Source organism: Acinetobacter sp. Z1, from assembly GCF_024296945.1.
Taxonomy (GTDB): Bacteria; Pseudomonadota; Gammaproteobacteria; order Pseudomonadales; family Moraxellaceae; genus Acinetobacter; species Acinetobacter beijerinckii.
Genome location: NZ_CP101115.1, coordinates 403,699 through 519,041, shown reverse-complemented (window position 1 = coordinate 519,041; position 115,343 = coordinate 403,699). Strand labels below are relative to the sequence as shown.

General features: G+C 39.2%; 119 protein-coding genes, 4 tRNA genes and 1 pseudogene (1 of these 124 running past the window's edge). 47 read left to right on the top strand and 77 right to left on the bottom strand.

The window, feature by feature from the left end:
• The first annotated feature begins 58 nt into the window (after positions 1 to 58).
• Positions 59 to 2,050 carry a PhoX family phosphatase gene (locus tag NGC85_RS02480; RefSeq protein WP_254804723.1) on the top strand — a complete coding sequence of 664 codons (1,992 nt, stop codon included), beginning with the start codon at positions 59 to 61 and terminating at the stop codon, positions 2,048 to 2,050.
• A 45-nt stretch (positions 2,051 to 2,095) separates the two neighbouring features.
• On the opposite strand, the gene NGC85_RS02475 is transcribed toward NGC85_RS02480, so the two are convergent.
• Positions 2,096 to 2,881 (bottom strand): NRDE family protein, encoded by a 786-nt coding sequence (locus NGC85_RS02475; protein WP_254804722.1) that lies wholly within the window; start codon positions 2,879 to 2,881, stop codon positions 2,096 to 2,098.
• Between the two features lie 106 nt (positions 2,882 to 2,987).
• Here NGC85_RS02475 and lgt point away from each other — a divergent pair, with 106 nt between their 5' ends.
• Positions 2,988 to 3,800 carry a prolipoprotein diacylglyceryl transferase gene (gene lgt, locus NGC85_RS02470; RefSeq protein ID WP_005051969.1) on the top strand — a complete coding sequence of 271 codons (813 nt, stop codon included), beginning with the start codon at positions 2,988 to 2,990 and terminating at the stop codon, positions 3,798 to 3,800.
• A 40-nt stretch (positions 3,801 to 3,840) separates the two neighbouring features.
• Here the strand turns inward: lgt and wrbA are convergent, their stop codons facing one another.
• Positions 3,841 to 4,446: an NAD(P)H:quinone oxidoreductase gene (gene wrbA / locus NGC85_RS02465; RefSeq protein WP_254805533.1), complete on the bottom strand. Its 606-nt coding sequence runs from the start codon at positions 4,444 to 4,446 to the stop codon at positions 3,841 to 3,843.
• Between the two features lie 112 nt (positions 4,447 to 4,558).
• Here wrbA and NGC85_RS02460 point away from each other — a divergent pair, with 112 nt between their 5' ends.
• A complete protein-coding gene (locus tag NGC85_RS02460) occupies positions 4,559 to 5,809 on the top strand; it encodes a YihY family inner membrane protein (RefSeq protein ID WP_254804721.1) in 1,251 nt (416 codons plus the stop codon).
• A 113-nt stretch (positions 5,810 to 5,922) separates the two neighbouring features.
• Positions 5,923 to 6,729, top strand: coding sequence for a tetratricopeptide repeat protein (locus NGC85_RS02455; protein ID WP_254804720.1), 807 nt, complete (start codon positions 5,923 to 5,925; stop codon positions 6,727 to 6,729).
• Between the two features lies 1 nt (position 6,730).
• Here the strand turns inward: NGC85_RS02455 and NGC85_RS02450 are convergent, their stop codons facing one another.
• Positions 6,731 to 7,639, bottom strand: coding sequence for a DMT family transporter (locus NGC85_RS02450; RefSeq protein WP_254804719.1), 909 nt, complete (start codon positions 7,637 to 7,639; stop codon positions 6,731 to 6,733).
• A 107-nt stretch (positions 7,640 to 7,746) separates the two neighbouring features.
• On the opposite strand from NGC85_RS02450, the gene NGC85_RS02445 reads away from it, so the two are divergent.
• Positions 7,747 to 8,547, top strand: a complete 801-nt coding sequence (locus NGC85_RS02445) for an AraC family transcriptional regulator (RefSeq protein WP_254804718.1) — start codon at positions 7,747 to 7,749, stop codon at positions 8,545 to 8,547.
• Positions 8,548 to 8,646: 99 nt separating this feature from the next.
• Here NGC85_RS02445 and NGC85_RS02440 read toward each other — a convergent pair whose 3' ends face one another.
• Together NGC85_RS02440 and NGC85_RS02435 are read right to left on the bottom strand one after the other, a co-directional pair.
• On the bottom strand, positions 8,647 to 9,288 hold the full coding sequence (locus tag NGC85_RS02440; RefSeq protein ID WP_005059677.1) for a fumarylacetoacetate hydrolase family protein: 642 nt from the start codon (positions 9,286 to 9,288) through the stop codon (positions 8,647 to 8,649).
• 34 nt (positions 9,289 to 9,322) lie between these two features.
• Positions 9,323 to 9,820 carry a YcxB family protein gene (locus NGC85_RS02435; RefSeq protein ID WP_005051980.1) on the bottom strand — a complete coding sequence of 166 codons (498 nt, stop codon included), beginning with the start codon at positions 9,818 to 9,820 and terminating at the stop codon, positions 9,323 to 9,325.
• 331 nt (positions 9,821 to 10,151) lie between these two features.
• On the opposite strand from NGC85_RS02435, the gene NGC85_RS02430 reads away from it, so the two are divergent.
• Positions 10,152 to 11,450: an SRPBCC family protein gene (locus NGC85_RS02430; protein ID WP_254804717.1), complete on the top strand. Its 1,299-nt coding sequence runs from the start codon at positions 10,152 to 10,154 to the stop codon at positions 11,448 to 11,450.
• Positions 11,451 to 11,508: 58 nt separating this feature from the next.
• Here NGC85_RS02430 and NGC85_RS02425 read toward each other — a convergent pair.
• Positions 11,509 to 11,585 (bottom strand) — tRNA-Arg (locus tag NGC85_RS02425).
• A 548-nt stretch (positions 11,586 to 12,133) separates the two neighbouring features.
• Here NGC85_RS02425 and NGC85_RS02420 point away from each other — a divergent pair.
• A complete protein-coding gene (locus tag NGC85_RS02420; protein ID WP_254804716.1) occupies positions 12,134 to 15,133 on the top strand; it encodes a hypothetical protein in 3,000 nt (999 codons plus the stop codon).
• A 109-nt stretch (positions 15,134 to 15,242) separates the two neighbouring features.
• Here the strand turns inward: NGC85_RS02420 and NGC85_RS02415 are convergent.
• The 3 genes from NGC85_RS02415 to NGC85_RS02405 all read right to left on the bottom strand — a co-directional run bounded on the left by NGC85_RS02415 (position 15,243) and on the right by NGC85_RS02405 (position 15,545).
• A tRNA-Arg gene (locus NGC85_RS02415) sits at positions 15,243 to 15,319 on the bottom strand.
• Between the two features lie 48 nt (positions 15,320 to 15,367).
• Positions 15,368 to 15,444, bottom strand: a tRNA-Arg gene (locus NGC85_RS02410).
• Between the two features lie 11 nt (positions 15,445 to 15,455).
• A tRNA-Ser gene (locus NGC85_RS02405) sits at positions 15,456 to 15,545 on the bottom strand.
• Between the two features lie 260 nt (positions 15,546 to 15,805).
• Between NGC85_RS02405 and rnr the strand changes: the two genes are divergently transcribed.
• The 7 genes from rnr to NGC85_RS02370 all read left to right on the top strand — a co-directional run bounded on the left by rnr (position 15,806) and on the right by NGC85_RS02370 (position 23,739).
• Positions 15,806 to 18,229 (top strand): ribonuclease R, encoded by a 2,424-nt coding sequence (gene rnr, locus NGC85_RS02400; protein ID WP_254804715.1) that lies wholly within the window; start codon positions 15,806 to 15,808, stop codon positions 18,227 to 18,229.
• 129 nt (positions 18,230 to 18,358) lie between these two features.
• Positions 18,359 to 19,105, top strand: a complete 747-nt coding sequence (locus tag NGC85_RS02395) for an IS5 family transposase (protein ID WP_254731670.1) — start codon at positions 18,359 to 18,361, stop codon at positions 19,103 to 19,105.
• Positions 19,106 to 19,155: 50 nt separating this feature from the next.
• Positions 19,156 to 19,743, top strand: coding sequence for a hypothetical protein (locus tag NGC85_RS02390; protein ID WP_254804714.1), 588 nt, complete (start codon positions 19,156 to 19,158; stop codon positions 19,741 to 19,743).
• 76 nt (positions 19,744 to 19,819) lie between these two features.
• Positions 19,820 to 21,859 (top strand): M3 family metallopeptidase, encoded by a 2,040-nt coding sequence (locus tag NGC85_RS02385; RefSeq protein ID WP_254804713.1) that lies wholly within the window; start codon positions 19,820 to 19,822, stop codon positions 21,857 to 21,859.
• Between the two features lie 38 nt (positions 21,860 to 21,897).
• Positions 21,898 to 22,104, top strand: a complete 207-nt coding sequence (locus NGC85_RS02380) for a YheV family putative metal-binding protein (RefSeq protein WP_005051993.1) — start codon at positions 21,898 to 21,900, stop codon at positions 22,102 to 22,104.
• A 15-nt stretch (positions 22,105 to 22,119) separates the two neighbouring features.
• Positions 22,120 to 22,557: a hypothetical protein gene (locus tag NGC85_RS02375; RefSeq protein ID WP_254805532.1), complete on the top strand. Its 438-nt coding sequence runs from the start codon at positions 22,120 to 22,122 to the stop codon at positions 22,555 to 22,557.
• Positions 22,558 to 22,863: 306 nt separating this feature from the next.
• Positions 22,864 to 23,739, top strand: coding sequence for a DMT family transporter (locus NGC85_RS02370; RefSeq protein ID WP_254804712.1), 876 nt, complete (start codon positions 22,864 to 22,866; stop codon positions 23,737 to 23,739).
• Positions 23,740 to 23,796: 57 nt separating this feature from the next.
• On the opposite strand, the gene NGC85_RS02365 is transcribed toward NGC85_RS02370, so the two are convergent.
• The 7 genes from NGC85_RS02365 to NGC85_RS02335 form a co-directional block, all read right to left on the bottom strand.
• The gene (locus tag NGC85_RS02365; protein ID WP_254804711.1) at positions 23,797 to 25,995 is read right to left on the bottom strand and encodes a TRAP transporter large permease subunit; all 2,199 of its coding nucleotides are present in this window, start codon (positions 25,993 to 25,995) and stop codon (positions 23,797 to 23,799) included.
• A gap of 476 nt (positions 25,996 to 26,471) precedes the next feature.
• Positions 26,472 to 28,682 carry a TRAP transporter large permease subunit gene (locus NGC85_RS02360; RefSeq protein WP_254804710.1) on the bottom strand — a complete coding sequence of 737 codons (2,211 nt, stop codon included), beginning with the start codon at positions 28,680 to 28,682 and terminating at the stop codon, positions 26,472 to 26,474.
• Positions 28,683 to 28,838: 156 nt separating this feature from the next.
• Positions 28,839 to 29,429: a rhombosortase gene (gene rrtA, locus NGC85_RS02355; RefSeq protein ID WP_005059696.1), complete on the bottom strand. Its 591-nt coding sequence runs from the start codon at positions 29,427 to 29,429 to the stop codon at positions 28,839 to 28,841.
• Between the two features lie 73 nt (positions 29,430 to 29,502).
• Entirely contained in the window at positions 29,503 to 30,588 is a 1,086-nt protein-coding gene (locus NGC85_RS02350; protein ID WP_005059697.1) for a hypothetical protein, read from the bottom strand.
• Positions 30,589 to 30,931: 343 nt separating this feature from the next.
• A complete protein-coding gene (locus NGC85_RS02345) occupies positions 30,932 to 31,153 on the bottom strand; it encodes a hypothetical protein (RefSeq protein WP_005059699.1) in 222 nt (73 codons plus the stop codon).
• 208 nt (positions 31,154 to 31,361) lie between these two features.
• Positions 31,362 to 31,757 (bottom strand): hypothetical protein, encoded by a 396-nt coding sequence (locus NGC85_RS02340; RefSeq protein WP_254804709.1) that lies wholly within the window; start codon positions 31,755 to 31,757, stop codon positions 31,362 to 31,364.
• The gene (locus NGC85_RS02335) at positions 31,744 to 32,001 is read right to left on the bottom strand and encodes a succinate dehydrogenase assembly factor 2 (protein ID WP_034710568.1); all 258 of its coding nucleotides are present in this window, start codon (positions 31,999 to 32,001) and stop codon (positions 31,744 to 31,746) included. Before NGC85_RS02335 ends, NGC85_RS02340 begins: the two co-directional genes overlap by 14 nt.
• A gap of 187 nt (positions 32,002 to 32,188) precedes the next feature.
• Between NGC85_RS02335 and NGC85_RS02330 the strand changes: the two genes are divergently transcribed.
• Positions 32,189 to 33,361: an acyl-CoA dehydrogenase family protein gene (locus NGC85_RS02330; RefSeq protein WP_005059702.1), complete on the top strand. Its 1,173-nt coding sequence runs from the start codon at positions 32,189 to 32,191 to the stop codon at positions 33,359 to 33,361.
• Positions 33,362 to 33,408: 47 nt separating this feature from the next.
• On the opposite strand, the gene NGC85_RS02325 is transcribed toward NGC85_RS02330, so the two are convergent.
• From NGC85_RS02325 to NGC85_RS02170, 32 genes and pseudogenes are all read right to left on the bottom strand, one after another.
• Positions 33,409 to 33,903, bottom strand: coding sequence for a DUF2059 domain-containing protein (locus NGC85_RS02325; protein ID WP_254804708.1), 495 nt, complete (start codon positions 33,901 to 33,903; stop codon positions 33,409 to 33,411).
• A 124-nt stretch (positions 33,904 to 34,027) separates the two neighbouring features.
• Positions 34,028 to 35,518, bottom strand: coding sequence for an NAD(P)/FAD-dependent oxidoreductase (locus NGC85_RS02320; protein ID WP_254804707.1), 1,491 nt, complete (start codon positions 35,516 to 35,518; stop codon positions 34,028 to 34,030).
• Between the two features lie 401 nt (positions 35,519 to 35,919).
• A complete protein-coding gene (locus NGC85_RS02315) occupies positions 35,920 to 36,417 on the bottom strand; it encodes a GNAT family N-acetyltransferase (RefSeq protein ID WP_254804706.1) in 498 nt (165 codons plus the stop codon).
• A 192-nt stretch (positions 36,418 to 36,609) separates the two neighbouring features.
• The gene (gene rplQ, locus NGC85_RS02310; protein ID WP_004641032.1) at positions 36,610 to 36,975 is read right to left on the bottom strand and encodes a 50S ribosomal protein L17; all 366 of its coding nucleotides are present in this window, start codon (positions 36,973 to 36,975) and stop codon (positions 36,610 to 36,612) included.
• Positions 36,976 to 36,993: 18 nt separating this feature from the next.
• Positions 36,994 to 38,001 carry a DNA-directed RNA polymerase subunit alpha gene (gene rpoA / locus NGC85_RS02305; protein ID WP_004660372.1) on the bottom strand — a complete coding sequence of 336 codons (1,008 nt, stop codon included), beginning with the start codon at positions 37,999 to 38,001 and terminating at the stop codon, positions 36,994 to 36,996.
• An 18-nt stretch (positions 38,002 to 38,019) separates the two neighbouring features.
• Positions 38,020 to 38,646, bottom strand: a complete 627-nt coding sequence (rpsD, locus tag NGC85_RS02300) for a 30S ribosomal protein S4 (protein ID WP_004641035.1) — start codon at positions 38,644 to 38,646, stop codon at positions 38,020 to 38,022.
• Positions 38,647 to 38,658: 12 nt separating this feature from the next.
• Positions 38,659 to 39,045: a 30S ribosomal protein S11 gene (rpsK, locus tag NGC85_RS02295; RefSeq protein WP_001040166.1), complete on the bottom strand. Its 387-nt coding sequence runs from the start codon at positions 39,043 to 39,045 to the stop codon at positions 38,659 to 38,661.
• 19 nt (positions 39,046 to 39,064) lie between these two features.
• A complete protein-coding gene (rpsM, locus tag NGC85_RS02290; RefSeq protein WP_005052018.1) occupies positions 39,065 to 39,421 on the bottom strand; it encodes a 30S ribosomal protein S13 in 357 nt (118 codons plus the stop codon).
• A 107-nt stretch (positions 39,422 to 39,528) separates the two neighbouring features.
• Complete coding sequence (rpmJ, locus tag NGC85_RS02285; RefSeq protein ID WP_000867907.1) at positions 39,529 to 39,645, bottom strand: 50S ribosomal protein L36; 117 nt, start codon at positions 39,643 to 39,645, stop codon at positions 39,529 to 39,531.
• 20 nt (positions 39,646 to 39,665) lie between these two features.
• A complete protein-coding gene (gene secY, locus NGC85_RS02280) occupies positions 39,666 to 40,985 on the bottom strand; it encodes a preprotein translocase subunit SecY (protein WP_171065728.1) in 1,320 nt (439 codons plus the stop codon).
• Between the two features lie 45 nt (positions 40,986 to 41,030).
• Positions 41,031 to 41,471, bottom strand: a complete 441-nt coding sequence (gene rplO / locus NGC85_RS02275; RefSeq protein WP_005052020.1) for a 50S ribosomal protein L15 — start codon at positions 41,469 to 41,471, stop codon at positions 41,031 to 41,033.
• 3 nt (positions 41,472 to 41,474) lie between these two features.
• Positions 41,475 to 41,651, bottom strand: a complete 177-nt coding sequence (rpmD, locus tag NGC85_RS02270; protein ID WP_003653652.1) for a 50S ribosomal protein L30 — start codon at positions 41,649 to 41,651, stop codon at positions 41,475 to 41,477.
• 6 nt (positions 41,652 to 41,657) lie between these two features.
• The gene (gene rpsE, locus NGC85_RS02265; protein WP_004657688.1) at positions 41,658 to 42,155 is read right to left on the bottom strand and encodes a 30S ribosomal protein S5; all 498 of its coding nucleotides are present in this window, start codon (positions 42,153 to 42,155) and stop codon (positions 41,658 to 41,660) included.
• A 2-nt stretch (positions 42,156 to 42,157) separates the two neighbouring features.
• Positions 42,158 to 42,508, bottom strand: a complete 351-nt coding sequence (gene rplR, locus NGC85_RS02260) for a 50S ribosomal protein L18 (protein ID WP_005052022.1) — start codon at positions 42,506 to 42,508, stop codon at positions 42,158 to 42,160.
• A gap of 14 nt (positions 42,509 to 42,522) precedes the next feature.
• Entirely contained in the window at positions 42,523 to 43,056 is a 534-nt protein-coding gene (gene rplF, locus NGC85_RS02255) for a 50S ribosomal protein L6 (protein ID WP_005052023.1), read from the bottom strand.
• 13 nt (positions 43,057 to 43,069) lie between these two features.
• Positions 43,070 to 43,465, bottom strand: coding sequence for a 30S ribosomal protein S8 (rpsH, locus tag NGC85_RS02250; RefSeq protein ID WP_005052024.1), 396 nt, complete (start codon positions 43,463 to 43,465; stop codon positions 43,070 to 43,072).
• A gap of 11 nt (positions 43,466 to 43,476) precedes the next feature.
• Positions 43,477 to 43,782 carry a 30S ribosomal protein S14 gene (rpsN, locus tag NGC85_RS02245; protein ID WP_005052026.1) on the bottom strand — a complete coding sequence of 102 codons (306 nt, stop codon included), beginning with the start codon at positions 43,780 to 43,782 and terminating at the stop codon, positions 43,477 to 43,479.
• A gap of 9 nt (positions 43,783 to 43,791) precedes the next feature.
• Entirely contained in the window at positions 43,792 to 44,328 is a 537-nt protein-coding gene (rplE, locus tag NGC85_RS02240; RefSeq protein ID WP_005052027.1) for a 50S ribosomal protein L5, read from the bottom strand.
• Between the two features lie 15 nt (positions 44,329 to 44,343).
• Complete coding sequence (gene rplX / locus NGC85_RS02235) at positions 44,344 to 44,661, bottom strand: 50S ribosomal protein L24 (protein WP_005052028.1); 318 nt, start codon at positions 44,659 to 44,661, stop codon at positions 44,344 to 44,346.
• Between the two features lie 9 nt (positions 44,662 to 44,670).
• Positions 44,671 to 45,039 carry a 50S ribosomal protein L14 gene (gene rplN, locus NGC85_RS02230; protein ID WP_004657680.1) on the bottom strand — a complete coding sequence of 123 codons (369 nt, stop codon included), beginning with the start codon at positions 45,037 to 45,039 and terminating at the stop codon, positions 44,671 to 44,673.
• Between the two features lie 92 nt (positions 45,040 to 45,131).
• The gene (gene rpsQ, locus NGC85_RS02225; protein WP_004641057.1) at positions 45,132 to 45,389 is read right to left on the bottom strand and encodes a 30S ribosomal protein S17; all 258 of its coding nucleotides are present in this window, start codon (positions 45,387 to 45,389) and stop codon (positions 45,132 to 45,134) included.
• A complete protein-coding gene (gene rpmC / locus NGC85_RS02220) occupies positions 45,386 to 45,583 on the bottom strand; it encodes a 50S ribosomal protein L29 (RefSeq protein WP_000849927.1) in 198 nt (65 codons plus the stop codon). Before rpmC ends, rpsQ begins: the two co-directional genes overlap by 4 nt.
• Entirely contained in the window at positions 45,583 to 45,996 is a 414-nt protein-coding gene (gene rplP / locus NGC85_RS02215) for a 50S ribosomal protein L16 (protein ID WP_004657678.1), read from the bottom strand. The genes rpmC and rplP overlap by 1 nt, the downstream gene beginning before the upstream one ends.
• A pseudogene (gene rpsC, locus NGC85_RS02210) lies at positions 45,936 to 46,752 on the bottom strand (30S ribosomal protein S3). Before rpsC ends, rplP begins: the two are co-directional and overlap by 61 nt.
• A 1-nt stretch (position 46,753) precedes the next feature.
• Positions 46,754 to 47,083 (bottom strand): 50S ribosomal protein L22, encoded by a 330-nt coding sequence (gene rplV, locus NGC85_RS02205; RefSeq protein WP_004672999.1) that lies wholly within the window; start codon positions 47,081 to 47,083, stop codon positions 46,754 to 46,756.
• Positions 47,084 to 47,094: 11 nt separating this feature from the next.
• The gene (rpsS, locus tag NGC85_RS02200; RefSeq protein WP_004985338.1) at positions 47,095 to 47,370 is read right to left on the bottom strand and encodes a 30S ribosomal protein S19; all 276 of its coding nucleotides are present in this window, start codon (positions 47,368 to 47,370) and stop codon (positions 47,095 to 47,097) included.
• A 13-nt stretch (positions 47,371 to 47,383) separates the two neighbouring features.
• Complete coding sequence (gene rplB / locus NGC85_RS02195; RefSeq protein WP_005052033.1) at positions 47,384 to 48,208, bottom strand: 50S ribosomal protein L2; 825 nt, start codon at positions 48,206 to 48,208, stop codon at positions 47,384 to 47,386.
• 11 nt (positions 48,209 to 48,219) lie between these two features.
• Positions 48,220 to 48,540 carry a 50S ribosomal protein L23 gene (gene rplW, locus NGC85_RS02190; protein WP_005052035.1) on the bottom strand — a complete coding sequence of 107 codons (321 nt, stop codon included), beginning with the start codon at positions 48,538 to 48,540 and terminating at the stop codon, positions 48,220 to 48,222.
• Entirely contained in the window at positions 48,537 to 49,139 is a 603-nt protein-coding gene (rplD, locus tag NGC85_RS02185) for a 50S ribosomal protein L4 (RefSeq protein WP_004804113.1), read from the bottom strand. The genes rplW and rplD overlap by 4 nt, the downstream gene beginning before the upstream one ends.
• An 11-nt stretch (positions 49,140 to 49,150) precedes the next feature.
• Positions 49,151 to 49,789 carry a 50S ribosomal protein L3 gene (rplC, locus tag NGC85_RS02180; protein WP_005052036.1) on the bottom strand — a complete coding sequence of 213 codons (639 nt, stop codon included), beginning with the start codon at positions 49,787 to 49,789 and terminating at the stop codon, positions 49,151 to 49,153.
• Positions 49,790 to 49,848: 59 nt separating this feature from the next.
• On the bottom strand, positions 49,849 to 50,160 hold the full coding sequence (rpsJ, locus tag NGC85_RS02175) for a 30S ribosomal protein S10 (protein ID WP_000070912.1): 312 nt from the start codon (positions 50,158 to 50,160) through the stop codon (positions 49,849 to 49,851).
• Between the two features lie 227 nt (positions 50,161 to 50,387).
• The gene (locus tag NGC85_RS02170; RefSeq protein WP_005059719.1) at positions 50,388 to 51,116 is read right to left on the bottom strand and encodes a type 1 glutamine amidotransferase; all 729 of its coding nucleotides are present in this window, start codon (positions 51,114 to 51,116) and stop codon (positions 50,388 to 50,390) included.
• A 167-nt stretch (positions 51,117 to 51,283) separates the two neighbouring features.
• Between NGC85_RS02170 and NGC85_RS02165 the strand changes: the two genes are divergently transcribed.
• From NGC85_RS02165 to NGC85_RS02140, 6 genes are all read left to right on the top strand, one after another.
• A complete protein-coding gene (locus NGC85_RS02165; protein ID WP_254804705.1) occupies positions 51,284 to 52,477 on the top strand; it encodes a PLP-dependent transferase in 1,194 nt (397 codons plus the stop codon).
• A gap of 18 nt (positions 52,478 to 52,495) precedes the next feature.
• Positions 52,496 to 54,046: a helicase HerA-like domain-containing protein gene (locus NGC85_RS02160; RefSeq protein ID WP_254804704.1), complete on the top strand. Its 1,551-nt coding sequence runs from the start codon at positions 52,496 to 52,498 to the stop codon at positions 54,044 to 54,046.
• Positions 54,047 to 54,187: 141 nt separating this feature from the next.
• Entirely contained in the window at positions 54,188 to 55,399 is a 1,212-nt protein-coding gene (gene hmpA / locus NGC85_RS02155) for an NO-inducible flavohemoprotein (RefSeq protein ID WP_254804703.1), read from the top strand.
• Between the two features lie 78 nt (positions 55,400 to 55,477).
• Positions 55,478 to 55,930 carry an Rrf2 family transcriptional regulator gene (locus NGC85_RS02150; protein WP_005052043.1) on the top strand — a complete coding sequence of 151 codons (453 nt, stop codon included), beginning with the start codon at positions 55,478 to 55,480 and terminating at the stop codon, positions 55,928 to 55,930.
• Between the two features lie 84 nt (positions 55,931 to 56,014).
• On the top strand, positions 56,015 to 56,791 hold the full coding sequence (yihA, locus tag NGC85_RS02145) for a ribosome biogenesis GTP-binding protein YihA/YsxC (RefSeq protein WP_005059726.1): 777 nt from the start codon (positions 56,015 to 56,017) through the stop codon (positions 56,789 to 56,791).
• A 129-nt stretch (positions 56,792 to 56,920) separates the two neighbouring features.
• Positions 56,921 to 57,865: a metal-dependent hydrolase gene (locus tag NGC85_RS02140; RefSeq protein ID WP_254804702.1), complete on the top strand. Its 945-nt coding sequence runs from the start codon at positions 56,921 to 56,923 to the stop codon at positions 57,863 to 57,865.
• Between the two features lie 68 nt (positions 57,866 to 57,933).
• On the opposite strand, the gene NGC85_RS02135 is transcribed toward NGC85_RS02140, so the two are convergent.
• Positions 57,934 to 59,175 carry a dicarboxylate/amino acid:cation symporter gene (locus tag NGC85_RS02135; protein WP_254804701.1) on the bottom strand — a complete coding sequence of 414 codons (1,242 nt, stop codon included), beginning with the start codon at positions 59,173 to 59,175 and terminating at the stop codon, positions 57,934 to 57,936.
• A 144-nt stretch (positions 59,176 to 59,319) separates the two neighbouring features.
• Positions 59,320 to 60,192, bottom strand: coding sequence for an acyl-CoA thioesterase II (locus NGC85_RS02130; protein ID WP_169109372.1), 873 nt, complete (start codon positions 60,190 to 60,192; stop codon positions 59,320 to 59,322).
• Positions 60,193 to 60,522: 330 nt separating this feature from the next.
• Between NGC85_RS02130 and plsB the strand changes: the two genes are divergently transcribed.
• A complete protein-coding gene (gene plsB / locus NGC85_RS02125) occupies positions 60,523 to 63,078 on the top strand; it encodes a glycerol-3-phosphate 1-O-acyltransferase PlsB (RefSeq protein WP_254804700.1) in 2,556 nt (851 codons plus the stop codon).
• A 45-nt stretch (positions 63,079 to 63,123) separates the two neighbouring features.
• Here the strand turns inward: plsB and NGC85_RS02120 are convergent, their stop codons facing one another.
• Both NGC85_RS02120 and NGC85_RS02115 read right to left on the bottom strand, forming a co-directional pair.
• A complete protein-coding gene (locus tag NGC85_RS02120; RefSeq protein ID WP_169109370.1) occupies positions 63,124 to 64,104 on the bottom strand; it encodes a putative solute-binding protein in 981 nt (326 codons plus the stop codon).
• Between the two features lie 124 nt (positions 64,105 to 64,228).
• Positions 64,229 to 65,047 (bottom strand): NAD-dependent epimerase/dehydratase family protein, encoded by an 819-nt coding sequence (locus NGC85_RS02115; protein ID WP_254804699.1) that lies wholly within the window; start codon positions 65,045 to 65,047, stop codon positions 64,229 to 64,231.
• An 18-nt stretch (positions 65,048 to 65,065) separates the two neighbouring features.
• Between NGC85_RS02115 and recG the strand changes: the two genes are divergently transcribed.
• Together recG and NGC85_RS02105 are read left to right on the top strand one after the other, a co-directional pair.
• The gene (gene recG / locus NGC85_RS02110) at positions 65,066 to 67,111 is read left to right on the top strand and encodes an ATP-dependent DNA helicase RecG (RefSeq protein WP_254804698.1); all 2,046 of its coding nucleotides are present in this window, start codon (positions 65,066 to 65,068) and stop codon (positions 67,109 to 67,111) included.
• Positions 67,104 to 67,742 carry a ComF family protein gene (locus tag NGC85_RS02105; RefSeq protein WP_254804697.1) on the top strand — a complete coding sequence of 213 codons (639 nt, stop codon included), beginning with the start codon at positions 67,104 to 67,106 and terminating at the stop codon, positions 67,740 to 67,742. Before recG ends, NGC85_RS02105 begins: the two co-directional genes overlap by 8 nt.
• Position 67,743: 1 nt before the next feature.
• Here the strand turns inward: NGC85_RS02105 and NGC85_RS02100 are convergent, their stop codons facing one another.
• Positions 67,744 to 68,139, bottom strand: a complete 396-nt coding sequence (locus tag NGC85_RS02100) for an NUDIX domain-containing protein (protein WP_254804696.1) — start codon at positions 68,137 to 68,139, stop codon at positions 67,744 to 67,746.
• Positions 68,140 to 68,531: 392 nt separating this feature from the next.
• Between NGC85_RS02100 and NGC85_RS02095 the strand changes: the two genes are divergently transcribed.
• The gene (locus NGC85_RS02095) at positions 68,532 to 69,545 is read left to right on the top strand and encodes a CorA family divalent cation transporter (RefSeq protein ID WP_005052061.1); all 1,014 of its coding nucleotides are present in this window, start codon (positions 68,532 to 68,534) and stop codon (positions 69,543 to 69,545) included.
• Between the two features lies 1 nt (position 69,546).
• Entirely contained in the window at positions 69,547 to 70,128 is a 582-nt protein-coding gene (locus tag NGC85_RS02090) for a hypothetical protein (RefSeq protein WP_254804695.1), read from the top strand.
• A gap of 46 nt (positions 70,129 to 70,174) precedes the next feature.
• Here the strand turns inward: NGC85_RS02090 and NGC85_RS02085 are convergent, their stop codons facing one another.
• From NGC85_RS02085 to dxs, 8 genes are all read right to left on the bottom strand, one after another.
• A complete protein-coding gene (locus NGC85_RS02085) occupies positions 70,175 to 70,462 on the bottom strand; it encodes a lipid asymmetry maintenance protein MlaB (protein ID WP_254804694.1) in 288 nt (95 codons plus the stop codon).
• 14 nt (positions 70,463 to 70,476) lie between these two features.
• Positions 70,477 to 71,109 (bottom strand): phospholipid-binding protein MlaC, encoded by a 633-nt coding sequence (locus NGC85_RS02080; protein ID WP_005059748.1) that lies wholly within the window; start codon positions 71,107 to 71,109, stop codon positions 70,477 to 70,479.
• Positions 71,110 to 71,128: 19 nt separating this feature from the next.
• Complete coding sequence (locus NGC85_RS02075) at positions 71,129 to 71,806, bottom strand: outer membrane lipid asymmetry maintenance protein MlaD (protein WP_254804693.1); 678 nt, start codon at positions 71,804 to 71,806, stop codon at positions 71,129 to 71,131.
• Positions 71,806 to 72,585, bottom strand: coding sequence for a lipid asymmetry maintenance ABC transporter permease subunit MlaE (mlaE, locus tag NGC85_RS02070; protein WP_005052066.1), 780 nt, complete (start codon positions 72,583 to 72,585; stop codon positions 71,806 to 71,808). The genes NGC85_RS02075 and mlaE overlap by 1 nt, the downstream gene beginning before the upstream one ends.
• Entirely contained in the window at positions 72,582 to 73,400 is an 819-nt protein-coding gene (locus tag NGC85_RS02065) for an ABC transporter ATP-binding protein (protein ID WP_005059752.1), read from the bottom strand. Before NGC85_RS02065 ends, mlaE begins: the two co-directional genes overlap by 4 nt.
• 442 nt (positions 73,401 to 73,842) lie before the next feature.
• The gene (locus NGC85_RS02060) at positions 73,843 to 75,837 is read right to left on the bottom strand and encodes a DEAD/DEAH box helicase (RefSeq protein ID WP_254804692.1); all 1,995 of its coding nucleotides are present in this window, start codon (positions 75,835 to 75,837) and stop codon (positions 73,843 to 73,845) included.
• A gap of 819 nt (positions 75,838 to 76,656) precedes the next feature.
• Positions 76,657 to 77,487, bottom strand: a complete 831-nt coding sequence (locus NGC85_RS02055) for an inositol monophosphatase family protein (protein WP_005052072.1) — start codon at positions 77,485 to 77,487, stop codon at positions 76,657 to 76,659.
• 134 nt (positions 77,488 to 77,621) lie between these two features.
• Positions 77,622 to 79,517: a 1-deoxy-D-xylulose-5-phosphate synthase gene (gene dxs, locus NGC85_RS02050; protein ID WP_254804691.1), complete on the bottom strand. Its 1,896-nt coding sequence runs from the start codon at positions 79,515 to 79,517 to the stop codon at positions 77,622 to 77,624.
• 305 nt (positions 79,518 to 79,822) lie between these two features.
• Between dxs and ribA the strand changes: the two genes are divergently transcribed.
• The 3 genes from ribA (at position 79,823) to hemF (ending at position 81,940) form a co-directional block, all read left to right on the top strand.
• Positions 79,823 to 80,425 carry a GTP cyclohydrolase II gene (gene ribA, locus NGC85_RS02045; RefSeq protein ID WP_005052074.1) on the top strand — a complete coding sequence of 201 codons (603 nt, stop codon included), beginning with the start codon at positions 79,823 to 79,825 and terminating at the stop codon, positions 80,423 to 80,425.
• Positions 80,426 to 80,469: 44 nt separating this feature from the next.
• The gene (locus NGC85_RS02040) at positions 80,470 to 80,868 is read left to right on the top strand and encodes a hypothetical protein (protein ID WP_169109358.1); all 399 of its coding nucleotides are present in this window, start codon (positions 80,470 to 80,472) and stop codon (positions 80,866 to 80,868) included.
• A 130-nt stretch (positions 80,869 to 80,998) separates the two neighbouring features.
• Positions 80,999 to 81,940 carry an oxygen-dependent coproporphyrinogen oxidase gene (gene hemF / locus NGC85_RS02035; RefSeq protein WP_254804690.1) on the top strand — a complete coding sequence of 314 codons (942 nt, stop codon included), beginning with the start codon at positions 80,999 to 81,001 and terminating at the stop codon, positions 81,938 to 81,940.
• Positions 81,941 to 81,995: 55 nt separating this feature from the next.
• Here hemF and NGC85_RS02030 read toward each other — a convergent pair whose 3' ends face one another.
• Positions 81,996 to 82,577 carry a histidine phosphatase family protein gene (locus NGC85_RS02030; RefSeq protein WP_254805531.1) on the bottom strand — a complete coding sequence of 194 codons (582 nt, stop codon included), beginning with the start codon at positions 82,575 to 82,577 and terminating at the stop codon, positions 81,996 to 81,998.
• A 152-nt stretch (positions 82,578 to 82,729) separates the two neighbouring features.
• On the opposite strand from NGC85_RS02030, the gene aroE reads away from it, so the two are divergent.
• The gene (aroE, locus tag NGC85_RS02025) at positions 82,730 to 83,518 is read left to right on the top strand and encodes a shikimate dehydrogenase (RefSeq protein ID WP_005059770.1); all 789 of its coding nucleotides are present in this window, start codon (positions 82,730 to 82,732) and stop codon (positions 83,516 to 83,518) included.
• Positions 83,519 to 83,576: 58 nt separating this feature from the next.
• Here the strand turns inward: aroE and NGC85_RS02020 are convergent, their stop codons facing one another.
• Positions 83,577 to 85,880 carry a hypothetical protein gene (locus NGC85_RS02020; RefSeq protein ID WP_254804689.1) on the bottom strand — a complete coding sequence of 768 codons (2,304 nt, stop codon included), beginning with the start codon at positions 85,878 to 85,880 and terminating at the stop codon, positions 83,577 to 83,579.
• Positions 85,881 to 86,120: 240 nt separating this feature from the next.
• Here NGC85_RS02020 and NGC85_RS02015 point away from each other — a divergent pair, with 240 nt between their 5' ends.
• Positions 86,121 to 87,944 (top strand): acyl-CoA dehydrogenase C-terminal domain-containing protein, encoded by a 1,824-nt coding sequence (locus NGC85_RS02015; RefSeq protein ID WP_005052081.1) that lies wholly within the window; start codon positions 86,121 to 86,123, stop codon positions 87,942 to 87,944.
• Between the two features lie 62 nt (positions 87,945 to 88,006).
• Here NGC85_RS02015 and NGC85_RS02010 read toward each other — a convergent pair whose 3' ends face one another.
• A complete protein-coding gene (locus tag NGC85_RS02010) occupies positions 88,007 to 88,675 on the bottom strand; it encodes a hypothetical protein (protein WP_254805530.1) in 669 nt (222 codons plus the stop codon).
• 342 nt (positions 88,676 to 89,017) lie between these two features.
• Here NGC85_RS02010 and NGC85_RS02005 point away from each other — a divergent pair, with 342 nt between their 5' ends.
• Complete coding sequence (locus tag NGC85_RS02005; protein ID WP_254804688.1) at positions 89,018 to 89,287, top strand: PspC domain-containing protein; 270 nt, start codon at positions 89,018 to 89,020, stop codon at positions 89,285 to 89,287.
• Between the two features lie 88 nt (positions 89,288 to 89,375).
• On the opposite strand, the gene NGC85_RS02000 is transcribed toward NGC85_RS02005, so the two are convergent.
• Together NGC85_RS02000 and NGC85_RS01995 are read right to left on the bottom strand one after the other, a co-directional pair.
• Complete coding sequence (locus NGC85_RS02000) at positions 89,376 to 90,479, bottom strand: HPP family protein (protein ID WP_169109354.1); 1,104 nt, start codon at positions 90,477 to 90,479, stop codon at positions 89,376 to 89,378.
• Positions 90,480 to 90,600: 121 nt separating this feature from the next.
• Complete coding sequence (locus tag NGC85_RS01995; protein ID WP_254805529.1) at positions 90,601 to 91,017, bottom strand: lysozyme inhibitor LprI family protein; 417 nt, start codon at positions 91,015 to 91,017, stop codon at positions 90,601 to 90,603.
• 235 nt (positions 91,018 to 91,252) lie between these two features.
• On the opposite strand from NGC85_RS01995, the gene NGC85_RS01990 reads away from it, so the two are divergent.
• Positions 91,253 to 92,668, top strand: a complete 1,416-nt coding sequence (locus NGC85_RS01990) for a DASS family sodium-coupled anion symporter (RefSeq protein ID WP_005052089.1) — start codon at positions 91,253 to 91,255, stop codon at positions 92,666 to 92,668.
• Positions 92,669 to 92,770: 102 nt separating this feature from the next.
• On the opposite strand, the gene NGC85_RS01985 is transcribed toward NGC85_RS01990, so the two are convergent.
• The 3 genes from NGC85_RS01985 to NGC85_RS01975 form a co-directional block, all read right to left on the bottom strand.
• On the bottom strand, positions 92,771 to 94,054 hold the full coding sequence (locus NGC85_RS01985; RefSeq protein ID WP_254804687.1) for a hypothetical protein: 1,284 nt from the start codon (positions 94,052 to 94,054) through the stop codon (positions 92,771 to 92,773).
• Positions 94,055 to 94,181: 127 nt separating this feature from the next.
• Positions 94,182 to 94,976, bottom strand: a complete 795-nt coding sequence (locus tag NGC85_RS01980; protein ID WP_254804686.1) for a TIGR03915 family putative DNA repair protein — start codon at positions 94,974 to 94,976, stop codon at positions 94,182 to 94,184.
• A 2-nt stretch (positions 94,977 to 94,978) separates the two neighbouring features.
• Entirely contained in the window at positions 94,979 to 96,241 is a 1,263-nt protein-coding gene (locus NGC85_RS01975) for a putative DNA modification/repair radical SAM protein (protein WP_254804685.1), read from the bottom strand.
• Between the two features lie 614 nt (positions 96,242 to 96,855).
• Between NGC85_RS01975 and NGC85_RS01970 the strand changes: the two genes are divergently transcribed.
• The 4 genes from NGC85_RS01970 to glyS all read left to right on the top strand — a co-directional run bounded on the left by NGC85_RS01970 (position 96,856) and on the right by glyS (position 100,843).
• Complete coding sequence (locus tag NGC85_RS01970) at positions 96,856 to 97,236, top strand: hypothetical protein (protein ID WP_254804684.1); 381 nt, start codon at positions 96,856 to 96,858, stop codon at positions 97,234 to 97,236.
• A gap of 89 nt (positions 97,237 to 97,325) precedes the next feature.
• A complete protein-coding gene (glyQ, locus tag NGC85_RS01965) occupies positions 97,326 to 98,306 on the top strand; it encodes a glycine--tRNA ligase subunit alpha (protein ID WP_254804683.1) in 981 nt (326 codons plus the stop codon).
• 29 nt (positions 98,307 to 98,335) lie between these two features.
• On the top strand, positions 98,336 to 98,731 hold the full coding sequence (locus NGC85_RS01960) for a tautomerase family protein (RefSeq protein WP_254804682.1): 396 nt from the start codon (positions 98,336 to 98,338) through the stop codon (positions 98,729 to 98,731).
• Positions 98,732 to 98,776: 45 nt separating this feature from the next.
• Positions 98,777 to 100,843: a glycine--tRNA ligase subunit beta gene (gene glyS / locus NGC85_RS01955; RefSeq protein WP_254804681.1), complete on the top strand. Its 2,067-nt coding sequence runs from the start codon at positions 98,777 to 98,779 to the stop codon at positions 100,841 to 100,843.
• Between the two features lie 42 nt (positions 100,844 to 100,885).
• Here the strand turns inward: glyS and NGC85_RS01950 are convergent, their stop codons facing one another.
• The 3 genes from NGC85_RS01950 to NGC85_RS01940 are packed head-to-tail and all read right to left on the bottom strand — an operon-like array spanning position 100,886 to position 101,998.
• Positions 100,886 to 101,086, bottom strand: coding sequence for a hypothetical protein (locus tag NGC85_RS01950; protein ID WP_254804680.1), 201 nt, complete (start codon positions 101,084 to 101,086; stop codon positions 100,886 to 100,888).
• On the bottom strand, positions 101,087 to 101,500 hold the full coding sequence (locus NGC85_RS01945; protein ID WP_254804679.1) for a hypothetical protein: 414 nt from the start codon (positions 101,498 to 101,500) through the stop codon (positions 101,087 to 101,089).
• Positions 101,501 to 101,551: 51 nt separating this feature from the next.
• Positions 101,552 to 101,998 carry a hypothetical protein gene (locus NGC85_RS01940; RefSeq protein WP_254804678.1) on the bottom strand — a complete coding sequence of 149 codons (447 nt, stop codon included), beginning with the start codon at positions 101,996 to 101,998 and terminating at the stop codon, positions 101,552 to 101,554.
• A 206-nt stretch (positions 101,999 to 102,204) separates the two neighbouring features.
• Here NGC85_RS01940 and NGC85_RS01935 point away from each other — a divergent pair, with 206 nt between their 5' ends.
• Together NGC85_RS01935 and NGC85_RS01930 are read left to right on the top strand one after the other, a co-directional pair.
• Positions 102,205 to 102,624 (top strand): hypothetical protein, encoded by a 420-nt coding sequence (locus tag NGC85_RS01935; RefSeq protein ID WP_254805528.1) that lies wholly within the window; start codon positions 102,205 to 102,207, stop codon positions 102,622 to 102,624.
• Between the two features lie 217 nt (positions 102,625 to 102,841).
• Positions 102,842 to 103,261, top strand: a complete 420-nt coding sequence (locus NGC85_RS01930; RefSeq protein WP_254804677.1) for a hypothetical protein — start codon at positions 102,842 to 102,844, stop codon at positions 103,259 to 103,261.
• A gap of 88 nt (positions 103,262 to 103,349) precedes the next feature.
• On the opposite strand, the gene NGC85_RS01925 is transcribed toward NGC85_RS01930, so the two are convergent.
• Together NGC85_RS01925 and NGC85_RS01920 are read right to left on the bottom strand one after the other, a co-directional pair.
• A complete protein-coding gene (locus tag NGC85_RS01925) occupies positions 103,350 to 104,705 on the bottom strand; it encodes a S8 family serine peptidase (protein ID WP_254804676.1) in 1,356 nt (451 codons plus the stop codon).
• Positions 104,706 to 104,777: 72 nt separating this feature from the next.
• Positions 104,778 to 105,089: a hypothetical protein gene (locus tag NGC85_RS01920; protein WP_169109342.1), complete on the bottom strand. Its 312-nt coding sequence runs from the start codon at positions 105,087 to 105,089 to the stop codon at positions 104,778 to 104,780.
• Positions 105,090 to 105,663: 574 nt separating this feature from the next.
• Here NGC85_RS01920 and NGC85_RS01915 point away from each other — a divergent pair.
• Positions 105,664 to 106,260 (top strand): hypothetical protein, encoded by a 597-nt coding sequence (locus NGC85_RS01915; RefSeq protein WP_254804675.1) that lies wholly within the window; start codon positions 105,664 to 105,666, stop codon positions 106,258 to 106,260.
• Between the two features lie 56 nt (positions 106,261 to 106,316).
• Here NGC85_RS01915 and NGC85_RS01910 read toward each other — a convergent pair whose 3' ends face one another.
• Positions 106,317 to 107,588, bottom strand: a complete 1,272-nt coding sequence (locus NGC85_RS01910; RefSeq protein ID WP_254804674.1) for a hypothetical protein — start codon at positions 107,586 to 107,588, stop codon at positions 106,317 to 106,319.
• Positions 107,589 to 107,708: 120 nt separating this feature from the next.
• Here NGC85_RS01910 and NGC85_RS01905 point away from each other — a divergent pair, with 120 nt between their 5' ends.
• The gene (locus tag NGC85_RS01905) at positions 107,709 to 108,491 is read left to right on the top strand and encodes a class I SAM-dependent methyltransferase (protein ID WP_254804673.1); all 783 of its coding nucleotides are present in this window, start codon (positions 107,709 to 107,711) and stop codon (positions 108,489 to 108,491) included.
• A gap of 17 nt (positions 108,492 to 108,508) precedes the next feature.
• Positions 108,509 to 109,084: a hypothetical protein gene (locus NGC85_RS01900; RefSeq protein ID WP_254804672.1), complete on the top strand. Its 576-nt coding sequence runs from the start codon at positions 108,509 to 108,511 to the stop codon at positions 109,082 to 109,084.
• 70 nt (positions 109,085 to 109,154) lie between these two features.
• On the opposite strand, the gene NGC85_RS01895 is transcribed toward NGC85_RS01900, so the two are convergent.
• Positions 109,155 to 109,718 carry a hypothetical protein gene (locus NGC85_RS01895; RefSeq protein ID WP_005052107.1) on the bottom strand — a complete coding sequence of 188 codons (564 nt, stop codon included), beginning with the start codon at positions 109,716 to 109,718 and terminating at the stop codon, positions 109,155 to 109,157.
• A gap of 168 nt (positions 109,719 to 109,886) precedes the next feature.
• Between NGC85_RS01895 and NGC85_RS01890 the strand changes: the two genes are divergently transcribed.
• The gene (locus NGC85_RS01890; RefSeq protein ID WP_254804671.1) at positions 109,887 to 110,522 is read left to right on the top strand and encodes a class I SAM-dependent methyltransferase; all 636 of its coding nucleotides are present in this window, start codon (positions 109,887 to 109,889) and stop codon (positions 110,520 to 110,522) included.
• On the opposite strand, the gene NGC85_RS01885 is transcribed toward NGC85_RS01890, so the two are convergent.
• Positions 110,519 to 110,992 carry a Holliday junction resolvase-like protein gene (locus NGC85_RS01885; RefSeq protein WP_005059826.1) on the bottom strand — a complete coding sequence of 158 codons (474 nt, stop codon included), beginning with the start codon at positions 110,990 to 110,992 and terminating at the stop codon, positions 110,519 to 110,521. The genes NGC85_RS01890 and NGC85_RS01885 overlap by 4 nt on opposite strands.
• A 131-nt stretch (positions 110,993 to 111,123) precedes the next feature.
• Between NGC85_RS01885 and NGC85_RS01880 the strand changes: the two genes are divergently transcribed.
• The 4 genes from NGC85_RS01880 to yccS all read left to right on the top strand — a co-directional run.
• Positions 111,124 to 111,768, top strand: a complete 645-nt coding sequence (locus tag NGC85_RS01880; RefSeq protein ID WP_005059827.1) for a ParA family protein — start codon at positions 111,124 to 111,126, stop codon at positions 111,766 to 111,768.
• Between the two features lie 121 nt (positions 111,769 to 111,889).
• Positions 111,890 to 112,984, top strand: coding sequence for an AI-2E family transporter (locus tag NGC85_RS01875; RefSeq protein WP_034710925.1), 1,095 nt, complete (start codon positions 111,890 to 111,892; stop codon positions 112,982 to 112,984).
• 106 nt (positions 112,985 to 113,090) lie between these two features.
• The gene (sodC, locus tag NGC85_RS01870) at positions 113,091 to 113,672 is read left to right on the top strand and encodes a superoxide dismutase [Cu-Zn] SodC (protein WP_254804670.1); all 582 of its coding nucleotides are present in this window, start codon (positions 113,091 to 113,093) and stop codon (positions 113,670 to 113,672) included.
• 228 nt (positions 113,673 to 113,900) lie between these two features.
• Positions 113,901 to 115,343, top strand: partial view of a YccS family putative transporter gene (gene yccS, locus NGC85_RS01865; protein ID WP_254804669.1) — the 5' portion only. 708 nt of this gene lie beyond the right edge of the window; only the first 1,443 of its 2,151 coding nucleotides appear in the window; the start codon lies at positions 113,901 to 113,903; its stop codon lies beyond the right edge, outside the window.

The following is a 115,343-nucleotide window of genomic DNA, read 5'->3' as shown; positions in this document are numbered from 1 at the left end:
TGTACTTCATAGAATCAATCAGGATTTATTTATCATTTATTAAAGATACGGATTTATTATGACAGCCAATACAAATCAGCCAAGTCGTCGTGATATTTTAAAATGGTTCGCGGGTGTTCCGTTTTTACCACTAGGGGCAATGGGTACGGCAGCAGCATTAACAGGCTGCAATGATGACAACGACAGTGTTATTACTCCTCCTGTAAAAGTAGCAAAATTTAAAAACGCTAAATTTACACCGATGGCAGCGCCTTCAACTGTTGCCGATATGGCGACAACCTCAGTTAAATCTGGTTTGACCATTACGTGGGATGATAATACAACCACAGAATACAAATTAGGTTATCAAGAGTTTTTCCGCACAGGTACTCTAGTCGACAATATCGATGGTGGAAAAATTATTGCAGGTAGTTATTACGATATTAATAATAAAGTAATCAACGATACTTCTGTTGTTGGCAAAGAGCGCCAATTCTTCTCTGACTCACCAGATGGTTCATCACTGATTCATATTAAAGGCGCAAATGTAGCGGGTGTATCAAACCCAGTTTTCCATGTGGTGCAGTTTGAATACACCACCAAAAACTTAGCTAAGCAAAACATGTATGGTAAATTACCGTCACCAATTGCGGTATTAACATTAGATCAAGATCAGAAAACAGGTCATCTTGCATTGAAAAAATATTTCAATGTGGATATGTCAAAAGTTCATGGTTTGTGGATTACATGCGGTGCAAGCCTTTCTCCTTGGAACACACACCTTTCAAGCGAAGAGTATGAGCCAGATGCATTTGATCAAATCGGTTCTGATCTTGCAATGTTAAGAGCCTATAGTAAAAACTTATACGGTAATGAAAATACTGCAAATGCGTATAACTATGGTCATTTACCAGAAATTATCCTTGATGGTAAAGGCCGTGCTCAGGCTGTGAAGCATTACTGTCTAGGTCGTATCTCACATGAACTGATTGAAGTAATGCCAGATAATCGCACGGTAATTATGGGTGATGACTATACCAATGGTGGCTTCTTTATGTTTGTGGCAGATAAAGAAAAAGACTTATCTGCGGGTACCTTATATGTTGCAAAATATACAACTGAATTAAACGAAACATCGACTGCTGCGATTAAATGGATCAAATTAGGTCATACCAATAGTAAAACGATTGAAGACTTAGTGAATGTTCGAGGAATAAAAGCCGAGAACATTATGGAAAGTTTAACGGTAGCTCCTGCTGATTTAACTGGTTATAGCAAGATCGTACTTGATGGAAAATCATTGTGGGTCAAGCTGAAAGAAGCCAACAATGGTTTCACGAAAGATGAAATTGAACTTGCAGCAGCATTCCTTGAAACGCATCGCTACGCAGCGCTAAAAGGCGGTAGTATGGGCTTCACAAAAATGGAAGGTACGACAGTTAATATTAAAGATAAAGTTGCATACTCTGCGCTTGCTAATATTCAAGATTCAATGATTGAAGGCAAATCAAGTTGGGTTGCAGAGCATAATATTAAGTTCAAAAATACATTGAAAGCAGGTGGTGTACTTGCTCATGATCTAAAAGGCAGTCAAGTTGACCATACCAATACGATCATTAATAGTGAATGGACACCTTACCAAAGCCATATGTTGCTCATGGGTAAAGATATTTCAGTCGATAGCTTAGGTAATACAGCTGATCCAAATCTGATTGCAAGCCCAGACAATCTAAAATTCTCTGAGACACTACGTACTTTGTTCATTGGTGAAGATAGCGGTAACCATACCAATAACTTCCTTTGGGCATATAATATCGATACAAAAGCTTTAGATCGTATTCTATCTACACCTGCTGGTGCTGAGTCTACAGGTCTACATGCAGTAGACTCAGTGAACGGTTGGACTTACATCATGAGTAATTTCCAACATCCAGGTGATAGCTCTAAACTTACTGCTGAATTAAAAGCAAAAGTTTTAGAAAATTATAATGATGGCTACAGTGCATGTGTCGGTTACATCACCGCTGATATTTTACCGTCAATTGAGAAAAAAGCTGAAAATAAAAAGTAAGCTCTATCTTTAAAAAAATGCCGACTTGATGTCGGCATTTTTTGTTTATTCAAGTGTTAGATCAACTTTAATCTCAACAACCGCATCCTGTCGCTCACCATGCTGGGTTTTCTCTAGCCAATGCCATTGTTTTGAATCAAGCCTTAAGAAATTAGAGCACCGTGTTCCATAAATTGGACTTTGAATAAAAGTAGAAGAAAGCAATTCTTCCATTTCTTTACTAATCCCAGTATCAGGTAATAGATTTGGAATAATTTTTCTTTCGTCCTCTAAAATATCCCATACTGTATGGTGTAAATCTTGTTCAGAGATCTGAGGTTGTTGCAACATCGGTAAAAATTCTTGGGTAAAGCGTTTACGTAAATGTTTGGTTTTTTCCCAGTCCTCAGACATCAAACCATTTGAAACGACATACACACCGTTTGCCAAAACCTGCGGTGCTTCACCCCGATTACTCATATATACCGCTTGCTCACGATCACCTACAAACAGGTTGAATCCCGCATAATCCTGTTGTTTGCATTCCAGTTGTTCAGCAAAACGTATAGGCGCTAAATCACTTTCTAAAAAGTCTTGAATCAGTTTGCCACGCGAAGTTTCATATTCCCTCTGATCTCGACCATTTCTAAAATTGGTCACGATTGCCCATCGTCCCGAAGCAGTCACACCCATCCAAGTCCCACCTGACTTTAAATCTTGTCCTGCTACAATCGAGCTATTCTCCCACGCATGTAAAACAGCACTAGGACGATAATAAAACTCATCACGATTTGAAATTAAACAAAGTGGCATCTCTTCAAGAACTTGCCATGCAAAAGCAACAATACACATTTATTTTGTTCTCACATCTTTACACATTGAATGTACAACATTTTTCACATCATTCCGCTACAATCTGCTCAAAACTTAATTTCAAATTCTAAATTGAGGAACAGCAATGCTGACCTATCCAAATATAGATCCAATTGCCTTGAGCTTAGGACCAGTGAAAGTGCATTGGTACGGACTTATGTATCTCTTGGCATTTTTATGTGCTTGGGGCTTGGCCTCTTATCGCGCAAAACAGCGCGATGGTTGGACAGGAGATATGATTTCAGATCTCGTCTTTTACGGCGCACTTGGCGTGGTTTTAGGTGGGCGTGTTGGTTACGTCTTGTTTTACGAGTTTGGTAAGTTTTTGGAAAATCCACTATGGTTATTCCAAGTGTGGACAGGTGGAATGAGTTTCCACGGTGGTTTTCTCGGTGTGATTATTGCCATGCTATTTTGGTGTAAAAAATACCAAAAGACTTGGTTTGAAACTTTAGACTTTATCGCGCCGTGTGTACCTACAGGGTTGATGTTTGGTCGTTTTGGTAATTTTATTGGCGGTGAGCTTTATGGTCGTGAAGTTCAAGATCCAAACTATGCATTTGGTATGATTTTTCCAACTGATCCTTTAGGTCTAGTCCGTCACCCATCTCAAATTTATCAAGCGATTTGCGAAGGTCTGATTCTCTTCATTGTCTTATGGTGGTTCAGTTCTAAACCTCGCCCGCGTATGGCAGTATCTGCTCTGTTCTTGGTGGGTTATGGGATTGCACGTTTCTTTATGGAATTCTTCCGTCAGCCCGATGCAGATCAGGGTTTTATCTTATTTGGATGGATGACTAAAGGACAGATTCTGAGCTTCCCAATGATCATCATTGGCCTCTGGATGATTTGGTATGCCTACCGTAAAAATATCTATGATTGGCAACTCAAAAAATAATTAAAGGGAGCAAATGCTCCCTTTTTTAATATCATTCTTTTTAATTAGATAGCTTAGAAGATAGTGCTTTTACAACTTGACCTAAACGCTTGCCTTGAGCTTCGCATAAGATTTTTTCATCTTGGCTCAAACTCTGATCATGACGTGGTCCACTCACATGACTCGCCCCATAAGGTGTACCGCCTGTTTTTGTATTTGACAATGCAGGTATAGAATTGGGTAAACCTAAAATCATCATCCCGTGATGAAACAAAGGTGGCAACATGGTCAATAAGGTACTTTCTTGTCCACCATGCATGGAACCTGAAGACGTAAATACACAAGCAGGTTTATCATGCAAAGCGCCGTTCAACCATAAGCTTGTGGTTTGATCCCAAAAGTATTTCATCTCACTCGCCATGTTTCCAAACCGAGTTGGTGAACCAAGCGCCAAACCAGAACAGTGTGCCAAATCGTCTAAGCTACAATAAATGTCACCATCACTAGGAATACTTGGTTCTGCTTGCGTCACAACTGGTGCTAAATTAGGCACCGTTCTAATACGCGCCGTTATGCCAGCAGCTTCAACACCATCGGCGATTAAATGTGCCATTTGCTTAGTTGAACCATATTTACTGTAATAAAGTACAAGGACGTAAGGTTGCATCAGTTTCAAGTATTTTGTTAAAAAGAACACTATACGACATTTTTTATACTTTTCGCGGTAGTAATTCCTATGAATGCATAGGATTTTTTTAAAAATAATTAGGATAGAACCCATGAGCATAAACCGTTATCTAAAAAACTTGCCTTTTTTAGAGAAAACATGGTTTCAATTTATTGTATTTGTGTTACGACGTTTTGAGGCTGACCGATGCCGAGATCAGGCTGGATCACTCACCTATACAACGTTATTTGCAGTTGTTCCAATGCTAACTGTTTTCTTGGTGATCATTTCATCAATTAAAGCCTTGGAACCAGCTCGACAACAACTCCAACAACTCATTTATAGTAATTTTTTACCAAAAAGCACCATTGCCTTTGATAAAGCACTTAATGCTTTTACTGACAAATCTAGCAATCTCACCATTATTGGTGTGTTGTTCTTATTTGTCACGACGGTACTGATGCTGACCTCAATTGAAACGGTGTTTAACCGCATCTGGCGAGTAAAAGAAACCCGTACAGGCTTAGTCGGTTTTATGCGTTATTGGACGATTATTTCTTTAGGTCCGATTATTTTAGGAAGTGCATTCGTCCTTTCTTCAACTGTGGCATCGATGAATATACTCAGTAATAACTTTGCTGGTTATCAATTAGATGGCTCTTTCATCTTATGGCTGATTTCATTTCTACTCACCATAGTCGGTTTCTTTATCCTCTATTGGACGATTCCAAATCGTACTGTACCTATTTTCTCAGCTGCAATTGCTGCATGTTTCAGTGCCAGTATTTTTGAAATCTTAAAGCGTTTGTTCGGCTGGATTATGAGTAACTTCACCAGCTATGAAATCGTTTATGGTGCTTTTGCCGCTGTTCCAATTTTTCTACTGTGGATTTATTTATCTTGGAATATCATTTTATTGGGGGTTGAAGTCAGTTATGCTCTCACCGCTTTTCATTCTGGAAAAGAAGAAAAGCGCCATCCAATTTTAATGCTGCTTGATATGTTGGAGTTGTTTTATAAGAAGCAACAGATTGGTGAAAGTGTTACCGAGAAAGAATTGCTTAACATTGTTGGTCGTGGCGAGTTAGGTCGATTACCTGCATTCATTTTACAGCTTGAAGCGCAGAATCTGATTAAACGAACGGATAAAGATGACTATGTGTTAGTCCGAAATTTAGCGCAAGTCGATTTTTGGAGTTTCTTTACTGCTTTACCATATCCGCTGCCCCTTCGAGATGACGTAAATAATGTGCATCAAGATGATGAATGGATAGAAAGACTCGGTCCTTCATTAGTGGATAGTAATGACTATTTAGCTGCCAAGTTATCAATTCCACTTTCGACTATTTTTGAACAGAAATAAAATATTGATTGGTGATGTCATGGCTATGGCATCACCATTCATCTGAATAATTTAATTCCGCTTTGATCTTTGCTTATAATCTAACCATATGACTTTTAATTATATTTATAACAATGAAGAATAAAATCAGCCTACTGACCATACTCATTTTGAGTTTAAATCTGTCTGCGTGTAGCTCTCCTTCAGAAAGAGAATTTAACCAAACTACTGAGCTAGCTGAACAAGGACATGCCGACGCTCAAATTCGTCTTGCACAAATGTATTTTGATGGGATTGGTACTGAAATAGATCATCAACAAGCATTCATTTGGTTAAAGAAGGCGGCAGATCAAGGTGATTCTCAAGCTTTTGAATGGTTAAAAGCACAAAGTGTGTCGGGAAATCAAAAAGCTTATGAGCTGATTATACAAATCCTCAAGCAAGATAATCCATTAATCGCACGTTGGTTTTTTGAGAAAGCTCTAGCGGGAGATGCTTGGTCTCAATATACTGTCGGCTGGATGTATGATTTAGGCAAAGGACTTATTCAATCACCTCATGAAGCGGCAAAATGGTATTTAAAAGCAGCAAAACAAAACTATAGCCTCGCACAACGCGTCATTGCCGATAAATACTCGATGGGAAGTGGCGTAAATCTAGATATGTCCAAATCACTTTACTGGTATGAAAAAGCAGCAGAACAAAATGATGTCGAAGCTCAATTTCGTCTAGGTATGTTCCATGCATTAAATTTTAGAAATGAACAGCACTTTAAAGCTGAAATTGCGCGTATGTGGCTAAATAAAGCTGTGCAAAATGGCCATAAAGATGCAGCTACGATACTCAAACAATTTGAACAAGATTATGCTGAAGTTCAACAAGTAAAAGCTTTTGAATCATCAGCTCAAATAGAAAATGAACACTTAGGCAGCTACAACTAAATTATTTCTTTAACCAACCTTGTAAACTTACCACCAAGATACCCATTAAGACCAATGCTGTACCCATTATAAAATTGAGCTCAACTTTTTCATCGAGCAACCACGTTCCAAAAGCCATTCCAAATAATGGTGTGAGAAATGAAAATACCCCTAATCTCGATGCTAAATAATTTCGTAGCAACCAAAACCACGCTAAAAAACTCGCAAATGAAACGACCAAAGTATGGAATGCCAAACTCCCTAAAACTAAAGGGGTGAAATTGATATTGGCTTGCCCCATAAAAATAGCAAGACCAAACAACAATACAAAACTACCCGATAATTGATAAAAAAGCGTTTGTGTTACTGCCGCCTGTGCTAAAGACGATAATCTCACTGTGATTGTTGTTGCAGCCCAAGCAATCGCGGCAGCAAGTGCAAGTAAATCACCCCAAAGCATGTGCTGTTCAAGCATCGATGACGCATTAGGTTTTGCCCGTATAAAAGTGACGACAATTCCAAAGAAAGCAATTGCGATACCTGACCATTGCAATACGCTTAAACGCTCTGAAGGCAATTTCCAATGAAGTCCTAAAGCAACAAAAATTGGAGCGGTATAAAGCAATACCACAGCATGTGAAGCAGAGGTAAATTGTAATGCTTGAGCCAATAAAAAGAATTCTAGGGAAAATAAAAATGCGACCAAAGCACCTGCCTTCAAATTCTGTCGATTCAGAAGTTGGCTAGCTTTATCAAAATATAATAACGGCAGTAGTAAAAGCGCAGCTAAACCTGAACGTAATGCAATTTGCATCAAGGGAGAGATATCAGGAGCCGCCATTTTTAAAATGACTTGTTGTAGGCCCCAAATCATACAAAGTACGATCATTAGACTAGACGCTTTTGTATCTAGTGCCTTGCGCTCATCCATCATCAAAATCCCTAACCCATCTTAGAGAACCAATATAGAGCTGTCAGATTTTCATGATATAGTGAAATTCAGACAATAGATGCGTATTTTCAGGCAATTCTCACATTATGAAAAAATCAGCACAAAGGATTCAGGACTTTCAGCAAATTCCGATAAATAATGAAATTCCTGAGCTCATTTGGCTCAGTATTCGAGATGCTCCTGCAGAAACCTTTTATCCAGAGCATACCCATGCTTGGGGGGAATTTATCTATACCTTTGATGGCGTTTTAGAAGTTAATATTGATCAAATCCACTATTTAACCCCACCACCTTACGGAATCTGGTTACCGCCGAATTTACAACATAGCGGTATAAATCGGAATGAGGTCACACACTGTACACTCTACATTCATGAAAGTCTTTGTGAAAACATGCCTTGCCAAGCAGGCATATTACTTTCTGCACCATTGGTGAGCTCACTACTTGAACACATCCGTAAAAATGCATTCGAACAATCCGATCCTGAATATTCAAGACTTTTACAAGTGTTATTGGATTTGCTCGGTCATGCTGAATTAGTCGGTAGTTATTTGCCAACGACTCAACACCCAGCCTTAGCAAAAATACTCCATCATCTACATACTTTTCCAGCCGATAACAGCACACTGGATGAACTTGCTAAAATGATGAACATGACTGAACGCACTTTGGCACGCTACAGCCAAAAAGAATTGGGTATGTCACTACATGAATGGCGACAACGTTTAAAAGTCATGAAAGCTATGACGATGCTGAACCAAGGGAAGACCATTGAAAGCATTGCATTAGATCTAGGTTATGCAAGTTCTTCAGCTTTTATTTACATGTTTAAACGCTGGATGAATTTGACTCCTGATCAATTCAGAAAGTTGTATCAAGGTCGTTAACAAGAATTTGTGAAATTTATAATTTATGATTGAACGGCGGTTTTTTTGAGGATGAAAAGAAAACGTTGATACCAGAATATCAACGTTTCAAACCATAATTTAAGCTTTTACAAAAGTATCCCAATCATATTCACCAGACTGGGTAATCAACTTCATCGTGAGCTGATCATTTGCACGTAATGCTCCAACGCCTGCTGGAGTTCCAGTCATGATCACATCACCTGCTTCCAAGCTAAAACACTGATTAATCTCAACCAGCAAAGTCCCTATATCACGAATCATATCTCGACTGAAACCATGTTGACGTTCTACACCATTGATATTCAAGATCAACTCTAACTCTTGTAAATCCCCGATTTCATCAATCTCGATCCAATCAGCTAATAGGCAAGCACCATCAAATGCTTTCGCACGTTCCCAAGGCTCGCCTTTCGCTTTTAAGTCACCTTGCAAATCACGTAAAGTTAAATCAAGCCCAGCAGTCACTGCACCAACAGCCTCTAAAGCTTTAATTGGATCTTTCTCTTGCGATAACGGATGAGCAATTTGCAAACAAATTTCGCACTCATAATGGCACTCACCCAAGTCTAAATTCCAACTAATACCTTGATTTAAAGCAGCAAGGCTACTTGGGGGTTTAATAAATAAAATTGCACGGTCAGGAATTGCATTTCCTAGTTCTTTGGCATGCTCAGCATAGTTTCTGCCAACACAAACAATTTTTGATGGACGTGTACTCATGAAAGCTCCTTGTTGCTTGAACCGAGATTAAATTTTATTTTTTGAAGGTATTTTCAAATTTTGTTTGATCGGCTGAACTGGTAAATGCACGCTTAGGCACAATGATGACAGTATGATTTTTCAGCTCCAACATGTAAGTCAGTTTACCAACGGCAAACGATTGTACTTCTGCATATTGTGTAATTTGTGTTTTTCCTGTCGCATATAGTTCAAAATAATCTTGGTATAGATCAATCCCCTGCTCACTTTTTCCAAATTGATAACGAGTGAACTGGCGCTTAAATAGCATCGGCAATAACCAATAACGCATTACAAGCTGCATGATGAGGAAGAACCCACCCAATGCAACGTAATAACGACCGACACCTGAGAATCCTAAATACAATCCCCATAAAATAATTGCAACACTGATGACAGGTGTTAGAAAACGGCTAAATGTCTTTTTTCCAAAAGTGACGAGAGCAAAACCATCTTGTGATTCTTCTAAATTTAGGTAATAGCGCACAGATACGGTTGGACGTTGTTCAGACATTTTTTATTTCTAACATTTGAAAAAACTGACTTATTAGAACACAAATCTTTCCAAGGAAAGTCAAATTTATAGCGTTTTAATACAAAACTTAAATGCATTTTTGATCGGTTGTTTTTCATTTCAACAAGTGTTTTCGTTTATTTTTCTAACCAGTTAAAAATTAAAAAACTGGATATATCTTACTCTTTTATTTTGTCATCAAAATATGAGCTTACACAATAAAACTATTTTTTATCCAAAGAAAATCTTATTAATAACCCATCATGATGAACTAAATATCGATAAAGTCAGTCGTTCTGACCTCATCAACAATCAGAGTCAAAGGGATATAATGCTTCATTTTAATGGATTAACACTGGCAAGTATTTTACTCAGCATCACGCAGTGCTGTTTTGCTCAAATGATTTCATGGAATGACAATATTCCAAGCGCTTTGCAACCATTTCAAAATAATCCACACATACTTGCAAATTATACGCAAAACAATATTTTCATTTATGGGCATCCTAGTGTTAAAACCGCAGTGCCAACCTTGAAAAATAACACTCAACCCAATGTGATTTTCACATCGGCCGCACTGATCGTACCTGTAAACGCCCAACAAGTTTCCAAAATACTGACTGATTTCGATCACTATGTTGGACTATTTCCAACACTTAAATCAGCAAAAAAACTCGAACAGTCTGAAAATATTGTACAAATGAAATATCGTGTCGCTATTCCAACACCAATTCCTGTACTTAATTTTAATGAAGATGTCACACTACAGCATCAAATTAAAGCCAATAGTATTTCCAGTTTGGTCATCGACTCCCCGATTCCTTATGGTGTTGGTAAGCTCGAATGGTTTGCTTTAGATGAACACCGAACCTTAATTACGTTGACACAATGGAGCGATTTGAATCAACCCAAAGGCTTTATCATTAAGAAAATTTTAAATGCGATTCCTGAAGTGAAATTGGGGATTCCGAGCAGTACCAATGCTTTTATAATGGAAGCCTTGAGAAACCGTTTTGTGAAACCGAATACAATTGCACTCGATCCAGGTCGAATCCCAACACTACAATTAAGCGAAATTCAACTCGCTAAAATAGTCCAACTGAGCCAAAACACTCAGCAACCTGTGAGCTATATTCATGCGCCCACCAGCATACTTTATACACATGGTCGAGAAAACATGCGGTTTTCCACGACTTATCAATTTTACAAACATCCACCGCAGCAATTACAAAAATGGCTGACCCCACAAAGTTATCAAGAATTATTTCCTCGGCAAATTAAAAAAATCGTAATGACACCACTCAAAAATAAAACTCAAGACACTGATATTAAAGTGAATGTTGGTTTAGGTGTTATTAACATTCCTTTTGACTTTAAGTTACGATTTAATTATCCAGAAACAAACGAAAATAATTTTTATGCAAACGGCGGCGATTTACGTTTTATCAAAGGTCAGATGTTTCTCAGCCCGCAAAATCAAGGCACTTTGTTTAAAATAACCACAACGGCGAAAATAGATGAAAAAGCACCCTTTTTATTAAGAGCAATGCGGAGCTTACCTTATCACGATGTCTTACCTTCTATAGGTGGCAACACGGTTTTTGTTCAAAAGATTAGAACAAAAATTTAAGACACAAAAAAACCGCATTTAAGCGGTTTTTTTCATTTTATCTTTCGATAAATCAAATTGGTGCGCTCAGAGAGATTCGAACTCCCGACCCCTTAGTTCGTAGCCAAGTGCTCTATCCAGCTGAGCTATGAGCGCTTATTTGATGGGGGCATTATACGCACTTTTATTGAATTGATAAGTTATTTTTAATAGATTAACAATCAAATGGTGATTGATTCACCACATTAAAGCTCAGTCTATTTTTAAAACTCGTTAATAAATCACATAAATATTTGATATAAAACATTTTTAACAAATATTTCTAGTGCCATGTATATTTATTTTCAAATGAATTACAAAACTTATAAACTTCTTTCAAGTATTTAGCTTTCGATTTAAAAAAATTTTTTTTAATTCACTGAAATGTTAGATTATATCTTTAAAAAAAATATTTAAGATTTTGCATAAATTTCTATTTTTCATCTAGTTTAAACTTCTTACTAATTTTTAAATTACGTTAATATTCAACAATTAAAATCATTCATTAACTTGTATTAAACAATATATACATGATGGGTTCGAATTGACAAAAAACCTATCACCTATAACATTAATAAGGATTAATGTGACATTGATCACAAAATAATCACATCACTTTAATAATTACTCAAAACAACACAACTCTTAAAAATATAGGTATCGTTATGCTTTTCAAAAGTCTTTTCTCGCCAATTAAAAGTATTACTTCAAATTTATTAGATAGTAATACATCAACATCAACAGTCGGTGGTTCAACTTTAGCTCCTCTTTCCCTGTCTTCTATAACAAACATTATTTCACCTACTACGGTTACAAATACAGTTACTAGCACTGTAAGTAGTGTCACAAGTGGTTCTCTAAGTCCAATCACAGGAATATTAGGGCTTGTAACAGGTAATAGCAGTCCACTATCTAGCGTAACCAATATTGTTAGTGGCATTACTGGCGGAACGGCGAATCCTTTAGATACTGTTACGGGTATTGTCGGTAGTATTACTGGCGGCGCTGGTGGAAATCCATTAGATATCGTCACTGGTATCGTAGGTGGCGTGACTGGTGGTACTGGTGGAAATCCGCTTGAAGCTGTAACCGATATTATCAGCGGTATCACAGGTGGTGCCGGCGGAAATCCACTTGATATCGTCACTGGCATTGTCGGTGGTGTTACTGGTGGCGCTGGAGGAAATCCACTTGAAGTCGTAACCGATATTATCGGTGGTGTAACTGGCGGTGCTGGCGGAAATCCGCTTGAAGTCGTTACCGACATTATCGGTGGCGTGACTGGCGGTGCTGGCGGAAATCCACTTGAGGTCGTAACAGACATCATTGGTGGTATTACTGGTGGTGCGGGCGGAAATCCACTCGAGGTCGTTACTGACATTGTCGGCGGTATCACTGGTGGCGCTGGCGGAAATCCTCTTGAAGTTGTAACAGACATCATTGGTGGCATTACTGGTGGTAATCTAGGAAATAATCCTGTTACTAACGTCATTCAAACAGGTATTGATGTACTACAAGGTGTTGAAAGTCTAAAAACAGATATTATCAATACAGGCATTAATACTGTAGCAGGCACTGTTATTGGACTTGTTCATCAATCTGAGCATCCAATTGGAGATTTAGCTAATCTCGGCACACTTACTTTCGAAACTTCTCGTGATACTGTAAACGGTACATTAGAAGTCATCTCTGATTTAGCAGGCGCTGATCTTAATGGTGCAATTGGCTCTGCAACAGGAGTCATTGGAACGCTTATTAATAATGGCACTACTGCATCTAACACCATCCAACACATTGTCGGTGATTTGACAGATATTGGTAGTGGCGGTCCTTTAGGTGCGATTACAGATCTTATTGGTGGCGTGACTGGTGGTACTGGCGGAAATCCGCTTGATATTGTCACGGGAATTGTCAGTGGTATTACTGGTGGCGCTGGTGGTAATCCACTTGAAATCGTAACTGATATTATCGGTGGTGTCACAGGTGGCGCTGGTGGTAATCCATTAGATATCGTCACAGGCATCGTAGGTGGAATTACTGGCGGTGCTGGTGGAAATCCATTAGATATCGTCACTGGCATTGTCGGTGGTATTACTGGCGGTGATCTAGGAAATAATCCTGTAACTGGCGTCATTCAAACGGGCATCGATGTACTTCAAGGTGTTGAAAGTCTAAAAACAGATATTATCAACACAGGTATTAATACAGTTGGGGGTACACTCAGTGGGATCTTACCTCAAGTTCACCCTATCGTTGACTTAACAAATCTCGGCACACTTACTTTCGAAACTTCTCGTGATACTGTAAACGGTACGCTTGAAGCCATCTCCGATTTAGCAGGAGCTGATTTTAATGGTGCAATTGGCTCTGCAACAGGAGTCATTGGAACGCTTATTAATAATGGCACTACTGCATCTAACACCATCCAACACATTTTTGGTGATTTGACAGATATTGGTAGTGGCGGACCTTTAGGTACGATTACAGATCTTATTGGTGGCGTGACTGGTGGTACTGGCGGAAATCCACTTGATATCGTCACTGGCATTGTCGGTGGTGTTACTGGTGGCGCTGGTGGAAATCCACTTGAAGTCGTAACTGATATTATCGGTGGCGTGACTGGCGGTGCTGGTGATAACCCACTTGAGGTCGTAACTGATATTATCGGTGGTGTCACAGGTGGCGCTGATGGTAATCCATTAGATATCGTCACAGGCATCGTAGGTGGAATTACTGGCGGTGCTGGTGGTAATCCACTCGAAGTCGTAACTGACATTATCGGTGGCGTAACTGGCGGTACTGGTGGAAATCCATTAGATATCGTCACAGGCATCGTAGGTGGTATTACTGGTGGTGATCTAGGAAATAATCCTGTTACTGGTGTCATTCAAACAGGTATTGATGTACTTCAAGGTGTTGAAAGTCTAAAAACAGATATTATCAACACAGGTATTAATACAGTAGGTGGCACGCTCAGTGGGATCTTACCTCAAGTTCACCCTATAGTTGACTTAACAAATCTCGGCACACTTACTTTCGAGACTTCTCGCGACACTGTAAACGGTACGCTTGAAGCCATCTCTGATTTAGCTGCTGCCGATCTGAGTGGCGTACTTGGATCTGCAACTGGCGTTATCGGTACGCTCATCAATAATGGTTCTACAGCCGCAGATATTCTTCAACATATTGCAAATGATTTTACAACAGCGAACCCATTGGATACTGTCACAGGTCTGATTGGTAGTATTACAGGTGGAGTTTCTGGCAGCCCGCTTGGCTCTATCGCTGATGTCATTAGCAATATTGGTAATGGGATTGATAGCGGCGATGTCATTTCAGGAATTGCTCAACCAATTCAAACTGTAATTGGCAGCGCTAATCTTGCAATTGATACTGTTCAGGACAATTTCTCTAGTCTAATCAGTGATAGTACATTTGAGGGTATTGATAGTCTTATTAACATCAATGCTGGAAACGGTGATTACAGTATCAGTGGTAGCGTAGATGGTATCTTAAACGCAATTACTGGCGCCGCAGTATCAGTTACAGGTATTGCAGTAGGTGAAACTAACCCGACGGGTGGTTCTCTCACTGATCTAATTTCTCTACCATCACAATTGACGAGCTTAACTGACAATCTATTTGGTTCAATCAATAACTTCTAACAATCAAGTGAATATATAAAGCCGCTGATATCAACGGCTTTATTTTTTAATTATTATCAAAAAAATCTGGGCACAAAAAAACCGCAACAAAGCGGTTTAATGTTTAAGTTGGTGCGCTCAGAGAGATTCGAACTCCCGACCCCTTAGTTCGTAGCCAAGTGCTCTATCCAGCTGAGCTATGAGCGCATTACTTATGTGCCTATTTCGGCATGTGTTACTTTTGCAATATTTACTTGGTGCGCTCAGAGAGATTCGAACTCCCGACCCCTTAGTTCGTAGCCAAGTGCTCTATCCAGCTGAGCTATGAGCGCATTAAGTAAAATGGCGGTGAGAGAGGGATTCGAACCCTCGGTACAGTTACCCGTACGCATCCTTAGCAGGGATGTGGTTTCAGCCACTCACCCATCTCACCGTAACACGAGCGCAATAATACAAACTAAAACCACATTACACAAGCAGTGTTCCTATTTTTTTCTCTTTTTTTAGTTCAATCAAATATTTTTTAATCAATTTCTGCTTTTTTTCATCATTTTATCGTTCAACGCTTGTTAATATAGCGTTCTCTTCTTTACTAAGATCAGTTTAGTAAACAGAATCTTGCAATCTTTGACGTGCAGTCAGAGTTTGAATGACTTATGCTAAACCAATCTGCCAGATGTGAAATGAAACGATATGACTACAAATTGGGTTGATCCCGAAGCTAAAGCAGAAGCGCAACGTTACGATAATCCTATTCCTAGCCGAACACTTATTTTAACTACATTAGAACAATTACAAACTGCACAATCACATGCAGAACTCGTTGATCATTTTAATATTCCAGATCAAAAAAGTATTGATGCCTTAAACCATCGCTTAAGCGCAATGGTGCGTGATGGTCAATTGATGAAGGATGGTTTTAAATACCAACCTGCAACTGATCTGCCAAGTCATGAAGCAACGGTTTATATTAATAGTAAAGGTCTTGGTACTGCCAATATTGCAGGTCAGGATGATTTACTCCTGCCTGAACGTGAACTCCGTTTAGTTTTCAATGGCGATCGAGTTAAAGTCCGTCAAACCTCTGTTGATCGTAAAGGTAAAGCATGGGGCTTTATAACTGAAGTGGTACAACGCCGCGTTAAACAAATTATTGGTAAAGTGGCTGAACATGAGGGTGAATACTTTATTCAACCAAGCAACCCCAATCAGCATCAACCCATCACCTTAGAAAAAGAATTAATCGAACACGCCAATGCCAAAGTAGGCGATATGCTCCGTGTTGCGATTGATGACTACCCGACCCGTGAAGAACTTGCAACAGGTCATATTGTTCAGTCTATGGCAGACAAAGCAGATACTGAAATCATTATTCCGCAAACCATTTTAGAATTTGGTTTGCCTTATGAGTTTCCAGAGGCTGTCATTAAAGAAGCTGAAAGCTTTAAAGAACCTTCGGAAAAAGATCTCAAAGGACGTGTGGATTTACGTGATCTTCCATTAGTCACCATTGATGGCGAAGATGCTCGTGACTTTGATGATGCAGTCTATGCAGAAAAACGCCCAGGCGGTGGCTACCGTGTCGTGGTTGCGATTGCAGATGTCAGCCATTATGTGCGTTTAGATTCTCCATTAAATGAAGAAGCGGAAGATCGCGGTACTTCAGTTTATTTCCCGCACTTTGTTTTGCCAATGCTGCCAGAGGCGTTGTCGAATGGCTTATGTTCTTTAAATCCACACGTTGACCGTTTATGTATGGTCTGTGATTTAAAACTTTCCCGTGCAGGTAAAGTGACAGGCTATGAATTCTATCCTGCGGTTATGCATTCAAAGGCGCGTTTAACCTATACCCAAGTGGGACAATATTTTGAGGGGACAACAGATGCAATCCCCGAAGATAAAACTATTCATAAATCATTGAATACGCTGTTCCAACTTTATCAAACACTGAAAGGCTTACGTGCTGAACGTCATGCAATGGAATTTGAAACCATTGAAACCTATATGACCTTTGATGAATTAGGTGGAATCAAAGAAATCTTGCCACGTTCGCGTAATGATGCGCATAAGCTGATTGAAGAATGCATGTTATTGGCAAACGTTGCAGCAGCTGAATATGCTCTAGAACATGATATTCCAATGCTTTATCGTGTGCATGAAGCACCAGAATTTTCACGAATTCAAAAAGTTCGTGATTTTGTAAAATTGCTCGGTCTACCATTCCCCGAACAACCAACTCAGGCTGATTATCAACGAGTGATTGAAGCGACCAAAGATCGTTTAGATGCGCCAAGTATTCATGCTGTGTTATTACGCTCTATGATGCAAGCTTACTATGGTGCGAAGAATTCTGGACATTACGGTTTAGCATATGAAGCCTATACTCACTTCACCTCACCAATTCGTCGTTACCCTGACCTATTGCTACACCGTGCAATTAAAGCGTATTTAGATAAAAAAGTTTACCCACTTTCTGGGGCTGCTTTAGATGATGCGGGTGAACATTTTTCTCAAACTGAACGTCGTGCCGATGAAGCGTCACGTAGCGTAACAACTTGGTTGAAATGCCACTATATGCAACAGCATTTAGGCGATGAGTTTGTCGGTATCATTAGTGCGGTAACAGAATTTGGTTTATTCGTGACCCTTAAAGACCTCTATGTAGATGGCATGATCCATGTCAGCCAATTGGGTGAAGACTATTTTGTCTATGATCAAGCAAGTCAGAGCTTAGTTGGACAAAATCGTGGACAGGCATTTAGCTTGGGCGATGAAGTGAAAATTCAGGTCGCTGGGGTCAACCTTGAAGAACGTAAAATCGATTTTAAACTCATTCAACAACTCACCCACCTCGGTCGTGCGATTCGTCAAAAAGCACCTCGTACTACAGCGCCTAACCGCTCTCAAACGACAGAAGAGATTTTTAGCAAAGCACCCGCTAAAGCGAAATTAAGTGAAGATGGTGAAAAGCCTGTGCGTAAGAAAAAGGACAAAAACAGTCCAAGTTCTTATACCAAGAAGCCTGCTAAAAAAGCTTCAGCAAAGCCTGAAAGTAAAGAAAAGGCAAAGAAAAAAGTGAAAAAGAAAAAGTCGAATGCGAAAGCAAAGAGTGAGTAACAGATAAAATATGGGGAGCTTCGGCTCTCCTATTTTTTTTATATAATGCATAGGGTCTGTTGACATTTGCTGTGCAAAAAAATAGCGAGAAGGTAAAATTCAATCGCCAAACCAAATTTACTCCTCGCTATGACTCGTACAATGCTGAATGATCAACACTGGTTAAAGCTGAAATCTATTGTCCACAATTTGGGGATCTACCTCAAACATAATCTTCGAAATTTTATTGAAGCCATTCTCTATAGAATTAGAACAGGTTGTCCTTGGCGAGATTTACCTGAATCTTTTGGTAAGTCCAACACCATATTTAAACGATTCACCAGGTGGTCTAAAGATAATAAGCTACTAAAAATATTTAAATTATTATCAAAACATGCTGATCTAGAATGGGTGTTTATTGATGCTAGCCATATTCGAGCACATCAACATGCTACAGGACTCAAGGATCAAGCTATTTCAAGAAGCATCGGTGGAAACAGTACTAAAATCCATTTAGCTGTGGATTCAAATGGGAACCCAATCCAATTTCTCATTCATGATGGCACCACCCATGATGTGAGTGTTGCACCTGCATTAGTCGATAGCATTGATTTAAAAGATACCGATGTGCTTTGTGCAGATAAAGGATATGACTCAGAATTATTGAGAGAGCAGATAGAAAAAACAGCGACTAAAGCAAATATTCCAAAGAAATCCAATACACGATCGAACAATGATTATATGGACTGGCACTTATATAAAATCAGGCACTTAGTGGAGAATACCTTTGCTAGACTCAAGCAATTTAGGGGAATTGCAACACGTTATGACAAGCTAAAGCGGAACTACGAAAATTCAGTTGCTTTAGTCTGTATATTTATTTGGCTACCGCTATGAAATGTCAACACACCCTAGTTAAATAATGTCAAAATACAAATAAAATCCTAATGCCTCATTATAAAATCACAAAATATTATTATCATTACTATGTGCTCGCTTGTTTATTCTTTTTAAGCATTAGTGCGGCTATTTATATATTTAAAGCTAACTTTTCACCTACATTAACAGTAAAGATTTTCGCCCTGGTAATTGCTGGCTTTTTCTATGTATTGCTCATACTTTACTTTCTCAATTTAAAAATGAATCAGGAATGGGTGATTCCACGACAATGGCGACGCGTGCAAACGCAACCTAAATTTTATGCCTTGGTTATTTTTCCTTTATTTATTATTCCTCTACTCTGGCTAAACTTAGCAGGTACAATTCCAATGTTATTGACCTATATGGTTGGACAGCCCAAAATCGTAGAAATATCAGCAACTGCCGTAAAAAAACGCTCCCGCAATACAGATTTTTATTCTTTCCAAACAGTTTATTCAGGAATCCCTATTTTTAGAATTACTTTGAATGAATATGAAGCGTATAAAAATCATCATCTCAAATTAAAGTTAAGTACTCGCCAAAGTCACTTCGGCACACATATTCTATCAATTGATGAAATTCAGATCACAACGCAAAACCTAACGAATAAATAATAAATCAACCTTGATTTATCAACCTTAAAGCCCTACATCTATAACTATGTTTAAAGATGAATATGGCAAAAATACAATGACACTACAGCAAGCGACTCTTCCCACTCCCCAGTTTGATCAAATCCAACTTACAGAATTAAAACAACAGATCGAACAAACGATTCAAAACGGTCAAAACTTCTTAAATCAACTCAGTGAAGTTCCTCAAAGTCCTGAAACCCAATTGGCAACTTTGGCGGAAGTCGATCAGCTTGAAAATAACATGAGTGAATCATGGGGAATTTTGTCACATCTAAATGCGGTCATGAACAATGCCGAAACCCGTGACGTCTATCAAGCCCTATTGCCAAGTTTAAGCGAATACTACACGCAGCTTGGACAGCACACGGCGTTGTATCAAACCTATCAGCACATTCATGATAGTTCTGTATTTCAAACGCTGAACGAAGCACAACAAAGTGCGATTAAACTCGCGCTACGTGATTTCAAATTGTCTGGCGTTGCACTCGAAGGCGAAGCCAAAAAACGTTATGCGGAAATCTCAGCACGTTTATCTCAACTATCTTCAGATTTCTCTAATCACGTGCTCGATGCAACTCAAGATTACTTCAAGCCATTAACTGAAGCACAACTCAAAGGTTTACCGCAAAGCAGTGTTGAATTATTAAAACAATACGGTCAACAACGTGAACTTGAACAAGCCGTAACCACGCTCGACTTCCCTGCATATTTTGCGATTATGACCTATGCTGATGATCGTGAATTAAGAGAAGAACTCTATAAGGCTTATGTCACTCGTGCCTCAGAACAGTCAGATAAAACTGAGTTCGATAATACACCTGTTATGGAAGAAATTCTAAGCCTACGCCAAGAAATGGCGCAACTGCTTGGCTTCAATAATTTTGCTGAATATTCACTTGCTAGCAAAATGGCACCTGATGTCGAAACTGTAGATAAATTCTTGGTTGATTTAGCAGAACATGCACGGACTCCAGCACTTGCTGAAATTGCAGAACTGAAAGCAATTGCACAACAAGATGGTATTAATGAACTCAAACCTTGGGATGCAACCTATTACTCTGAGAAGTTGAAACAGCAACAATTCAACTTATCCCAAGAGGCACTTAAACCATATTTCCCCGCACCAAAGGTTGTCGATGGTTTATTCAAGATCGTACAACGCCTTTACGATATTCAAATCATCGAACGTCAAGCGCCTGTTTGGCAAAATGATGTCCGTTATTTTGAAATTGAAGATCAAGGTCAAGTGGTTGGCGGCTTCTACTTCGACTTATATGCCCGCAATGGTAAACGTGGGGGTGCATGGATGAGTGGCTTCCGTTCTCGCGTGCAAACTGCGAACGGTCTACAAAAACCAATTTGCTATATGGTGTGTAACTTTACCCCACCGATTGGCGATCAACCTGCTCTACTGACCCATGATGAAGTGATTACACTATTCCATGAGTTTGGTCATGGCTTACATCATATGCTCACTGAAGTGGATAATATCTCGGTTGCAGGTACGCACGGCGTGGCTTGGGATGCTGTTGAATTACCAAGTCAGTTCATGGAGTTTTGGGCTTGGGATAATGAAAGTCTAGATGTACTCAGCGAGCACACTGAAACCAAACAAACCTTACCTCAAGAGTTGTTATCAGCTTTATTAAATGCGCGTTTCTTCCAGTCAGGTATGCAAACCTTGCGTCAGATTGAATTTGCTCTGTTTGACTTAACCATTCACCGCCAAGCGCCAGCCTTAAACAGTCAGCAAATCCAAGCCACACTGGATGATATTCGCGATAAATTTGCGGTTGTTCCTGCGGTACCTTATAACCGTTTCCAACACAGCTTCAGCCACATTTTTGCAGGTGGTTATGCTGCTGGTTATTACTCATATAAATGGGCAGAAGTTTTAGCCAGTGATGCCTTCGATCGTTTCGAAAACGAGGGTATTTTTAACACCGAGACTGGAAAAGAATTTAGAAAGTTTATTCTAGCAGTTGGCGGAAAAGATACAGCGCTTGATGCATTTCGCAATTTCCGAAAAAGAGAACCAAAAATAGATGCATTATTACGACATCAAGGTTGGACGAACACAGATAAAACCGCTTAAACTACGTCAATATTGTTCACAGGGTGTAATTAACTGACATGAAAAGACAGTTCATCGCGGGTGCCAAATGCCCAAAATGTGGCGCTTTAGATCGTGTAGTTAAGATCATCACTGTGGATGACGAGTGGATTGAATGTATCGAATGTGCTTATAGTGAGAAGCGCCCAACCCATGTGGAAGAGTCGCAATCTGCTGAGCCAGATGAAATTGGGGTCATACAATTCAAACCTCGTCATTTTGACTAGAAAGGTTAAAAGATGATGTCATCATATCAAAATGAAAACTCAAAATTATTATGGATGATTATTGGCGGGATCAGTGTGGTAGTCGTGCTGATTTTTTCGATACAGTGGTTTTTTTCTGAAAAGCATCAAGAGACATCTATAACCTCAATACAACCAGCAATTGAAAAAACGGTAACACCGTCTGTTACAGCAACCACGGAATATGCTGAAGTAACGAATGAAACACCTGCGCCTATTCAGCTGGTCGAAGAGTCTATTGTAAAAGACCCTATTCCTGCAAATGACACTTTAGCCAAAGAAGAAATTACAAAACTGGATGATATTCATCAGCAACTTAAAGATCAGCAACAAGATCTAAAGCAGCAACATACCGATGTTGATACCTTACTCAAGCTCAAAGAAGATCAAGTTAAATTGCTAGAAGCACAACTTGCTGCTCAGAATAAATCTTAGTTGGTAGCTTTAATTTCAATTAAAGCTACACTTTGAAATTAGATATTTCTTCAATGGATTAAATTAAAATATATTTAATCAGAACAGTAAATAGTATTTAAAAACACTTATATTTCTAGACTAAATTTGATCTAAAAACAAATATTGGCGGATTAAGTGCTTAATCTTTCTATGCATCTAAATCGACTTGAAAATTTAAAAGTATCTCTTTTTTATTCATACTCAATATATCTCTTATAATGAAATGATAAGCTGAACATCTATGACCAATACAGCTCTTATCCTTGTGGCAAGATTCCACTCAATATGAATATATTCGATAAAGATAAAAACCTTATTTTTGCAATAGGCTGTCTGACATTCTCTGCATTGTTGTTTTCTGTAATGGGTATTTGTATTCGCTATGCTTCTCATAGTGTAGATAATTTCACCATTGTTTTTTTCCGCAACCTTGTGGGTTTAGTTCTATTTTTACCTTTCATACTTAAACAAGGTATGAGCTTTGTTAAAACAGAAAAACTTTGGATGCATACATGGCGAAGTTTGATTGGGCTGGCTGCAATGTATGGTTTCTTTTATGCAATTGCCCATCTAAAACTATCAAATGCCATGGTATTTACCTACTCATCCCCGATTTTCATTCCGCTTATTGCATGGTTATTTTTAAAGGAAAAGATCACTAAAGTTATGCTTTACGCAGCAGGCTTAGGTTTTATTGGGGTATTTTGTGTCGCAAAACCTGATCAAGGCTTATTAAACTGGGTTTCAATGGTTGGCATTGCTTCAAGTTTATTTGCTTCAATGGCATTTGTAACCGTCAGAGCGCTTACTCAAACAGAACCACCTGAACGTATTGTATTTTATTTCTGTTTTATCGGATCACTGTTGTCTGTTATTCCTATGTTTTGGGTATGGCGTCCGTATCATTTACAAGAACTCTTCTTTTTGATTGCAGCTGGTGTACTTGCAAATATTAGCCAAATTTTTATGTCACATGCTTATCGACTTGCACCTGCTGGACAAATTGCCCCAGTCAACTACATGGCAATTATATTTGCAGGAATATGGGGGTTTTTGCTTTGGAATGAAACACCTGATTTCTACAGTTTAATTGGTTTTGTTTTTATATTACTGGCTATTGTGCTATGTAGTCCGATCATTCAAAAAAGAAGACACAAGTAACCGTTTCTATTGCACATAAAAAAAAGCACCCTCAGGTGCTTTTTTCGATCTCAAAAATTAATGTTTATACCAACCAAACATTTGGAAGACATAAGGCGCATATGTCACCAAGACTAATGATGTGAATAAAACAATGATAGGTAAAATCCAGCGTTCATAACGGAAGTAGAAACTTGTATATTTCTCTTTCGCTTCTTTATCGGCGGCGGTGACCTCTTCATCCCCGACGGAGAGTCGTGTCAATAAGTGGTTCAATGCAACTGGCGGCGTAACATAACCAAGCTCAAATGCAACCAACACCATCATCCAAAAGTGAATCGGATGTATACCATTCTCATAGGCAACTGGCGCAATTGTTGCTGCAACTAAAATTACAGCACCAAATGGATCAGTTGTCATACCAATAATTGCTAGCAGTAAAGCAATGAAGGCCAGAGAAATATAAATATTACCCAAGTGCGTTGGTAGTAATTCAACCACTTCAGCACGCTCGATTAAACCACCCACGCTTGCAGACAATGCCATCAACAAAATAAGTGCACCAATATGACCTACTGTTTCTGATGTTGCGAACCGTAATGCACCACCAAAGCCAAAACCTTTACTGCCATGTGGATCATGACTTTTCAAAAACTCAGACTTTTTCTCGTGTTCACGAACAATCTCTTCGTGCTTCGGATCAATCACAGGTGCCACTTTTGATGCAAACAATTTGTCAAAGCAAATCATTGCAATCAAGATCAATGGCAAAATCATTGGTGCAGTAAATTCGTTGATTGAAGTATCTAAAGCAAGCTTATAGAACATCACAACAGCGAAACCAATAATGATGTAAGGAATCACAGGCACACAGGCGCGCAACATGCCTGGCACAGCAATTTTCGGAGAATTTACACGGAATTTTTCTTCAGCAAGAATCAACGAAATACCAAGGAAAATAAATGCAGTTAACCAGAATACATACAGACCATGATCGAATAACTCTGTAGACGTGACGTGACGACTATCAAGCATCGAGATCAAGATGACCAGTAAGCATGGACGAATGACCACACCCAAAGAACCAGACATTGCTGATACTGCTAATGCGTATTGACGACGTGCACCAGAGTTCCAAACTTCCTTATAAATAATTGCACCTGCCGCTACAACGAAAATACCAGATGCACCCGTATAAGCCGTTGGAATCGCTGCTGCAATCAAAATTAACCAAGTTAAGGTTTCTGGCGCTAAGTTCCACGGACGCAAAATATTTAAGAATAAATCCATCACGCGTGTTTGAGTCAGCAACATACCTGCCCAAATAAACAATGCTAGATTTAAGAAGATTCCTGAGAATTCAACCAATATTCCTAAGTAAATCCCTTGCCCCATTGGATAATCCATGAAGAAGGTAAATGCGATCCCTGTCACGATTGACATGAATGCATATAGTGGAACACTCAACAAGGCTAGCCCAAAGTTTCCTTTAGGTTGTGCAGTCTTTGGTACGAAGAAAAATTGAAATACACTGATGATCGTCAAAGAAACAAAAAGTAAAATCCACAACCATGAAATCATCAAGGTTTTATCGGTTAACTCTACCCCTGAATTGAGTAAAGAACGATATTGGCTAACCACAGAATAGCTGAGTAAACCATTACCAATCACCATTAATGCTGAATAAACTCTAAAATCAATTCTACTTTTCGGCGCGCGCAAACCAATATGGTGATAACGCAAAGATGCAGTAATAGAAGCAAACAGCACCATAAATAACAGTAAAACAGTCTGGTTCTCTGAACCATACTTAAAGATACCGAAGAATGTGGTTTCTACTTGACGATAAGTACGAATACTTGGATGAGCTTCCAAATGTTTCATTGCCTTATCATAAAATTGATATTTTTCTTCACACTGCTGTTGTGCAGCTAACAATGAGGTACGCACATCAGATTCAGAGGCAGCACCAAACATACTTGCAAACTCATCCGCAGCATTGGCTTTCATCTGCGTTTGAACTTGCCCTTCAATGTCAGGATGACGGTCACAAGTAGGTTTTTCAGGTTCAGCACGTAAAAATGAATACTGCATTCCTGTGGTTTGATCACCATACAAACGCTCACCCATACGAAGCATTTGACCGTGAATCATCTCGCCTGTACCAATAAGCAGAGTCATTAGTAGCAATGCAAGAATAATGAATGTTGATATCCAATCATTCCAGATATAACCTAATCGGGCTAATCCAGACTTATTTTCTTGATCATTTTGCATGTCTTGTCCAGTTTATTGTTATCAACATCCATCCAAAGATGTTGAATCATGCGTTATCCATGGCTGATAGATAAATGAATTACCCTTTTCTGACCAATCCCTTTTAAACCGTTTAAATTTGCAACAAAGTTTTATTAAAGAAAATGACTACAATTACTTTATTGTTGGTTTTTATTATCAATACATATGTACTAAATAATATAAAATAAATTTCATAAAATTAAACTCAATAAAGACTATATTAAAGATAAACAGTTAACCAAGAAATTATTTTTAAATACATATTAACATTTAATATCAAATACTTAACAACAAAACCCAATTAACCACAAGAATCCAACTACGAATTAATTAAATGAAAAATCATGAAACTTATATTATAAATAACTTTATATAATAATATTAAAATCTTAAAACAACCTTAAAATGTAATATTAAAAAAGCACCCGAAGGTGCTTTTTTAATATTACTTATAATTAACTATACCAACCAAACATTTTGAAGTAGTAAGGTACGTAAGCAATAATCAGAATAGCTGGTACCATAACCAGTAAAGGTAAAATCCAGCGCTCATAACGATAGTAGAAAGATAAATGTCTAACTTCAGCGTCTGCTTCAGCAACTTCTGCATCACCAATCGCCTGACGTGCTAATAAGTGATTGAGAGCTACCGGTGGTGTCACATAACCTAACTCAAAACCAATTAATGCAATCATCCAGAAGTGAATAGGATCAATGCCGTACTGATATGCAACTGGTGCGACTGTCGCAGTAATGAGAATTACTGCTCCAAATGGATCCATGATCATACCAACAAAAATCATTAAGAATACAATCAATGTAATCACAACAACGATATTATTAATATCTTGCGGGAAGGCTTCCATGATATGAATCTGCTCGAGGAAACCACCAACACTCACTGAAAGTGCCATCAGAATTACAAGCGCACCAATATGACCTACTGTTTCACTTGTAGATGCGTGTAACGCCTTTCCAAATGAGATATTACGTTCTGGTTTGCGTGGATCATCTTCTGGATTGATTCTCGGTGCAGGTTGAGTACCATCCGCAGGTAATGTATAGCTATTTAAAGTACTGTCCCAATGACCAACAGGTGCAAGCGGTGCAGGTTCTTTACGCAACTTATCAAACAATACCATCATCAATAAAATCACAGGCATCATCACTGGTGCTGTAAATTCATTTAAATCTGTTGATAAAGCATGTTTATAGAATAACCAGATCAAAACAAAGATCACGATATACGGTGATACAGGTACAAATGCACGTAATGATTTTGGCAGTGCAATCTTTGGCGGTGCAATTCTAAATTTCTGCTCTGCAAAAATTAAAGCAATAATTAAAAATAAAGTAGATGTAAGTAAGAAGGTGTACATACCGTATTTATAAAGCAGATCGGTTGTAACCTCTTTGTTCAACGAAGCAACTACAACGATCAATAAACACGGACGTAAAACCACACCCATTGAACCCGATAGTGCTGTTGCAGCGAGTGCAAATTGACGACGTCCACCCGCATTCCACACTTCTTTATAAATAATTGCGCCCGCAGCAATAACGAAAATACCAGAGGCACCAGTGTATGCTGTTGGTAATGCCGCAGCGATTAGAATTAACCACGTTAACGTTTCAGGAGCCAAATTCCATGGACGCAAGATATTCAAGAATAAATCAACAATACGTGTTTGCTTGAGCAACATACCAGCCCAAATAAACAATGCAAGATTCAAGAAAATATTCGAGAACTCAACCAACTGACCAAGATAAATACCTTGACCCATCGGATAATCCATGAAGAAAGTAAATGCAACCCCTGTGATAATTGCCATATAAGCATATAGAGGAACGCTGAGGAAGGCTAAGCCTACATTTCCACCTTCACGTGTTGGAGCTGGTGGTTTAATTAATTGGAATAAACTAATTAATGTCAGAACCGCAAACAAAATCATCCATAACCAATAAATTACAGTCATTTCAGGTGTAATCGGAACACCAGAATTGAGTACAGATTTATATTGGCTAATGACAGAAGATGTCAACAACGCATTACCTAATAACATCGCAATGTTATAAACACGAAAATCGGTCTTGGTTGCTGGGCTACGTAAACCAATGTGATGAGCTTTCAATGTCGCACTGATGGCAGCAAATACAACCATAATCACAAGGAATAAAGCACGATTCTCCGTACCAAATTTAAAGATGCCAAAGAAGCTCGTTTCTATTTGTCGATAGGTACGAATACTCGGATTGGCTTCGATATGTTTCATCGCCTTATCGTAGAATTGGTATTTCTCATCACATTGTTGCTGAGCCGCTAGCAATGAAGTTCGAACATCTGCCTCAGAAGCTACACCAAACATACTTGCAAATTCATCGGCAGCATTGATTTTCATCTGCTCTTGAACTTGTGCATCTATATTTGGATTCCTGTCACAGGTCGGCTTTTCAGGTTCAGCACGCAGAAATGAATACTGCATTCCTGTATCAGGATCACCATACAGGCTCTCCCCCATACGCAATAATTGACCATGAATCATCTCACCTGTACCAATAACGAGCGTCATTAATAGTAAAACAAGAATAACAAAGGTCGATATCCACTCAGTCCAGATATGACTCAGTAGACCTAGTCCAGACTTTTTCTCTTGATCATTTTGCATGTCTATTCCAGTTTTTGTTATCAACATCCATCCAAAGATGTTGAATCATGCTATTTAAATGGTCGATAGATAAATGACTTACCCTCTTCGTAACCAATCCCTTTTAAACCGCTTAAAGTTGCAGCAAACTTTATCAAAGAATGACCACAATCACATTTATACTGTTTTTCTTAGTTTCCAAGTCTTAAATCGTTTTAATACCAAATATCCTAATCCGCACAACACACCTCCAATTGCACCAATCAAATGAGCTTCGGTTAATACAGGACTGCCAATCAATTGCGCAGTTCCTGTTTGCCCAAAGGTATTTTCCCAAGCCAGTTTCACGGCTATTAAGCTGAGAACCAAGATTGCAAACTTACGCTCATTTTTATACTTCAAATAAACCAAACCGACTGCGGTATATAAACCATGTAATACCCCCGATAGTCCTGCATAAGCATCAATATATGGAAGATAAAAATAGAATATCAGACTGATAAATGGCGGTAAGATAAATAAGAGCGCCCATAAATGCCAATTACGAACATGAGGAAAAATAAAGGGCAAACATGCAAATGCCATCATGTTCAACAGAAAGTGAACCCAACCGACATGAACCCAATGTGCTGTCCACAATCTCCAAAATTCGCCAAGCAGATTAGGTCGCCAATAAATGAAATGATCAGCAAATACTTGCAAACACGCTGATATTGAAACGCATATAGCGATCAAAATGACTTTCCGTATCCATACTTGATCTTTCATTTATTTACACCTCATAAAAACAGACCTCTCACCAATTTAAATGTTTCATCGGTAAAAGGTCGTTTAATTCAGGTTACTCGGCTGGAACTTCTTCAGTTGCTGGCGCTGATGCACCATCACCACCACCATCGAATAATTCATCCAGTTCCGTTGAGCTTTCTTGTTTGTCATCCCAGAAAGACGTTAAACCTTCATCGCCTGCGCGAACACCAGTATTTTCAGTCCAATAACGATCTGCAATACCACGTACCATGAGACCAGCCATCTGATCGATCAATCTAAACTGAGGATTTGCTGGTTTATCTTCACCTGTAGCAGCAGCATATGAGCGGAATGCATCACGAAGTTTTGCATCATCTCCACTTGCTTGAGCTGCAACGGCATATAAAGCATGAGACAGACGCACACCTTTTTTCTCACCAATTTGCATTGACTGTTTCATGGTCGCATATGGTTCTGGCTTACCATCTCCTGCACCTGGTAATAAGGTCCAGATTACAGCGCGCGTTGCCATTGGCGCGCCCCAGAATTTTTCATTGTCTAAACAAGCCATACCTCGTTCAACAATACCTGCAATATCTTTTGGAACGTTGATTGCACCACCTGAGTTAATGTCATTGGTCATCGCCTGTAAACCACTCACCATACCGAGCAGATAAACAGTTTGATCCAAGTCATTGCGCATGGTTGGGCATGAATCACCTAATTTATATTTATATTTTGCTTCCCAACGATCTCTAAATAGTTGATAACCAGCATATTGGCGTTGAGCGGCAATACCAGCCCAACGTTTTTGCTCAATGCGAGCATCTTGCGCTTCAGTCACCTGCCCAGCTTTTGATGCTCGTAAATAACGTAATTCAGCTTCTAAAGCCTGATTTTCAGCACAAATCCCCGCAGACGTATAAAGCAATACTGCCATGCGCGTCGGATCAGCACCCATATCTTTTGTTGCCATAATCGCAGGAGTTAAAGCATTTCCTGAATTACAAACCATTTCAGCATCATCCATCGCTAAAATTGGTGGCACAATATGATTTTCACTGAAGCCTAATGCAACATTTGCACCTGTTTTAATGACGTATGAACACCCAGATAACATTGATGTTGTAAGTAACGCAACCGCCACACCCTGTCCAATTCTATGGAGTTTAGACATTCTTCCTGTCCTCTAATTAATTTGTTTTTCCTTTTAGATGTACCTTATCAGATGCAATACGTGAATTAAAGAGTAATTGCTCTAATTTAAGATGGACATTTTGACACAATTCACAAATAGGCGAATTGACAGAGAATTGAAAATACACAAATTTCAGGCAAAAAAAAGTAGCATTGCGACGGTTCAGCACATGCTACTTATTAACTGGTAAAAACTTAAAACTCTTTATCTTTTAGTTTTGTTGAAAATAATCCTTTAGTAATGTTCCAGCTCTTCCTACAACAATCGCCATAACGACTGCAATTACTAGAAACATCCACATTGAAATCTCCATAGAGACCTCCTACACTTTGCGTATCCACTTTTGGTGAATACTAGATTGGCGTTCATCATCATTATTCACTGGGAGTGTGTATATTGATGACACTTTCAATCTCTTTCTCTTGGTCACTACAACTTTATGTTGATGTGATTCAAGAAGTTCCCTGAGTAAAGTTCCTGCTCTTCCTACAACAATTGCAAAAATGATTGCAATCACCAGAAACGACCATGTTGGAATTTCCATCTTAGGACCTCCACCACACTTTACGTTGGTGTTTGTACTTTAGCGAAAACGCATCCAAGTTGATTGCCATATTGTCTGACAATCATGATTTTCACGATTTTTTAGAGTATTTAATCTAACAATTGAGATAAAAACTTTACTATTAATTATTAAGAATATGAAAAATATTAATTTTTAATTTTTACACAGATGTAGAATTGTCTGACAATCAAATCAGTTTTGCCAGTAATTTTAGATTTTTCCATTGCAAATATGACAATTGATCCCACCAAATGATGTAAGTTTTGCAACTCGAGTCAGCAATATGAATTGAAACATAAGCTTTATGGTCAATTATTTTAGTAATCTTCAAACGTTGAATTGCTAAATTCTTATCTGAAAATTCAAACGACCAGATGTGTTGATCTAAATATTCAAAACGAATGATGGATGGCTGCTTGGATAGCTTAAACCATGCGAAAGCCATGATTCCGAGACTTAACAACCACAACATCATATGGAGTAATTGATAGCTTAGAATTGAAATAGTAAGAAATACAAAAAGCTGCAATACAATCGAAAAACGGCTGTATTGCAGCTCGAAAAGACGACTAGCCATGGACATAATGTTTTAGTTTTAAAATAAAATCTTTTAATTCATTTCGCGGTGGTTCACCGACTTCCATAAACCAATCAAGCAAATCAGGATCTTCTTGCTCAACCAATTCAGCAAACAAAGCTTTTTCTGCTTGATCAGCGGTTAAATAGTGATTCTTCACATAAGGATCAAAATACACATCAATTTCTTTTAAACCACGACGTGCGCGATAAATTACTTTACGTTCTTCAAGAGTCATTTCATCAGACATTATGTGTTCCGCTATGCAACAGTTTCCCACATAGTGTACCCGATCCCCTGTTAAGTTCGCAGAGATTTTTCCAAGGTGACCAAATACATCAAGTAAATTGAGCATTGATCACATTGTCCAATATTTTCGATTTCTTGTATCTTGACCATGATCATCTCAAATCTATCGATTAAGGAAAAAATAACAAATGCAATCAGGTGCAATTCGTCCAATTCCAAATATGTTAGCACGAAAATTATTTACTTCTGACCATGAAGCATTTCGTGAAACTGTTCGTAAATTTTATGAAAAAGAAGTTGTTCCAAATATTGAAAAATATGAAAAACAACAACATGTTGATCGCGATTTATGGAATAAGGCAGGTGCACTTGGTTTGCTTTGTACCACGATGCCTGAAGAGTACGGTGGTTCAGGTGTCGATCGCCTATACAGCATGATCTTAATTGAAGAACAAGCTTATGCAATGGATTCAAGCACAGGCTTTTCACTACACTCAGATATCGTTGCAAATTATATCAATAACTTTGGTAATGAAGAGCAAAAACAAAAATGGTTGCCCAAAATGGCATCAGGCGAGGCTGTAACTGCAATTGCAATGACTGAACCTGGCACAGGTTCTGATTTACAAGCCGTTCGCACCACAGCCGTACTGGATGGCGATGAATATGTGATTAATGGCTCAAAAATCTTTATTACCAATGGTTACCTGTGCGATATGGCAATTGTTGTCTGTAAAACAGGTAATAATGAAAAAGGCTCAGCAAACTTATCTTTAATTATCGTAGAAGCTGATCGTGCTGGTTTTAGCAAAGGAAAACCTTTAAATAAAATTGGGATGAAAGGTCAGGACACTTGTGAGTTGTTCTTTGATAATGTTCGTGTACCAAAAGAAAATTTATTGGGCATGGAAGGCATGGGCTTCATCATGCTCATGAAAGAACTTGCATGGGAACGTATGTTAGTAGCAATTATATGCCAAGCAGGTGCTGAAGCCGCGTTTGCTCATACTGTTCAATACACCAAAGATCGTAAAGCTTTTGGTAAATCTATTAGTACATTCCAAAATACACGTTTCAAACTTGCAGAGTTGCGTACAGAAATTGATTTCTGCCGTACCTATTTGGATCGTTGTATGGAGTTGCAATTAGAAGAAAATTTAGGTGTAGATGCTGCTGCCGCTGCAAAATACAAAATCTCTGATATGTTCTCTAAAGTTGTAGATGATTGTTTACAATTACATGGTGGTTACGGCTATATGCTTGAGTACCCAATCGCTCGCGCATATATCGATAATCGTGCAAATCGTATTTATGCGGGCACCAATGAGATCATGAAAGAATTGATCTCTCGTACACTTTAATCGCTTTAAATGAAGGATAGGGATTCTCGCCCTATCCTTTTTATTTTTTAATTTTTCTTTTCAACAGCTGGTACAGCTTGTGGGTTCATTCTAGCAATCAACTGTTTAACTGTTGGATTCTCAATATATTGCTGCATTGTTGTATTTAAAGCAGTGCGCGCATTTTGTGTGGTGAAATGTGCCACCTCGCTTCCCACATCACTTGCTTTCTTAGCCCACGCCTTTCCTTCAGTGGATTGATAAAATGCTAAAGCGGCTTGTAATTCTTTTTGGCTGAAGCTTTCAACATAGCGCTGTACAATAAATTGTTTACGCTGCTCGCTATTTAGGTTTTTACTTAAATCTATATAAAAACTCTCTGGTAGGTCTTTTGGCAAACGCATCTTAATTTGTTCTAAAATCATCTTATCTGTATTCTGTAGACCTTGCTCAGTACCATCTACAGAAACTAGTTTTTGTGCGATCTGTTCTTTTTGTTTCATATCATCAGCAAATGCAAGCTGACTTAATAATAATGTCCCCAAAATCAATACTTTTTTCATTGATCAATCCTTCGTTTTAAATTTTAATACTGCTCAATATACGCGATATTATCCTGATTTAAAGAATAATTATAAATAAAAAAACCTCATGCATTAGCATGAGGTTTTGATAGAGCCTATTCGATTAAGACACTAATTTTGGCTTACGATCAGCTTGTTCGCCACGTTTGTGAAATTGTAAAACGCCATCATTGAATTTAGCATCTTTCAACTCTTTACGATCAGCTAAATAATTGTTAGTGATTTTCCAAGGTGCTTGTTTACCTTGTTTTGGCATAACATCTGCTGCACGAGCAATATATCCTGAAGACATCTTACCCATAATCGTATCTTGTTCACGCTGAGCAGGATCAGCATGTGCGATTACTTCATCGTAATCATTTTTATCCATATGGTTGATCAAGCGACAGATATAATCAGCAGCAATATCAACTTTCAACGTCCATGAAGCATTGATATAACCAATGATCATCGCCATGTTTGGTACATCACTGACCATAACACCTTGATAAAGCATATGGTTTGATGTATTCATTGGTTTGCCATCAATTGAACCTTGCACACCACCTAAAATCTGGATTTCTAGACCTGTTGCCGAAATAATAATATCAGCATCTAAATGTTTACCCGATTTTAATTGAATACCTTTCGCAGTAAATTTCTCAATTTGATCCGTTTCAACATTCGCTTTACCTTCGCGTAATGCTTTGAATAAATCACCGTCAGGTACGACACATAAACGTTGATCCCAAGGATTGTAGCTCGGAGTAAAGTGCTTCATATCCACTTTACCCTTAAGCTGCAATTCAATGCCTTTCAATAATAAACGACGTACTGTTTGAGGATATTTTTGTGCTAAAGCGTAAATACCGCGTTGCATACCAATGTTACGGGCACGGGTAAACTTATAAGCTGTTTCTTCAGACATAAATTTACGCGTTTTTTCATAAATAAAGTCGATTGAAGGAATAGTCGCAATATAAGAAGGAGAACGTTGTAGCATTGTGACATGACCAGCACCGCCTTTTACCATTGAAGGTACAAGGGTAATCGCTGTTGCACCACTGCCGATAATGACGACTTTCTTGCCAGTATAGTCTAAATTCTCAGGCCAATGCTGCGGATGAATGAGTTGACCTTTGAAATCCTCTTGATTAGGGAATTTAGGTGCATAGCCTTGATCATAGTTATAGTAGCCAGTACAGCCCATTACAAAATTCGCTGACCATGTTTGCTTTTTCTTATTGCTGTCCTCAATCTCAACTGCCCATTTTTTCTTTGCAGAATCATAGTTCGCAGACAATACACGATGGCCAAAATGAATTTTTTCTTTTAACTGATTTTCACTAATCACATCACTTAAATAGCTTTTAATCTCAGCACCGCTTGCAAGAACTTTATCTTTTGCCCATGGCTTAAAATTAAAACCAAAAGTAGACATATCCGAGTCTGAACGAATACCAGGATAACGGAATAAATCCCAAGTACCACCAAAACTTTCACGACGCTCTAAAATTTCAAATTTGCGTTGAGGGCAGTTTTTAGAGAGATGTACAGCCAACCCAATCCCAGAGATACCTGCACCAATAATGAGAACATCAACTTGCTTTTCCATTTTTTTTATACCCTGTGTAAATCATGTCTTTATTAAAGCACAAATTTGACAATACACAATGTCAAGTTTAGTCATTCATCGGTTTTTTCATATCACTTCGGGACATTTTGAGAAAAAAAGCGGATCAAAAATCCTGAGATTTTCGCTTGAGTTTCTTGAATGACAATGCAAAGTAAAGAAATAAACTTGTATAAAAGTTTGATGCTATTGCAAATAATCTTATCTAATAGCAGCACAGAATAACTTTCAAAAATGTCAAAATAGAGAAATAGGTTTTATTAAAAGAAATCTGATAGGTTTTCCGTTAGAATATCGTAAGTTGAACTATTAGGGATTTAGGAAGTTAAAAAGATCTTTTACCAACTAAGACAGTACTGTCTTTCGATGGCTGTAAATACACCCTAGTGCAAAAAAAGCTTCATTAAAAGCTCATCTGTGTATTTAGTATCATTTTTCAAAGCATTTTTTTCCACGCCATAAACCTGAAAGCCAAATCTTTGATAAAAATTAATTGCAGGCTGATTATCATCGGCAACAGTCAGTAAAATTTGTTCTACTTGCACTTTGCAATAAGCGATAACTGCGAGAAGCAATTCATTTGCAATCCCTTGTCTTTGAAATTCAGGTTCAATAAATACGCTAGATAGAACAGCCTTATGAGACATCTTTATTCCACTCTCTCGTGTTAAAGTCGCTAAACCTATAATTTTACCGTTATGATAGACGCCAAAAATCGTTGAACCTGATAAGCAGCTTTGAAAAAAGCTTAATGGCTTTACGACTTCTGAATCATAAGTAGAGCCAAACATTTCTGGAGCTTTCGCTAAAGCTGAAAGTCTAATCATTCTAAAATCATTCAGTTCAGCTACACCTAAAATTTTAATCTCAATATCTAACATATTTCTCTATTTGAGGTTTTTATAGTATTGCGACCTAATTTAACATACCAGCCAATCGCCAAAATCAGCATTAATAAAAAAATTATTATTTAGAATCTTTGTGTCTCAAAAACTATTAAAAAATCCAATAAAAAAGGTCGGTTATTACACCGACCTTTTTTGGAACAACTGACTGTTCTACACGTAGAAGTATTATTTTACTTCACGGTCAACGAGTTCAACGTAAGCCATCGGTGCAGCATCACCTGCACGGAAGCCCGCTTTAAGAACACGAAGATAACCGCCGTTACGTTCTTTGTAACGAGGGCCAAGAACGGTAAATAATTTACCAACAGTTGCTGCTGAACGAGTACGAGCAAACGCTAAACGACGGTTTGCAACAGTATCGTTTTTAGCCAAAGTGATTAAAGGCTCAGCAACACGACGAAGTTCTTTCGCCTTAGGCAAAGTTGTCTTAATTAACTCGTGCTCTACTAAAGCATTTGTTAAGTTTTGAAACAACGCCTTACGGTGGCTGCTTGTACGGCCTAATTTCACACCACTATTACGATGACGCATGGTGATAGTCCTACTTAATTAACGGCTACGATAGGCAAAACGGTCATCCATACGGAGACTAGCTGGTGGCCAGTTCTCTAAACGCATGCCGAGTTGTAAACCTTTCGATGCCAAAACATCTTTGATCTCTGTTAACGATTTTTTACCTAAGTTAGGAGTTTTTAACAACTCAACTTCAGTACGTTGAACAAGATCACCAATGTAGTAAATATTTTCTGCCTTCAAACAGTTAGCAGAACGAACAGTTAGCTCGAGATCATCTACTGGACGAAGCAAAATTGGGTCAACTTCTTCGCGAGGTTCTTGAGCAACTGGAGTTTGATCTTTCTGAAGATCAACAAAAATTGCAATTTGTTGTTGCAAGATTGTTGCCGCTTTGCGGATTGCTTCTTCTGGATCAACAGTTCCGTTAGTTTCAAGATCGATCACTAACTTATCAAGATCGGTACGCTGTTCTACACGAGCATTTTCAACTGTGTAAGAAACACGCTTGATTGGGCTATAAGAAGCATCTAACTGTAAACGACCAACAGGACGTGTTTCGCCTTCAGGGAAACGAGAGTCAGATGTTTCATAACCACGACCTTGAGCAACTTTAAGGCGCATTTTTAATGAACCAGAAGAACTCAAAGTACCGATTAAATGATCAGGGTTAACCACTTCAACATTATGAGGTAAACGAAGGTCAGCTGCTGTTACGTCACCTGCACCTTGTTTCTCTAATGTCAAATATGCTTCATTTTGATCGAACAGCTTAATAGACAATCCTTTTAGGTTCAGCAAGAGCTCGACGATGTCCTGCTGCAAGCCTTCTAAAGTACTGTACTCGTGCTCGACGCCTTCTATTTCAACTTCAACCACAGCAGCGCCAGGCAAAGAAGACAATAGAATGCGACGTAAAGCATTACCTAGAGTATGACCAAAGCCACGCTCTAAAGGTTCCAGAATCACTTTTGCCGAGGTCCCGCTCACCGCTTCGACCTTGATCGCTTGCGGAGTTAGAAACTCGTTTGCAGTACGCGTCATTTATTGCTACCTCAAGGATTATTTAGAATACAATTCTACAATCAAGCTTTCGTTGATTTCAGCAGGTAAATCAGAGCGATCTGGTGCAGCTTTAAACGTACCTTCTAACTTAGAATGATCAACTTCCATCCAAGCAGGGATACCACGTTGAGCAGCTAACTCAATTGCATTTTTAATACGCAATTGTTGTTTAGCACCTTCATGCACTGCAATTACATCACCAGCTTTTACTTGAATAGACGCAATGTTTACACGACGACCATTTAAAGTAATAGAACGGTGAGAAACTAACTGACGAGCTTCTGAACGTGTAGAACCAAAACCCATGCGATAAACTACGTTATCAAGACGGCTTTCAAGCAATTTCAACAAGTTTTCACCTGTTGCGCCTTTAACACGAGCTGCTTCTTTATAGTAGTTACTAAATTGACGCTCTAACACACCGTACATACGACGTACTTTTTGTTTTTCACGTAATTGTAGTGAATACTCAGATTGCTTACCACCACGAGCCTGACCATGTTGACCAGGTGCTTTATTGTGTTTTTTGGTTTTAACATCAAACGGTTTAACGCCTGATTTAAGTTGCAGGTCTGTCCCTTCGCGGCGAGAGAGTTTGCATTTTGGACCAATATAACGAGCCATGAATGTTTCTCCTTACACGCGACGTTTTTTAGGTGGACGGCAACCGTTGTGAGGAATTGGAGTCACATCGGTAATGCTGTTAATCTTATAACCCACTGCGCCTAATGCACGAACCGCAGACTCACGACCTGGACCAGGACCTTTTACAAGGACGTCTAGGTTTTTCAAACCGTAATCTAAAGCTGCTTTACCAGCAACTTCAGCAGCTACCTGAGCAGCAAACGGAGTTGATTTACGTGAACCACGGAAGCCTTGTCCACCTGAGGTAGCCCAAGCCAATGCATTACCTTGACGATCGGTAATCGTAACAATGGTGTTATTAAAAGACGCGTGAATGTGTGCAACACCTTCAGAGACGGTACGAGTGACCTTCTTGCGTGTGCGAGTATCTTTAGCCATCTTTTAGCTTCCAGAAATCTTACTTTTTAATCGGTTTGCGCGGACCTTTACGGGTACGTGCGTTAGTTTTGGTGCGTTGTCCGCGAACAGGCAAGCTGCGACGATGACGAAGACCGCGGTAGCAGCCTAAATCCATTAAACGTTTAATGTTCATGGAAATTTCGCGACGTAAATCACCTTCGGTCGGAACCTTAGCAACTTCTGCACGAATCGCATCAAGCTGAGCATCATCTAATTCACGAATTTTAGTGGTTTCAGAAATACCAACAGCAGCTAAGATGTTCTTAGACGTGTGGCGACCTACACCAAAAATATACGTGAGAGAGATAACAGCATGCTTGTTATCCGGAATGTTTACACCGGCAATACGAGCCATTCAATTTTCTCCAAAAAGGCAGTCAAGATAATCAACCGCCCCACAAAAATCTTGAGGGGCGGATAATAACCTAATTAGCCTACTGAAATCAACAGGTCTTAATTAAATTAACCTTGACGCTGCTTATGACGAGGTTCTGCGCTACAAATTACGCGAATAACCCCATTACGACGGATAACTTTACAGCTACCACAAATTTTCTTTACAGAAGCTTGTACTTTCATGATGAAACCTCTAAGTGCGCTTATCCCTTAGGATGAGCAGTCGTTTTTCTCATTAACGTTTGATTATCATATTGATGCGAAGTAAGGTGCGCTTGTAACTGCGCCATAAAGTCCATTACCACTACAACTACAATTAGCAATGATGTTCCACCCAAATGGAATGGAATACCAAAAGAACTCTGTAGCACCATAGGCATTAAACACACTACGGTAATGTAAATTGCACCAATAAATGTCAAACGGTTAAGAATATGATCTAAATAACGAGCCGTTTGCTCACCTGGGCGGATACCAGGTACATATGCCCCACTACGTTTTAAATTTTCTGAAACTTCTTTTGGACTAAATACGAGAGCCGTATAGAAATAACAGAAGAAAATAATTAACGCACCAAAAAGCATTAAATACAACGGCTGTCCAGGCGATAACACCAATGCCAAATCTTGCAAGCTACGCTTAACAATCCCTGCATTTGGATCAGCACTTCCTAACCATTGTCCCAAGCTCGCTGGAAATAATAACAAAGAGCTTGCAAAAATTGCTGGAATCACGCCTGCCATATTAATTTTTAATGGTAAGTGTGTTTGCTGTGCAGTAAATACGCGACGACCCTGCTGTTTTTGAGCATAGTTTACTGGAATACGACGTTGTGCTTTTTCAATAAACACAATCGCTGCTAAAACTGCTAACGATAATAAACCGAATACAGCTAAACCAATTAAACTACCTTGACCATTTTGTACAGATGAAAAAGACTGAATTACTAAACTCGGTAACCCGGCAACAATACCTGCAAAAATAATCATGGAAATACCATTACCAACACCACGTTCGGTAATCTGCTCTCCAAGCCACATCAAAAACATTGTTCCAGCGACTAAAGAAGTCAAAGCTGGAACATAGAATGCCAAGCCTGAAGTCAAAGTAATACCTTGACTGATCAGACCTGCGCACATCCCTACACCTTGCACGAGTGCAAGAAATAGAGTGCCATAACGTGTATATTGATTGATCTTACGTTTGCCTTGCTCGCCTTCTTTTTTCAAAGCTTCAAGCGATGGAACAACCGTAGACATCAGCTGCACAATAATCGATGCAGAAATGTACGGCATAATCCCCAATGCAAGAATCGACATGCGTTCTAATGCACCGCCTGAGAACATGTTAAATAAACCTAAGAAGGTACCTTCATTAGCTTTAAAAAACTGTGCAAGCGCCACATTATCAATACCCGGCAACGGAATATGCGCTCCTAGTCGAAAGACCAACAACGCGCCAATCAAAAACATTAATCGACGAATAATTTCACGATATTTCACATGAAACGGTTGGCCTTTCATCATGTTTACATGACCAGTAGAACTAGGAGTCATAGACACTCGAGATTACTCCTCGACTTTACCGCCAGCAGCTTCAACAGCAGCTTTAGCGCCTTTAGTCAACACGACACCTTGTACAGTGAACGCGCGAGTGATTTCACCAGAAAGTACGATGCGAGCACGAATTTGATCGCGACGAACAACATTCGCAGCTTTCAAAGTTTCAAGGCTAATAACATCACCTTCAACTTTATTCAACTCAGACAAACGCACTTCAGCAGTTTTCAAAGCGATTTGGCTAGTGAAACCGAATTTAGGCAAACGACGATATAACGCAGTTTGACCGCCTTCAAAGCCTGGACGAGTACCACCACTTTTACGTGAATTTTGACCTTTGACACCACGGCCACCAGTCTTACCAACGCCAGAACCGATACCACGGCCTAAACGACGATTTTCACGTTTAGCACCTTCTGCAGGTGCAAGTTCATTTAAACGCAGAGTCATGGCTTATTCCTCTACACTAACCATATAGTAAACTTTGTTGACCATACCACGGTTAGAAGGCGTATCTTGCACTTCTACAGTATGACCAATACGACGCAGACCAAGACCTTGTAAGCAAAGTTTATGATTTTTTAAACGATGCGAAGAAGATTTAGTCTGGGTAACTTTAATCGTTTTCATGATTGATTACCCTTGAATTTGTTCTACTGAAAGACCACGTTTTGCAGCGACTTTCTCAGGAGAAGTCATATCACGCAAACCTTTGAAAGTTGCGTTTACTACGTTAGCAGCGTTAGTAGAACCATAACATTTAGCAAGTACGTTATGTACACCAGCAGCTTCAAGAACAGCACGCATTGCGCCACCAGCAATTACGCCAGTACCTTCTGAAGCAGGTTGCATATACACACGGCTTGCACCATGACGAGCATTCACAGGGTGTTGTAAAGTAGTCCCCGCAAGGTCTACAGTAATCATGTTGCGACGTGCTGCTTCAAGTGCTTTAGAAATAGCAGCTGGAACTTCACGTGCTTTACCACGACCAAAACCTACACGACCATTACCATCACCCACAACAGTTAATGCTGTGAAAGAGAAGATACGACCACCCTTAACAACTTTGGCTACACGATCAACGGCAACCAGCTTTTCAACGAGACCTTCGTTTTGTTCAACTTTCGCCATGATTAGAACTCCAAGCCGCCTTCACGAGCAGCATCAGCCAAGGCTTTGATACGACCATGATATTTAAAACCAGAACGGTCAAATGCAACTTTAGTAACACCAGCTGCTTTAGCACGTTCTGCGATTAAAGCACCAACTTTAGTTGCTGCATCGATATTACCAGTCGCACCACTACGCAATGATGTATCCAAAGTTGAAGCTTGCGCTAAAACTTTGCCACCATCTGCTGAAATGACTTGAGCATAGATGTGACGCGGAGTGCGGTTTACACACAAACGAGTCGCACCCAATGCACGAATGTGCAAGCGTGTGCTTTTCGCACGACGCAAACGGGTTTGTTTCTTTTCGTTCATAAGAACCTCGCGCCTTATTTCTTCTTAGCTTCTTTACGAAGAATAACTTCATCCGAATAACGAACACCTTTACCTTTATACGGTTCAGGAGAACGATATGCACGGATTTCCGCTGCTACTTGACCTAACAACTGCTTATTTGCTGATTTCAAAATGATTTCAGTAGCAGTTGGAGTTTCCGCTGTTACACCTTCTGGTAAAGCGTAGTCAATCGGGTGTGAGTAACCTAAAGCAAGGTTAACAACAGAACCTTTAACCGCAGCTTTATAACCAACACCAACGAGTTGTAACTTGCGTTCGAAGCCTTCACTAACACCTTTTACAAGGTTATTCAATACAGCGCGAGCAGTACCAGCTTGCATCCAAGCGTCTTTCGACTCTTTTACCGGAGCAAGTTGAAGTGTACTATCTTCCTGTTTAAGCTCGACCAGCGCATGCAGGTTGAAAGACAATGTACCTTTGCTGCCTTTCACTTCGACCTGCCGGCCGTTCTTAGTAACTGTTACACCATTAGGTACAGTTACTGGGGCTTTAGCCACACGAGACATGAGGAATCACCTATTAAGAAACAAAAGCAATAACTTCACCACCGATGCCCGCAGCACGTGCAGCGCGATCAGTCATGATGCCTTTGCTTGTAGAAACAATTGCAATACCCAAACCTTGCTTAACGCTCGGTAATTTATCTTTACCACGGTATTGACGTAGACCTGGACGGCTTACGCGCTTAACCGTTTCGATAACTGGTTTGCCTTCGAAATATTTTAACGTAATAGTCAAAGTAGATTTTGTCTCTTCTTGAGCCACTTCTACATTTGAAATATAACCTTCTTGTTGAAGTACGTTTGCAATAGAAACTTTCAACTTAGAAGACGGCATAGAAACGGTTTGTTTCTTTGCCATTTGTGCGTTACGAACACGTGTTAACATGTCGGCAACGGTATCTTGCATACTCATTTAGTCGCTCCTTACCAGCTTGCTTTAACAACGCCTGGTACATCACCCTGCATTACTGTATCGCGTAATTTGTTACGGCTTAAACCGAACTTACGGAAGTAACCATGAGGACGACCAGTTAAACCACAGCGGTTACGAAGACGTACTGGAGATGCATTACGTGGTAATGCTTGTAATTTTAGCGTCGCGGCGAAACGTTCTTCGTCAGTTGCATTTACATTTGCAATCGTTGCTTTTAATTCAGCACGTTTTGCAGCGTATTTTGCTACTGTCTTTTCGCGTTTCAATTCGCGATTAATCATACCTTTCTTAGCCATATCGACCTCTTATTTGAACGGGAAGCCGAATGCACGCATAAGCGCACGGCCTTCGTCATCGCTACGAGCAGTGGTCGTAATAGTGATATCTAAACCACGGATACGATCAATTTTATCAAAATCGATTTCAGGGAAAACGATCTGCTCTTTTAAACCCATAGAGTAGTTACCACGACCATCAAATGATTTCGCTGAGAAACCACGGAAGTCACGGATACGAGGGATTGCGATCGAGATCAAACGATCCAAGAATTCGTACATTTGGTCGCCGCGTAAAGTAACTTTACAACCGATCGGCCAACCATCACGGATTTTGAAACCAGCAATTGATTTACGAGCAAGAGTCACAACTGGTTTTTGACCAGCAATGAGTTGCATATCAGCAACAGCACCATCTAATAATTTCTTATCAGTTGCAGCTGCGCCCACACCCATATTCAGTGTGATTTTAGTAATGCGTGGAATTTCCATCACATTCTTAATGCTAAGTTCTTCTTTTAACTTCGCTTTAAGTTCTTCATTGTAACGTGCTTTAAGTCTGGCCATCGCCTATTCAACCTATTACTTCGCTACCGCCACTGATTCACCATTTGATTTATAAACACGAGTTTTCGCGCCATCAATCACTTGGTAACCAATACGGTCAGCCTTTTGGGTTGTAGCATTAAAAATTGCCACGTTTGAAATATGAAGCGTAGCTTCTTGAGTAACGATGCCGCCTTCAGCGCCAGTTACACGGTTCGGCTTTTGATGCTTCTTCACTAAGTTAAGACCTTCGACCTTAACTCGATCTTCAGAAATTGACAAAACAACACCTTGTTTGCCTTTTTCTTTACCTGCGATCACAATTACTTGATCGCCTTTTTTAATCTTAGCCATGATTGCCTCTTATAGAACTTCAGGAGCCAATGAAATGATTTTCATGAACTGTTCAGTACGAAGTTCACGAGTCACTGGTCCGAAGATACGAGTCGCAATCGGAGCTTTATTGTTGTTCAAAATAACAGCTGCGTTATCGTCGAAACGAATAACTGAACCGTCTGGACGACGGATGCCGAATTTTGTACGAACAACTACAGCATTCATCACGTCACCTTTTTTAACACGTGCGCGTGGGATTGCTTCTTTTACAGTAACTTTAATAATGTCGCCAACTGAAGCATAACGACGGTGTGAACCACCTAGTACTTTAATACATTGTACGCGGCGTGCACCACTGTTGTCTGCTACGTCGAGCATACTTTCGGTTTGAATCATTGCCCTACTCCAAAACCGAGCATCACCGGTCACAATTTCGAAAGGCTCAAAGAGTACTCGAAATTGTCCGATGATGCAACAAGAACGTCTAATTACTCAGCAGCAGCTTCAACTACTTCCACTAAAGTCCAAGCTTTAGTTTTAGAAATTGGGCGGCTTTCTTTGATGGTTACCAAGTCGCCGGTTTTAGCAACATTGTTCTCATCATGAGCGTGTAATTTAGTTGAACGGCGGATTGATTTGCCATACAACGGGTGTTGAACGCGGCGTTCAATAAGCACAACAATAGACTTGTCCATTTTGTCGCTTACGACTTTGCCGGTTAACGTGCGGACTGTTTTTTCACTCATTGTCCGTTCCCCTGTTTTTCGGTAAGGAGTGTCTTGATACGAGCAATTGTCTTACGAGCAATTTGCACTTCATGCGATTTGCCTAATTGACCAGTTGCTTTTGCCATACGAAGACGGAATTGGTTAAGCTGTTGCTCATCAAGCAAAGCTTTCAACTCTTCTACCGATTTTTCACGTAGATCTTTAGTTTTCATTACATTACCGTCCGAGTCACGATAGTGGTTTTAAACGGAAGTTTAGCAGCAGCTAAAGCAAATGCTTCACGCGCCAACTCATCGCTCACACCTTCAATTTCGTACAGGATCTTACCTGGCTGAATCTGGCAAACCCAGTATTCCACACTACCTTTACCTTTACCCATACGAACTTCTAATGGTTTTTCGGTAATTGGTTTGTCTGGGAATACGCGGATAAAGATTTTACCACCACGTTTAATACGACGGCTAATGGTACGACGTGCAGCTTCGATCTGACGCGCAGTCATACGACCACGTTCAGTCGCTTTAATCGCAATCGAACCAAATGATACTGTACTACCACGGTGCGCTAGACCAGTGTTACGGCCTTTGTGCACTTTACGGAATTTGGTACGTTTAGGTTGCAACATGGATTATTCTCCCTTGTCAGCAGCACGGTCACCGCGACGACCACGACGCTCTTGACCTTCACCACGACCACGACCACGTTTAGCTGGACGATCTTCAGCAGGAGCAGGGTTCATGACTTGTTTCATGCCACCTAAGATCTCACCACGGAAAATCCAAACTTTAACACCGATCGTACCGTAAGTTGTTTCAGCACGCATAGTTGCATAGTCGATGTCCGCACGAAGCGTATGCAAAGGTACACGACCTTCACGATACCATTCTGTACGAGCAATCTCTGCACCGCCTAAACGACCAGAAACCTCAACTTTGATACCCTTAGCACCAGCACGCATTGTGTTTTGTACCGCACGCTTCATAGCACGACGGAACATTACACGTTTTTCTAATTGAGAAGCGATTGCTTCAGCAACTAGACGCGCATCTAAGTCAGGGCGATCAATTTCATTGATGCTAACTTGCGCTGGAACACCCATAATATTGGTGAGTTCGCGCTGTAATTTCTCAATGTCTTCGCCTTTCTTACCAATAACGATACCTGGACGAGCAGTGCTAATTGTTACTTTAGCAGCACCTGTAGGACGTTCGATAAGAATATTGCTCACCATCGCATTCTTAAGTTTTTTCAATAAAAACTCACGAACTTGAAGATCCTTAAGCAAATATTCAGCGTATTGTTTCGGACTCGCATACCAGTTAGCGTTATGACGTTTCACAACACCTAGGCGGATACCGATTGGATGAACCTTCTGACCCATATCAAACCCCTACCTTAACGGTGATGTGACAAGTACGCTTAGTAATACGATCTGCACGGCCTTTAGCGCGTGGCATAATACGTTTAAGGCTCACACCTTCATCAACGTAAATCGTAGTTACTTTAAGGTCATCAACATCTAAGCTGTTATTGTGTTCAGCATTTGCGATAGCAGACTCTAGTGCTTTTTTAACAAGCACAGCTGCTTTCTTATTGCTGAAATTCAAAATATCAAGCGCGCGCGCAATCGATTTACCACGGATCAAATCAGCAACTAAACGTGCTTTTTGTGCCGAGATAGCGGCACCGCGTAATTTTGCAGTTACTTCCATCATAGCACCTATTAACGTTTAGACTTCTTATCAACACCGTGACCACGATAGGTACGAGTTGGTGCGAATTCACCAAGCTTATGTCCAACCATGTGCTCAGTAATGATTACTGGAACGTGGTTACGACCATTGTGAACAGAAATTGTTAAACCAACAAAATCTGGCAGGATCATTGAACGACGAGACCATGTCTTGATCGGCTTACGGTTGTTAGCAGCAACAGCAGCTTCAACCTTAGCGAACAAGTGCGCGTCGACGAATGGACCTTTTTTTAATGAACGAGGCATTATTCAGATTCCTTTACTTGACGCGACGGTCGCGAATAATCATCTTAGTCGTACGCTTATTGGTACGTGTCTTGTACCCTTTAGCCTTTTGACCCCATGGACTTACAGGTTGGATACCTTTACTACGTCCTTCACCACCACCGTGTGGATGGTCAACTGGGTTCATCGCCATACCACGAACGGTAGGACGAACACCACGCCAGCGCGCAGCACCAGCTTTACCCAATGAACGAAGGTTGCTTTCTTGGTTAGATACTTCACCAATTACAGCACGGCATTCAACGTGTACTTTACGCATTTCACCTGAACGTAAGCGAATGATTGCGTAAGAACCATCACGACCTAACAACTGAACCGAAGTACCAGCAGAACGTGCGATTTGAGCACCTTTACCGATTTTAAGTTCAATGTTATGAAGCGTAGAACCGATAGGCATGTTACGAAGTGGTAAACAGTTACCTGGACGAATTGGAGCATCATTACCAGATTGAACTTTATCACCTGCACGTAAACCTTTAGGCGCAATAATATAACGACGCTCACCATCAGCATACAATACAAGTGCAATGTGTGCTGTACGGTTAGGATCGTATTCAATACGCTCTACAGTCGCTGGAATACCATCTTTATTACGCTTAAAGTCAACGATACGGTAGTTTTGTTTATGACCACCACCTACGTGACGCGTAGTAATGTGACCGTTATTATTACGACCACCAGTACGTTTTTTAGCTTCTACCAACGGAGCATAAGGCGCGCCTTTGTGAAGATGGTCATGAACCACTTTCTCTACAAAGCGACGTCCTGGAGACGTTGGCTTACATTTTTGAATTGGCATAATTCTCGTCCTTATTCCGCTGCGTTTTCAGCGGTATCGCCCAAGTCAGCCATTTCAACATCTTGGCCAGCTTTCAGGGTGACGTATGCTTTTTTCACATCAGAACGACGTCCTAATGTTTTACCAAAGCGCTTAGTTTTACCTTTAGTGATCGTTGTATTTACTTTAACAACTTCAACACCAAAGAGTTTTTCAACTGCTTTTTTGATTTCAAGTTTAGTAGCATTAATATCTACTTTAAAAACTTGAACACCAGCAGTATCACCTAAAACTTGTGCTTTTTCTGAGAATACTGGTCCTTGAAGGACTTGATAGATACGTTCGTTGTTCATCCGAGTTCTACCTCAATTTTCTTAGCAGCAGCAACAGACATTACAACTTTGTCGAATGCGATCAAGCTAACTGGATCAATAGCAGTTGCATCTACCACATCTACGTGTGGAAGGTTGCGCGCTGCAAGATACAAGTTCTCATCAACAGCATCTGTAATGATCAAAGCACGAGTTGCGTTCAAGTCTGTAAGTTTTGCAAGCAAGTCTTTAGTTTTTGGAGCTGCAACAGCAAACTCTTCAACTAACACAAGACGATCTTGGCGAACAAGTTCAGCTAAGATACATTGCATTGCACCGCGATACATTTTACGGTTTACTTTTTGAGACCAATCTTGTGGGCGAGCAGCAAAAGTTTTACCACCACCTACCCAGATTGGGCTACGAATAGAACCCGCACGAGCGCGACCAGTACCTTTTTGACGGAATGGTTTTTTACCACCGCCAGAAACATCTGCACGTGATTTGTGAGCACGAGTACCTTGACGACCACCAGCTAAATAAGCTGTAACAACTTGGTGTACAAGAGCTTCGTTAAATTCACGTCCGAAAGCAACTTCAGACAATTCAACAGCAGAGCCGGAAACAGTTTTTAAATTCACAGTATTTCCCCTCAGGCCTTAATGGTAGGACGCACAACAACGTCACCGCCAGTTGAACCAGGAATAGCACCTTTAACAACTAAAACAGAACGTTCAGCGTCAATAGATACAATTTCAAGACCTTGAACTGTTACGCGTTCATCACCTAAGTGACCAGCCATTTTTTTGCCTTTGAACACGCGACCAGGAGTCTGGTTTTGACCTGTAGAACCTAATACACGGTGAGATACAGAGTTACCATGTGTAGCATCTTGCGTACGGAAGTTCCAACGCTTAACACCACCTTGGAAACCTTTACCTTTAGACTGACCAGTTACGTCAACAATTTGACCCACTGTGAACATGTCAACACCGATAGAAGCACCAACTTCACGACCTTCAAGCTCAGCTTCAGTAACACGGAACTCTTTAACTAAACGACCAGCTGCAACACCTGCTTTCGCAAAGTGACCTTTCTGAGCGTTAGTTACGCGTGATTCACGACGTTCACCAGTAGTTACTTGAATTGCTTGATAACCATCAGTTTCAAGTGTTTTGATTTGCGTAATGCGGTTTGGATCGACTTCGATAACTGTAACAGGTACAGATACACCAGCATCTGTAAAGATGCGAGTCATACCACATTTGCGACCGACTAAACCAATAGCCATGTGCATAAACCTCTAAAAAAGCGGCCTAATTAACTTAAATCGTTAATTAACCGAAAGCCTTAACCCAAAGCGATCTGAACATCTACACCAGCAGCAAGATCTAACTTCATCAATGCATCAACAGTTTTATCTGTTGGTTGAACGATATCGATCAAGCGTTTGTAAGTGCGGATTTCATACTGGTCACGAGCGTCTTTGTTGACGTGTGGTGAAGTAAGAACGTTGAAGCGTTCGATGCGAGTAGGCATCGGGATTGGACCACACACTTGTGCGCCAGTACGCTTAGCGGTTTCTACGATTTCTTGAGCAGATTGATCAATCAGGCGATGATCAAAAGACTTCAAACGGATACGAATTCTCTGGTTAGACATACCAGTAAACTCCAAGCCAAATATATAAAGAATCACCCATGACGCACCTCACCTTTTCGGTAAGTGTCAAGGGCAGTGAAAATCACTAAGGTCATGATCGATGCCACGACTGTAATGCATTTACTACTTTCTTCGTAGTAAACGCCCTCCATTTGAGGGTCGCTCATTATAACGATTGTTTAAGTCTTATGCAATTCTTGATTTTATTTTTTTGTTTTTATCTTTGCTCAAGCATTCACCACATATTCGATCGCTCGATTTAACAGTTGATTGCCCTGCTCAAATTTAGCTTGTATTGATTTTTTTAGATCTGATATAGGTTGTACATACTGACCATTGAAAACGGCCATATCTTCTTCATTTTCGATTAAAAGCTGCAAAGCATGCGGTGTGATTTCTGGGTGAAATTGAAAGCCCAAAACATTTCGACCGATTTGATAAAGTTGATTTCTACAAACATCGTTTTCCGCTAAGCGAACACCCCCTCTTGGAATTTCAAAAGTTTCACTATGCCATTGCATAATATTTATTTTTTCTGGAATCTGAAAATAATTCTCAGGGATATGTGAAGCTCGTCCTACATCCATCCACCCAAGTTCTTGGTAAGTATTACGGCTTACTGCTGCTCCTAATGCATTAGCAATTAACTGACCACCCAGACATAAACCAATTGCAGGTTTTCCTGCCGCCAAATAACGACGCAACCATCGTTTTTCTAACTTTAACCAAGGATAATTTGCTTCATCATTCACACTCATGGTGCCCCCCATAATAATCAGCAGATCTACTTCATCTACTCTTGGAAGCGCCTCTAATTCGAGCGGCAAATCAACAGGTAATGCAAAAAACTCTGTTGCCGTTATTTTTGCTTTATGAGCCTTTAAAAAATTATAACAACTTCCAAAACCCTCACCGGCAATGTGCTGAAAATAATGCACTCTTAAATGCGACTTCATGCGCTAAAACCTATTATCGTTAGAATGATATCTAGTCTTTGCAAAAATAAAGCCAGTTTTTTATTTTTTATTTTATCTGTAACGATTCTGTACAAAACATCCAAATAACTAGCAGCTTTTGTGATTTTCTCTTAACCTAAATTATTATTTCAATTTAATTTTGCCCCATGACAGCACATAAAAAAACTCAAACTCAATTGATCCACGCACCACGAAAAGCACCTCAATACATCGAAACAGTACAACCTCCCTTATTCCGTGCATCAACAATCATTTTCAAATCAACATCGCACCTTTTTGATCGTCATTGGACTGATGCTTATGATTATAGTTATGGTACACATGGCACGCCCACCACTTTTACCTTAGCCGATAATATTGCTCAAATTGAAGGAGGAACATATTGCTTACTTGCACCAAGTGGTTTATCTGCGATTAATTTAGTGAATAGTGCAGTATTACACTCAGGAGATGAAGTCTGGGTAGCAGACAATATTTATGGCCCCAACCTTGAACATTTAAACAATCTACAAGCTCGGTATGGCATTCAGGTTAAAATTTACAATCCGATTGATGCCAATAGTTTTCAACCGACTGAAAAAGCGAAACTGATTTGGTTAGAAGCAGCAGGATCTGTCACGCTAGAGTTTCCTGATTTAAAAAACTTAGTTAAAAAAGCACAACAAGCCAATATGCTCACTGCACTGGATAATACATGGGGTGCAGGACTGGCTTTCAATGCATTTGATTTTTCTAATGAACATCTCAGCGTTGATATAACCGTACATGCACTGACCAAGTATCCAAGCGGAGGCGGCGATATTCTGATGGGCTCAGTGGTTACTCGCGATCAACAACTCCATCACAAGCTATATCGCATGCATGCGATTCAAGGCATTTCAGTTTCGGGTGATGATACTGCACAAATCCAACGCAGTTTGGCGCATATGTCACTGCGCTATGATCAACAATCCAAAAGCGCAGTCACTCTACTGGATTGGTTACAACAACAACCGTATTTCAGCCAAGTCTTACATCCAAGCCATGCAGATTCCGCAGGTCACTCATTTTGGTCAGAAATTTGTACCACTGGAAAAAGTGCAGGCTTAGTCAGTGTTATTTTCAAACCCGAATATGATCTCGCTGCGATTCAAAAATTCTGCGACAGCCTCAGCCTTTTTAAATTGGGATTCAGCTGGGGCGGCCCAATCAGCCTAGCAATGCTGTATGACCTCAAACAAATGCGCTCACTGGAAAATACACATTTACAACAAGGATTATTGGTTCGTTTCTGCATAGGACTAGAACATCCAGAAGATTTAATTCAAGATATTCAAAACGCATTAAAACAGATCGAATGAAACTAAAATAGGTGAAGAATGAGTACACCAATTATTATTGCAAAAAAAACCACAGACACAACACAAGATATTGTTTTACATTCACAATTTGCAAATAGACATGGCTTGATTGCTGGTGCAACTGGTACGGGTAAAACAGTTACCCTAAAAGTACTAGCTGAAAGCTTTTCTCGGCTTGGCGTGCCAGTATTTCTAGCCGATGCAAAAGGTGATGTCTCTAGTCTCGCCAAACCCGGTGCCAGCAACCCCAAATTTGATGAACGCCTGAAAAGCCTGCAATTAGACGCGATTCCTTTTGCAGCATCTCCTGTGATTTTTTGGGATTTATTTGGTGAGCAAGGTCACCCTATTCGCACCACGATTTCTGAAATTGGTCCTTTATTATTAGCCCAAATGCTCAATCTGAATGACACACAAGAAGGCGTGCTTTCAGCAGTATTCCGTGTTGCCGATGATCAAGGTTTATTATTAATTGACTTTAAAGATTTAAAAGCAATGCTGACCTATGTCAGCGAAAATGCTTCTGATTTAAAAGCAGAATATGGCAACCTCTCTCCTGCCAGCCTTGGAGCAATTCAACGTAATTTATTGGCATTGGCAGATCAAGGTGGTGAACAGTTCTTCGGTGAACCGAGTCTCAATATTCTTGATTTCATTCAGACTAACACCAATGGTCATGGCTATATTAACATCTTAGCTGCTGACAAATTGATGAATACGCCAAAGCTATATGCAACATTCTTACTTTGGATGATGTCAGAACTGTTTGAACAGTTACCTGAAGTCGGCGATATGGATAAGCCAAAGTTGGTATTCTTCTTCGATGAAGCGCATTTACTGTTTGATAATGCCAGTCCAGCATTACAACAAAAGATTGAACAAGTGGTTCGGTTGATTCGCTCTAAAGGTGTCGGGATCTATTTCATCACCCAGAACCCACTCGATCTTCCCGAAAGCGTACTAGGACAATTGGGGAATCGTGTGCAACATGCACTACGTGCATTTACACCAAAAGATCAAAAGGCAGTTAAAACCGCAGCGGATACTTTCCGTGCCAACCCAGAATTTAAAGTCGACCAAGCCATTACCGAACTTGCGGTCGGTGAAGCTTTGATTAGTTGCCTAGATGAACAAGGAACACCTCAAATTGTAGAACGTGGTTGGGTCATGCCTCCTTATTCATCTTTTACGCCAATCACACCACAAGAGCGTCAAGTCTTAATTGCGCAAAGCATAGTTGCTGGTGTCTATGATCAAGCTGTTGATCGAGATAGCGCCTATGAAAGACTACAACAAAAAGTATTGCTGCAGTCTCAACAAAAACAAGCGGATGAGTTAGCAAAACAACAAAGTAAAGAACAAGACGCTTTAGCCAAGCAACAGGCGAAAGAACAAGAGCGATTTGCTAAAGAGCAACAAAAAGCGGCAGAAAAAGCGCAGCGAGATCGAGAGAAACTAACGCAGGATATTGTGGGAACTTTTGCTAAGAGCGCTGCACGCAGCTTAGGTGGCAGTACTGGGCAAAAAATTGTGCGTGGCTTACTCGGTTCATTATTCGGTAAAAAATAATTCCATACTTCTTTGTAAATTAAGGGATAATAAATTATCCCTTAATTTTTTTATGGTTTTTATTTAAATATGCATTGCAAATACATCTTATAAGGTATATTTTAAATACATCTTATAAATGATAGCCAAGAGAGATCAAGCATGACTCCACAGCAAATTGACCTAGTAAAAGCCACTGTTCCTGTATTGCGTGAAAATGGTGTTGCACTCACTGGTTATTTTTATAACCGCATGTTAGGTAATAACCCTGAATTAAAAGAAACTTTTAACATGGGTCATCAACGCAGTGGTGCTCAAGCTCAAGCACTTGCGGGGGCGGTGTTGGCATATGCAGAAAATATCGAAGACCCTTCTGTACTTTTACCTGTCGTAGAAATGATTGCACATAAGCATGTGAGCTTAAATATTCAATCACCCGATTACGGGATTGTAGGTGAGAACCTACTTCACTCCATCAGTGAAGTACTGAGCATCTCTATGGATGATCCACTCATTGATGCATGGGCTGCCGCTTATGGTCAATTGGCAGACCTATTTATCAGCACTGAAAAAGCTATTTATGATCAACACCAACAAACTCAAGGGAGTTGGCTAGGTTGGCGTAATTTCAAAATTGCCAAGAAGGTCATAGAAAGTGATGAGATTACCTCGTTCCATCTATCCCCTATTGATGGTGGCGACTTACCAAAATATGAAGCAGGTCAATACATATCAATTCGTGTATTCGTTGAGGAACTTGGTTTAAGACAGCCACGCCAATATACACTTTCGACTTGTCCACAGTCAGATTACCTGCGTATCTCGGTAAAACGCGAAGATGAAAAAGGCGAGTTAGCGAGTGGTTGGGTATCTAGCACTCTACATGGCTTAGCTGAAGGCTCTGAAATTGAAGTGTCTGCACCAACAGGTAATTTCTATTTGATCGATAGCAGTAAGCGTAATGTCTTTATTAGTGGTGGTGTAGGATTAACACCAATGATTGCAATGCTGAACCAGTTAGTAACTTTGGATATGCCACAACCTGTTAGCTTTATTCATGCTTGTCGTAGCAGCCAAGTGCATGCCATGAAAAAGCATATTCATGAGCTAAAAGAAAAATATTCACGTCTGAGTACATTCACTGCTTATGAATTTCCTCATGCCGATGATGTATTAGGCGAAGATTATGATGTTGCAGGTCGTTTAGATTTAAGTAGCATCGATGCCGCACTATTACCAACCCATGCTGACTATTATTTATGTGGTCCAATGCCATTTATGGCAGAACAGCATAAAGCCTTAGTTGCGCGTGGCATACCTGTTGAAAATATTCACAGTGAAGCATTCGGTACAGGTGGCGTAAAACTCAGTTAATCAGCGCTGCGTTTTGCATAGGGCTAGTCTATGTTAGACTAGCCCTTTCTATTTATAGCAATAGATTGAGTGAAACCCATGCAACTTAATAAGTTTACTGATTATGCGCTCAGAATTCTAATGTATGTCGCTCGTCCGAGTGATGTACCCTATACGATTGCAGATATCGCTCAAGACTTGCATGTCTCACAAAATCACTTAGTGAAAATTGTTCATTTCATGGGCAAACAACAATGGATTGTGACCATTCGAGGGAAAGGTGGTGGTCTTCGTTTAAATCCAGAGGCCAAAAAACTGAAATTAGGTGAAATTGTTCGTATCTTACAAGGCAACCATCAAATTGTAGAATGCAATACTCCCCCTTGTGTTTTGCGTTCGCACTGTGGTCTGAAAGGACTTTTAGATCAGGCTTTAGAATGCTTTTATCAAAGTCTTGACCAATATACACTTGGTGAAGTAGTACAGCATGGTATTTTGCCTTCATCTACACACTCAAATATTAATTTTTTAGAAATCGTTCAGAAAGCTTAAAGATCGCATACAGATGAGGATTCGCACGAACGCCTCACATCCTTTATAATGGTCGTTGCTATTTCTATTCAAAAGTAAGCTTCTATGCGTCGCAGTGAAAAATCGAAAGACACCAAAGCCAAACTCGCACCTAAAGAAAAGATCAGTTATGAAAAAAAGACCGATCCTGCATTAACCGCATATGCAGTACAGTCTTTAAATTGGCTACGCCAAGCTGAGTTTCTGATGAGTGCGCCAAAACTGGCTTTGTGCGTAGAAGATACTGGCTATGAAATTGCTTTTGCAGGTCGTTCTAATGCAGGGAAATCAAGTGCTATCAATGCCTTGACCAATCAAAAACAATTGGCACGTGCATCAAAAAGACCTGGTCGTACACAAATGATCAACTTTTTTAGCTTGGGCAACCCCGATCAACGCTTAGTCGATTTACCTGGCTACGGTTACGCCGCTGTACCTGAAGCAATGAAAATCGTGTGGCAAAAAGAGCTAGAAAATTATTTGATTCATCGTCAAAGCTTACAAGGCTTAGTGCTATTGATGGATATTCGCCATCCTTTACAACATTTTGACTTGATGATGTTGGAATGGGCCCATTCTCGTCATTTATTTGTGCATATTCTTTTAACCAAAGCAGATAAACTCAATCGTGGCCCTGCCAATAAAACATTACTTGATGTCAAACAACAATTGAAAAAAATGAAACTCGATTTTTCAATTCAACTGTTTTCTTCATTGAATAAAATTGGTTTAGAAGAATTAGCAAGTGTTATGGGTGGTCGCCTGAATTTCACACTCGATCAACCAAGTGAATTTGATTTAACGCAGATCCCAGAAGCATCAGAAACTGACACTGAAGAATAAATAATGCATTTTTTGCAACTTGATGCATAAAATAATTTTTAATTGTCCCGAATTGCTAAACACAAACACTAGGTAGTTTACATATACTGCTTAGTGTTGGTTCATTGCACTATCGATTAGGACTAAACGATGAAATTACTATCATTTGTGAAGAACAAAGTTCTTGGTTCTTCGATTGACTATAAAATCCTCCCACGCAAAGTAAAATTTGACTGGGAAAAAACGCCAGTAGATTGGATTCCAAACCAACCTTTTGCCAGCTATTTTATTAATGAAATTAACAATATTTTACCTGCTGGTGAATTTTGGTTTTGCCGTTTGTACAACAAAGTTCTGCCTGAAATTACCGATGAAAAATTAAAAGAAGATGTTCAAGCTTTTATTCGTCAGGAAGCAATGCATGCGGTAGCACACACTTCTGCAAACAAAGAGTATCTAAGTCAACGTAATATCGATATTCAACGTAATCTCGATATTATGGATTTCTTGTTTACTAAAGCACTGGCTGATAAACCTTTTGATAAAGAAGTTCCTAAGTTTTTAGAACATCAATGGGATTTGTTCCGCCTAGGTGTGATTGCAACTGTAGAACACATGACCTGTGTGCTTGGTAAATATGCGCTATACAATAAACGCTGGGAAGAGTTAGGCGCAGACCCTGAAATGATTGATCTGATTAAATGGCATGGCTCTGAAGAAATCGAACATCGTACCGTTGCATTTGATCTTTATCGCCATTTAGGCGGTGGTTATATTGCCCGTTATTATCTCAGTGTTGCCGTGATTGTAGGTGTACTCGGCTTATGGGTTGATGGCGCAGCGCATATCATGAGTCAAGATCCTCGCTTCGCTGACAAGAAACCAAGTCTATTCAAACCTTGGATTTGGTTAGAATGGTATAAACAAGGACGCAAAGACGATCAAGTTCTACCGAATCCAATTTGGTTGGTAGCACAGCAAATTGACTACTTAATGCCTTGGTATGATCCTGTGAAAGAAGGTAATACCCTAGACGCTGTGAACTATTTGAATAATTCACCTGCCGCTAAACGCGCATTACAGCCAGCAGCATAACTGAAATTTGCAACAAAAAAAGCAGGAGTTCATTCCTGCTTTTTTTGTTGTTTAAATTGGTATATCAATCAGCTCAACTCAGTTTCTGCTTTTTTAGCATAACGATCAACGACTACACTAATCATCATATCCCCTTGGACATTGACCACGGTACGTACCGTATCCAATAACCGATCAATCGGCAGTAAAATTGCAATCGCTTCCGCAGGTAAACCAACAGATTGTAAAACCATAATCATGGTCACCATACCTGCACTTGGAATACCTGGCGCTCCCAGTGATGCGATCATTGCCGTTAAACACACAATAATTTGCTGTGTCAGACTTAACTCCAAGCCCATCAAATTCGCAATAAATAAGGCCGCGGCAGCTTCATATAGCGCAGTACCATCCATATTTAATTGCGTGCCTAAGGGGATGACAAAACCCGCTGTTTGAGGACGTACCCCTAAATTCTCTTGGGCACACTTCATACTTAAAGGCATCGTGGCTGAACTTGAACTGGTTGCAAAAGCTGTAACCAATGCTGCTCTCGCCCCTCGAAAGAACGTCATCGGATTCATTCTTCCAAATACCCATAGCAATGCAGGTAAAACCACAGCACCATGAAAAATGGTTGTTCCTGTAACAACCACCGCAAACTCTGCCAGTCGGCTTAAAACCGAGAGATCCTCAGTCGCAATGAGCTTAGCCAATAAAGCAAAAATACCAATTGGTGCGAGTTTCATTACCCAACCAACTAGCATCATCATAATTTCAAAAAATTGCTGACTAATTTGACGTACAACATTAAAGCGCTCACCGCCTTTGACCAATGCAACACCTAAAAAGAGTGCAAATACAACAACGGCGAGGACATTCCCCTCACTAAAGGCTTTAAATGGATTAATCAGTGTATTTTGAATAAAATTGGTTAAAAAGCTTGAAGGCGTGAGTGTATCTGGCGATTGATGACTTTGCATGTCGGCTTGAAAGATACTGATATCAACACCCTTTCCCACCTCAAAAATATGAGCACAAGTAAGTCCTAAAATCAGCGCTAAAGTCGTGGTTGTAACACAACTCAGAGCTGTAATTTTCCAAACCCGTCCAAATTGCCCGCCCGCTTGTAAATTTGAAACACCCACGACAATCGAGCTAAAGATAAGTGGGATTAAAAGCATTTTTAACAAGCCGATAAAAATACTACTTAAAATACCTAAACCATATAAGCTATTTGCGACAAAAATAGTTTCAGGGTAAGCGGTCAATAAAAGTCCGAATGCAAGCCCCAATACTGCGGCAATTAAAATCTGAGTATTTAAATTCATACTGATTAATAAAAGTTTTCTCTTAGCGGTACTATCGCATGTGAATTTTTAAGAATCGAGCAATTTTTTGTCACAACCTTATAATAAAAAAGCCATCATGCTGATGGCTTTAGATTAACAATTGATATTTGCATAAATTGTAAATTACTGCGTTTCGATTTCTCTGAGCCGAATCAAACCTTCTTGAACGGTGCTGCAAACCAGCTGACCATTTTGCCACATTTTGCCAAAGTTCAAACCGCGTGAACTTGCGCTAATAGTTGCTTCCATATCGTATAACATCCATTCATCCGCACGCAGTGGGCGATGGAAATAAATCGTATGATCAATACTTGCGCACTGTAAATTAGGTGATATCCACGATAGTCCATGTGGACGTAAAGCGGTCGTCATTAAGGTAAAATCTGAATAAAATGCAACGATTGCCTGATGTAGTGAGATTTCATCTATATTCTGCGGGATGTTGTCATGGGTGCGAATATAGTGTGCGTAAAACGGCGCCTCAGGTTGTGGTTGAAACGGATTCACCGCCTGTATTGGTCGAATTTCCACATGACGCTCACGCATAAAACTAGCACGAACATTTTCTGGAACGAAGTTAATAATACTTTCTTTTAATTCTTTTTCAGATTTCAAGTTTTCAGGAGCAGGATATTCTGGCTCTTTGTGTTGATAATTTAAGCCTTCTTCTGGATTGGCAAAAGATACCATCGCCGAAAAAATAATTCGACCATGCTGAATAGCACGAACCTGACGACTGGCAAAGCTTTTACCATCTCTTAACGAATCAACTTCGTAAATGATAGGCGCATCAACGTCTCCACCATACAAAAAATAAGCATGTAGAGAATGTGCAGGACGATTCGTTGTATATGAGGCTGCTCGTAACGCTTGTCCTAAAACTTGTCCGCCGAATACACGTTTACCGACCAAGTTACGGCTATTACCTCGGAAAATATTGTTTTCTATTCTTTCTAAGGTCAAAAGTTCGACAAGTTCTTGAGTCAAAGCATTCATGTAATAACCATCCAGCAGCAATGAGGAGAGATTCACTTGAGCAAACGAAAATTTACTCAAAGTACGCAGCGAAGTCAGGGCAATAATATTGACAGACAGAAACAGCCTGAATTGATTGTGCCACAAATTCCAATAAATATGCTCAGGATAAAATGATTCGTCCGTCACATTAATTTATATATATACCCGCTAAAAATACGATTTTTAACGATAAAATCTACCAAATACGCTATATTTTGTCAGAAAATAACATACCGTTTCATGTCAGAATACAGCAGAATGTCGTGTTCATCATGACTATACGTCAGGATTATTATTTAGGAGTTTGTAATGTCCAAGACTGGATTTGGTCAAATGTATCGTCAACTTTCGAGTAAGTTACTTGACCTTGTGGTAACCCCACATGTTCTTGGTGAAGTTCCTACAGAATCCACCGCAGTAGAGCAGAATACAACAGATTCAAATAAATTGATTTGCTATGTATTACAAAATTACTCTCGAAGTAATGCGCTTGTGGTTGATGGAGAAACCCGTCGTCTTCATTTAAAGCCGGCTTTAGACCCAATGAGTTTTGGTACTTATCAAGAAAAAAACTCAGTTCTATTTTTACATCAAAACGAAAATAATTTTTTTAATACACAAACTTTTCCCCCTCGCCTTTTACAGCTCATTGAAGCACTAGAACAAAATCCTGAAGTGGAAGTTGAACTGGTGCCTGTGACCGTTCTTTGGGGACGTTCACCTGATAAAGAGGACTCATGGTTTAAGCTTTTATTCTCTGATACATGGGCAACGCCTGGCACTGTAAAACAGTTGGTGAATATTGGGCTACATGGTCGCCAATCTTATTTAGAATTTCACGAAGCTCAGTCATTACGTGAATTGGTAGATTATGCCAAGACCAATCATCCTAATATCTCACCAGCAACCTACATTGCCAGCTCACTCGATACTTATTTAGACCAACAACGTGAAGTCGTTTTGGGGCCAGATTTATCAGATCGTCGCAACGTCATGCAGTCAGTGGTGAAAGCTCGTGATGTACAAGATGCTATCCGTCGTGAAAGCATACAAAATAAAATTAGCATGTTAGAAGCTGAACGCCGTGCTATTGGCTATGTCAATGAGATCGTTTCAGACTATTCTGCTTCAGCAGTACGTTTTGCAGATATGGCATTAACACGCTTATGGACACAGTTGTATGATGGTGTAGAAGTACATAACTTTAGTACTGTCCGCGAGCTTGCCAAAGACTACGAAATTATTTATACACCTTGCCACCGTAGCCATATCGACTATTTATTATTGTCTTATGTGATTTATAAACGCGGCTTGATGATTCCCTATATTGCTGCGGGTGATAACCTGAATTTACCATTTGTAGGTCAGTTATTACGTGGTGGAGGTGCTTTCTTTATCCGCCGTTCATTCCGCGGAAATGCACTTTATACATCTGTTTTCAAAGAATATTTGTATAGTATTTTATCGCGCAACACTCCGATTGAATACTTCATCGAAGGTGGACGCTCACGTACTGGTCGTCTTTTACCACCTAAAACAGGCATGTTGGCAATGACCATACATGGGCATTTACGTGGTCGAGCAAAGCCTATCGTATTCTTACCAACCTATATTGGTTATGAACGCCTCATGGAAGGTTCGACTTATGTCGGTGAAATGCAAGGTAAGCCTAAAGAAGCAGAGTCAATTTTTGGCATCGTGAAAACTTTACGCAAAATCGAACGTATTTTCGGTAAAGTGCATGTGAATTTTGGTGAACCTGTTTTCCTTGATGATATTTTAAAGCAACACAATGCCGATCAAATTCACATCGAAAAAAATGATGCCCCTATTCCAGCTGAAATTTCAAAAGTCGTATCAAGCTCTGCTCATCTGATTTTAGAAAATATCAACCGAGCAGTGGTGATTAACCCTGTTTCGTTGCTTTCTTTAATTTTATTAGCGACACCAAAACACACGCTCGATGAAGAAATTTGTGCGAAGCAGCTCGATATCTATCGTGATCTTGTAACGCAACATCCTTATGATGAGCGCACAGAAGTCACTTCTTTATCTGGTAAAGAAATTATTGCATACGGTTTAAAGCTTAAACTGATTAAACGTGTGCAACACGTACTAGGCGATATTATTGCAATTGAAGATAATCAAGCAGTCTTGCTCACTTATTTCCGCAATAATATCTTGCATGCTTTTGTTCTGCCTTCATTAGTGGCTTCATTGGTTGAGCATAACGGTAAAATCCATAAAACAGATTTGAGTAACGTTATTCGCACCTTATATCCATTTTTAAGAGCTGAGCTCTTTATGAAATGGCAGCCGTCCGAATTACAACAGCATATTAATACCTACATTGATGCACTTGTGAATATCGGCTTAATTTTCCAAGATCATGATAGTAATTTATTTAGCCCAACACCAAATAGTGAAGAGCATCAGAAGCTTTTAACCTTGGCGATGCCAGTCAAACAAAGCTTAGAGCGTTATTACATGACACTTGCACTCATTACGCAGCGTGGTTCTGGCAACATTTCAACCAAACAAGTTGAAGAGTTGAGCCACTTATTAGGTCAACGCTTATCTGTACTTTATGAGTTTAATTCTCCTGAATTCTTCGATAAGTCATTATTCCAAAGTTTTATTAAAGTTCTCACACAACAAAACTATATTCGTAATAATGAACAAGGTTTCATTGAATATGATGACAACTTTAGTGAAATGGCGGCGGGTGCTCAGTTGGTACTTGATGAAACAACATTACAAATGTTGCAACACATCACCACGTTCAGCGATGAGGAACTTGCAACGGCTTTAGAGGCGATGGCATCTCAACAAGCCAAACGCCGCTTAAAGCGTAAAAAGGCTTAATAAAAAAAGGCAACTTCGGTTGCCTTTTCTGTATTTACATTCACACTATTGACGACACTCAAAATATTTTGGATCATCTAAACATCTCAACCGTTTAATCAATTCCGCAAAATAAGCATCATAATAACCAGAGTCGATATAACGGTTACGAATTTTTGCGACTAAAGCTTCATATCCTTGCTTTTCAAAACCAGAAATATCTGCCCAATAATAAGCAGGTAAATGATTTTCCCATTGAATCGCCTGTGCTGCTAAACCATTACTATTTTTCACAAACCACGTTCTAATCTGATGTCCAAAACCATTTGGATAAGCTTGAGGACGAATCACGATATTAACAGCGAAATAGGCCACTGGAAAATTGACAACTTGAGTCGATTCACCAAACTCTTTTTTTAAGTTATATGGCAGAACTCCATAAGCAGGTGCGGCTAAAATATCGATTTTCTTTTGTTTAAAAGAATCAACAGCTGTAGAAAAATCAACATACACAGCTTTTGCAGCCACACTTTGCACTAATGCTTGCTGTGGGGGATTGTCCTCTAGAATTCCTATCCGTTTATTCTTGAGTTGCGATACCTTATTGATTTGTTGCGTATTCATAATCATATATGCCGTACCAATCGGGATCATCCCAACCACTTCATATTCCTGACTAATTAAGCGTTTCTCAACATTAGTATTAGTAAAAAGCTGCAAAAACAGTCGTGCTACACGGTTATTCGAAATCAAACCTATTCCCCCCGTACTCCCCATAAAGTGGTTATAACGGTAGGTATTAAAATTGGATGCGGCTAATCCAGAACATTTTTTTTGATCAAATGCACGAATGGCTTCTTTTTCATTTTTGAAAAATTGAAATTTAAGTTGAACTTGATTTTGTAATGCATGCAAACGAATATCTTGCAGACGACGACTAATATCACCTTGTGAACTCAATGGATCAAATACACACCACGTTTGTTCTCCAGCCCATGTTGCAGTTGTTATAAAACCCAGTAATAGTACGTAAATTATTTTTCTCATAGACAACCCTTGATGCCTCAGTGCAAATCATGTGCACAATCTGGCAGTTCCTTAACGGAATCTGTTGGTATTTAAACATCAAAATCCATACCAACTATTTAAACTTTATTGCAGTTTAATCTAATTATTTTTCATTACTATGTACGGCGAGCCCTGCTGCATAGTCATTAAAGCAAATCAAATGGTCAAATCTAAAACCTGTACTCAGCAATCGAGTCGCATAAATCTGTTTGCCTGTACGCTGTCGAGATGCCAATTGCAGAAGTGGCAACTTCAATTGTTGTTGAAACCACAAAAGAATTTCATGCATAGGTAACGGCGCATTATTACTTACAATATAACTTTTTTGTGCTTTTTCCAACTCAGGCAATAACGCTAGAAATTTTGTAAGATCATCAATATGGATACGATTACTAAAATGAATGGTCGGATAGGTTTGAGTTTGTTCGGCAAGTTTTTTTAATCTTAGAATTGAAGTGCCATAAATTCCCGTCGGTCTGATGATAATCGTTTGCTCAGGATAATATGACTGCCAAAGTAACTCCATTTTTCGAAGTATATGACCTTGTTCATCGATTGGTTTGATTACTGATTCATCATCAATCCGCTCTCCAGCATTTTCACCATACACCCGAGTCGAAGAAACAACAATAATCCGCCTTACAGGGTGTAGTTTTAAAGCTTCAACAATAGGCTCAATACCATCTAAATAGGTGTGCTGATAAGCATCTATACCACTTTGTTTTGGGGCTAAAATGACATAAACCACGTCAATAGGGTCTAATTTAGATAAATCGAGCTGATGAATATCCTGCATATAATGAGTCGCGTAACAATCTGTTTTTTCGCTACGACTTATTGTGCTAATGTGGTGTCCTTGCTCAAATAAATGTTTAGCAACTCGTTGAGATGTTTTACCATAACCAATAAATAAAATATGCATTCATATTCCTGATCACAAATGACTTCAGTTCAGCAATTACAAGGCGTTGGCGCAGCCGCAGCGACTTTATTAGAAAAGCTTCATATTTTTAGCACGGATGATTTGTTATTTCATCTCCCCCGTGACTATGAAGATCGTAGCACTATTATTCCAATGAATCAGCTGGTTGTTGGACGAAGCTATCTGCTCGAAGGAGAAGTACGATCAGTCGATTTTCCGCCTGGTAAAAAGAAATCGCTTGCAGCTTTGTTACAAGATGATTTTGGCAAAGTCACCTTACGTTTTTATCATATTTATAAAGGTTTAACAGATCGTATCAAAATCGGACAACAGCTTCGAATCTTTGGTGAAGTTCGCGTTGGCGCACGTGGTTTAGAACTGTATCATCCTGAAATCCAAGTGATCCAACAACATACGCCTTTACCGAAAACTCAACTGACCGCAATTTACCCAAGCACAGAAGGTCTTACCCAACCTAAATTACGTGAATATGTTCGCCAAGCCCTTCAGCATCATAGTGATGATTTACCTGAATTATTACCGAGCAAATATAGTAATGGTTATGAATTAAAAGAAGCGCTGCATTACATCCACGAACCACCTGTCGATGCAAATATGCTACAGCTCAATCAAGGTTCGCATCCTGCTCAGCAGCGTTTGATTTTTGAAGAATTGGTTGCGCATCAAATTAGTTTATTAACACGTCGTGCTTACATTCGCCAAATTGCAGCACCCAAATTTACCAGCAGTAAAATCTTAGCCAAAGCATTACTTGGTGCCTTGCCTTTTCAAATGACTCATGCACAAAAACGAGTATCTAAAGAAATATTAAACGATCTGAAACAAGATCAACCCATGTTGCGTTTAGTTCAAGGTGATGTTGGTGCAGGTAAAACCTTGGTTGCAGCAGTTGCAGCTTGTCATGCGCTTGAAGCCGACTGGCAAGTCGCTCTGATGGCACCGACAGAAATCTTAGCAGAGCAACATTATCTCAATTTTAAACGTTGGTTTGAGCCGCTAGGGATTGAGGTTGCTTGGCTGTCTGGGAAACAAAAAGGCAAAGCGCGTGCGCAGGCGGAACAATTAATTAAAGAGGGTCATGCTCAACTAATTGTGGGAACACACGCCCTCTTTCAAGACAATGTTGAATTTTCAAAACTTGGTTTGGTTATTATTGATGAACAACACCGTTTTGGCGTTGATCAGCGCCTTGCCCTCAGAAATAAAGGGATAGATCAATTTACTCCACACCAACTGGTGATGACCGCAACCCCTATTCCGCGCACCCTTGCCATGAGTGCATATGGTGACTTAGATACATCCATTATTGATGAACTTCCTCCAGGACGTACCCCGATTCAAACGGTAACTATTCCATTAGATCGTCGTGAACAAGTTCTACAACGTATCGCAACCAACTGTAGAGAAGGTAAACAGGCATATTGGGTATGCACACTCGTAGAGCAGTCCGAAACCTTAGATGCTCAAGCTGCTGAAGCCACCTATCAGGAAATTAAAGAGCGTTTCCCAGATATCAACATTGGTCTAGTCCATGGCAAAATGAAGGCCGATGAAAAGCAAGCAGTGATGCAAGCGTTTAAAGATAATCAATTACAGCTCTTAATTGCTACGACAGTAATTGAGGTTGGCGTAGACGTTCCAAATGCATCCATCATGGTGATTGAAAATGCAGAACGTTTAGGGCTTTCGCAACTACATCAGTTACGTGGTCGCGTTGGTCGGGGTGCAACTGCCAGCTTTTGCGCTCTACTATACAAAGTACCATTATCTCAAAATGGTCAAGAACGACTTTCTATTTTACGTGAAAGTAATGATGGTTTCGTGATTGCTGAAAAAGATTTAGAAATACGTGGTCCGGGCGAACTCTTGGGCACCAAACAAACTGGAGACATGGGTTTTCGTGTAGCCCGTTTAGAACGTGATGACCATTTACTCACTCAAGCACATTATGTCGCTGAACAAATTCTCAAAGATTATCCTCAACATGCCGATGGTTTGTTAAAGCGATGGTTACCTGAAGCACCAAGGTATGCTTATGTTTAAAAACCTTAGAATGGGTACTCGTCAGCTTTTTGATTACTTCACCCCGTGTAATCTTTGTGACATTGGGATGAAGAAACACCATGGGATTTGCCAAAGTTGCTGGCAGCAGTTGCCGTGGTTAAAGCAATCTATTCAACGCAATCAACAACAGATTTTGGTTGCATGTCATTATGAATATCCAATTGATCGCATTATTCAGCAATTTAAATACGAGCAAAAACTTCATCATCAAAGGCTATTGAGTGGACTTTTATTGCAAGTCAAACTTCCAAAAGTTCATGCGATTGTACCCATGCCTATCTCAACTGATCGCTTAGTAGAAAGAGGATTTAATCAAAGCTTATTACTTGCTCAAGAACTGAGTAAAAATTTGCATATTCCTATTTGGCAACCCGTACAGCGTTTAGCACAGCACTCGCAAAAAGGCTTATCCCGCGTAGAGCGATTAGAAAATATCGAACAACAATTTATAGCTGATCCAACACAGAAAATACGTTACCGCAAAGTACTGATCGTAGATGATGTCATTACTACGGGTAGTTCGATTAGCGCTTTGTCTCAAATCTTAGAACAGCTCGGTTGCCAACAAATTTATAGTTTATGTTTAGCAGCCGCTCGCAATCAAAAGTGATTTAATTCACTAAATTTTGCTGACACCACGGAATAACAATATCTTTGGTTAATGGTGCGAGTAGAGTCGATTGATCATCTAAATCGATCCATTTCATTTCAGCAATTTCAGCGGCAATTTGCGGTGTTTGCTTTAATTCAATTACATAGACATAACTGATCAACACATGATTCGGCTCATTAGCAGCTGCCGTTTCAAACTGACCGACAAACTGCTTCAGCTCACTATAACAACCAATTTCTTCTAATATTTCACGTTGAATTGTGATCTCAGGTACTTCATCGACCTCTAGTTTTCCACCGACCTGCATAAATGCATGCGTATTCTTTTTACGGACCAACAGCAATTGATTCTGTTCATTTAAAATAATTGCCGCAGCGACAGTAATTGTATTCAAGCAGTTAGCCTCTCCGTTATAGCAAGCAATAGTCTATTATGATTCTGCAACTTGATACATGAGTATCGTATTAAACGTTCGTAGAAATACACTGCTCGATCCAACATCTTCAGATCAATCACATGTATTTACTTAAAAAAACTGCCCGAAGTATTTTGCTATTTTTATTTAACTGAAGATGATTACAGTCACCATTACTGAAAACATATATAGAATTCATACAATTAAAAGCATTTTATATAACTGTCATGCTGATAAAGTAGTCTAAGCAACAAGATTTTTAACAAATTAACGTTTAGGCAAGTGTTTTTCCTTTCATCCTTGTCTAAAATACACGCTGGTTTTCGTTAGAATACGCAAAACCCGACATCGACTGCGCGAGGAAAAAAGACATGCTTGAAGCCTTTTATGCCACAGAGCGCGGTAGTCTAGAAGATGCAACCATCAATGGAAGTTTTGATCTACACCCTGAATTGGTCTGGATTGATCTGATTGCTCCATCTCAAGAAGAGCAACAATGGGTAATCGATGCTTATGATCGGAACTTACCTACTCTCAAATCATTAGAAGACATTTCCTCATCGGCACGTTTTTATCGTGATGACGATGGTATTTTGCATATTAGCACCTATTTTTTAACGAAAAATAAGAGTTATCAAGTCGACGGTGATGTAGAAGATTCGACTCACATGTTAGCGATGGTTCAAACCGTAGCTTTTATTTTGCATAAAGATCGTTTGTTCACCATGCGTGGTGAGAAACTTGTCGCTTTCCGCGCCTTTCGTGCTCGCGCTCGTCGCAATGACTACGATATGGACTATAAAGATCCAACGTGGATTTTACTGGGGCTACTTGAGGCAAAACTTGATGAGCTTGCGGATATCTTAGAAGATATCCACAAAGACTTAGAAGGATATTCGACTGAAGTCCTTAACAACCATCATCGAGAAAAAATATTAGATCTCGATGACATGATTACACGCTTAGCTCAGCAAGAAGATATGCTCGGAAAAGCACAACTCTGTTTGATTGATTTACGACGTGTGCTGACTTTTTTGGCTCGTCCTCGCGCTTTAGGCAGTCATATTTATGATGCTGACATTCGCGAGTTAAGTGAGGATGTTCGTTCACTTGTCGAGCATGATGCATTCCTCTTCCAAAAAGTTCGATTCTTACTCGATACAACGTCTGGATTCATTAATACAGAACAGAATGATACGATCCGTCGATTCTCAATTTTACCAAGCATGCTTGCACCACCCATGTTGATTGCCAGTATTTATGGCATGAACACGGATGTGCTTCCATTTGCGCATGGTAGTTTAAGTTTTTGGATCGTTGCGGCTATACTCATGGCATTTCTAGTCTTACCGATGTTCTATTTCCGTTGGAAGAAATGGATTTAACGTGAAAAAGCAATTCACTTTTTCACGTTTATTGATAACTGGATTGCTCATATTTCCATTGAAAGCTTTTGCTTGTATACCGCACTCTTCAAATGATGTATTTATTGCACGTTTTCAAGCAGCTCAAAAGATAACTAAAACAAACAATCATCAATTATTAACATGGACAGATTCAAAATTTATTTTTCGTGATTTATCAGCTTGGTTTAAATATTCTAAAGCTAAACAATGGCAGAGTTATTATCCCACTGACATTGATAACAAAATAGACCCTTTTAGAAATCTCAAAAAAAACGATCTGATTATCGGCTTAGCCTACGCCCCTGATGAAAATCAACCACAAAACTATCGTGTTACTTCTTTTGCATACTTAAAATGCCAAAATAATCAGATCACCATGAGTCATCCTGTCAGCCATTTTACTGCGTGGGATCGGAAGAATAAGCGCTGTTATGGTGACCATCCCAAATCGATTCAATTATTAGATGGCTTTTTAAAGCACGATCAATCTTATTATCTCAAAAAATTACGTGCAAAATATCCAACTTGCCAGACGCTTTTCTCAGCCTTTCCTAAATCATAGTGAAAAAAAAGAGCTTTACTAAAAGCTCTTTTTTTTCACTACATTATCAAATCAATTTCAAATCATCTTGCAGATGACAAGATTGGATAATCTTCAGCATTTTCTCAGGTACATTTTTAAAATGCAGACCTTTATTTTCAGGTGTTTGGCGTAACCATTGCACCAATACAGCCAAAGATAAAGTATTACCATGTTCAAGCTGAGCAAGATCAACAACCAAAGGAAAATTCTTGTGCTTTTGAATATGCTTTAAGCCAGTTTGATACATCTGCTCTGCATTTTCAAAATTAATTGTTTTTGAAACAACTAATTGTTGATCAATATACTGAATCACCAAAGATCACCTATTTATTTTTTGCTAACAGCAGCATCTGCATCAGGCTTAAATGTTGCAATCGCTTTATTAATATCGCCACCATTACGCTGAACGGTTGCAGCAAACTGATTACGGAATTGCAAACCTAAATCAATTCCTGAAACATTGATATTACGAACTTTCCACTGATCACCTTTATCAATCAACTGGAAAGATACAGGGATTTTCTCGCCTTTATGCAAGAAATCCAAAGTTACAACAGGGTTCTTACTGTTTGAAGCTCTATATGGACGCATGGTGTAGCTTTCATTGGTATATTTAGCGAAAGCACTACCATAGTTTTCAATAATCACTGCACGAAAGTTTTGCTCAAACTGCGCACGTTGTGCAGCATTGGTATATTGATTATTCGCATAAGTACCTAAAACAATTCTCGTAAATGCTTGAGAATCAACATACGGATCTAGATTTTGGCGAATGATTGTTTTCACTAAAGCTGGATTGTTTTGCAATTTAGCATGGTCCGCTTTTAAACGAGTAATCAAGCCGTCAGCAACACGCTTTACAAAATCAGGTGGGGTTTCTGTAGGTGCAGCAAATGCCGCCGTTGCAAGCATGCTTGATAATACGCTTGCCGTTAACGTTTGTTTCAATAATGTATTCACTTCAATCTCCTAACCTGAATTACTCAACAAAAGAAGCTTCTGCTTCTGTAGCAGCGGGCTGTGATGCAGAACTACTAGATGATGTTGAGTCTGATGTGGCTTTGCCAGCACCACCAGTAATAAACTTACTGATTAAATCTTCTAAATCCATCGTACCTTGGGTATTTGAAACAACATCTCCACGTTTCAAATAGTTCACGCCCCCACCTGGTACAACTTTCAAATATTTCTCACCTAACAAACCATTGGTTGCAACCATAATATAAGCATCCTCATCCAAACTGGTGATGGAGGTCATGTTACGAATAAGTTGCTGTTCCATTTCTTTTTGTTTCGCTACATCAGCTTGTTGATAATCAGAGCTGTAATGCAATTCTTCCAACGCATTTTTCTGAACTTGCTTTAATTGTTCAGCGTCAAAGCTGGTTAATTTACCATCTAAGTCAAATTTAACTGTTGCCAAACGTGTGACTGGATCCAAAGAAATTGATTCAACACGACCAATCGTTACACCACTCATGGTGACTTTGGCACGTGGTTTTAAGCCATTTACGTTATCAAACTGGGCTGTCATGCTGTAACTATCTTTTAAGTTAGTCCCAACTAAGCCACTGACTTTCATTGCAAGAAAAAATAGAGCAATACCAAAGATAATGACAAAGATACCTACGGCCAGCTCACTAGTACGTGATTTCATTAAATCCCTCCGAACATGACCGCAGTCAACACGAAATCAAAACCTAAGACACAAAGTGAAGAATATACGACCGTTCTGGTCATAGATGTCGCGATACCTTCTGGTGTTGGGTCACAAGCATAACCTTGATATACCGCCACCCATGTACAAATCACAGCAAATACAATACTTTTGATAATGGTGCCATTAAAAATATCATGCCAGAACTGTACGCTACTTTGCATACCGCTCCAAAACGAACCCTCATCAGCACCTAAAAAATCCACACCTACCAACTTACCGCCAATAATACCTATCGACGCAAATATCACCGTAAGCATGGGTAAGCTAACAATACCCGCCCACAAACGTGGTGCTACAATTTGTCTGAGTGGGTCTACCCCAATCATTTCCATACTTGCAAGTTGTTCACTTTGTTTCATTGAGCCAATTTCAGCAGTCAATGCTGAACCAGCACGCCCAGCAAATAATAAGGCTGCAACGACAGAAGCAAGTTCACGAAGTAAAGTCAGTGAAATGGCTGTACCGAGCATTGCTTCACTACCAAATGTGACGAGAATGCTGTACATCTGTAGACCAAGAACTGCGCCTATAAATAAACCAGAAACAGCAATAATCAGCAGGGACATCACCCCGACTCGATACATTTGGTAAATAAAACGCTGAAAGCCACCTTTCGATGGCATGGCAAATAAAACTTGCAGCAGCATTAGCGCAGCAGCACCAATTCCCTTTATCCGCTCAATAACGAGTCTACCTAACCAGGCAATCGCATTCATGGACGAACCTCGTTATCTAAATATGCTTGTTGAGTAAATTGATATTCAACAGGGCCATCAGCCGAGCCCGTTAAAAACTGACGCACAAATGGCGAAGCATGATTTTTTAGCTGTTCTGGTGAACCTTCGCCCTGAATTTTACCTTCTGCGACCACATAAATATAATCGGCAATCGACAAGGTTTCTGCCACGTCATGCGACACAATAATTGTTGTTAAATCGAGTGCTTCTCTCAAAGAGCGAATTAAACGTGTCAACACCCCCATCACGATCGGGTCTTGCCCCGCAAAAGGTTCATCATACATAATCAATTCAGGATCAAGTGCAATGGCACGTGCAAGCGCAACACGACGGTTCATACCTCCAGAAAGTTCTGATGGCATTAATTGTTCAGCGCCACGTAATCCGACTGATTCAAGCTTTAATGCAACCAGTTCTGCGATTAGATTTTCTGGCAAATTGGTATGTGCCCGAATAGGAAAGGCTACATTTTCATACGCAGACATATCTGTAAAAAGAGCACCACTTTGAAATAACATGCCCATTCGCGCACGTGCTGCAAAAAGTTCATGACGGGACATCGCAGCAATATTTTTACCATCTAGTAAAATTTCACCACGATCAGGTACTAACTGTCCACCAATTAGACGCAGTAGCGTTGTCTTACCAGTACCAGACGGCCCCATAATTGCTGTTATTTGACCACGTCGAATTTTAAGGCTGATATCGTCATAAATGACACGTTCTCCTCGATTAAAGCTCAAGTGTTTCACTTCAATTAAGGCTTCAGTATCGAGAGGAGATTTATTATTCATAATGGCATTCATTCCTGCACTTTTTATGCACGCATACTATACACTGAAAGAATAAGCGCTTGTTTTTATTTTGATATGCTACGTATGAAGATTATTAATTTATGTAGTTGTTCTTTGTACTTACTTCATTGACACCATGATGAGAATTCACATTGAAAGATTGAGGATTAGTTTCATCAAAAATTGCAAACGCAAAAAACAGACCATTACACAGCATTAAGATCACAAATAAACACGGCAACCCTTCGCTACACACAAACGACCACATTTGATTGAAAAGACTTTTATTTTGATTAACTCTATTCATTTCCAAACTAAAACTTGAACCAGTAGACATTTTTATTATTTTACATGACTACCCCCAAATAAAAAAGCCAGTTTTTCAACTGGCTTCTTCTTTTTATCGGTTTTTATCGATTAAAAGTCGTTTTTCCGACGATAATCACTCGCTACCAAACTTACGTTTTGGACGGTCATCACCGAAGCTACGCTTTGGACGATCTTCACCACCGAAGCTACGCTTTGGACGGTCTTCACCACCGAAACTACGTTTTGGACGGTCGCTGAAACCACCTTCACGGCGTGCTGGACGATCACCAAAATCACGCTTTGGGCGGTCACCAAAACCACCTTCACGCTGTGGCGCTGGACGATCACCAAAATCACGTTTTGGACGATCACCGAAACTGCCTTCGCGACGTGGTTTATAGTCTACACGATTACCACGGTTGTCATCATTCGATTCAAAACGCGGTTTATCATTGAAGCCACCTTCACGACGTGGACGGTCTGAATTAAATTCACGACGCGGACGATCTTCACCACCAAATGATGGACGTTCGCCACGTGGTTTATCATCAAAGCTACGACGTGGACGGTCATCACCACCTTCACGGCGTGGACGGTCTGAATTAAATTCGCGGCGCGGACGATCTTCACCACCAAATGATGGACGTTCGCCACGTGGTTTGTCATCAAAGCTACGACGTGGACGGTCTTCAAAACCACCTTCACGACGTGGACGGTCTGAATTAAATTCACGACGCGGACGATCTTCACCACCAAATGATGGACGTTCGCCACGTGGTTTCTCATCAAAGCTACGACGTGGACGGTCATCACCACCTTCACGGCGTTTGAAATTGCTTTCGCCTTCAAAACGACGACCACCGCCGAAACCGCCACGACCACCGCCGTCACGACTACCGCGACCACGACCACCGCCATCACGGCCACGACCGCCACCATCACGACCTGAACGAGCAGGAGGTGGAGATGGCTCTAAACCTTCAATTTCAGATACGCTTAAACGAGCATCTAAATAATCTTCTAAAGCACGAATTTTACCGCGTTCACGGTAAGTCGCTAATGTAATCGCTTGACCTGTACGACCCGCACGACCTGTACGACCAATACGGTGTACATAGTCTTCATTCTTCATCGGTAAACCGAAGTTAATCACGTGAGAAATTGTTGGTACGTCTAAACCACGCGCTGCAACGTCAGTTGCAACCAAGATTTTTGCACGACCTTCACGAATACTACGTAAACGACGGTTACGAACGGTTTGTGGCATTGCACCATGTAATGCAACCACTGAATGACCAGCTTCAGCTAATTCTTCAGCAAGCATGTCTGTGTCTTCTTGTGTGCTTGCGAATACTACAGCTTGATCTACTGACTCATCAGATAACCAGTGAGTAAGTAATTTTTTCTTGTGTTCAAAACCATCAGTCCAATGTAATGTCTGAGTTACATCAGTGTTAGTACTGTGGCCAGTTTCAATTGCGATACGTTGTGGATCATTCATCATGCGCTCAGCAAGACGAATAATACGATCAGCAAAAGTCGCAGAGAACATTAATGTTTGTTTACGATTTGCAGCTAATTCACCAATCGCCTCTAGATCTTCAGAGAAACCTAGATCAAGCATACGGTCAGCCTCATCAACAATAAGTGATTCAACTTTGTCTAACTTGATTTGACGACGGTTTACAAGGTCAAGTAAACGACCTGGAGTCGCAACGACAACTTGTGCACCTTTAAGCTGCTGGATTTGTTTACCAAAAGGCATACCACCCATAATTGCAGCGATACGAACACCTTTCATGTGACGTACAAAACCAATCGCGTCTTGGCTTACTTGTTGAGCCAATTCACGTGTAGGAGAAATAACTAAGATTGTAGGCTGAGTAACTGCCTTCATACGATCTTTAAAAGAGACGAAAGCTTCTTCGCCAGCTAAAGAGTTTAAAGTTGGCAATAAAAATGCAGCAGTTTTACCTGAACCAGTTTGGCTCGATACTAATAAATCTTTCCCTTCTAACGCAGCAGGGATCGCTTGTTCTTGTACAGGAGTTGGTGTGGTAAAACCTAAACCTTCAAGCGCTTGTTGTAAGGTTTCGTGTAGAGAAAATTCGGCAAAAGTTTTGCTCATAGAGAGTTTCACCCTAAGGGGTGCTCCATTTTAATAAATACAAAAAAATAGACATCGGCAACAAGCGGCAAAGCGACTCAAGCTGAAAAATAGATGAAGTTCAGCGGCGATCCGAATAACGACGATGTGGACTAAACGCACGCTTGATTACTGCTTCAACCTGAAGAATCGCTAAGCGATTTGGGCGCAAGATGTGGTCCTCTCTACGGACAGCGTGCGCTAATATGAATAGAAATGAGTGTTCAGGTAATGAACTGGAATTTAAGTGCGTGGGCGGATTATAGCAGAATAATTTTAAATGTCACCTTTTTTAATAGGTTTTTTCTATCTATTTCTATTATCCATTGATTTTATAAAAATTTAGCTTAAATATATTTATATACGAACAAAAAAATTAAAACCTCCATGCTAATAAAATCGCTATTCATCTTATGGCTATTAGGGTGCCTCAATATTATCCATTTCGGTTTTAAATTTAATTCATTTCTTATACAGAGTGAACCAGGGTATATTTTTACATATCCATTAAAAGGAGTGCTGCTTACTTGCATTTTTTTCTCTATCTACTTTATCGCTCAAGGACTCTCTTTTTTATTGAGCTTTAATAAAAAGCATCCTGTTTTAAGTTATCTAATATGCAGCCTCATTGTCATGGGGCAATTTATTCCTGCTATTTTATTTTCTATGCATGCCCCACCATTTTGGTTTGCTTATCTGATTAATACAGTGGTCTTAATTGTGTTTCAATTACTTTTAATTCAAACACTTTTCCAAAAAAAAAGAGTAGCTAATAGCTACCCTTTTCTCAAAATCTACAAATTATTTTGCAGCTTCGCCCCAAGCTGGAACAACAGTCTGCATCAATGGTTTTAACATTTTAAGTGAACAAGCAAGGACTTGACCATTTTCCATTGAATCATTACCACCACGAGCATCAACAACTACACCGCCCGCTTCTTTTACAATCAATTCACCTGCTGCAATATCCCAAGGCTTTAAACCAAGCTCAAAGAAAGCATCAAAGCGACCCGCCGCAACATAAGCCAAATCTAATGCAGCAGAGCCTGTACGACGGAATTGAGCGCCTGATTTAGTCACAGCCAGCAAAGAAGCGAAATGTTGTTCTGCATAAGAAACGATTTCACCATTACGTTTTGCACGGTAAGGATGACCTACTGCGAGGAAAGTATTTTCTAAACTGTCTTTTACATTCGCACGAATACGGCGTTGGTTCATTACTGCACCACGACCGCGGCTTGCAGAGAATAATTCATCACGGACTGGATCATAAATCACACCGTGTTGAGTTATGCCTTTATGTTGCACAGCAATAGAAATACAGAAATGAGGAACAGCGTGAATAAAGTTTTGCGTACCATCTAAAGGATCAATCACCCAACACCAATCAGCATCGTGACCTTTACCTTCTTGTAGCCCAAACTCTTCACCTAGGAAGCTATGATTTTTATAGCTTTTGCGAAGTGTATCTATTGTAAGTTGTTCGATGTAACGATCTACACGTGTTACTGGACCATCAATGCCTTTTTCTTCAACTTGTAAATCGAGTTTATGACGATTTTGATGTGCCTTTAAAAGCTCTTGACCAACTGTTTGAGCCGCACGCGCAGCCATAACCACCATAGGTTCCATTGAACACCCACTACAAATTTGAAGATTTTGACAAAGAATAATGCATAAAAGCCCGCATATTCTAGCAAATATACGGGCTTTTAGGTGAAAAATGTTTACGAAAAATTATCTACGTATTTACAGAAGCTTATGTATCACAACCAAGCTTTCTCAATTGAAGCAAAAATCCCTTGTCCATCCAAACCACAATCTGCAAGCATTTGCTGATGTGTCGCTTGATGTAAGAACGTATCAGGCAAACCGAGATTCACAACTGGCTTTAAAATTCGAGCATGTGCTAAGAACTCATTTACTGCACTACCTGCTCCAGCCATGACCGCATGCTCTTCTACAGTAACAAACAGTTGAGTACGAGGCGTTAAATCACGAATGATTTTTTCATCCAAAGGCTTCACAAAACGCATATTCACCACACGCACACCAATCGAGTGTTTATGCGCGAATAATTTTGCTGCTTCAACTGAAGCTGCCACTCGACTACCAAAAGCTAAAATACTGATCTGCTGATCTGCATCTACATTAAATTCTACAACAATTTCAGCTTTACCAATTTCTAAAGCAGTCATTTGCTGTTGAATTTCTACACCTGTTCCTGCACCACGCGGATAACGTACCGCGGTTGGTCCTTCGTAGAGATAAGCTGTGTGCAACATCTGACGACATTCATTTTCGTCCTTTGGTGCCATGATGACCATATTAGGAACTGTACGCATATAGGCATAATCATACGCACCAGCATGCGTTGGACCATCTTCACCCACTAAACCAGCACGATCAATACCAAAAGTAACATCTAAATTTTGCAATGCGACATCATGGATTAATTGATCATAACCACGTTGTAAGAAGGTTGAATAAATCGCAACAACAGGTTTTAAGCCTTCACATGCCATACCTGCTGCTAAAGTCACTGCATGTTGTTCGGCAATAGCAACATCAAAGAAACGCTCAGGATATTGTTGTGCGAACTTCACCATGCCAGAACCTTCGCACATTGCAGGTGTGATCGCTAATAAACGTGAGTCTTGAGCTGCTTGATCACATAACCATTGCCCAAAAACATCTGAATATTTGGGTGGTGATTTTTTGACTGGTGCTGAAGCTGTAGGAGTAATCTTAGTAATCGCATGATAGGTAATTGGATCTGCTTCCGCTGGTGCAAAGCCTTTACCTTTTTTAGTGTAAATGTGAACTAATCGCGGACCTTTGCGTTTTTTGAGTGCATGGAAAACTTGCGCTAACTGTTCCACATCATGACCATCAAATGGTCCAAAATAATCAAAACCAATCGCTTTAAATAAATTATCGGCCGCATCCGTCGCAGATTGATGCAAGCGCGAATTATAAGTCCATTTTGGATGTGGTTGAACATAAGCTTCGCCATGTTCATTGACATTGATAAACTGACCTGTTTCCCAAATCGCGGCTAAGTGTTTTGCAAAACCACCTGTGCTACATGAGATCGACATATCATTATCATTGAGAACAACAATTAAATCAGCATCATGTGCAACAGCGTCATTCATCGCTTCAAATGCCATACCTGCTGTCATTGCGCCATCACCGACAATCGCAACAACATCGCATGGATCTTTTTGATAGCGACGTGCCAAAGCCATCCCCAAACCTGCTGAAATTGCAGTTGAGGAATGCCCTACCCCAAAGGTATCAAATTCTGATTCATCACGAGCAGGGAAAGCCGCTAAACCATTTTTTGTACGAATTGTGGTAATCGTTTCACGGCGACCTGTTAATACTTTATGTGGATAGGCTTGATGACCTACATCCCAAACCAAGCGGTCTTCAGGAGTATTAAAGCAATAGTGCAGCGCAACAGTCAGTTCGATGACTCCAAGATTTGCACCAAAGTGACCACCGCTTTGTCCTGCTGCATACAAAATGTATTGACGCAACTCATCAGCCACTTGTACGAGTTGGCTTTGCTCGAGCTGACGTAATTGTTGTGGATGATCAATTCCATCTAACAATGGCGTAACAGGGCGTTGAGTTGGAATTTCGGTATACAACATAATGTGGCAAAGCCTTTTTAAGCCTGGCAAATCCGAAGCTGGGTTAAATGGGGGCAATCATACAATTAAATATGATCTACCTTCAATCAGCCACATGTGCGAATGATGTAGTGCTGAACATTCTCAAACCAATCATAACTGACTGGCTCGCAGATTATCCTGAATTATGTCACTGTTTATCAACCATTATTGTGTGCTTTCTATGAAAAAGAAAAACTTATGTGAAAAATCAGAAATTCCAATTCACTCAATCTTCACACATTAAGCTATACTTTGACTGTTTTTATTATAATAGAGAGTTATCTGTGCCGATTGAATTTATTGCAACATCAAAGCTACCTACTGCTTTCGGTGACTTCAATATTTCCGTGTTTCAAGACCCTGAGACGGGTGAAGAACACGTGGCACTTTCTAAAGGTTTAGAAACTGCTCCCAATAAACCAGTATTAGTTCGTATTCATTCTGAATGCTTAACGGGTGATGCGTTCGCCTCACTCAAATGCGATTGCGGCCCGCAGTTACAAGCAACTCAACGTTTAATTAATGAGGCTGGGCAAGGCGTGATTTTGTATTTACGTCAAGAGGGTCGTGGCATTGGATTAACCAACAAAATCCGTGCTTATGCTTTACAGGATCAAGGGCATGATACGGTTGATGCAAATCTTATGTTGAATCTTCCTGCTGATGCGCGTCGTTATGATATGTGCAGCATTATGCTCGATCATCTTCAAATTAAAGAAGTGAAATTAATCACTAATAATCCTTTGAAACTTAAAGCATTAACCGATCTTGGAATTAATGTGATTGAACGTGTACCTCTCACAGTTGGTCGTAATCCATTTAATGAACAATATTTAAAGACCAAACGTGAGCGTATGGATCATCTTTATCAAAAAGATGACTTTTGATCGAATTAAGAGACCAGTTTAATTAGGATATGCTTGGTAAATCTATGAATAAAATTGATTATTCGGATGATGATGACTTTTACAATCAAGGCTTCGAGCATGAGGGTATCGTATCAATTTGGATTGGTCTTTCTGATGAAAAAACTGATATGGAATTAGATATATTACAAGACCTATGTGGTATTGGATACTATCAACTTAGTAATCAAGAAATAAATCATCTGAACTTCGAATTAGTTTCAATAGGACTTTTAATCAAAGACTTATCATATTCCAGTTCATTCAAAAATAATGTCATCCATCAAGCTTATTTAAAGGGTATTGATCATTGTAAATGGGTTATTGCTCAATATGATTTTAAGTATGACCCTCTTAAAGTCAAACGACCAATAAAAAATGATCCTATTTTCATAGGATATTTTCCTTATATTTCTATTGAGTGAAGATTATTTAATAGTTTTGATCAAACACCCTTTATGCTTAAATTTAAGAGATTCCTATCAAATCCCTTACTTTTATTATGGTTTTGTGTTTTGATATTCATCATTCTTAGATCTTATTAAGAGGATCATCATGCAACACCCAACTTCAGTTGATATTCAACGTGTTCGCGAGTTCTTACTCGATCTACAGGCACGGATTTGTGCAGGACTAGAGCAACAGGAACGTGCAGGCGGTGGTACCGCTGAGTTTATCATTGATGATTGGCAACGAACCGAAGGTGGCGGTGGTCGCTCCCGTGTTTTGCAAAATGGTGAAGTGATTGAAAAAGGTGGGGTCATGTTCTCCCACATTAATATCAGCAAACTTCCTGCATCTGCTACAGAACGTCATCCACAGATTGCAGGTGCAAAAGCACAAGCATTAGGTGTTTCTTTAGTGATTCACCCGAAAAATCCAAATATCCCAACCTCTCATGCTAATGTTCGTTTATTTATCGCAGAACCAGAAGGTCAAGATCCTGTGTGGTGGTTTGGTGGCGGCTTTGACTTAACCCCATTTTATCCAGATGATGAGGATGTTCAGAATTGGCACCAAACAGCGTACGACTTATGTCAACCTTTTGGTGAATATGTCTATGCAGAACATAAACAATGGTGTGATGATTACTTCTACTTAAAACATCGTGATGAACAACGTGGTGTTGGTGGTTTATTCTTTGATGATTTGAACCAATGGGACTTCGAGACTTGCTTTAAATATATTCAAGCCGTTGGTAATGGTTACTTAGCAGCGATCTTGCCAATTTTTGAGAAGCACCGTGAGCAGCCCTATACCGAAGCTCAACGGGAGTTCCAACTTTATCGTCGTGGTCGTTATGTCGAATACAACTTGGTTTATGACCGTGGCACCTTGTTCGGTTTACAAACAGGTGGGCGTATTGAGTCAATTCTTGTGAGTTTACCGAATTTAGCAGGCTGGTCGTATCGTCCAGAATGGGAAGCTGACTCGCCTGAGAAGCGACTCACGGATTATTATTTAAAACCAAGAGATTGGCTAGGTTTAGAGAATTAAATGAAATGATTCATCCCTGATATAAAGCTCAGGGATGAAATCTTATCTAAAAACATTAAAATAAAAATATTGTAGTATTCGAGATGGGTCGTTGAATTAGGTCTAATCCAAAATTTTGCATCAGCTCTCGACTTAAAGGTTTAGGTCTATCCTTTAATGTCAGAAGTAATCGTAGAAATTGCCCATGCGTGAAAATTACTAAATTCTTTTCCGCATACTCCTTTTCTAATTGTCTTAATTTTTTATGAAATAGTTGTACGCGAATATATAAGTCAGTAAAAGACTCCGCATCATCGCCATCCCGATAATCGCAGTCCATCTTTTCCCAATATGCTTTTACCCACTCTTTTCGATCATCTAAATTGGTATTTGCACACTTACGTTCAGAAAGATAACTAAACTCATGAATGTTTCCATCTATCTCCGCAGTGATCCTATATTTTTGTAAAATAGGTTCAGCAGTCTGATATGTACGTAAATATTTAGAAATAATCACATAGTCAATTTGAGGCAAGCTCACACAAAGTTGCTTAGCTTGTCGTTTGCCATTTTCACTAAGAGCAATAGAAGCATGAGATAAAGTGCGCCCATTGATATTGGCCTCGCTTTCAGCATGCCGAATTAAAAATATACTCATAGTTTTATTTAAAGTTGTATCTTGATTTTCATTCATCAAAACATGTTGTAAAAACTAAATCACCACATCGTCTTGTTATAGATGTAAATCAATATTGCAGCATCCCTTTCAACTTTATAAACTTCTACTAACCTTTACCATACTGATCACTCATGACCAAACAATTTGCTGTAATTGGAAACCCGATTGAACAATCTCGCTCACCAGAGTTACATCACGCATTCGCAGCAAAAGCAGGAGTCGATCTAAACTATAAAAAAATTCTTGCGCCCTTAGATGGATTTGAAAGCACAGTAAAAGATTTCTTTGCACAAAACGGTGCGGGCATGAATGTCACTGTGCCTTTTAAAGAACAAGCATTCGCCCTTTGCGATCAATTGACTGAACGCGCTAAGATTGCAAAAGCAGTGAATACCTTATGGATGCAAGATGGCAAGCTCCACGGTGACAATACTGATGGTCAGGGCTTGGTTACAGCAATTCAAGCCTTAAATTGGAGTTTAGAAAATAGTCGTATTTTAATTTTAGGTGCAGGTGGTGCAACACGCGGTGTGATTTATCCACTGGTTCAAGCTGGCACAAAACAAATTGTGATTGCTAACCGAACACTCACTCGCGCTGAGCAACTCGTTGAGGATTTAAAAGATGCTGTTGCCCAGACTGAGCTAAAAGCCATTCGCTTAGATGAATTGACAGGTGAATTTGATTTTGTGATTAACGCAACTTCAGCAAGTTTAAGCGGTGAAGCATTACAATTACCTGAAAACTTAATCTTTCATCATGCCTATGAAATGGCTTATGGAAAACCCTCTAGCTTTTTGGAGCAAGCCCAAGAGCGTCAAGTTCCCTCAACTGATGGTTTTGGCATGTTAGTGGGGCAAGCTATTGAAGCTTTCTCTATTTGGAATGGTGTTAAACCCGAATTAAAAGATTTTTTATAAATCAACGTATGTAAAAAAGAACCTGCATAAATCAGGTTCTTTTTTACATAATTAACAATTATTTAGTGCTTAACATTTTCAAATAAACGTCTTTAAAAATTTCATAATCAATAAATTCATTATGCTCAATCTTTAATGATTTTATGCTCTTTTCAGACAACTTATTTTTACGCGCATCAACATACACCTGTCCTAAAATATTTGCTGTTTGGGCAAGTAGAAGCTTTTCTTCACTTGAAACCCCATTTTCCAGTTCAAATTGAATCTGATATTGCTGTGCAAATAACTGTTGTGGCTGCTTATATTGAGCTTGCAATTTTTTCCAAGCTTGACGATCTTTATCACCGCGCATTGCTTCATTAACGATACGATTAACAGCTTGACCCAATTTATCATCAAACTGATCTTCCTCTTGAAGATGGTGTTTATTTTGTAACGCTTCTATTGTTTGTAGTGCTTTACCTTCTGGATTATAAACCTCTTCATTGCCATACCAATACGCATAGACAGCAGCAATTTCCTGTAATTCCTGACTCGTATAGCGCTGTACAATTTCAGGCTTAGTTTCAATCAATTTCGCGATAAATACTGCTTTATACGTTTGCTCATAGGCTTTCGTTGCATCAAATCGTTGTTCAGCAATCACTTTCAATTGGTCATCTAATGATAGTGTATATGCTTCTGCTGAACGTTCTTGAACATTCGTTTGCCCTAACTTTTCAGAGAAACTACCAATCGCCTGCTCTAACATAGAACCTTTGCTTGCTTCTGCCCATGTTTTAGCACGCTTCAATTGAGCTTGGTCAATTGGAGTTGCTTTACCATAATTAGAAATCAGCATGTCTGCTTTGACGTTAAAGCGAGATTTCATCTCAGGTAATGCATAATTCAAATCATAATCGATTTTAACCGCACGTCCTTGAGTATCTAACCCAACATCCATAATAAAAGGATTACGTTTATCTACAGGTGGGAGTGCTTTTGCAATCTCAGCCTGATGCTTGATCCATAACGCTTTAAATGCTTGATCATCAATAAATTGATTTTTATCGTACACAACAAATTCTTTTTCTATAGCTTTTAGCTTTTCTATGTATGAAAGAAAACCTGATTCAGTTTTCTTATCACCAAATACATCTACACCATACAGGCTTTGACAATATTGTGCGTCACCATAGGTTGCCTTAGACGCATTTTGCAATGTTAAACATTGGTCTTCTGATAAACCATCTTGCTCATCATCAACTGAAGTTGAATCAGCCGCAGCATTTTCTGCGGCATCATCCGCGGCTTGTTGTGCCTCATCTGCGGCATCTTCAGCAGCCTCAACCGCTGAAGTATCCGCTTCAGCATCAACACCAAAGTGCTGATTGACTAATCGATAAAGTTGTTGGCTGACGACACTTGGGTCTTCTGCTGATTGTTTATTATTTAATGGCGTTTTTGTAGTATCAGCAGGCGTTTTGCTGGCATCATCTAGAATTAACTTTTCTAAATTTGCTTCTTTAATATTTAATATGCTTTGCATCAAATATCTTTCATTAACCTTACTATACAAATTTGCTTGTAAGATCAGTTCCTCAATCGAGGTTTTTAAACGAATTTTTTCAACAACACCAGCCGCTTGATCCGCAGGTGTGATTGATAAAGCTTGGATGTTATTTGCATCTGCTAATCGATAATAAACCGCGCTAGATGCTTTTACATATTCGGCAAATTTTTTGTAATCGACTTCTTTGAACAAATCCTGATATTTGGAAAAATCCAAGTAAGCCAAATTATTTTGATTTTCTTTATTGACCAAATAAGGCATTAAAGCGAAGTAATTGATATAGAATTTATAACTACTCAGATCTAGTACCATCGGTACTTTCGCTTGAACCAACAGTGTTGGCTTTTCATAACGCGCGGTTAGATTAAATGAACCCATTTTTTGGCGATAATGAACTGAGCCATCATATTCAAACTGCATATCATTTAAAATATTGGTCATGATACGAGCGAATTTATCTGCTTTAGTGCCGAAAGCACTCTTAGGCTGCTCAGCTAAAGCGGTATATAAAGCTTTCTTTTGCTGACTATTCAAATTGACTTTTTGATCACGCAAATATTGATCCGCTTTTTGTTGTACTGCGGCATCTAATACTTTGTTATCAGTCGCTGATTTCTGTTTTTCGTCCAGATCGACATGTACATTAAATTTTCCCCGATAATCATAACTCGGATATTCGTACATCGCATTGAGGCTATTAATCGCCTTCTGATCTAAGTTAGTCGAGCCTGAATTGGTTTTAATGACATGCTGCGAACACGCAGAAAGACTAAGACCCAAGATACATAATGTTAAATATTTTAAACGCATAGCTTTACCAAACACCCTTATATCGTTATATTTTCAACTATAAAATAGATTATTTTTCACATATACTGTATGCGAAGACTCTAGCAGAAAAATGATTTTCTTAAGTAAAACTTTTTTTGAAAATTCGCTTTTCTGACATTTTTTTCCCTCGGGTTTATCAATGTATTTTTTATCACTAGTATGAATAATCAAAGTATCGAAACAGATAATCCAAAATGATTCAAATACAGGATTAAGATTATGCCAGCATATAAAGCCCCGCTCCGTGATATTCGTTTCTTAATGAACGAAATGTTAGATTATCCAGCACATTACCAAACTTTGACAAGTGGTCAAAATGCGGATGCTGAAACCGTTGATATGATTCTTGAAGGTGCAGCTGATTACTGCGAAAACGTACTTTCTCCGCTGAACCAATCAGGTGATGAAGAAGGTTGTACTTTCAACAATGGTGAAGTCACTACACCGAAAGGTTTTAAAGATGCTTATGACCAGTTCGTAATGGGTGGTTGGCAAGGTCTTTCTTATCCTGAAGAGTTTGGTGGTCAAGGCTTACCAATGTCTTTGAACCTCATCAAATCAGAAATGATGGGTACTGCAAACTGGTCATTTACAATGTATCCAGGTTTAAGTACAGGTTGTATGAACACCATCATGCAATTTGGTACTGATGAGCAAAAAAATACCTACATGCCTAAATTGGTTGAAGGTACTTGGTCTGGCACAATGTGTTTAACAGAACCACAATGTGGTACAGACTTAGGTCAAGTAAAAACTAAAGCTGAACCTGCTGCTGATGGTACTTATAAAATCTCTGGTACGAAAATCTTCATCTCTGCGGGTGAACACGATTTAACAGACAATATCATTCATATCGTACTTGCGCGTCTTCCAGATGCCCCTGCTGGTACACGTGGTATTTCTTTATTCATCGTACCTAAATTCATCCCAACTGCTGATGGCGGTGTTGGTGAGCGTAATACGGTTTCTTGTGGTTCTATCGAACACAAGATGGGGATTAAAGCGTCTGCAACAGCGGTATTAAACTTTGATAATGCAACTGGTTACCTGATCGGTGAAATTAACAAAGGCTTACATGCAATGTTTACGTTCATGAACACTGCACGTATTGGTACAGCAGTTCAAGGTATTGCACATGCGGAACTTTCTTTCCAAGGTGCGTTACCTTATGCGAAAGACCGCATGTCGATGCGTGCCCTTTCTGGTAAGAAAGAGCCTGAGCGTGTAGGTGATGCGATTATTCACCATGCTGACGTTCGTCGTATGTTGTTAACTCAAAAAGCGGTTGCAGAAGGCGGTCGCGCAATGATCTATCATGCTGCTAAACTTGCAGACAAAATGACAGATGCATTGGTAAATGGCGATCAAGCTGCTTATGAAGCTGCCGATGACAAACTTGGTTTCTATACGCCGATTTTAAAAGGTTTCTTGACTGAATTAGGTTTGGAAGCAGCAAACCACGGTATGCAAGTTTACGGTGGTCATGGCTATATCCGTGAATGGGGTATGGAACAAATCGCACGTGATGCACGTATCTCAACATTGTATGAAGGTACAACGGGTATCCAAGCACTTGACTTATTAGGTCGTAAAGTTCTTTTAAGCTCAAAAGGTAAAGTCGTTCGTGACTATACTGCTGAAATCTTGAAATTCTGTGCTACTCATGCGCGTAACAAGTATTTACGTCGTTTCGCTTGGGACTTAACGAAGCTTTGCGCTCAATGGAATACTTTAACTGTTCGCATCATGCTTGCAGCTCGTAAAGACCGTGACATCGTATCTTCTGCTTCCAATGATTTCTTGATGTTCTCTGGTTATGTAATGATGGCTTATTTCTGGGCTCAACAAGCAGTGATTGCTTCTGAGAAACTAGAAGCTGGTAACGGAATTGAAACACCAGAATTCTATAAAGCAAAAATCAAAGTTGCAGATTTCTACTTTGACCGCTTATTGCCACGCGCTCAAGGTCATGCAGAATCGATGGTAACTACATCTCGTACCTTGACTTCTCTTGCTCCAGAACACTTCAGCTTCGATTACTAATTGAATCGGAACTGATCAATAAAAAGAGCGCTTGAAGCGCTCTTTTTATTTAATATTGCTTTTTAGTGTTTAACTTTTTCAAACACATAAGCCTGTTCAGGGAAAGGATATTCTTGAAAGAACTTGCGATTGCGTCCATGATCCCCATTCCAAATTTGATCTAAATCTAAAACTAAATCTTGTTTTGAATTAATTTTATAATACAAATTCACATCGGCAGCTTCACAACGAACCAGAATTTCCTGACCGGCCTTTTGCACTCGCCATTGTACTTGTTTACAGGTCTGTTCTATTTTCGCAATATTCGTTGAAGCGTCTGAACCCAAACGCCCAAAACTGGTATTGGTCCAATAAACGGAACCATCTTCTAATAAATTAAGAATATACTCAGCTTCTTTTTCATTTTTAACACAACCTGCAAAAGCATCAGTACACGGAATCCGCGCATGGTAACGACCAGCATATTGCATATCTTTATCCGTCGGCTTGTCTAAAGACTTTGAAGCGACATGAGGAATGGTCGCTTGTCCTGCGACTTCAGTTAAAGAAATTCCTTCACTAGATACGTTTTGATCATCTTCGAAAATAATTGCAGCAGAACTTTCCTCACTACTCCGTTGTGTTTGAGTCTGTTTTTTCATTGATTCAGGATGATGGCTATCGCAAGCACTTAACCCTAGCGTGAATAGAACGCCTACACTTACATTTTGTAAGAATAACCTGAACTGCATATTCATAATTCTCTAACATCAACATCGATATGGCTTTCTAAGCTGACTCAATCACCCTAATTTATTGAAAATATAGAGATCAATCAAATAAGCGTCCATTCCCCAAAAGGATAAGCAGCAACAAACTTTCAGATGGAAATAGCCAATGACAAAGCAGATTGCTTTAAGTCGGTGCATTTTAGGCGATAGTGTCGGTTTTTCCATCAACAAATTACACACCGTAACGATTTTGTTATCTGTTTAAACTTTAAAAAAAAGAATTTACCCCTATTTCTTTAATAACAGCAGCTTATATATTTTTATTTTACTGTTGTAACTTATTTATTTTAGGAGAATGTCTCGATGACCAATTCTGGTTTATATCGCTCTAGCCAACGAAGCATGATCGCTGGTGTTCTAGGTGGTATTGCGGAACGTTTTGGTTGGAATGCAAATTTATTACGCCTGATCTTTGTGGTGATCTCGCTCATGAGTGCTGCCTTTCCTGGTATCTTAGTCTATCTAGTTTTATGGTTAGTCATACCTAAAAAACACATTGATCAAATAGAACGGGTACAAGGTTATAACCAGCCCATCAAAACCATTAATGATCACGAGACAACAAAGCGTTAATTAATATCTTCTTTTATTTATGTTTTGGTCGCTACGGTTGAGTTTCCCCTAATCCAACCGTAGCTTTTTTTATTGTAAAAATTAAAGCCTAATTTAATTGTCGATTTAATTGCTGTTGTAAAGCAGCAATCATATCTGCTCGGCTAATAATACCGATCAAGCGTTGCTGATCTACCACGGGAATATAGTTAAAGGATTTTTCGACAAAATATGGAACTAAATCTTGTATGGGTTGTAAAGGATCAACCGTTACCACACGATGACTCATAATTTGTCGAACATAATGCTGCCATGAATTACGCGGGTCAGTTGCTCCCTTAAACCATTCCACAACTTCATATAAAGCAAGAGTTCCTACTAATCTATCGTCATGATCGACGACAGGTAAACTCATTAAATTCACTGCCTTAAATTTATCTAATGCTTGATGAATATCATCATTTTCATGCAATTTCATCACATCTCGGCTCATGATATCTTGGCAAACAAATGAATTCACCATTCGTTCATTCGCACGTTGTTGCGCTTCTAAAATAATTTTTTCTAAATCATATTGGCTAATATCAAGCAACTCAGTACGGTGCTCTAATGCATATTCAATATCTTTCGGTTGAATCGACACTTTTTGGGTAGGCGTCGGATCTTTTGACCTTTCATTCACATGTGCAGTCATTGGATAATGCCTACCCACTAAACGATTAAAAAATACAGCAAAAACTAATAATAAGATCGAATTTAATAAAACAGGATAAACAATAAAGTGAAAACCGAGTCGATGGACAGCATCGCCACCTAACACCGCAGTGATTGCTACAGCCCCACTCGGTGGATGTAATGAGTCGGTGGTCATCATCATAAAGATCGCAAGACCCACCGCCACACTAAACGCAGTTGTTAAGTCAGGTAAGATTTGCGCACAGCTGACCCCAATCAACCCCGCAATTATATTGCCTATCACCACATTCCACGGTTGTGCTAAAGGGCTATTCGGTAAAGCAAAAAGAAGAACCGAAGAAGCTCCCATTGGTGCGATATACCAAGCATTTATGCCACCTAATACATACCAACTGATTAAAGAGGAAATTGCTAAACCGCAGAGCGCACCAACGCCTGAAAAAAGCCTTTCTTTCAATGGAAGCACTTTATAATTCGGTTTCAGAAAATTTAGCCAGTCAGATTGGGGATAGCTCACAATGTACCTTACTGAAATTGTATTGTTTCTCATTCATCGCGCAGTATACGCGCATCTTAATTTAAAGATGTATTTAAATTATAGTTTTAGGTTATGAGTAAAGCTATTGAGCATATTTAAATCAATTTAGATATTCTTTCAGTTGCTCTAAGCGTTCTGCATATTTTTGCATAGGACAAAACTCATACATCGGTGAGCCAATATAAGCTCCTGCATTTCGGCATTCCTGATCTACAAAATTCTTCCAAAGTTGTTGTGATTTCATAATATCGCTATAACGTTCTGGCTGTTTATATTGTTTGCTTTGAGCTTTGATTTGATCTAATAATTTGACAATCTGCTTGGTATATAATGTCTTAGTCCTTGTACTACAAATTTCTACCACCGCATTGTTGATATTACCCAACTTTAGCTCTTGAATGGTTTCATCAACACATTGACTATAGGGATCTGTCGCTTGCTGCTGCGACGCAGCAAAACTATTCATACTTAGGAAAGCAGTGAGCAACCATATAACTTTAAAATTGTTTTTTACCATTTTTATGTTCTTCATTTTAAGTCACCAATAATAACGAGCAGTTAATACAAAGCTTAATTTTCAGACCTTAGCTTTACGTATATGTCATATTTTATGGCAAGACATCACGCCTATTAAATAATATCTTACATAGATGGTAGAACTTAATATTTACTTTGCCCTCATTAAACTTTTATGGTTAGGCGGTCACCCAATGATTAGGCGACAACAACAACTTAAATAATAAGGATATTTTATGAATGTTCCTCACCTTGAAACCCCAACCAATGCCATGCCAAAAGGTTTACTACGGGGTTGGATTATTATTGTCATTGCAGCTTTGCTGTCCTTCGGTTTATATGAAATCTTACCTTACGATCAAAATGCCAATAAAGGACTAAGCTTATTAGTGTTTATTGGTATTCTTTGGCTGACTGAAGCTATTCATATCACCATCACCGCACTCTTGGTTCCTATTATCGCCGTGTTAGTAGGTATGCCAAGCGCTGGGACGAATGATGAACTCAAGCCCATTACGACCACAAAAGCACTCAGTACTTTTGCTGACCCAATTATTTTCCTCTTCTTCGGTGGATTTGCACTGGCGACGGCACTACATGTTCAAAAGCTTGATCGAAAGATTGCAATGTGGATTATCGCACTCTCCAAAGGTCATCTAGGTATAGCGGTTTTATCAATCTGTTTAGTCACTGCAATTTTGTCGATGTGGATTTCCAATACAGCCACAGCAGCAATGATGTTACCACTGGCTTTAGGTTTACTTTCACATTTTGATGCTGCAAAGGAACGCAAGACATTTGTCTTCATCTTGCTCGGTATTGCTTATTCAGCAAGTATTGGTGGTTTAGGCACATTGGTCGGTTCACCCCCAAATGCGATTGCAGCGAAGGCTTTAGGTTATGACTTTGCCGATTGGATGAAAGTCGGTTTACCGATGATGCTCATCATTTTTCCTGCAATGTTGGTAAGTTTATATATTGTTCTACGTCCAAAACTTAATCATCGTGTTGAATTTAAAACTGAAAGTATCCCTTGGAATCGTGATCGCATTCTGACCATGCTTGTATTCTTAGTCACTGCTTTTGCTTGGATTTTTGGTAAGGCGATCAGTGAGCAATTTGGAATTAGTCAACCAGACACATGGATTGCAGTACTTGCTGCCTGTATGGTGGTTATTTTAGGTATCGCGACATGGAAAGATATCGCAGATAATACCGATTGGGGTGTTTTAATGCTGTTCGGTGGTGGCTTAACTTTAAGTGCGATTCTAAAAGATTCAGGCTCCTCCTTAGTTCTTGGACAAACACTAGCCAATGCCTTTGGTGATGCATCCCCATTTCTAGTGATTGTAATAGTTGCAGCATTTATTATTTTCTTAACCGAATTTACCAGTAATACAGCTTCAGCTGCACTTTTAGTTCCTGTATTTGCTGCAATTGCCGATCAAATGGGTTTACCTAAAGAAATATTAGTTGTTGTGATCGGGATCGGTGCTTCGTGTGCATTTATGCTTCCTGTTGCAACGCCGCCTAATGCAATCGTCTTTGGAACAGGACACATCCAACAAAGTGAAATGATGCGAGTAGGCTTTATATTAAATATTCTCTGCGTAGCACTTGTTTCAGTTTTTATTTATTTGTTCTTCATTTAGCAGTTAATGCTTTAGCTTGATCATCATTGTGCTAAAGCGAACATTCATAAAAAAGCAAACAGTCATTTGAACTGTTTGCTTTTTTTCTGCTTCAATCTGCAATTAAGACGCTTTCACACCCAACCACGTAAAGGTATTTGGCACATCACTGAGTTGAATGGTTTGCTTGATTTTCAAGTTTTTCAAATCTAATTCAACAATGCTTTTCGCTTGCGTATCATTAATAAAAATCGTACCTGCACTCGCATTTACGACTAAACGGCTTTTTGCGAGCTCAGTTGTATTTAAATTTTGAATAGCTTTGATTTGTCCAAGACGTTTCCAATTTTGGCTATCAATCACATGTACCACACCAACACTATCTAAAATCGCTAAATATTGACCTGATGCATCGACCACTTGTTGCAAGCGTTTAACTGGGGTTATGCCATCTGCTTCTTTAGCCGCTGAAGACCAATCTAAGCTGATTGCATTTAAGTTTTTTGGATCAACTACAAATAAAGCATGTGTACCTGAAGCAAAAGCAGCAAATTTATCTAGCTTTTCATGTCCTGCAATCGTACTAATGCGTATTAAATTATCATTTTGATCTGTTATTTTAATTTTTTTATCTAAGAAGGAATCCTTGTTTTGCTCAACGACCAATACGCCATCCTCACAACCAAAAGCAGCATATTGTTGAATTGATGCTGCCCCATGTAAACGATTACAAGGATTGGTTAAAGTCTGGTCTACATGGAAATGATCACCATGTACATAATAACTTTTCACAATACTTAATGTTTCTGATTCTTTAGACATATACGTACTTAACACGTACTCGCCACGCGGTTCAGCCACACCATGATGCTTTTTAGGTAAATTTTGAGTTGCAACACTTTGCTGTGCAATGGCTGCATCATCAAAGACGTCAAATTTTGAACCATCATCTTCGCTTCCATCATAAAACAATGCTGCCGTACCATTAAAACTACGATAATGCGCGGGGATTGCGCCTTTTAATTGATACGCCAATAAATGAGGTGCATTGCGTTGCAAGCTGCCATTTTTATTAAAAATTCCGCCATCAGCAAATTGCACGATGCCTTCATTTCGACTCAGCATTACCGCATATCGTGATTGTGGGCTGCTATACATGGCAGATGGAACATAATTCAACGCAGTAGTATTGATCGTCTTTTGCTCTTTTAAATCATACACGGTGAGTAAAGGTCGTATTGTATCTGCATTGGCAATTGCCAAACGCCCTGCATCAGCTTCAGTGGGTTGCTGCGGTTTTGGCGACACAACTGATGATGAGCTTGAAGAATCTCCCCCTCCACATGCTGATAGCAACACGCTACTCATTAAAATCGTTAAGACATAACTTTGTTTTAGACTTTTCACCTTATTTGCCTCTGTTGGACTGATTATTTATTTAATTGTTACGTTATAACATAACTCATACAAGTAATTAATCATTTTTTAAGCTTTCATAAGTTGAGCCTATTTTTAGAAGCAATCAGTAAATCAGTTAGACGTATTTTTCGTTCAGATAACGCCAATAGCGTTTAGGTAAATATTGCACATGTAATTTCACATTCTGACGTTCTTTAATGTTGATACTATTAAAGTAATCTTTCCAAAGTTGATCGTATAATTCTTCTTGTTCATCTAATTCTAATTGGAAATTTTGACTGGCACCATTTTCGATATTACTGTCAATCTGATTGGCTTCTAAAGAAACCTCGTGAATTTCTTTTAAATCATAATACAGACCATATTTGCGTTGTTCGTCATAAATCAGCCAACGTTGATCTTGATAACGACGCTTAAAATGCGGCTGTATCAAAGGTAATACATTAAAATCTGGTCGAACTAAACTTAAAAATAAACCATCTGTGGTTTTCTTAAACCGCACAAAAGCTTCCATACGATGCTTTTCGCGCCCGACCTTTTTCGTCCATTGCGAAATCGCTAAAACACTGGGATGAGAGTAATTTTTTTCAACTGAATGTTGATGCCGAAAAATATAGATACAGTAATTAAATAAATGCTGATAGGCATCCAAAGATTCTGACAAATAAGCAAAATAAAATTGTCTCAAAGATGAATGCGAAAGTTTCTGCTGTAAAGCTGACCAAACACGACCTGCATGTTGCTCATGATTTGGAATCTCAACCACCGTGGCAAATAAGCCATGCTGCGCGCCTTGGTTTAAACACAGTTGCACGTGGAACTCTTTAAATTGAAAAGCTCGAAATACGCAGTTGAGCAAACCGACCATTGAGCCATCAAAATAATAATAAACCACAGCATCACTGAGCATATTTAGAATCCTAAACTCAGTTGCGGTGATAGTTGTTTCACGTACTTAGATGAACCCTGCGTTAATATTTGCTGACGAATATCAGTTGTAGAAAGTTCTTTTTGAAACCTTGGACTGTCTTCACAACGAATAAAAAACTTGGCACGTGAATACGCCACACCGAGTTGTTTAAGCAAATCAATATGCACTTTACCAAAACGTCGTGCTTGCACGATTTTCTTGGCTGACTTCACTCCAATACCCGGTACACGTAAAATCATTTGATAATCCGCACGATTTAAATCCACTGGAAACTGTTCAGGATGACGTAATGCCCAACTCAGTTTTGGGTCTACATCTAAATCAAGATGTGGGTGTTTTTCATTGACGATTTCATTGACTTCAAAACCATAAAACCGCATCAACCAATCACTTTGATAGAGTCGATTTTCTCTTAATAATGGAGGTGCTGAACCGACTGCTGGTAAATAGTTATTTTCGGTGTTGATTGGTATATAACCTGAGAAATAGACACGTTTGAGTTTAAATTCTTTGTAATGTCGATCTGCCATCACCAGCACATCTTGATCAGTTTCCTGATGTGCGCCCACCACCATTTGTGTGGTCTGCCCTGCGGGTACATATTTCGGCACATGCTTGATAATTTGACGTTCATCTTTAAGTTGAATCAGTCGATCTCGTACTAAACCTAAATCCTTTTGTACTTCTTGATGTGATTTTTCAGGGGCAAACGCTTTTAATCCGACCTCAGTTGGCATTTCTAAATTGATGCTCATCCGATCTGCATAAAGCCCTGCTTCATGAATCAGCTCAGGCGATGCCCCAGGAATGGTTTTGAGATGAATATAGCCATTAAAATTTTCTTCTAGACGCAATTTTTTCACCACTTGCAGCATCCGCTCCATGGTGTGATCAGCAGATTTGAATATGCCTGAACTCAGAAACAGCCCTTCAATATAATTACGACGATAGAAATTAATGGTCAGATCAACCACTTCTTGTACGGTAAATGCAGCGCGTTTTACATCATTGGAACGACGTGATACGCAATAAGCACAATCAAAAATACAGACATTACTGAACAAGATTTTCAGCAAGGAAACACAGCGACCATCTTCAGTATAACTATGGCAAATGCCTGAACGACTGGCATCACCTAGCCCCTTATCTTTATTTTTACGGTCACTACCACTGGAGGAACAGGACACGTCATATTTGGCAGCGTCCGCTAAGATTTGCAGCTTTTCACGAATGCGATCAGACATTTCAAACGACCTGATGAGAACAGAGAATATCGTTTAAAAATTAGCATTTTCATATTGTGAAATTAAGAGCATGGGAGATGCAATGCGTCACGTGGTGACGTTTTATTCTGATCTTAGTAAAAGGTACAAAATATTGCTACAATTAAAGTCATGGTTAGGAATTGCAAATAAAACAAAATTATCAATTACGCCAACCGAAAAAACGTCTTACTAAAAACCATATGAGCTTTGTACAGCGAATGTTTGGATATATTATTGCTCTTTGGATCATTCTTATTATTAAAATTACTTTTATTAAAAAGACTCATACCGTTGGTCTAATTTTGATTATTTCCAGTACCATAATCTTATTCCAGTACTGTTATTCTGAAATTAAAAGTCTTCCGCCCAACATCAACACCTATAAAAAACTGTGCGGCGTCTATAAATATGAAGAATTTATAAGTTCAAATAGAGGTAAAGGTAGTTATAACTTCTATTTTCAATTAAGTGATTATGGAGATTACTCTTACAATATCAATCACACGAAAGCCATCCACTATGGTTATAACAGTTCAAAAAAGCTGAGATTAGACAAGTTACGAAATAATCAAGATATATGTTTGCATGTTAGTATGAATGCTTATCGGGCAGATCGTATCAATGAGCTACTAGATATTGAATATTTAGCTCCAGACTACGAGTTTGAATTTAAAAAGATATGTGGTCGACAAATTGCCTCAGAATATTCACAAGGCATGAAAGAGTCTAAAGATAATCCCTACTACTTAATATTCAAATTAGATCAGTATGGTACTTACTCACACTACATCCCACCTCACGGGATCACGCGTTCTACATTAATTGGTGATGTCATTTATACAAACTCTAACCAAAAAGTATGTCTAATCGCAAAAATACCTAAATTGAGTATACATGAATCAAATTTTCTAGAAGACGCAGATATTCTTATGATCGAGTTAGTTGATAAACCTCCAATTTTAAAGAATGAGTAACCATAAGTTTTTTACACAACGCCTTTGCCACTCCCCCCCAAAATCCTTATACTTAACCACAATTTTTGTTTGATTCCAGTGGATGCACCATGAGTCGTGCTATATCGCATATTGATACATTTCAGGGCTTAATTCTTGCCCTACAAAACTATTGGGCGGAGCAAGGCTGCGTCATATTACAACCATATGATATGGAAATGGGTGCAGGAACATTCCACACTGCAACTTTCTTACGCGCATTAGGTCCAGAAACTTGGAACGCGGCTTATGTTCAACCTTCACGTCGTCCGAAAGACGGTCGTTATGGTGAGAACCCAAACCGCTTACAACACTACTATCAGTTTCAAGTGGTACTTAAGCCAAATCCAGACAATATCCAACAACTTTATCTTGATTCATTAAAAGCGATCGGCATCGACACACTAACGCACGATATTCGTTTCGTAGAAGATAACTGGGAATCTCCAACGCTTGGGGCTTGGGGCTTAGGTTGGGAAGTTTGGCTTAATGGTATGGAAGTGACTCAATTCACTTACTTCCAACAAGTCGGCGGTGTTGAGTGCTACCCTGTGACTGGCGAAATTACTTACGGTTTAGAACGTCTGGCGATGTATCTTCAAGGTGTAGACTCGGTTTACGATCTTGTTTGGACTAAAGGTCAATTCGGTACAGTGACATACGGCGATGTATTCCATCAAAATGAAGTGGAACAATCGACTTATAACTTTGAATATGCCAACGTTGAAAAAATGTTTGAATTATTCGATTTCTATGAAGCCGAAGCAACTCGCTTAATGGAAGCTGAGCTACCACTCCCTGCCTATGAGCAAGTGATTAAAGCATCTCATAGCTTTAACTTGTTGGATGCGCGCGGTGCGATTTCCGTGACTGAACGTCAACGTTATATTTTACGTGTTCGTACATTGGCGCGTTCTATTGCACAAAGTTATGTGACTGCACGTGCGAAGCTCGGTTTCCCAATGGCAGAACCACATTTGCGTGATGAAGTATTAGCGCAGTTAAAAGCACAGGTTGAAGCTGAAGCAGCACAAAACAAAGCCAATGCATAAATGGGAAAAATCTGATTTAGGAAAATAAAATGCCAAGTGTTGTGATTGAAGTAAGACGTGAATATTCAACTGAACAAGAAATAGCAATCATTGATGCTGTTCAGTCTGCTTTAGTCCAACATTTTCAAATTCCTGAAAAAGACAAACATATCCGTTTTTTCGCTCATTTACCGCATCGTTTTGCTTGTCCACCACATCAAGATCAACCTGAGTTTTATACTCAAATTAGTATTGATGCATTTGCTGGACGTTCTGTGGATGCAAAGCGAAATCTTTATCAAGGAATTGTAAATAACCTTGAAGTGCTCGGCATTCCACCAAAATACGTGACAATTATTATTCGAGATATTCCCTTAGAAAATTGGGGTATCCGTGGCGGTCAAGCAGCGTGTGATGTTGCATTGGGATTTAGGGTAGATGTTTAGATCATCTTGCTTATGACAGATAAATATTTTTAGAAGACATTTGAAATGACACATACCGTACTATTTGAATTGGGCTGTGAAGAACTTCCACCCAAAAGCTTAAAAACTTTACGTGATGCTTTAAAAGCAGAAACGGAAAAAGGCTTAAAAGATGCAGGCTTAAATTTTGCCGCGGTTGAAGCTTATGCTGCGCCACGTCGTTTAGCCTTGAAAATTGTCGATATTGATGCGGCTCAAGCAGATACACAAAAGCGTTTTGACGGCCCTGCTGTTCAAGCAGCTTATGATGCAGAAGGCAAACCGACTAAAGCACTTGAAGGCTTTATGCGTGGTCAAGGCATTACGGCTGATCAACTTTCGACGTTCCAAGCAGGTAAAGTTGAAAAAGTTTGCTTCTTGAAAGATGTGAAAGGTCAAAGCCTTGATGCTTTACTGCCACAAATTTTACAAGCCGCATTGGATAACTTACCTATCGCAAAACGTATGCGTTCAGCGGCAAGCCGTACTGAATTTGTGCGTCCTGTGAAATGGGTGGTATTACTGAAAGATGATCAAGTGGTTGAAGCAACCATTCAAGATCATAAAGCAGGTAATGTGACCTATGGTCATCGTTTCCATGCGCCTGAAGCAGTGACTTTGGCACATGCAAATGACTACCTCGCTGCTTTAGAAAAAGCATATGTGGTTGCAAATTTTGAAAAGCGTCAAGCAACCATTCAAGATCAAGTGAAAAAGTTAGCTGATGAAGTCAATGCGACTCCGATTGTGCCAACTAACTTACTTGATGAAGTAACAAGTCTGGTTGAATGGCCAGTGGCATTACGTGCGACTTTTGAAGAGCGTTATTTAGCAGTTCCTCAAGAAGCATTGATTACCACGATGCAGGACAATCAGAAGTATTTCTGTTTGATCAATGCTGAAGGTAAATTACAGCCTTACTTCATCACAATTTCAAATATTGAGTCGAAAGATCCGATTCAAATTATTGAAGGCAATGAAAAAGTTGTACGTCCTCGTTTGTCAGATGCAGAATTCTTCTTCTTACAAGATCAAAAGCAACCGCTTGCATCGCGTAAAGAAAAACTCGCGAATATGGTATTCCAAGCACAATTGGGTACGCTTTGGAACAAATCAGAACGTATTGCTAAATTAGCTGTAGCATTGTCACCAATTACAGGTGCAAATGCAGCCGATGCTGAAAAAGCAGCGTTACTCGCTAAATGTGATTTGACCTCTGAACTAGTGGGTGAATTCCCTGAACTTCAAGGTATTGCAGGCACGTATTATGCTCGCCTTGAAGGTGAGAATCATGAAGTTGCTGAAGCTTTAGGTGAGCAGTATTTACCTAAGTTTGCAGGCGATGTATTACCACAAACCCAAACCGGTACAACCATTGCCCTTGCGGACCGTTTAGATACATTGGTCGGTATTTTTGGTATTGGTCAAGCGCCAACAGGTTCTAAAGACCCATTTGCATTACGTCGCTCTGCAATCGGTATCTTACGTTTGATCATTGAAAATGAACTCGATGTGACGATTGAAGAACTGGTGAACTTTGCGCTTCAAGGTTATGGCGATGTGGTTAAAGATCATGACAAGACACGTGCAGATGCCGTTGCGTTCCTTGAAGGTCGTTACCGTGCTAAGTATGAAGATCAAGGCGTTGCGGTTGATGTGATTCAAGCGGTACAAGCACTTGCACCAAAATCTCCACTTGATTTTGATAAGCGTGTGACTGCGGTGAATCATTTCCGTACTTTGCCAGAAGCGGCTGCATTGGCTGCGGCAAATAAACGTGTTGCCAATATTCTTGCGAAAGAAGCAACGCCTGAAGGTGCTGTGGTTGAAGCGAATCTAGTTGAAGCTGCTGAAAAAGCGCTTTATGCAGAGTTGTCTGCACTCACGCCTGTGGTTCAGCCATTGCTTGTGGCACGTAACTACACAGAAGCGTTGTCTAAGCTTGCAGCACTTCGTGCGCCAATTGATGCTTTCTTTGAAGGTGTAATGGTCATGGCAGACGATGCGGAGTTAAAAGCCAACCGTTTACGTTTATTGGCTCAGTTGCGTGATTTGTTTACGGCGATTGCTGATGTAAGTGTATTGCAGGGTTAATTAAGCTTGTATTTAAAAACCCGCTTTAAAGCGGGTTTTTTATTAATAGAACCGAAATTTAGTTTTTAGGGTACTTCTTTCTTTTTCCAATTGATCTATAGAACGAGAAGCTAATACCAATCGCTTATTTAAATTTACAATACGATTCTGCATTTCAATATGTTTTAAGTCTTTTTCGGAATCTAGAACACATGCAGCGGCTGGTTTTTTCCCAGTGGCTTGTCTAATTTCTACGATAGTCATTTAATGAGCCTTTTCCTTTAATTCAGCTAGTGAATGCTCTAAAGCAAGTCTTGAGCTGAAAAAACTTAGTAACCATTCATATGATGCAAGAGAACTTGGATTATTTTGGAAAAAGTTCGGTTCCTTTGCGCCAATACAAATAATGAAAATTACATCATTTGATGAGATACTTTTTACAGGATAACAAAGTTGTGACCAATTTTCATTGTCTCTAGTACTCCCTTTAATATATTTTTTGTTATTTGCTTTTGCTAATTCTTTTTGAACATCCTCAACAACAATTAGTGTTTTAGATCTCAAAGCATGTGAAATTGTACTATCGCTATGCCTCAAATCATTTATATCAGTATTTGGTTTTGCTGTATAGGGCAAAAAATAAACCCAATCTTTCAAAGTATTATTTTCAATCCCCATTAAAGCAATTTTAAAATATTCTTTAGGATAAAGCTGTTTAAAACAAAGTTCTCATGCTTCAAGAATACTCTCTATTTGCTTATTTGGCTGAGTAATCGTATTAAAAACCTTAGAGCAAGTAGGTGACGATGAACCATTATTGGTTAGAGTTTTCACGGCACTCGCAAACCTCTTTCGTTTTTCTTCAACAACTGACTCAATTGTTTCTAAAAGCACTAGAGCATAGCTAGAGTTTAAATTATCTCTATCAACTTTTTCTTGTAGCCATGAAACTAGTATTGGATAGATTCCCCCCAACAGCAAAGAGCAAAAGACAATCCAACCACTCAAACTTACAACTATTTCACCAAAAGTTCCAAAATAACTTTTTAACCAAGTTTGCTGATCATCACTACCAAAACAGAATAATAAATAACCATTTATAGCAATTACAAAAGCCGTTATTACTTTAAAAGTTTTAGATTTTAAAAAATTATGGAATCTTTCTATATATGCCATCCCCCCTCCTTTATATAAAAACATTAGATATTATTCTGCAAGAAAAACAATTTTAACAACTAATTACAATAATATAAATATAGTTTGATCATACAATAATATGTATAGAATTTACTCCAACATGTATTTTTAGTGCCATTTTTATCCATTCAACGTTAAGCTATAAAACTTGAATTGCAACATTATTGCCAAAAGGATAAAAGATGATGAAAAAAATACCTGCACTGTGTTTAGCGACTGCACTAATCGCATCGTCTTCTCTCTGGGCAACCGAAACAAATACAACAGCCACAAATGCAAACACTGCAACAGCAGAAAAAACACTCCCTTATGGTGATAACCCTAGCATCGGTCGTGTATTGCTGTATAAAACAGGCAAAGGGCTACAAAACTTAGGTGGCTCGATTCAAGGTGCATCTGAAAACACCTCTCAAAAAATTGGTGAAAAATGGCAAGACACCAAGAAATATACTGAAGAGCAATCTGAGGTTGTTCAAGCCCAAACTGAAAAAGCCAAACAGTACACTGCTAAAAAATGGCAAGATACTAAAGATGCAGTGGTTGGTACCAATGAAGGTAATGTCCCAATTGAACGAGCTGAACTCAGTCAGCCCTCAAAAAACTAATTTTATGACCTCTACTAAGTAGAGGTTTTTTTATAGCGAAGTATTGAATCAAACCACGTTGAGCTTGCTCACTACACTATACGGTTTGACGAAAATAGCTTTGATATGACTTATAAATAATCGAGCCTAAATTTACAGTGTTGTCTCAAAACCTTGGTTGAACTTCACGAATTAAGTCGACAAACTGAAAAGAATTTAATTGAACTGGAATTCATAAATGAGCTTAACACCATTAAAAGTTGCTTTATTATCAATTGTTAGCAGTTTTACTTTTTCTGCATGTTCTACCTATCAAGCGAAAAGTGCATCTTCTCCTCATATTTTAGAACAAGTTAAAAATATCGAAGCAACACCGTCAACCAAAAACAATAAGGCTCAACTGATTAAGCAATCCAATAATTGCTTAATTGAGTTCACTGGATACTTTGATGGCGGACAAGCTATAGAACATTGGATTTTCAATCAACATGGACTGATCTCAGCAAACTCAAGTACACAACAATACAAAGACGCCGAAGCTGAAGCGAAAACATCAACTGCATTTGATACACAAGACGCTGTAGTACAAGCCAACTTTAAGAAACTGCAAAGTAATTTTAAGGACAATAATTTAGCAAAATGTATTGAATCAACTTAAATAAAAACTCGTTGCAACAATGTTCATTTGCAACGAGTTATGGCTTTTCAAATATTTTTGGATCAATTTAAACTATAAAAAATTAATCTTAATTTGATGTGAGTCCATTGGTTGCAGCCAATAGATCTATACGTGGGAATACTAAGCCAGTGCGAGTATCGGTGACTAATTTACCCGTTGCTCTTAAACGATTCACTGTTTGATCAATGGTTTCTGTTGGACTTACACCATTAGCACGGAGTAAAGCAATTGCCCCCGCAACATGTGGTGCAGCTTGCGAAGTTCCACCTTGGGTATAACCACCCGCTGTAATCATTGCACCAGGTGCAAGTAAAGTTACAAGCGAACCGCCATTACTAAAGCAAGTCACTTTATCTGCAGCAGTGGTTGGATCAGAGCATTTTAACGGATTACCCCAAGATGCACTGCCAATATTACTGTCATACACAGCACCTACACGTACAGCACCTGCCACGCAAGCAGGTGACGAAATCCCATCTGAAAATGCATCATTACCCGAAGCAACCACGGGCACGACACCCGCAGCACGAGCATTTGCAAAAGCAGTACTATAACTACTGTTACTACATTCGGAAGTATATTTCACACCTGGTACACCCAAGCTTAAATTCACTGATTTAATGTTATATGTTTGCGCATTATTTACAGTCCAATTTAACCCCGCCAAAATATCACTGTCATAAGCAGTACTGCCCCACTGACCATTCACGCGAACACGGCGGAAGGTATCAATGCCAATAATTTTGGTTTTCGTGGCAACTTTAGACACGATGCCTGAGACATTACTCCCATGACCATTATCATCTAAACTGCCATCATCGGGCGCACTATCGAAAGCATAGACAACGCGACAGCTTGCAGCAGGCGTATTGATTGCAGTACAACCAAAATCACTATGCTTATAATTCACACCTGTATCAATCACCACAACGCTTGATCCTTCACCTGTAAAACCATTGCTTACAGTCTGAGGCTGATTGATCAAAGGGAGACTTTCCATTGTGGTGGTGGTATTTTTTCGATTCGGATAAACGCCTTTAACAGATGGATCATTGAGCACTTTTGCTAAAGTTTCTCGATTTTGAATTCGGTATAAGCCCAATGGCAAACCATTGAATTCACGCAAAGTTTGGAAACCTGATTCTTGTGAAAATTTATTTTTAAATCGGGTTTTCCCGTCTGCAATGTATGATCTTTTCTCTAAACCTAAGGGAATACTGGCAGAGTTCATATCATATTCGATCAGCAAATCATTCGACTCATTGCTGACCAATGCATTAACATCAATTTTTCCTTGCGCAACTTTACTTATCGCACTTGAACTCAGTCGTTGTTTTAATTGAGTTGCGTTAAGTGTCGCAGCAGAAGTTGACGTGGTATATAAAGCACATAAACTTAGTAAAAATAACGTTTTATTTATCAATTTCAATCTCCATTGTTCTTGGGTAAAGAACTTTTGAATCACTAAAACTCTCGGATAAAGAGCATTAGATTATTAAAGTGTTTTGATTTCATTTGCTGGATCTTTATCAGGATCTATCGGTTGTATCGAAGGATCACTTTTGGTGTCATAAAACGGAACCTCCTCTTTTGTTTTTCTAGTTTGATTTAACAATGTTGCTGTCGTAACTTGTTTTTTTTGCGCCTCCTCTTGGTTTAAGTGTTGCGGTGTAGTTTCGAGATGGTCATCTTTGATCTGATGAATATACAGATCATCGGAAGAAGTTAAGGGATCTGAGGGCTGGAAATACATCACCAATACCCCCAAACCAATCAATACAAGTAAAAAAGCCGCTATCATTTTCATTTAATTTCTCCGATGCTTTTTACTAACAATCACAAAGTTATTTACTCAAACGAGCTAAAAAATCAAAATTATTACTTTAATATTCACATTTATTTCATATCAATAAAATAAAACCTCGAAGATGGAAAATCTAAAAAAGTATCATGATCTTTCATTCATAATGATTTATTCACCTCATCAAATGTTGGAAATACAAAATTCTGTATCCACCTGACACAACATATAAATCAAAATAATGTAGAGTATTTTTTATACCAAGCAATAAAAATGCCAGTTTTCACTTAAAAAAACCAATTTAAATTATGCTTATATATTCACTAGTTACTTTTTTAAATTTATTTGCTTTTTATCAATTTTAATTTGAATTTTTATAAATTAAAAATCACTTATAAAAGTATATTTTTCACATAGTTATTAAAGTGCTTTATCTCCACAATTTACATCTTATGTGTTTTTCAGTTGTAATCTACATGTAACTTTTTGCTGAAATCCATAGCTTTCCCCTTTTTCATCGATATGATGCATTTGCGTTCATGAAGTGCCCCAACATGGCACATCTTTAAAGGAAATCGCAATGAAAAAAATGATCAAAACAGCTATCGTGACAACAACGCTTCTGGCATCTGCTTCAATTTTTGCACAAAATGTCGGGGTAAATGCCAATGGCTCAGCACAAGTCAATGTTCAATCTGGCGGTTTGATTAAAGGCGTCACTGGACTTGCTAAAAATACTGCTCAAGGCGTCGAAAACGTAGCTCACGGTGTTGGTCATGTCGCACATGATGTCGGTCACAGCGCTGTAAATACAGGTGTCAATGCGACTCAAAAAACCGTTACTGCTGTCGGTAATGTCGGTTCACATGTTGTTAATAAAACAGGTGAAACCTTAAAAAACACCAAAAACTATACGGTAGACAAAGCTGGAGATGCCCAAGCTTTTGCTACTGAAAAAAGAGCTGATGCAAAGAAACGTTATCAACAAGGTCAAAATAATCCGAAATCAATCGGTGTTAATACCCAAGCAGGCGTACATCTTGGTAACTCATCAGTTCAAACCCAAACAGGCTTAAATGCCAATAATAAACAAGCTCAAGCTGGTGCAAATGTTGGAGTGAAAGTATTGGGTGTAAATGCGAATGTAAATACCAATGCAAAAATTGGCGCTAACTAACTATTCATCAAACTGTTTTAAAAAAAAGCCCTTTGATATTTCAAAGGGCTTTTTATTTAGCCAATATTTAAATGAGTACGCTCATCTGGACTATGTTCGATAAAATGCGTAAATCCAGATTGATCGCAATTCAGCGTCAATTGCTTATAACTTAAACTGCAATATTCAGCATAACGCTTAAAGAGCAATAGAGATTGATCTAAAGCCAATGCTTCACCCTGTTTCACTAATTTATGAATGCCACGATCATTCATGGTCAGCACATAAATTTCATGGTTGAGCACAAGCTCAAGCACAGCATTTAATTTCGGCGTTAAAGGCAACAGATAATGAAAATTTGCATTGATTGTTTCTAAATCATAAGTCTCAAGCTTTAGACTGACTAAGTTAAACACCAAAAAAGTATCACTGCCTGTTTTGATTGCAGGAGAAACTGAATGGGTTTGCTGTACAAAATGCGGATGTGCACCTAGCTTACGTAAATTCTGTTCAGTGCCTTGTTTTAACTTGAATAATTGCTGAACGAGTTTTTGCTTCATATGCGCATCAAAATAACGCTCATCGAGTTCAAAATCATTATTTTGCAATATTTTCAGTAAAGCTTGATGATGCCTCGGCAGTAATGCATCTAGTACATGACGATAATAAAATTTACTCTGTTTTTTAACTTCACGAACACGTTTGTTGAAATAGGTAATTTCAAAAGGCTTTTCAACAAAATCATTTAAAAGCTCTGAGCTTGCCAAAACAGACAATGCTTCATGCCCCGTGAAAGGCAAATGAATCACATGCATTTTAGGCAATAAAGGCTGGATCTTTAGAAAGTGCTCTTTATCTTCTGCATAGTATGGATCATAGACGATGATATATTCACGTGATGAATCAACTTCATCTGATTGAATCTGCATATCCTGATGAATATTGGCATCAAAAAATTCGGCGTAACGGCGATCTTCAACCACATTTGGATCAATCGAGTATTGCGGAACAAAAGCCACAATTTTTTGCATATTCAATAAATTTGAATACTTGATAGCAGCATAGCCACCCATGGAGCCGCCATAGCCGACAATGCCTTTAAATTGCTGCAAAATCGGTTCAATCTGCTGCTGCATGTTTAACATGCTGGTTTTTGGAAACCAAGACTTTTGCTTCGGCATAATGCCGATCACGTTGTACTGATATTTGATCAGCGATTTTTCAGCATTAATCGACATGCCTTTGGCACGGCTAATTAAATCACCGAATGAAATCACCAAAGTGTCACTTGAACCTTTTAAGAAAATAACGCGGATATGTTCATCTTCAAATATTATTTGCTTGTCCATGCTCACACTAAAAATTGTTCCTGAGCTTGTATCAAAAAGTCACCAAATGATGCTTTTGCCAAACCATAATTGCGGAGTATCTTATTTTATAGAGATAAGACAGATTAAAAAGCGCAAAAAATGACACAATCCCTGCATCCTACTGCCCAAAAAGGCTTTAGCTTAGGGGCAGAACTCTATCAACAGGTTCGCCCCAGTTACCCACAAGAAACAGCCATTTGGCTGCAAGATCAGCTCCAAATAGGAGAAAATTCCACTGTTGTTGACCTCGGTTGTGGGACTGGCAAATTCTTACCTTTTTTAATTCAGACACAAGCCAAAGTGATCGCGGTCGACCCCGTCATTGAAATGTTACAACAACTGCAAATAAACTATCCCACAATAAGGTCAGTTCAAGCATCGAGCGAACAGTTGCCTTTAAACACGGGTACAATTGATGCAATTGTATGTGCTCAATCCTTTCATTGGTTCGCAAATCTTGATGCATTAAAAGAAATTCACCGTGTCCTTAGCCCAGCAGGTCATTTGGGATTAATTTGGAATCAACGTGATATTCAAGTCGATTGGGTTAAGGCCCTTGCAGATGAAATAGCGCCTTTGGAAGGTGATACACCGCGTTATCATAGTGAGCAATGGAAAAAAGTTTTTGAGGATCAGTCTTTATTTAAATTTGAGCGCTTGAATACATTCCAACAAATCCATCAAGGTACCGTAGAGCTAGTGGTCAGTAAGCGTTTACTATCGACCAGTTTTATTGCAGCGATGAGCGTTGCAGAGCAGCAAAAGCTAAAAGCGCGATTTGAACAAATAGTATTTGATTTTACAGGCTTAACTGCGCAAGATCAGATAGGTTTTCCTTATATCACTTATGCTTATCACTTTCAGAAAATGCCCATTGAATGATTAAAACGAGTTTATTTATGAACGTAAAATTTAAAACAACATTTGCGATTGGTTGTATCCTTAGTTCAGCACTATTACTGACTGCATGTAATAAAGATAAAGAACCCGCAGCCAAGAATAAAAGCCAAACCAACTCGAGCACGGATGCAATTGGTCAACTGAATCAAACACCGATTAAGCAGTTTCCAAGCACACCTGATGATGGACATGATATTACGATCTTAGATGACTATGACACTCGTTTTACTGAAATGAGTGACAGTATGGAAATTGAACTGGCGAAGATGAAACAAGCCAATACGCTCACACCAGAATTTGAACAACAACGCCAAAAAGATAATATTAAATCTGCTCTCACCATGCTCAAACAACTTGAACTGAAAACTGAGCAAGGTCGTTATATTCAAGGTTTATTGTATGATTACTGGGAACAGCAAGCCAAAAATTTAGACCAAGCGACTTTGGCAAATAATAATCAGCAGGTAGATGCCAATAAACAAGTCAATCATCTTAATGAATATTTACATGCGCAAAGTCAATTGCATCATTGGAAAAGTACTCAAACATCGGAAACTAAAATGCAAACTGAATAAATATTTGCTGTAAAAAAAGGGTCTGTGCAGACCCTTTTATCATTAAGAATTTTCAATTTAGTCAATAAGTTTAAATCTTTTGTTTTTCAATCCATTCTATTGAATTGACTCGAAATAACTCACAAGCTCCATCACCGACTCCACCAGGAGTGAGAGAAGATGTCCAAACTAAATCCTTATCGCGCACTTCAACCAACTCTCCTTTTAAGTTGACCAAATCACCGCGTTTCACCTGTTTTATTTGTTTTGCAATTTCAGGATTAGCAGGAATAATGTGCATATTTGACACCAGCTTTAATGCTTGATCGGGTGGAACAGGTAATTTTTTCATATTCCAATTTAAATAACGATCATATTGACGTACTGAAATTGTCCGTGCGATATCTGGTTCTGCAAATAGACCTAGACTCACCGCATAATCAATAGGTGAAAATTTTGCTTGTTCATCATCATGATAGACTTTTGAACCTAAAATACGAAAATTACCATCAAAAGGTTTTAATACCGAGATAGACTGATACTTCACAACAGGGGATAAACCATTGGCAATATTGTATTCAACTGTCGAAGTTGATGCATGGGTCTGCCCGATTGCAACCACCATACATAAACTCATCCATAGACGTTTATTCATGGTTTTATCATCCTCAAACGACCAGTAAAATTTTGAGCAACTGCTTCATTTCATAGTATGCTGAGACGATGAAAAAAAGTGCTTTTTTTAGTAACAATCAAACTCAGTTTGGTCATATTTTTGTGCTATTAGTTTTTATACTTTCTTTTGAATATTGAATGGATGCCTATGCTTTACCAATTTTATCAACGTCGTATTTTTCCGCATTTACTCAATCAAGTCATGCAAACAGCAAGTTTGATGGATCGACGTCGAGAGTTATTGCTACCAATTGAAGGTGAGGTGCTCGAAATTGGTTTTGGAACAGGCTTAAATGTGCCTTTTTATGGCAATGTAGATAGCTTATACGCACTCGAGCCTAATCCAGATATTTATCAGTTGGCTGTGGAGCGTGTTCAACATGCTCCTTTCTATATTAAACATGTGCAATCCAGTGCTGAGAAACTGCCTTTTGCAGATGCATCATTAGATCATATTGTTTCGACGTGGACGCTGTGTAGCATTCCTCAACTAGATCAAGCATTGGCTGAAATTCATCGGGTGTTAAAACCAACAGGCACTTTTCACCTGCTTGAGCATGTTAAGCATCCAGATTCAGTTAAAATACAATCATTACAAACGTTATTGACGCCAATTCAAAAAAGAATAGCTGATGGTTGTCATTTAAACCGTGATATTGAACGTCATGTTTTACAGGCAAATTTTCAGTTCATCGTGAAAGACTATTTTGATGCGGAAGGTATTCCTACTATTGCACAAAAAATGTTATTGGCAAGAGTACAAAAATGCGAGATGACAGCTTAAAGTGAGCTGTCAAAATCAATTTTTAGCGTTTCAAAGCGGACTCGACCTTGCTGTATCGCTTGAGCAATTGCCTGTTGCCCTTTGCTTAAGCGTGCTCCCCCACTCTTAATATCTAATAAAATGACTTCTATATCTTCAGCACGACCATCACCATCACGAAAATCGGTATAACCGTCAAACACGACATAATCGACAGGGTCGCCGAGAAATTTGGCATCACTAGGCAGATATTGAAATTCAGGTAAGATCGGCGCAAATTGCTCAGCCATTTTTCCTTTTAAGACTGCACGACTGGTATTCACACTACGTTTTTGTGCATCTAATAATGCTTGTTTATGTTCAAGTTCTAATTCAGCAATATATTTTTCATATTCAGCTTGAATACGACCATTTCGACTGCTCGACAAAATAATCGTGGTGATCACAACACCAATACATCCACCAATTAACATGGCAAGCCAAACTGACATATAACATTCCTTATTCGTTAACGCTGCTATTTAACTGCAACATTAAACTTTTGTCATGTGTAACACACTCTTATAAAAAAGATGCTAAGGTATAGTTGAATATAAAATCCACGTTTAAAAAATCTAATTCCATGAAGACAATATTAGTTGCAAATCAGAAAGGCGGTTGTGGTAAAACCATGACGGCAATTACACTCGCAGCAGCTTTATCACAGAAGGGCTATAAAGTTGCACTTGCAGATGCAGACAACCAAAAATCATCATTACAATGGCTCAAGCAACGTCCAGATACTGTCACCAATATCCAAAGTCTTGACTGGCGACATGAAAAATCAATTGGTGAAGCACCTAAAAATTTAGATTATTTAATTATTGACGCACCAGGTGCATTATCAGGTGAACATGCTGAACAACTGGTCAGTGAAGCGCATGCAATCGTTACGCCATTACAACCTTCATTTTTTGATATAGATAGTACACGTCGTTTCTTAAAACACTTACAAGACATCAAACGTATTCGTAAGGGTAAAGTACAAATCTTGTTGATTGCAAACCGAGTCAAATCCAATAGTGCGAGTTCTAAGGATATTCAGGACTTTTTTAACAAAATAGAACAAGAACCTGTCGCATGGATTTCTGAACGCAGTGCATATGGCACATTAGCCATGCAAGGGCTCAGTGTCTTTGATAAAACTCAGAAAAATTTTGTGTCGATCCAAACACAATGGCAACCTGTATTAAATCAGTTAGTCGACGATCCCAGCGAATGGTTCTAAACAGTATGATCAGTGCTAATCTTTTGATAATTAATATTGAAATCGTATGGTGAAAATTTCACTGAACGTGTTTTTCAGTTAATATGTTTTCAATTATTTTTTGGCACTAGAGAAAACTATGGTGCAACAATACGCTCCAACTTTACAACGCGTTTTATTGTTTGGACTGTTTTTTGTTTTAATGTTTTTGGGATTTAGTATTCTCAAATACTTCATTGTGCCTGTTCTTTGGGCAGCTATTATTGCCTATATGACTTGGCCTGTATATCTATGGGTACAACGTCGTTTTTTTGGTGAAAATCGCCCGACTTTAAATGCAACAATCATGATTACCTTAGTCATTCTGGTGATCGGTATTCCCTTTGTTTGTGCTATTTTTATGCTACAACTCGAAGGTCGGAATTTATATTTCAATTTACAAAAACAATTATTCTCAGGTCACATCCAAGTGCCTGACTTTATTAAAAATCTCCCTATTATCGGTAAAGACATCAGTCGTACCGTCAATGAGTTAAGTGCAGACCCGAATAGCATTGCAAAAAATGTTGCTGAGTGGATTCAAGGACATCTTAGTTATGGTCGTTTTGTCTTAAGCGAAATTAGCCGTAATTTGGTGAAACTTACTTTTGCCATCATGACGTTGTTCTTTTTTTATCGTGATGGGCAACTGATTTTGGCGCAAGTCAGTCGTGCTTTAGAAATGGTGATCGGTCCTCGTGTCCATCATTATCTTGATACGATTTCTGAAACAACACGTGCTGTGGTTTATGGGGTGGGTTTAACTGCGGTTGCTCAAGCTATATTGGCTGGTTTAAGTTATTTTGTTGCGGGTGTTCCTAACCCAATGCTACTCACCATTGTCACCTTTATTTTGGCATTGATCCCTTTTGGCACACCAATCTCATATCTAGGTGTTGGCCTGTGGCTATTTGCTCAAGGACAAACCGTAGAAGCTATTGGTGTTATCGTTTGGGGATTACTAATCGTGAGTAGTTCGGATAACGTGATTCGTCCTTTAGTCATCTCAGGTGCAACGCAAATTCCATTCATTTTGATTATGTTTGGTGTATTGGGTGGTATTGCCAGTTTTGGTTTAGTCGGTCTGTTTATTGGTCCAGTCATTTTGGCGATTTTATTGGCAATCTGGCGTGAATGGTTACATGAAAACATTCCCGAACCTGTTGCTGAAATCGAAGCACCAATAGAAACAAAATAAAGCTTAGTCGATACCACTTATCGTCTGTTGATGAATCTGACTTGCGAGTTATCACATTCTTTGCTTGAATCGAATAGATAAAGACAATAGATAAGGATAATTCGCAATGCTTTCAAGCTTCAAACGGTGTTCGATTCTTTCCACAATCATGATGAGTATCAGTGCATGCTCATCTATTCCTCTCGACAATAATGCCGCGAAAATTCAGAAACAGCCTACTAGCTCCGATCATAAATATTTAATCCCGATCTATCTGGTTAGCGCCGATGGTATAGGTGCTTCGATTGGCACAGTATCCTTCCAAGATAGTCCAAATGGACTGATTATCACCCCTGCTTTATGGAAACTTTCATCGGGTGAACATGGTTTTCATATTCACGAGAAACCATCATGTGAAGCTGCAATGAAAGATGGAAAAATGGGCGCAGCACTGGCAGCGGGCGGTCATTACAATCCTGACAATATTGCCCATCACGGCACACAAAAAAATGGTCATTTAGGTGACTTACCTGCACTCACTGTCAATGAAAAAGGTTTTGCGACTCAAGCTGTTATTGCACCTCGATTAAAACTATCAGATATTCAGGGACGTGCAATTATGATTCATGCAGGTGGAGATAATTATTCAGACACACCGAAACCACTCGGTGGCGGTGGGGAAAGAATTGCCTGCGGTGTAATCAAATAAAGAGTGTGGGTATCTCAAAAGATATCCACAATTTATGACTTTATTCAATTAATTTATCTATAGTAATGAATATAAATAGATGATGAGCACGAATCTTGCTTAGTTTTATTAAGTGAAAAATCAACAAAAATGGTTTCGAAAATTGGCTCAATATCTTGATCAGCACATCATTTTACCTACACTATAAGGCTATATGATGATTAAAACACTCGTTGAAGTAATACAATCGTGAATAGTCCTTATCATCTTTTCAATCGAGTTCGATCGAACTCCATTCTATTGTATTGCCTACAAATTTTGATTGTGTTGACAGGCACCACATTGGTGTTGCATGGATTGGGACTCGGTCAATTCATTATTCCTGTCACGTTAGGCGCAATCGCGGCTGCCCTTACAGACTTCGATGATCGTCTGAGTATTCGGCTACGCAATTTGGTCTATGTCTGTGTGCTGTTCTTTACTGTTAGCACCATTTTAGAATTTTTAGCACCTTATAAATTTTGGTTTATCGTTTACCTTAGCCTGTCGAGTGCAGCACTGATTCTCATGGGTGCTTTAGGTCAACGTTATGCGACGATTTCATTTGGTACGATTCTCCTTTCGATTTACACCATGTTTGGTCTAGGTGAATATGCCAATTGGTATCAGCAACCCAGTTATTTTGTTATCGGTGCTGTTTGGTACGGATTGACCTCGATCTTATTTTTTATGATTCGACCAACTCTACCCTTGCAGGAGAAGATTTCAACGATTTTCAAAGAAATGGGTGAGCTGCTACAGAGCAAAGCCAAACTGTTTGATCCTGATAATGTCGACAATGTTGAAGCACTGTTGTTTGAACTCTCACAAAAAAATGCCCAAGTGGTGAATAGTCTAAATCAAGCAAAACAATCCTTACTTTCTCGGCTTAAATCATCCCGCATCAATAACAGCAGCATCTATTGGCTAAACTTATATTATTTTGCGCAAGATATTCATGAACAAGTCACCTCTAATTATTTGCACTATGAAAAAATCCATCAGAATTTTAGCCGTAGTGATTTAATTTTTCGTATCCAAAAAAATATGTTTCTACAAGCAACTGCCTGCAAAAAACTGAGTCAGGCTTTGCTACATAAAAGTACTTATCAAAACAGTCCACTCGCTGATGTGGCGCTTGCCCAACTTGAAGCATCCATGCAAGACTGGATTGCTCAGCACCCACATAATCTGCAAGTTAAAAACTTAGAACTGATTCTGAATAATTTAAAAAGTATTCATGAACAATTTGCTCAACTGCAATTTCAACAAAACATCGAAATACGATCTACACAGCATCAACAAGCTCATCTGAACCTACTGGATGAGGATATTCAGGGCTTTCAGGATTTATTGTTAAAACTCAAACAACATCTAAGTCCTCAGTCTGCTTTATTTCGTCACGCAATTCGCTTATCCATTGTGTTTGCGGTAGGTTATGCAGTGTCGTTGATGCCTTTTGCAAAAAATGGGTATTGGATTTTATTGACCAGTTTATTCGTTTGTCAGATCACTTACTTTGCCACCAAAAGTCGCTTAAAACTAAGAACGATTGGCACGTTGTTGGGTGTGCTTTTAGGTGTGCCCGTTCTTTATTTTGTACCCAGCATCGAAGGTCAATTGGTTATTACCGTAATTTGCGGAGTGTATTTT

Coding starts and splice junctions, on each gene's coding strand:
- NGC85_RS01930 (WP_254804677.1), top strand. CDS start 102,842: ATGAGCTTAACACCATTAAAAGTTGCTTTATTATCAATTGTTAGCAGT.
- NGC85_RS02320 (WP_254804707.1), bottom strand. CDS start 35,518: ATGGAAAAGCAAGTTGATGTTCTCATTATTGGTGCAGGTATCTCTGGG.
- NGC85_RS02440 (WP_005059677.1), bottom strand. CDS start 9,288: ATGAGTACACGTCCATCAAAAATTGTTTGTGTTGGCAGAAACTATGCT.
- rpsK (WP_001040166.1), bottom strand. CDS start 39,045: ATGGCTAAAGATACTCGCACACGCAAGAAGGTCACTCGTACCGTCTCT.
- NGC85_RS02015 (WP_005052081.1), top strand. CDS start 86,121: ATGCCAGCATATAAAGCCCCGCTCCGTGATATTCGTTTCTTAATGAAC.
- NGC85_RS02330 (WP_005059702.1), top strand. CDS start 32,189: ATGCAATCAGGTGCAATTCGTCCAATTCCAAATATGTTAGCACGAAAA.
- rrtA (WP_005059696.1), bottom strand. CDS start 29,429: ATGAAAGATCAAGTATGGATACGGAAAGTCATTTTGATCGCTATATGC.
- dxs (WP_254804691.1), bottom strand. CDS start 79,517: ATGTTGTATACCGAAATTCCAACTCAACGCCCTGTTACGCCATTGTTA.
- rpsS (WP_004985338.1), bottom strand. CDS start 47,370: ATGCCTCGTTCATTAAAAAAAGGTCCATTCGTCGACGCGCACTTGTTC.
- NGC85_RS02055 (WP_005052072.1), bottom strand. CDS start 77,487: ATGGAACCTATGGTGGTTATGGCTGCGCGTGCGGCTCAAACAGTTGGT.
- rplR (WP_005052022.1), bottom strand. CDS start 42,508: ATGAACGAAAAGAAACAAACCCGTTTGCGTCGTGCGAAAAGCACACGC.
- NGC85_RS01995 (WP_254805529.1), bottom strand. CDS start 91,017: ATGGTAAAAAACAATTTTAAAGTTATATGGTTGCTCACTGCTTTCCTA.
- NGC85_RS02325 (WP_254804708.1), bottom strand. CDS start 33,903: ATGAAAAAAGTATTGATTTTGGGGACATTATTATTAAGTCAGCTTGCA.
- rplN (WP_004657680.1), bottom strand. CDS start 45,039: ATGATTCAAACCGAAAGTATGCTCGACGTAGCAGACAACAGTGGTGCA.
- NGC85_RS02060 (WP_254804692.1), bottom strand. CDS start 75,837: ATGAGCAAAACTTTTGCCGAATTTTCTCTACACGAAACCTTACAACAA.
- NGC85_RS02475 (WP_254804722.1), bottom strand. CDS start 2,881: ATGTGTATTGTTGCTTTTGCATGGCAAGTTCTTGAAGAGATGCCACTT.
- NGC85_RS01960 (WP_254804682.1), top strand. CDS start 98,336: ATGCCAAGTGTTGTGATTGAAGTAAGACGTGAATATTCAACTGAACAA.
- NGC85_RS02390 (WP_254804714.1), top strand. CDS start 19,156: ATGCCTCATTATAAAATCACAAAATATTATTATCATTACTATGTGCTC.
- NGC85_RS02150 (WP_005052043.1), top strand. CDS start 55,478: ATGCAACTTAATAAGTTTACTGATTATGCGCTCAGAATTCTAATGTAT.
- NGC85_RS01895 (WP_005052107.1), bottom strand. CDS start 109,718: ATGAATAAACGTCTATGGATGAGTTTATGTATGGTGGTTGCAATCGGG.
- NGC85_RS01910 (WP_254804674.1), bottom strand. CDS start 107,588: ATGGACAAGCAAATAATATTTGAAGATGAACATATCCGCGTTATTTTC.
- rplP (WP_004657678.1), bottom strand. CDS start 45,996: ATGTTGCAACCTAAACGTACCAAATTCCGTAAAGTGCACAAAGGCCGT.
- NGC85_RS02420 (WP_254804716.1), top strand. CDS start 12,134: ATGCTTTTCAAAAGTCTTTTCTCGCCAATTAAAAGTATTACTTCAAAT.
- NGC85_RS02130 (WP_169109372.1), bottom strand. CDS start 60,192: ATGAATGCTTTGACTCAAGAACTTGTCGAACTTTTGACCTTAGAAAGA.
- NGC85_RS02345 (WP_005059699.1), bottom strand. CDS start 31,153: ATGGAAATTCCAACATGGTCGTTTCTGGTGATTGCAATCATTTTTGCA.
- NGC85_RS01880 (WP_005059827.1), top strand. CDS start 111,124: ATGAAGACAATATTAGTTGCAAATCAGAAAGGCGGTTGTGGTAAAACC.
- NGC85_RS01975 (WP_254804685.1), bottom strand. CDS start 96,241: ATGTCTGATCGCATTCGTGAAAAGCTGCAAATCTTAGCGGACGCTGCC.
- NGC85_RS01935 (WP_254805528.1), top strand. CDS start 102,205: ATGAAAAAAATACCTGCACTGTGTTTAGCGACTGCACTAATCGCATCG.
- NGC85_RS01885 (WP_005059826.1), bottom strand. CDS start 110,992: ATGTCAGTTTGGCTTGCCATGTTAATTGGTGGATGTATTGGTGTTGTG.
- NGC85_RS02065 (WP_005059752.1), bottom strand. CDS start 73,400: ATGAATAATAAATCTCCTCTCGATACTGAAGCCTTAATTGAAGTGAAA.
- rplE (WP_005052027.1), bottom strand. CDS start 44,328: ATGGCCAGACTTAAAGCACGTTACAATGAAGAACTTAAAGCGAAGTTA.
- rpsN (WP_005052026.1), bottom strand. CDS start 43,782: ATGGCTAAGAAAGGTATGATTAATCGCGAATTGAAACGCGAAAAGACA.
- NGC85_RS01945 (WP_254804679.1), bottom strand. CDS start 101,500: ATGGGGATTGAAAATAATACTTTGAAAGATTGGGTTTATTTTTTGCCC.
- rpsH (WP_005052024.1), bottom strand. CDS start 43,465: ATGAGTATGCAAGATACCGTTGCCGACATGTTAACACGTGTTCGTAAC.
- NGC85_RS02315 (WP_254804706.1), bottom strand. CDS start 36,417: ATGTTAGATATTGAGATTAAAATTTTAGGTGTAGCTGAACTGAATGAT.
- NGC85_RS01905 (WP_254804673.1), top strand. CDS start 107,709: ATGACACAATCCCTGCATCCTACTGCCCAAAAAGGCTTTAGCTTAGGG.
- NGC85_RS02445 (WP_254804718.1), top strand. CDS start 7,747: ATGAAAAAATCAGCACAAAGGATTCAGGACTTTCAGCAAATTCCGATA.
- NGC85_RS02435 (WP_005051980.1), bottom strand. CDS start 9,820: ATGTCTGAACAACGTCCAACCGTATCTGTGCGCTATTACCTAAATTTA.
- NGC85_RS02365 (WP_254804711.1), bottom strand. CDS start 25,995: ATGCAAAATGATCAAGAAAATAAGTCTGGATTAGCCCGATTAGGTTAT.
- NGC85_RS02010 (WP_254805530.1), bottom strand. CDS start 88,675: ATGCAGTTCAGGTTATTCTTACAAAATGTAAGTGTAGGCGTTCTATTC.
- rplO (WP_005052020.1), bottom strand. CDS start 41,471: ATGACTCTGCGTTTAAATGAACTTGCACCTGCAGAAGGTGCTAAACGT.
- NGC85_RS02360 (WP_254804710.1), bottom strand. CDS start 28,682: ATGCAAAATGATCAAGAGAAAAAGTCTGGACTAGGTCTACTGAGTCAT.
- NGC85_RS02120 (WP_169109370.1), bottom strand. CDS start 64,104: ATGAGAAAAATAATTTACGTACTATTACTGGGTTTTATAACAACTGCA.
- NGC85_RS02450 (WP_254804719.1), bottom strand. CDS start 7,639: ATGGATGAGCGCAAGGCACTAGATACAAAAGCGTCTAGTCTAATGATC.
- sodC (WP_254804670.1), top strand. CDS start 113,091: ATGCTTTCAAGCTTCAAACGGTGTTCGATTCTTTCCACAATCATGATG.
- NGC85_RS02115 (WP_254804699.1), bottom strand. CDS start 65,047: ATGCATATTTTATTTATTGGTTATGGTAAAACATCTCAACGAGTTGCT.
- NGC85_RS02480 (WP_254804723.1), top strand. CDS start 59: ATGACAGCCAATACAAATCAGCCAAGTCGTCGTGATATTTTAAAATGG.
- hmpA (WP_254804703.1), top strand. CDS start 54,188: ATGACTCCACAGCAAATTGACCTAGTAAAAGCCACTGTTCCTGTATTG.
- recG (WP_254804698.1), top strand. CDS start 65,066: ATGACTTCAGTTCAGCAATTACAAGGCGTTGGCGCAGCCGCAGCGACT.
- NGC85_RS02350 (WP_005059697.1), bottom strand. CDS start 30,588: ATGTCTAAACTCCATAGAATTGGACAGGGTGTGGCGGTTGCGTTACTT.
- NGC85_RS02335 (WP_034710568.1), bottom strand. CDS start 32,001: ATGTCTGATGAAATGACTCTTGAAGAACGTAAAGTAATTTATCGCGCA.
- NGC85_RS02460 (WP_254804721.1), top strand. CDS start 4,559: ATGAGCATAAACCGTTATCTAAAAAACTTGCCTTTTTTAGAGAAAACA.
- NGC85_RS02160 (WP_254804704.1), top strand. CDS start 52,496: ATGAGTACACCAATTATTATTGCAAAAAAAACCACAGACACAACACAA.
- NGC85_RS01970 (WP_254804684.1), top strand. CDS start 96,856: ATGAATGCTTATCGGGCAGATCGTATCAATGAGCTACTAGATATTGAA.
- NGC85_RS02075 (WP_254804693.1), bottom strand. CDS start 71,806: ATGAAATCACGTACTAGTGAGCTGGCCGTAGGTATCTTTGTCATTATC.
- NGC85_RS01950 (WP_254804680.1), bottom strand. CDS start 101,086: ATGACTATCGTAGAAATTAGACAAGCCACTGGGAAAAAACCAGCCGCT.
- NGC85_RS02340 (WP_254804709.1), bottom strand. CDS start 31,757: ATGTCCATGGCTAGTCGTCTTTTCGAGCTGCAATACAGCCGTTTTTCG.
- glyQ (WP_254804683.1), top strand. CDS start 97,326: ATGAGTCGTGCTATATCGCATATTGATACATTTCAGGGCTTAATTCTT.
- wrbA (WP_254805533.1), bottom strand. CDS start 4,446: ATGCAACCTTACGTCCTTGTACTTTATTACAGTAAATATGGTTCAACT.
- NGC85_RS02455 (WP_254804720.1), top strand. CDS start 5,923: ATGAAGAATAAAATCAGCCTACTGACCATACTCATTTTGAGTTTAAAT.
- NGC85_RS01920 (WP_169109342.1), bottom strand. CDS start 105,089: ATGAAAATGATAGCGGCTTTTTTACTTGTATTGATTGGTTTGGGGGTA.
- rplC (WP_005052036.1), bottom strand. CDS start 49,789: ATGGCTATTGGTTTAGTCGGTCGCAAATGTGGTATGACTCGCATCTTT.
- rpsD (WP_004641035.1), bottom strand. CDS start 38,646: ATGGCTCGTTATATTGGTCCAAAATGCAAACTCTCTCGCCGCGAAGGG.
- aroE (WP_005059770.1), top strand. CDS start 82,730: ATGACCAAACAATTTGCTGTAATTGGAAACCCGATTGAACAATCTCGC.
- NGC85_RS02040 (WP_169109358.1), top strand. CDS start 80,470: ATGAATAAAATTGATTATTCGGATGATGATGACTTTTACAATCAAGGC.
- rpsQ (WP_004641057.1), bottom strand. CDS start 45,389: ATGAGTGAAAAAACAGTCCGCACGTTAACCGGCAAAGTCGTAAGCGAC.
- rpsE (WP_004657688.1), bottom strand. CDS start 42,155: ATGGCGAAAGTTGAACAAAACGAAGGTCTCGTTGAAAAGCTGGTTGCC.
- rplQ (WP_004641032.1), bottom strand. CDS start 36,975: ATGCGTCATCGTAATAGTGGTGTGAAATTAGGCCGTACAAGCAGCCAC.
- NGC85_RS01900 (WP_254804672.1), top strand. CDS start 108,509: ATGAACGTAAAATTTAAAACAACATTTGCGATTGGTTGTATCCTTAGT.
- NGC85_RS02385 (WP_254804713.1), top strand. CDS start 19,820: ATGACACTACAGCAAGCGACTCTTCCCACTCCCCAGTTTGATCAAATC.
- rpsJ (WP_000070912.1), bottom strand. CDS start 50,160: ATGTCTAACCAGAGAATTCGTATCCGTTTGAAGTCTTTTGATCATCGC.
- NGC85_RS02170 (WP_005059719.1), bottom strand. CDS start 51,116: ATGAAGTCGCATTTAAGAGTGCATTATTTTCAGCACATTGCCGGTGAG.
- lgt (WP_005051969.1), top strand. CDS start 2,988: ATGCTGACCTATCCAAATATAGATCCAATTGCCTTGAGCTTAGGACCA.
- NGC85_RS02430 (WP_254804717.1), top strand. CDS start 10,152: ATGCTTCATTTTAATGGATTAACACTGGCAAGTATTTTACTCAGCATC.
- NGC85_RS02105 (WP_254804697.1), top strand. CDS start 67,104: ATGTTTAAAAACCTTAGAATGGGTACTCGTCAGCTTTTTGATTACTTC.
- NGC85_RS01990 (WP_005052089.1), top strand. CDS start 91,253: ATGAATGTTCCTCACCTTGAAACCCCAACCAATGCCATGCCAAAAGGT.
- NGC85_RS02165 (WP_254804705.1), top strand. CDS start 51,284: ATGACAGCACATAAAAAAACTCAAACTCAATTGATCCACGCACCACGA.
- rnr (WP_254804715.1), top strand. CDS start 15,806: ATGACTACAAATTGGGTTGATCCCGAAGCTAAAGCAGAAGCGCAACGT.
- hemF (WP_254804690.1), top strand. CDS start 80,999: ATGCAACACCCAACTTCAGTTGATATTCAACGTGTTCGCGAGTTCTTA.
- NGC85_RS02375 (WP_254805532.1), top strand. CDS start 22,120: ATGTCATCATATCAAAATGAAAACTCAAAATTATTATGGATGATTATT.
- mlaE (WP_005052066.1), bottom strand. CDS start 72,585: ATGAATGCGATTGCCTGGTTAGGTAGACTCGTTATTGAGCGGATAAAG.
- rpoA (WP_004660372.1), bottom strand. CDS start 38,001: ATGACGCGTACTGCAAACGAGTTTCTAACTCCGCAAGCGATCAAGGTC.
- NGC85_RS01980 (WP_254804686.1), bottom strand. CDS start 94,976: ATGCTCAGTGATGCTGTGGTTTATTATTATTTTGATGGCTCAATGGTC.
- NGC85_RS01890 (WP_254804671.1), top strand. CDS start 109,887: ATGCTTTACCAATTTTATCAACGTCGTATTTTTCCGCATTTACTCAAT.
- rpmC (WP_000849927.1), bottom strand. CDS start 45,583: ATGAAAACTAAAGATCTACGTGAAAAATCGGTAGAAGAGTTGAAAGCT.
- NGC85_RS01940 (WP_254804678.1), bottom strand. CDS start 101,998: ATGGCATATATAGAAAGATTCCATAATTTTTTAAAATCTAAAACTTTT.
- NGC85_RS01915 (WP_254804675.1), top strand. CDS start 105,664: ATGAAAAAAATGATCAAAACAGCTATCGTGACAACAACGCTTCTGGCA.
- NGC85_RS02095 (WP_005052061.1), top strand. CDS start 68,532: ATGCTTGAAGCCTTTTATGCCACAGAGCGCGGTAGTCTAGAAGATGCA.
- NGC85_RS02005 (WP_254804688.1), top strand. CDS start 89,018: ATGACCAATTCTGGTTTATATCGCTCTAGCCAACGAAGCATGATCGCT.
- NGC85_RS02020 (WP_254804689.1), bottom strand. CDS start 85,880: ATGCGTTTAAAATATTTAACATTATGTATCTTGGGTCTTAGTCTTTCT.
- NGC85_RS02140 (WP_254804702.1), top strand. CDS start 56,921: ATGAAATTACTATCATTTGTGAAGAACAAAGTTCTTGGTTCTTCGATT.
- NGC85_RS02030 (WP_254805531.1), bottom strand. CDS start 82,577: ATGAGTATATTTTTAATTCGGCATGCTGAAAGCGAGGCCAATATCAAT.
- yihA (WP_005059726.1), top strand. CDS start 56,015: ATGCGTCGCAGTGAAAAATCGAAAGACACCAAAGCCAAACTCGCACCT.
- rplX (WP_005052028.1), bottom strand. CDS start 44,661: ATGGCTAAGATTAAAAAAGGCGATCAAGTAATTGTGATCGCAGGTAAA.
- rpmJ (WP_000867907.1), bottom strand. CDS start 39,645: ATGAAAGTACAAGCTTCTGTAAAGAAAATTTGTGGTAGCTGTAAAGTT.
- NGC85_RS02370 (WP_254804712.1), top strand. CDS start 22,864: ATGAATATATTCGATAAAGATAAAAACCTTATTTTTGCAATAGGCTGT.
- rplV (WP_004672999.1), bottom strand. CDS start 47,083: ATGGAAGTAACTGCAAAATTACGCGGTGCCGCTATCTCGGCACAAAAA.
- NGC85_RS02395 (WP_254731670.1), top strand. CDS start 18,359: ATGACTCGTACAATGCTGAATGATCAACACTGGTTAAAGCTGAAATCT.
- rpmD (WP_003653652.1), bottom strand. CDS start 41,651: ATGAAAACGATTAAAGTTACCCAGACTAAATCTTCTTCGCATCGTTTA.
- plsB (WP_254804700.1), top strand. CDS start 60,523: ATGTCCAAGACTGGATTTGGTCAAATGTATCGTCAACTTTCGAGTAAG.
- glyS (WP_254804681.1), top strand. CDS start 98,777: ATGACACATACCGTACTATTTGAATTGGGCTGTGAAGAACTTCCACCC.
- rpsM (WP_005052018.1), bottom strand. CDS start 39,421: ATGGCTCGTATTGCCGGTGTAAACATTCCGGATAACAAGCATGCTGTT.
- secY (WP_171065728.1), bottom strand. CDS start 40,985: ATGAAAGGCCAACCGTTTCATGTGAAATATCGTGAAATTATTCGTCGA.
- rplF (WP_005052023.1), bottom strand. CDS start 43,056: ATGTCTCGTGTGGCTAAAGCCCCAGTAACTGTACCTAATGGTGTAACA.
- rplW (WP_005052035.1), bottom strand. CDS start 48,540: ATGAACAACGAACGTATCTATCAAGTCCTTCAAGGACCAGTATTCTCA.
- rplB (WP_005052033.1), bottom strand. CDS start 48,208: ATGCCAATTCAAAAATGTAAGCCAACGTCTCCAGGACGTCGCTTTGTA.
- NGC85_RS02380 (WP_005051993.1), top strand. CDS start 21,898: ATGAAAAGACAGTTCATCGCGGGTGCCAAATGCCCAAAATGTGGCGCT.
- NGC85_RS02135 (WP_254804701.1), bottom strand. CDS start 59,175: ATGAATTTAAATACTCAGATTTTAATTGCCGCAGTATTGGGGCTTGCA.